The sequence below is a fragment of the Pseudomonas sp. BB438 genome, from assembly GCF_057180225.1.
In genome coordinates this window covers 3538061-3647924 of sequence record NZ_CM170001.1, presented here as the reverse complement: position 1 = coordinate 3647924, position 109864 = coordinate 3538061, and the positions used below count along the sequence as shown (strand labels likewise).

General features: G+C 64.5%; 110 protein-coding genes, 4 tRNA genes and 1 pseudogene (2 of these 115 cut by a window edge). 43 read left to right on the top strand and 72 right to left on the bottom strand.

What is annotated here, in order from left to right; genetic code table 11:
* The 10 genes from AC1ZV1_RS16725 to AC1ZV1_RS16680 form a co-directional block, all read right to left on the bottom strand.
* Positions 1 to 95, bottom strand: the beginning of a protein-coding gene (locus AC1ZV1_RS16725; RefSeq protein ID WP_024765130.1) for an isocitrate lyase. The gene continues 1501 nt to the left of window position 1, outside the view; the window shows 95 of its 1596 coding nt (coding positions 1–95); the start codon lies at positions 93 to 95; the stop codon falls past the left edge of the window.
* A gap of 509 nt (positions 96 to 604) precedes the next feature.
* Positions 605 to 1420, bottom strand: coding sequence for a secretin N-terminal domain-containing protein (locus AC1ZV1_RS16720; protein WP_484292689.1), 816 nt, complete (start codon positions 1418 to 1420; stop codon positions 605 to 607).
* Positions 1417 to 2043, bottom strand: a complete 627-nt coding sequence (locus AC1ZV1_RS16715; protein ID WP_484292688.1) for a DUF7931 domain-containing protein — start codon at positions 2041 to 2043, stop codon at positions 1417 to 1419. Before AC1ZV1_RS16715 ends, AC1ZV1_RS16720 begins: the two co-directional genes overlap by 4 nt.
* A gap of 21 nt (positions 2044 to 2064) precedes the next feature.
* The gene (locus AC1ZV1_RS16710; protein WP_054909440.1) at positions 2065 to 2493 is read right to left on the bottom strand and encodes a GNAT family N-acetyltransferase; all 429 of its coding nucleotides are present in this window, start codon (positions 2491 to 2493) and stop codon (positions 2065 to 2067) included.
* Positions 2486 to 3661: a ribosomal protein uL16 3-hydroxylase gene (locus AC1ZV1_RS16705; protein WP_484292687.1), complete on the bottom strand. Its 1176-nt coding sequence runs from the start codon at positions 3659 to 3661 to the stop codon at positions 2486 to 2488. Before AC1ZV1_RS16705 ends, AC1ZV1_RS16710 begins: the two co-directional genes overlap by 8 nt.
* Positions 3662 to 3721: 60 nt before the next feature.
* Positions 3722 to 5092, bottom strand: a complete 1371-nt coding sequence (gene purB, locus AC1ZV1_RS16700) for an adenylosuccinate lyase (protein WP_484292686.1) — start codon at positions 5090 to 5092, stop codon at positions 3722 to 3724.
* Between the two features lie 95 nt (positions 5093 to 5187).
* The gene (gene hflD / locus AC1ZV1_RS16695; RefSeq protein ID WP_484292685.1) at positions 5188 to 5808 is read right to left on the bottom strand and encodes a high frequency lysogenization protein HflD; all 621 of its coding nucleotides are present in this window, start codon (positions 5806 to 5808) and stop codon (positions 5188 to 5190) included.
* Positions 5805 to 6932, bottom strand: a complete 1128-nt coding sequence (gene mnmA / locus AC1ZV1_RS16690) for a tRNA 2-thiouridine(34) synthase MnmA (protein WP_484292684.1) — start codon at positions 6930 to 6932, stop codon at positions 5805 to 5807. The genes hflD and mnmA overlap by 4 nt, the downstream gene beginning before the upstream one ends.
* 60 nt (positions 6933 to 6992) lie before the next feature.
* Positions 6993 to 7436: an NUDIX hydrolase gene (locus AC1ZV1_RS16685; protein ID WP_484292683.1), complete on the bottom strand. Its 444-nt coding sequence runs from the start codon at positions 7434 to 7436 to the stop codon at positions 6993 to 6995.
* 110 nt (positions 7437 to 7546) lie between these two features.
* On the bottom strand, positions 7547 to 9769 hold the full coding sequence (locus AC1ZV1_RS16680) for an NADP-dependent isocitrate dehydrogenase (protein WP_484292682.1): 2223 nt from the start codon (positions 9767 to 9769) through the stop codon (positions 7547 to 7549).
* Between the two features lie 357 nt (positions 9770 to 10126).
* On the opposite strand from AC1ZV1_RS16680, the gene icd reads away from it, so the two are divergent.
* Entirely contained in the window at positions 10127 to 11380 is a 1254-nt protein-coding gene (icd, locus tag AC1ZV1_RS16675) for an NADP-dependent isocitrate dehydrogenase (RefSeq protein ID WP_484292681.1), read from the top strand.
* A gap of 73 nt (positions 11381 to 11453) precedes the next feature.
* Here the strand turns inward: icd and cspD are convergent, their stop codons facing one another.
* On the bottom strand, positions 11454 to 11729 hold the full coding sequence (gene cspD / locus AC1ZV1_RS16670) for a cold shock domain-containing protein CspD (protein WP_045214920.1): 276 nt from the start codon (positions 11727 to 11729) through the stop codon (positions 11454 to 11456).
* A gap of 228 nt (positions 11730 to 11957) precedes the next feature.
* On the opposite strand from cspD, the gene clpS reads away from it, so the two are divergent.
* Both clpS and clpA read left to right on the top strand, forming a co-directional pair.
* Entirely contained in the window at positions 11958 to 12320 is a 363-nt protein-coding gene (clpS, locus tag AC1ZV1_RS16665; RefSeq protein WP_484292680.1) for an ATP-dependent Clp protease adapter ClpS, read from the top strand.
* Positions 12321 to 12348: 28 nt separating this feature from the next.
* Entirely contained in the window at positions 12349 to 14622 is a 2274-nt protein-coding gene (gene clpA / locus AC1ZV1_RS16660) for an ATP-dependent Clp protease ATP-binding subunit ClpA (protein WP_484292679.1), read from the top strand.
* A gap of 87 nt (positions 14623 to 14709) precedes the next feature.
* Here the strand turns inward: clpA and infA are convergent, their stop codons facing one another.
* The 4 genes from infA to trxB form a co-directional block, all read right to left on the bottom strand.
* Positions 14710 to 14928 (bottom strand): translation initiation factor IF-1, encoded by a 219-nt coding sequence (gene infA, locus AC1ZV1_RS16655; RefSeq protein ID WP_002553999.1) that lies wholly within the window; start codon positions 14926 to 14928, stop codon positions 14710 to 14712.
* 104 nt (positions 14929 to 15032) lie between these two features.
* On the bottom strand, positions 15033 to 15740 hold the full coding sequence (locus AC1ZV1_RS16650; RefSeq protein ID WP_484292678.1) for an arginyltransferase: 708 nt from the start codon (positions 15738 to 15740) through the stop codon (positions 15033 to 15035).
* A 31-nt stretch (positions 15741 to 15771) separates the two neighbouring features.
* Positions 15772 to 16476 (bottom strand): leucyl/phenylalanyl-tRNA--protein transferase, encoded by a 705-nt coding sequence (gene aat / locus AC1ZV1_RS16645; protein WP_484292677.1) that lies wholly within the window; start codon positions 16474 to 16476, stop codon positions 15772 to 15774.
* Between the two features lie 36 nt (positions 16477 to 16512).
* Positions 16513 to 17463, bottom strand: coding sequence for a thioredoxin-disulfide reductase (gene trxB / locus AC1ZV1_RS16640; RefSeq protein WP_484292676.1), 951 nt, complete (start codon positions 17461 to 17463; stop codon positions 16513 to 16515).
* Between the two features lie 221 nt (positions 17464 to 17684).
* On the opposite strand from trxB, the gene ftsK reads away from it, so the two are divergent.
* The 6 genes from ftsK to AC1ZV1_RS16610 are packed head-to-tail and all read left to right on the top strand — an operon-like array spanning position 17685 to position 25161.
* The gene (gene ftsK, locus AC1ZV1_RS16635; protein ID WP_484292675.1) at positions 17685 to 20096 is read left to right on the top strand and encodes a DNA translocase FtsK; all 2412 of its coding nucleotides are present in this window, start codon (positions 17685 to 17687) and stop codon (positions 20094 to 20096) included.
* A 19-nt stretch (positions 20097 to 20115) separates the two neighbouring features.
* On the top strand, positions 20116 to 20739 hold the full coding sequence (lolA, locus tag AC1ZV1_RS16630) for an outer membrane lipoprotein periplasmic chaperone LolA (RefSeq protein ID WP_484292674.1): 624 nt from the start codon (positions 20116 to 20118) through the stop codon (positions 20737 to 20739).
* Positions 20740 to 20777: 38 nt separating this feature from the next.
* Complete coding sequence (locus AC1ZV1_RS16625; RefSeq protein WP_478379612.1) at positions 20778 to 22103, top strand: replication-associated recombination protein A; 1326 nt, start codon at positions 20778 to 20780, stop codon at positions 22101 to 22103.
* A gap of 46 nt (positions 22104 to 22149) precedes the next feature.
* A complete protein-coding gene (serS, locus tag AC1ZV1_RS16620) occupies positions 22150 to 23430 on the top strand; it encodes a serine--tRNA ligase (RefSeq protein WP_484292673.1) in 1281 nt (426 codons plus the stop codon).
* Position 23431: 1 nt separating this feature from the next.
* Entirely contained in the window at positions 23432 to 24817 is a 1386-nt protein-coding gene (cysG, locus tag AC1ZV1_RS16615) for a siroheme synthase CysG (protein WP_484292672.1), read from the top strand.
* On the top strand, positions 24814 to 25161 hold the full coding sequence (locus AC1ZV1_RS16610) for a lysozyme inhibitor LprI family protein (RefSeq protein ID WP_484292671.1): 348 nt from the start codon (positions 24814 to 24816) through the stop codon (positions 25159 to 25161). The genes cysG and AC1ZV1_RS16610 overlap by 4 nt, the downstream gene beginning before the upstream one ends.
* Before the next feature lie 76 nt (positions 25162 to 25237).
* On the opposite strand, the gene AC1ZV1_RS16605 is transcribed toward AC1ZV1_RS16610, so the two are convergent.
* The 7 genes from AC1ZV1_RS16605 to AC1ZV1_RS16575 all read right to left on the bottom strand — a co-directional run bounded on the left by AC1ZV1_RS16605 (position 25238) and on the right by AC1ZV1_RS16575 (position 29488).
* Entirely contained in the window at positions 25238 to 26239 is a 1002-nt protein-coding gene (locus AC1ZV1_RS16605) for a glutathione S-transferase family protein (RefSeq protein ID WP_484292670.1), read from the bottom strand.
* An 88-nt stretch (positions 26240 to 26327) separates the two neighbouring features.
* The gene (locus AC1ZV1_RS16600) at positions 26328 to 27326 is read right to left on the bottom strand and encodes a glycosyl transferase family protein (RefSeq protein ID WP_484292669.1); all 999 of its coding nucleotides are present in this window, start codon (positions 27324 to 27326) and stop codon (positions 26328 to 26330) included.
* Entirely contained in the window at positions 27323 to 27658 is a 336-nt protein-coding gene (locus AC1ZV1_RS16595) for a TusE/DsrC/DsvC family sulfur relay protein (protein WP_484292668.1), read from the bottom strand. The genes AC1ZV1_RS16600 and AC1ZV1_RS16595 overlap by 4 nt, the downstream gene beginning before the upstream one ends.
* Positions 27655 to 27957: a sulfurtransferase complex subunit TusB gene (tusB, locus tag AC1ZV1_RS16590; protein WP_484292667.1), complete on the bottom strand. Its 303-nt coding sequence runs from the start codon at positions 27955 to 27957 to the stop codon at positions 27655 to 27657. Before tusB ends, AC1ZV1_RS16595 begins: the two co-directional genes overlap by 4 nt.
* Complete coding sequence (tusC, locus tag AC1ZV1_RS16585; RefSeq protein WP_484292666.1) at positions 27957 to 28316, bottom strand: sulfurtransferase complex subunit TusC; 360 nt, start codon at positions 28314 to 28316, stop codon at positions 27957 to 27959. The genes tusB and tusC overlap by 1 nt, the downstream gene beginning before the upstream one ends.
* Positions 28316 to 28708, bottom strand: coding sequence for a sulfurtransferase complex subunit TusD (tusD, locus tag AC1ZV1_RS16580; protein WP_484292665.1), 393 nt, complete (start codon positions 28706 to 28708; stop codon positions 28316 to 28318). The genes tusC and tusD overlap by 1 nt, the downstream gene beginning before the upstream one ends.
* 114 nt (positions 28709 to 28822) lie before the next feature.
* Positions 28823 to 29488, bottom strand: a complete 666-nt coding sequence (locus tag AC1ZV1_RS16575; RefSeq protein WP_484292664.1) for a Bax inhibitor-1/YccA family protein — start codon at positions 29486 to 29488, stop codon at positions 28823 to 28825.
* A gap of 134 nt (positions 29489 to 29622) precedes the next feature.
* Here AC1ZV1_RS16575 and AC1ZV1_RS16570 point away from each other — a divergent pair.
* Positions 29623 to 29710: transfer RNA gene (locus AC1ZV1_RS16570), tRNA-Ser, on the top strand.
* Positions 29711 to 29838: 128 nt separating this feature from the next.
* Here AC1ZV1_RS16570 and AC1ZV1_RS16565 read toward each other — a convergent pair.
* Together AC1ZV1_RS16565 and AC1ZV1_RS16560 are read right to left on the bottom strand one after the other, a co-directional pair.
* Positions 29839 to 30888, bottom strand: coding sequence for a tyrosine-type recombinase/integrase (locus tag AC1ZV1_RS16565; protein ID WP_484292663.1), 1050 nt, complete (start codon positions 30886 to 30888; stop codon positions 29839 to 29841).
* The gene (locus tag AC1ZV1_RS16560; protein WP_484292662.1) at positions 30889 to 31131 is read right to left on the bottom strand and encodes a DUF4224 domain-containing protein; all 243 of its coding nucleotides are present in this window, start codon (positions 31129 to 31131) and stop codon (positions 30889 to 30891) included.
* Between the two features lie 146 nt (positions 31132 to 31277).
* On the opposite strand from AC1ZV1_RS16560, the gene AC1ZV1_RS16555 reads away from it, so the two are divergent.
* Entirely contained in the window at positions 31278 to 31757 is a 480-nt protein-coding gene (locus AC1ZV1_RS16555; protein ID WP_484292661.1) for a hypothetical protein, read from the top strand.
* Positions 31758 to 31816: 59 nt separating this feature from the next.
* Positions 31817 to 33817, top strand: coding sequence for an SGNH/GDSL hydrolase family protein (locus tag AC1ZV1_RS16550; protein ID WP_484292660.1), 2001 nt, complete (start codon positions 31817 to 31819; stop codon positions 33815 to 33817).
* Here the strand turns inward: AC1ZV1_RS16550 and AC1ZV1_RS16545 are convergent.
* Positions 33764 to 34903: an acyltransferase family protein gene (locus tag AC1ZV1_RS16545; protein WP_484292659.1), complete on the bottom strand. Its 1140-nt coding sequence runs from the start codon at positions 34901 to 34903 to the stop codon at positions 33764 to 33766. The two genes, AC1ZV1_RS16550 and AC1ZV1_RS16545, sit on opposite strands and share 54 nt — an antisense overlap.
* 134 nt (positions 34904 to 35037) lie before the next feature.
* On the opposite strand from AC1ZV1_RS16545, the gene AC1ZV1_RS16540 reads away from it, so the two are divergent.
* From AC1ZV1_RS16540 to AC1ZV1_RS16530, 3 genes are all read left to right on the top strand, one after another.
* Positions 35038 to 35481 carry a structural protein P5 gene (locus AC1ZV1_RS16540; protein WP_484292658.1) on the top strand — a complete coding sequence of 148 codons (444 nt, stop codon included), beginning with the start codon at positions 35038 to 35040 and terminating at the stop codon, positions 35479 to 35481.
* Positions 35478 to 35993: a DUF2514 family protein gene (locus AC1ZV1_RS16535; protein ID WP_484292657.1), complete on the top strand. Its 516-nt coding sequence runs from the start codon at positions 35478 to 35480 to the stop codon at positions 35991 to 35993. The genes AC1ZV1_RS16540 and AC1ZV1_RS16535 overlap by 4 nt, the downstream gene beginning before the upstream one ends.
* A gap of 130 nt (positions 35994 to 36123) precedes the next feature.
* Entirely contained in the window at positions 36124 to 36852 is a 729-nt protein-coding gene (locus tag AC1ZV1_RS16530) for a CatB-related O-acetyltransferase (protein ID WP_484292656.1), read from the top strand.
* A gap of 318 nt (positions 36853 to 37170) precedes the next feature.
* Here AC1ZV1_RS16530 and AC1ZV1_RS16525 read toward each other — a convergent pair.
* Positions 37171 to 37789 (bottom strand): annotated as a pseudogene (locus tag AC1ZV1_RS16525) (SOS response-associated peptidase).
* 450 nt (positions 37790 to 38239) lie between these two features.
* On the bottom strand, positions 38240 to 38494 hold the full coding sequence (locus AC1ZV1_RS16520) for a hypothetical protein (protein ID WP_484292655.1): 255 nt from the start codon (positions 38492 to 38494) through the stop codon (positions 38240 to 38242).
* A gap of 267 nt (positions 38495 to 38761) precedes the next feature.
* On the opposite strand from AC1ZV1_RS16520, the gene AC1ZV1_RS16515 reads away from it, so the two are divergent.
* From AC1ZV1_RS16515 to AC1ZV1_RS16485, 7 genes are all read left to right on the top strand, one after another.
* A complete protein-coding gene (locus AC1ZV1_RS16515; protein WP_484292654.1) occupies positions 38762 to 39025 on the top strand; it encodes a hypothetical protein in 264 nt (87 codons plus the stop codon).
* 536 nt (positions 39026 to 39561) lie between these two features.
* The gene (gene gacA, locus AC1ZV1_RS16510; protein WP_017517075.1) at positions 39562 to 40206 is read left to right on the top strand and encodes a response regulator transcription factor GacA; all 645 of its coding nucleotides are present in this window, start codon (positions 39562 to 39564) and stop codon (positions 40204 to 40206) included.
* Positions 40207 to 40208: 2 nt separating this feature from the next.
* Entirely contained in the window at positions 40209 to 42035 is a 1827-nt protein-coding gene (uvrC, locus tag AC1ZV1_RS16505) for an excinuclease ABC subunit UvrC (protein WP_484292653.1), read from the top strand.
* 33 nt (positions 42036 to 42068) lie between these two features.
* Positions 42069 to 42629, top strand: a complete 561-nt coding sequence (gene pgsA / locus AC1ZV1_RS16500) for a CDP-diacylglycerol--glycerol-3-phosphate 3-phosphatidyltransferase (protein ID WP_279829252.1) — start codon at positions 42069 to 42071, stop codon at positions 42627 to 42629.
* 68 nt (positions 42630 to 42697) lie between these two features.
* Positions 42698 to 42773: transfer RNA gene (locus AC1ZV1_RS16495), tRNA-Gly, on the top strand.
* A gap of 35 nt (positions 42774 to 42808) precedes the next feature.
* Positions 42809 to 42882: transfer RNA gene (locus AC1ZV1_RS16490), tRNA-Cys, on the top strand.
* A gap of 159 nt (positions 42883 to 43041) precedes the next feature.
* Positions 43042 to 43127, top strand: a tRNA-Leu gene (locus tag AC1ZV1_RS16485).
* Positions 43128 to 43223: 96 nt separating this feature from the next.
* Here AC1ZV1_RS16485 and AC1ZV1_RS16480 read toward each other — a convergent pair.
* Positions 43224 to 43589, bottom strand: a complete 366-nt coding sequence (locus tag AC1ZV1_RS16480) for a DUF3509 domain-containing protein (RefSeq protein ID WP_484292652.1) — start codon at positions 43587 to 43589, stop codon at positions 43224 to 43226.
* 495 nt (positions 43590 to 44084) lie between these two features.
* Here AC1ZV1_RS16480 and AC1ZV1_RS16475 point away from each other — a divergent pair, with 495 nt between their 5' ends.
* Both AC1ZV1_RS16475 and galU read left to right on the top strand, forming a co-directional pair.
* On the top strand, positions 44085 to 44450 hold the full coding sequence (locus AC1ZV1_RS16475) for a LexA family protein (RefSeq protein WP_484292651.1): 366 nt from the start codon (positions 44085 to 44087) through the stop codon (positions 44448 to 44450).
* Between the two features lie 204 nt (positions 44451 to 44654).
* Positions 44655 to 45494 (top strand): UTP--glucose-1-phosphate uridylyltransferase GalU, encoded by an 840-nt coding sequence (gene galU, locus AC1ZV1_RS16470; protein WP_088421520.1) that lies wholly within the window; start codon positions 44655 to 44657, stop codon positions 45492 to 45494.
* A gap of 58 nt (positions 45495 to 45552) precedes the next feature.
* Here the strand turns inward: galU and AC1ZV1_RS16465 are convergent, their stop codons facing one another.
* On the bottom strand, positions 45553 to 45984 hold the full coding sequence (locus AC1ZV1_RS16465) for a VOC family protein (protein ID WP_484292650.1): 432 nt from the start codon (positions 45982 to 45984) through the stop codon (positions 45553 to 45555).
* Positions 45985 to 46072: 88 nt separating this feature from the next.
* Here AC1ZV1_RS16465 and gorA point away from each other — a divergent pair, with 88 nt between their 5' ends.
* A complete protein-coding gene (gene gorA, locus AC1ZV1_RS16460) occupies positions 46073 to 47431 on the top strand; it encodes a glutathione-disulfide reductase (RefSeq protein ID WP_484292649.1) in 1359 nt (452 codons plus the stop codon).
* A 74-nt stretch (positions 47432 to 47505) separates the two neighbouring features.
* On the opposite strand, the gene AC1ZV1_RS16455 is transcribed toward gorA, so the two are convergent.
* Positions 47506 to 48504, bottom strand: coding sequence for a bile acid:sodium symporter family protein (locus AC1ZV1_RS16455; RefSeq protein ID WP_484292648.1), 999 nt, complete (start codon positions 48502 to 48504; stop codon positions 47506 to 47508).
* A 98-nt stretch (positions 48505 to 48602) separates the two neighbouring features.
* Positions 48603 to 48938, bottom strand: a complete 336-nt coding sequence (locus AC1ZV1_RS16450; protein ID WP_484292647.1) for a hypothetical protein — start codon at positions 48936 to 48938, stop codon at positions 48603 to 48605.
* Positions 48939 to 49070: 132 nt separating this feature from the next.
* On the opposite strand from AC1ZV1_RS16450, the gene AC1ZV1_RS16445 reads away from it, so the two are divergent.
* Positions 49071 to 49544, top strand: a complete 474-nt coding sequence (locus tag AC1ZV1_RS16445; protein WP_484292646.1) for an Lrp/AsnC family transcriptional regulator — start codon at positions 49071 to 49073, stop codon at positions 49542 to 49544.
* A 30-nt stretch (positions 49545 to 49574) separates the two neighbouring features.
* Here AC1ZV1_RS16445 and AC1ZV1_RS16440 read toward each other — a convergent pair whose 3' ends face one another.
* Positions 49575 to 50081 (bottom strand): DUF1993 domain-containing protein, encoded by a 507-nt coding sequence (locus AC1ZV1_RS16440; RefSeq protein ID WP_484292645.1) that lies wholly within the window; start codon positions 50079 to 50081, stop codon positions 49575 to 49577.
* 88 nt (positions 50082 to 50169) lie between these two features.
* Positions 50170 to 50883 (bottom strand): endonuclease, encoded by a 714-nt coding sequence (locus AC1ZV1_RS16435; protein WP_484292644.1) that lies wholly within the window; start codon positions 50881 to 50883, stop codon positions 50170 to 50172.
* Between the two features lie 447 nt (positions 50884 to 51330).
* On the opposite strand from AC1ZV1_RS16435, the gene AC1ZV1_RS16430 reads away from it, so the two are divergent.
* A complete protein-coding gene (locus AC1ZV1_RS16430) occupies positions 51331 to 51696 on the top strand; it encodes a hypothetical protein (RefSeq protein WP_484292643.1) in 366 nt (121 codons plus the stop codon).
* A 6-nt stretch (positions 51697 to 51702) separates the two neighbouring features.
* Here AC1ZV1_RS16430 and AC1ZV1_RS16425 read toward each other — a convergent pair whose 3' ends face one another.
* Positions 51703 to 51888, bottom strand: coding sequence for a hypothetical protein (locus AC1ZV1_RS16425; RefSeq protein WP_484292642.1), 186 nt, complete (start codon positions 51886 to 51888; stop codon positions 51703 to 51705).
* Positions 51889 to 52000: 112 nt separating this feature from the next.
* A complete protein-coding gene (locus AC1ZV1_RS16420) occupies positions 52001 to 52315 on the bottom strand; it encodes a transcriptional regulator (RefSeq protein ID WP_484292641.1) in 315 nt (104 codons plus the stop codon).
* A 221-nt stretch (positions 52316 to 52536) separates the two neighbouring features.
* Between AC1ZV1_RS16420 and AC1ZV1_RS16415 the strand changes: the two genes are divergently transcribed.
* Complete coding sequence (locus AC1ZV1_RS16415) at positions 52537 to 52917, top strand: hypothetical protein (RefSeq protein WP_484292640.1); 381 nt, start codon at positions 52537 to 52539, stop codon at positions 52915 to 52917.
* Positions 52918 to 53136: 219 nt separating this feature from the next.
* Positions 53137 to 54522 carry a CoA transferase gene (locus tag AC1ZV1_RS16410; protein WP_484292639.1) on the top strand — a complete coding sequence of 462 codons (1386 nt, stop codon included), beginning with the start codon at positions 53137 to 53139 and terminating at the stop codon, positions 54520 to 54522.
* On the opposite strand, the gene AC1ZV1_RS16405 is transcribed toward AC1ZV1_RS16410, so the two are convergent.
* The 4 genes from AC1ZV1_RS16405 to AC1ZV1_RS16390 all read right to left on the bottom strand — a co-directional run bounded on the left by AC1ZV1_RS16405 (position 54509) and on the right by AC1ZV1_RS16390 (position 58647).
* Positions 54509 to 55075: a flavin reductase family protein gene (locus AC1ZV1_RS16405; protein ID WP_484292638.1), complete on the bottom strand. Its 567-nt coding sequence runs from the start codon at positions 55073 to 55075 to the stop codon at positions 54509 to 54511. The genes AC1ZV1_RS16410 and AC1ZV1_RS16405 overlap by 14 nt on opposite strands.
* A gap of 21 nt (positions 55076 to 55096) precedes the next feature.
* Positions 55097 to 56014 carry a bestrophin family protein gene (locus AC1ZV1_RS16400; protein ID WP_484292637.1) on the bottom strand — a complete coding sequence of 306 codons (918 nt, stop codon included), beginning with the start codon at positions 56012 to 56014 and terminating at the stop codon, positions 55097 to 55099.
* A 112-nt stretch (positions 56015 to 56126) separates the two neighbouring features.
* A complete protein-coding gene (gene mmsB, locus AC1ZV1_RS16395; RefSeq protein WP_484292636.1) occupies positions 56127 to 57002 on the bottom strand; it encodes a 3-hydroxyisobutyrate dehydrogenase in 876 nt (291 codons plus the stop codon).
* Between the two features lie 136 nt (positions 57003 to 57138).
* Complete coding sequence (locus AC1ZV1_RS16390; protein WP_484292635.1) at positions 57139 to 58647, bottom strand: CoA-acylating methylmalonate-semialdehyde dehydrogenase; 1509 nt, start codon at positions 58645 to 58647, stop codon at positions 57139 to 57141.
* A 131-nt stretch (positions 58648 to 58778) separates the two neighbouring features.
* Between AC1ZV1_RS16390 and AC1ZV1_RS16385 the strand changes: the two genes are divergently transcribed.
* Together AC1ZV1_RS16385 and AC1ZV1_RS16380 are read left to right on the top strand one after the other, a co-directional pair.
* Entirely contained in the window at positions 58779 to 59675 is an 897-nt protein-coding gene (locus tag AC1ZV1_RS16385) for a LysR family transcriptional regulator (protein ID WP_484292634.1), read from the top strand.
* An 87-nt stretch (positions 59676 to 59762) separates the two neighbouring features.
* A complete protein-coding gene (locus tag AC1ZV1_RS16380; RefSeq protein WP_484292633.1) occupies positions 59763 to 60203 on the top strand; it encodes a hypothetical protein in 441 nt (146 codons plus the stop codon).
* Positions 60204 to 60254: 51 nt separating this feature from the next.
* Here the strand turns inward: AC1ZV1_RS16380 and AC1ZV1_RS16375 are convergent, their stop codons facing one another.
* Positions 60255 to 60956 carry a YebC/PmpR family DNA-binding transcriptional regulator gene (locus tag AC1ZV1_RS16375; protein ID WP_484292632.1) on the bottom strand — a complete coding sequence of 234 codons (702 nt, stop codon included), beginning with the start codon at positions 60954 to 60956 and terminating at the stop codon, positions 60255 to 60257.
* 407 nt (positions 60957 to 61363) lie between these two features.
* Positions 61364 to 62752: an aminotransferase-like domain-containing protein gene (locus AC1ZV1_RS16370; RefSeq protein ID WP_484292631.1), complete on the bottom strand. Its 1389-nt coding sequence runs from the start codon at positions 62750 to 62752 to the stop codon at positions 61364 to 61366.
* A gap of 196 nt (positions 62753 to 62948) precedes the next feature.
* On the opposite strand from AC1ZV1_RS16370, the gene AC1ZV1_RS16365 reads away from it, so the two are divergent.
* Together AC1ZV1_RS16365 and AC1ZV1_RS16360 are read left to right on the top strand one after the other, a co-directional pair.
* Positions 62949 to 63722, top strand: coding sequence for a class II aldolase/adducin family protein (locus tag AC1ZV1_RS16365; protein WP_484292630.1), 774 nt, complete (start codon positions 62949 to 62951; stop codon positions 63720 to 63722).
* A gap of 82 nt (positions 63723 to 63804) precedes the next feature.
* The gene (locus AC1ZV1_RS16360) at positions 63805 to 64833 is read left to right on the top strand and encodes an ABC transporter substrate-binding protein (RefSeq protein WP_484292629.1); all 1029 of its coding nucleotides are present in this window, start codon (positions 63805 to 63807) and stop codon (positions 64831 to 64833) included.
* A 128-nt stretch (positions 64834 to 64961) separates the two neighbouring features.
* Here AC1ZV1_RS16360 and AC1ZV1_RS16355 read toward each other — a convergent pair whose 3' ends face one another.
* The 3 genes from AC1ZV1_RS16355 to AC1ZV1_RS16345 all read right to left on the bottom strand — a co-directional run bounded on the left by AC1ZV1_RS16355 (position 64962) and on the right by AC1ZV1_RS16345 (position 69176).
* On the bottom strand, positions 64962 to 65588 hold the full coding sequence (locus tag AC1ZV1_RS16355) for a class I SAM-dependent methyltransferase (RefSeq protein ID WP_484292628.1): 627 nt from the start codon (positions 65586 to 65588) through the stop codon (positions 64962 to 64964).
* 133 nt (positions 65589 to 65721) lie between these two features.
* A complete protein-coding gene (locus AC1ZV1_RS16350; RefSeq protein WP_484292627.1) occupies positions 65722 to 67497 on the bottom strand; it encodes an acyl-CoA dehydrogenase C-terminal domain-containing protein in 1776 nt (591 codons plus the stop codon).
* A gap of 56 nt (positions 67498 to 67553) precedes the next feature.
* On the bottom strand, positions 67554 to 69176 hold the full coding sequence (locus AC1ZV1_RS16345) for an acyl-CoA synthetase (RefSeq protein ID WP_484292626.1): 1623 nt from the start codon (positions 69174 to 69176) through the stop codon (positions 67554 to 67556).
* A 204-nt stretch (positions 69177 to 69380) separates the two neighbouring features.
* Here AC1ZV1_RS16345 and AC1ZV1_RS16340 point away from each other — a divergent pair, with 204 nt between their 5' ends.
* The 4 genes from AC1ZV1_RS16340 to AC1ZV1_RS16325 all read left to right on the top strand — a co-directional run bounded on the left by AC1ZV1_RS16340 (position 69381) and on the right by AC1ZV1_RS16325 (position 73524).
* Positions 69381 to 71627 (top strand): PAS domain-containing sensor histidine kinase, encoded by a 2247-nt coding sequence (locus tag AC1ZV1_RS16340; RefSeq protein ID WP_484292625.1) that lies wholly within the window; start codon positions 69381 to 69383, stop codon positions 71625 to 71627.
* Between the two features lie 11 nt (positions 71628 to 71638).
* A complete protein-coding gene (locus AC1ZV1_RS16335; RefSeq protein ID WP_484297579.1) occupies positions 71639 to 72271 on the top strand; it encodes a response regulator transcription factor in 633 nt (210 codons plus the stop codon).
* Positions 72272 to 72423: 152 nt separating this feature from the next.
* On the top strand, positions 72424 to 73131 hold the full coding sequence (locus AC1ZV1_RS16330) for a 2OG-Fe(II) oxygenase (protein WP_484292624.1): 708 nt from the start codon (positions 72424 to 72426) through the stop codon (positions 73129 to 73131).
* Positions 73132 to 73170: 39 nt separating this feature from the next.
* Positions 73171 to 73524 (top strand): SH3 domain-containing protein, encoded by a 354-nt coding sequence (locus AC1ZV1_RS16325; protein WP_484292623.1) that lies wholly within the window; start codon positions 73171 to 73173, stop codon positions 73522 to 73524.
* 12 nt (positions 73525 to 73536) lie between these two features.
* Here AC1ZV1_RS16325 and AC1ZV1_RS16320 read toward each other — a convergent pair whose 3' ends face one another.
* The 10 genes from AC1ZV1_RS16320 to AC1ZV1_RS16275 all read right to left on the bottom strand — a co-directional run bounded on the left by AC1ZV1_RS16320 (position 73537) and on the right by AC1ZV1_RS16275 (position 84353).
* Entirely contained in the window at positions 73537 to 74997 is a 1461-nt protein-coding gene (locus tag AC1ZV1_RS16320; RefSeq protein ID WP_484292622.1) for a mechanosensitive ion channel domain-containing protein, read from the bottom strand.
* A 61-nt stretch (positions 74998 to 75058) separates the two neighbouring features.
* A complete protein-coding gene (pmrG, locus tag AC1ZV1_RS16315; protein ID WP_484292621.1) occupies positions 75059 to 75676 on the bottom strand; it encodes a lipopolysaccharide core heptose(II)-phosphate phosphatase PmrG in 618 nt (205 codons plus the stop codon).
* Positions 75677 to 75799: 123 nt separating this feature from the next.
* Positions 75800 to 76774 (bottom strand): HlyD family secretion protein, encoded by a 975-nt coding sequence (locus AC1ZV1_RS16310; RefSeq protein ID WP_484292620.1) that lies wholly within the window; start codon positions 76772 to 76774, stop codon positions 75800 to 75802.
* Positions 76775 to 76981, bottom strand: a complete 207-nt coding sequence (locus tag AC1ZV1_RS16305; RefSeq protein ID WP_484292619.1) for a DUF1656 domain-containing protein — start codon at positions 76979 to 76981, stop codon at positions 76775 to 76777.
* Entirely contained in the window at positions 76971 to 79136 is a 2166-nt protein-coding gene (locus AC1ZV1_RS16300) for an FUSC family protein (protein WP_484292618.1), read from the bottom strand. Before AC1ZV1_RS16300 ends, AC1ZV1_RS16305 begins: the two co-directional genes overlap by 11 nt.
* 103 nt (positions 79137 to 79239) lie before the next feature.
* A complete protein-coding gene (locus AC1ZV1_RS16295) occupies positions 79240 to 80145 on the bottom strand; it encodes a LysR substrate-binding domain-containing protein (RefSeq protein ID WP_484292617.1) in 906 nt (301 codons plus the stop codon).
* 181 nt (positions 80146 to 80326) lie between these two features.
* Positions 80327 to 81109 carry an SDR family oxidoreductase gene (locus tag AC1ZV1_RS16290; RefSeq protein ID WP_484292616.1) on the bottom strand — a complete coding sequence of 261 codons (783 nt, stop codon included), beginning with the start codon at positions 81107 to 81109 and terminating at the stop codon, positions 80327 to 80329.
* Positions 81110 to 81246: 137 nt separating this feature from the next.
* On the bottom strand, positions 81247 to 82272 hold the full coding sequence (locus AC1ZV1_RS16285) for a zinc-binding dehydrogenase (protein ID WP_484292615.1): 1026 nt from the start codon (positions 82270 to 82272) through the stop codon (positions 81247 to 81249).
* Positions 82273 to 82330: 58 nt separating this feature from the next.
* On the bottom strand, positions 82331 to 83134 hold the full coding sequence (dkgB, locus tag AC1ZV1_RS16280) for a 2,5-didehydrogluconate reductase DkgB (protein ID WP_484292614.1): 804 nt from the start codon (positions 83132 to 83134) through the stop codon (positions 82331 to 82333).
* Positions 83135 to 83153: 19 nt separating this feature from the next.
* Positions 83154 to 84353 carry an MFS transporter gene (locus AC1ZV1_RS16275; RefSeq protein ID WP_484292613.1) on the bottom strand — a complete coding sequence of 400 codons (1200 nt, stop codon included), beginning with the start codon at positions 84351 to 84353 and terminating at the stop codon, positions 83154 to 83156.
* 150 nt (positions 84354 to 84503) lie between these two features.
* Here AC1ZV1_RS16275 and AC1ZV1_RS16270 point away from each other — a divergent pair, with 150 nt between their 5' ends.
* On the top strand, positions 84504 to 84872 hold the full coding sequence (locus AC1ZV1_RS16270; RefSeq protein ID WP_484292612.1) for a GFA family protein: 369 nt from the start codon (positions 84504 to 84506) through the stop codon (positions 84870 to 84872).
* A 6-nt stretch (positions 84873 to 84878) separates the two neighbouring features.
* On the opposite strand, the gene AC1ZV1_RS16265 is transcribed toward AC1ZV1_RS16270, so the two are convergent.
* The gene (locus tag AC1ZV1_RS16265) at positions 84879 to 85646 is read right to left on the bottom strand and encodes an ATP-binding cassette domain-containing protein (RefSeq protein ID WP_484292611.1); all 768 of its coding nucleotides are present in this window, start codon (positions 85644 to 85646) and stop codon (positions 84879 to 84881) included.
* Positions 85647 to 85812: 166 nt separating this feature from the next.
* Between AC1ZV1_RS16265 and AC1ZV1_RS16260 the strand changes: the two genes are divergently transcribed.
* Complete coding sequence (locus tag AC1ZV1_RS16260; RefSeq protein WP_484292610.1) at positions 85813 to 87789, top strand: UvrD-helicase domain-containing protein; 1977 nt, start codon at positions 85813 to 85815, stop codon at positions 87787 to 87789.
* Positions 87790 to 87804: 15 nt separating this feature from the next.
* Here AC1ZV1_RS16260 and AC1ZV1_RS16255 read toward each other — a convergent pair whose 3' ends face one another.
* Together AC1ZV1_RS16255 and AC1ZV1_RS16250 are read right to left on the bottom strand one after the other, a co-directional pair.
* On the bottom strand, positions 87805 to 88146 hold the full coding sequence (locus AC1ZV1_RS16255; protein ID WP_484292609.1) for an FKBP-type peptidyl-prolyl cis-trans isomerase: 342 nt from the start codon (positions 88144 to 88146) through the stop codon (positions 87805 to 87807).
* A gap of 91 nt (positions 88147 to 88237) precedes the next feature.
* A complete protein-coding gene (locus AC1ZV1_RS16250) occupies positions 88238 to 89152 on the bottom strand; it encodes a LysR substrate-binding domain-containing protein (RefSeq protein ID WP_484292608.1) in 915 nt (304 codons plus the stop codon).
* 125 nt (positions 89153 to 89277) lie between these two features.
* On the opposite strand from AC1ZV1_RS16250, the gene AC1ZV1_RS16245 reads away from it, so the two are divergent.
* The gene (locus tag AC1ZV1_RS16245) at positions 89278 to 90093 is read left to right on the top strand and encodes an aminotransferase class IV family protein (RefSeq protein WP_484292607.1); all 816 of its coding nucleotides are present in this window, start codon (positions 89278 to 89280) and stop codon (positions 90091 to 90093) included.
* Between the two features lie 85 nt (positions 90094 to 90178).
* Here the strand turns inward: AC1ZV1_RS16245 and AC1ZV1_RS16240 are convergent, their stop codons facing one another.
* Positions 90179 to 90955 carry an NAD(P)H-dependent oxidoreductase gene (locus AC1ZV1_RS16240; RefSeq protein ID WP_484292606.1) on the bottom strand — a complete coding sequence of 259 codons (777 nt, stop codon included), beginning with the start codon at positions 90953 to 90955 and terminating at the stop codon, positions 90179 to 90181.
* 89 nt (positions 90956 to 91044) lie between these two features.
* On the opposite strand from AC1ZV1_RS16240, the gene AC1ZV1_RS16235 reads away from it, so the two are divergent.
* The gene (locus AC1ZV1_RS16235; protein ID WP_484292605.1) at positions 91045 to 91938 is read left to right on the top strand and encodes a LysR family transcriptional regulator; all 894 of its coding nucleotides are present in this window, start codon (positions 91045 to 91047) and stop codon (positions 91936 to 91938) included.
* Between the two features lie 76 nt (positions 91939 to 92014).
* Here the strand turns inward: AC1ZV1_RS16235 and AC1ZV1_RS16230 are convergent, their stop codons facing one another.
* From AC1ZV1_RS16230 to AC1ZV1_RS16200, 7 genes are all read right to left on the bottom strand, one after another.
* The gene (locus tag AC1ZV1_RS16230; RefSeq protein WP_484292604.1) at positions 92015 to 92908 is read right to left on the bottom strand and encodes an alpha/beta hydrolase; all 894 of its coding nucleotides are present in this window, start codon (positions 92906 to 92908) and stop codon (positions 92015 to 92017) included.
* 23 nt (positions 92909 to 92931) lie between these two features.
* A complete protein-coding gene (locus AC1ZV1_RS16225; protein WP_484297578.1) occupies positions 92932 to 95151 on the bottom strand; it encodes a TonB-dependent siderophore receptor in 2220 nt (739 codons plus the stop codon).
* A 96-nt stretch (positions 95152 to 95247) separates the two neighbouring features.
* Positions 95248 to 96636, bottom strand: a complete 1389-nt coding sequence (locus AC1ZV1_RS16220) for a HAMP domain-containing sensor histidine kinase (RefSeq protein WP_484292603.1) — start codon at positions 96634 to 96636, stop codon at positions 95248 to 95250.
* Positions 96636 to 97328, bottom strand: a complete 693-nt coding sequence (locus AC1ZV1_RS16215) for a response regulator transcription factor (protein ID WP_484292602.1) — start codon at positions 97326 to 97328, stop codon at positions 96636 to 96638. The genes AC1ZV1_RS16220 and AC1ZV1_RS16215 overlap by 1 nt, the downstream gene beginning before the upstream one ends.
* Positions 97329 to 97439: 111 nt before the next feature.
* A complete protein-coding gene (locus AC1ZV1_RS16210; RefSeq protein ID WP_484292601.1) occupies positions 97440 to 97889 on the bottom strand; it encodes a methyltransferase family protein in 450 nt (149 codons plus the stop codon).
* A 65-nt stretch (positions 97890 to 97954) separates the two neighbouring features.
* Positions 97955 to 98605 carry a Vgb family protein gene (locus tag AC1ZV1_RS16205; protein ID WP_484292600.1) on the bottom strand — a complete coding sequence of 217 codons (651 nt, stop codon included), beginning with the start codon at positions 98603 to 98605 and terminating at the stop codon, positions 97955 to 97957.
* A 40-nt stretch (positions 98606 to 98645) separates the two neighbouring features.
* Positions 98646 to 99842: a helix-turn-helix domain-containing protein gene (locus AC1ZV1_RS16200; RefSeq protein WP_484292599.1), complete on the bottom strand. Its 1197-nt coding sequence runs from the start codon at positions 99840 to 99842 to the stop codon at positions 98646 to 98648.
* A gap of 95 nt (positions 99843 to 99937) precedes the next feature.
* Between AC1ZV1_RS16200 and AC1ZV1_RS16195 the strand changes: the two genes are divergently transcribed.
* Positions 99938 to 100687, top strand: coding sequence for a DUF899 domain-containing protein (locus AC1ZV1_RS16195; protein WP_484292598.1), 750 nt, complete (start codon positions 99938 to 99940; stop codon positions 100685 to 100687).
* Positions 100688 to 100690: 3 nt separating this feature from the next.
* On the opposite strand, the gene AC1ZV1_RS16190 is transcribed toward AC1ZV1_RS16195, so the two are convergent.
* The 7 genes from AC1ZV1_RS16190 to AC1ZV1_RS16160 all read right to left on the bottom strand — a co-directional run bounded on the left by AC1ZV1_RS16190 (position 100691) and on the right by AC1ZV1_RS16160 (position 109034).
* A complete protein-coding gene (locus tag AC1ZV1_RS16190; protein WP_484292597.1) occupies positions 100691 to 101383 on the bottom strand; it encodes an amino acid ABC transporter permease in 693 nt (230 codons plus the stop codon).
* A 1-nt stretch (position 101384) separates the two neighbouring features.
* Positions 101385 to 102098 carry an amino acid ABC transporter permease gene (locus AC1ZV1_RS16185; protein ID WP_484292596.1) on the bottom strand — a complete coding sequence of 238 codons (714 nt, stop codon included), beginning with the start codon at positions 102096 to 102098 and terminating at the stop codon, positions 101385 to 101387.
* A 79-nt stretch (positions 102099 to 102177) separates the two neighbouring features.
* Positions 102178 to 102984: an ABC transporter substrate-binding protein gene (locus tag AC1ZV1_RS16180; RefSeq protein WP_484292595.1), complete on the bottom strand. Its 807-nt coding sequence runs from the start codon at positions 102982 to 102984 to the stop codon at positions 102178 to 102180.
* 332 nt (positions 102985 to 103316) lie between these two features.
* On the bottom strand, positions 103317 to 104246 hold the full coding sequence (locus AC1ZV1_RS16175) for an aliphatic sulfonate ABC transporter substrate-binding protein (protein WP_484292594.1): 930 nt from the start codon (positions 104244 to 104246) through the stop codon (positions 103317 to 103319).
* 4 nt (positions 104247 to 104250) lie between these two features.
* A complete protein-coding gene (gene mgrA, locus AC1ZV1_RS16170; protein WP_484292593.1) occupies positions 104251 to 105294 on the bottom strand; it encodes an L-glyceraldehyde 3-phosphate reductase in 1044 nt (347 codons plus the stop codon).
* A gap of 53 nt (positions 105295 to 105347) precedes the next feature.
* Positions 105348 to 106670 carry an LLM class flavin-dependent oxidoreductase gene (locus tag AC1ZV1_RS16165; RefSeq protein WP_484292592.1) on the bottom strand — a complete coding sequence of 441 codons (1323 nt, stop codon included), beginning with the start codon at positions 106668 to 106670 and terminating at the stop codon, positions 105348 to 105350.
* A gap of 105 nt (positions 106671 to 106775) precedes the next feature.
* A complete protein-coding gene (locus AC1ZV1_RS16160) occupies positions 106776 to 109034 on the bottom strand; it encodes a TonB-dependent receptor (protein WP_484292591.1) in 2259 nt (752 codons plus the stop codon).
* Between the two features lie 216 nt (positions 109035 to 109250).
* Between AC1ZV1_RS16160 and AC1ZV1_RS16155 the strand changes: the two genes are divergently transcribed.
* Positions 109251 to 109864 carry the 5' portion of a LacI family DNA-binding transcriptional regulator gene (locus tag AC1ZV1_RS16155; RefSeq protein ID WP_484292590.1) on the top strand. Its footprint extends 433 nt past the window's final position, so the window shows 614 of its 1047 coding nt (coding positions 1–614); the start codon lies at positions 109251 to 109253; the stop codon falls past the right edge of the window.

Genomic DNA, 109864 nt, shown 5'->3' with positions numbered 1-109864 from the left:
CGGGCAACCGATTCGGGGTTGATAGCGCTCCAGCTGTTGCCGGCTTTCTCTTTCAGAGCGGCAACGGCTTTGATGTCGTTTTGATAAGCGGACATGGTCAATCCTTCAAAGTATGTGTGTGGTTGAGCACCGACTTCCCCACTCAAACCCGTAAATACACGGAATTGACTGTGGATTGCTCGCCGCGGGATGGCGAAAGTGCGACCGGATGAAGGAGTGACGCTGAAGGAGTGGGGTAGAGCGGCGTACAGACGGGTGACTGCAGCGGTGACATCCAGAATCGCTTGCCGGCTCGTGGCAGCCGTTGGGCGATGGTGGACGGCTGAATCCGTCACTTCGTGCTGTTGCTAAGGCTTGCTTCCCCGTCCCTCAGGACAACCTCTTGCCAGTCGCAACCTCGTCGATCCGCCTTGTGGGCTTAACAACACGGACCGGCGCGGCGGGTGGGCCACTGGCTCGGTCCGGAGGGCTTTGAGACCCTCTGGTTAGCGGGAGCGAAGCCATCATGCCCTTTCAAACGAGCGTTCGTCAAACGTTTTGTAGTGTTTTTTTTGGACTACTACACGAAGGTCTAACGAGGACTGATAAGTCACCTACGGAAGGCTTAGTCGAGCACGTCGACCTTCACCCGCAGGCTGCTGTCGCTGCGGCCCTGGGTGCTGTATTGGCGGGTGTAACCGCTCTGGGTGCTCTGGTTGCTCTGGCTGACGCCGCCAATCTCGATCCATTGGCCGATGGGTCCGCTGACGCTGGTATCCGCCGAGCTGGTGTTCATCGAACCCTGGTAGTTGTTGTTGAAGCGGTCATTGCGGGTGCTCAGGGTGATGTGCACGAGGTTGCCGGTAAGGCTGGCGGTCACGTACATGCCCTGGTTGGCGTCGCGGTACTCGGTCTGGCTGTAGACCTGGCCGTACGGGCCGACGCCGGCGTTGGTCACCGGCTGGCTCTGGCCGACCTGGATGAAGGCGGGCGAGCCCTCGGTGGCGCGTACCTGCTGGGTGCCGCCGCCGCGGCTGTTGGTGGAGCGGTTGATGATGCGCACCTGGTCGCGGCCGTTCACTTCGCCGCGGCCTGCCTGGATCTCCACATTGCCGGCGCTGACCGAGCCGTTCACCGAGTAGCCGCTCTGGCTGCCCTGGCTGCCATCAAGCGTATCGACGCTGATCAGTAGTTGGTGCGGGCGGGTATCCAACTGCTCGATCACCTGCTGCAGTTCGCGGATCTTCGCCAGTTCGGCGTTCACCACGAGCTGGTTCCCATAGGCGGTGACCCGGCCCTCGTTGCCCAGTACCTGCTGCGCCACCGGCAATACATCCTCGGCGGTGCGGTAGTTGAGCGGAATGATCTCGGTGCGCGGTGCCGCGACGGCGGACACGCTGATTGCGCAGGCGAATATCAGGGCGAGTGAGGATCGGCTCAAATCAGGAAACTCCGCAGGTTCGGGTCGAGGACGCTGGTGTTCCAGGTCTGTTCAAATTGCGCCATCAACTGGCGGACGCGCCCTGCGTTGTTGTAGTGCGCATAACCGGCGTATTCGCCGGGCTCTGGGCGCAGCAGCAGGCCGTAATCGTCGGCAAGGAGGAAAGCGTGCTCTTCGTTCGGGTAGTCAGGGTTGATCCGGCGGATCTGGCAGTAGCTGGACAGACGACGGCTGAGGTTGAGCAGGCGATGGCCTTCCTTCACTGCGCGGGTGCTGTCGCGCACCAGAATCATCAGGCGGTTGCGCGGATTGCCCAGCAGCAGCTGGGTGCAGGCGTCCTGAATGCTGCTGTGGTGATACAGCCAGGGTTCCAGGTCGGGGGAGTAGAGGTAGAGCGTGCGGCGTGCCTGCTGGATCAGCGCCAGCGCATGGGCGCGGGCGTCGTCCGGCTTGCTGAAGCGATGCAACTGATCGCCCTCGCCGAGGCGGAAGGGGGCTGGCTCCAGGGCTTCGGGCGGCAGGGCTTCGCTGGGCGGGTTGTGGACGGCAAAACGCCCCGGTGACTGAAACTCGATATCCGGCAGTTCTACCGGGAGATCTTCTGGGTCCGGGGCGTTATCCATGTCGCTCCTTCGAGTCGTTGCTCAGGCGCTTTCGCGCACCATGTCCACGTGGGGGAGGCCGGCGTCGAGAAACTCGCCGCTGGCTACCTGGAAGCCTAGTCGTTCGTAGAACGGAATGGCGTAGACCTGGGCCGTCAGCAGTTGGCGTTTCAGGCCCTGGCTCTCAGCCTGCTCGATGGCGGCGCGCATCAGCAGGTCGCCGACTTTCAAGCCGCGCCAGTCCTTGAGGACCGACACTCGGCCGATGTGTCCGTCCGGCAGGAGGCGGGCGGTGCCGATAGCGTAGTCGCCTTCGAAAGCCAGGAAGTGCACGGCTTCGACATCCTCGGCGTCCCATTCGAGTTCCGGCGGGACCGATTGCTCGGCGATGAATACCGCCTCGCGAATGCGCCGCAGGTCGGCATTATCCTTCTGCCAGTCCGCGACGCGAACCCTGATCTTGCTACTCATCGGCAAACTCCAGACTGCCCTGTTTGATCAGTTCTCCGATGAGCTTACGCCCATCGTCGTCGGCCAGCCATTGGCCGAGATTCCCTTCGTGCAGCGACTCCGCCGAGCACACCAGCTTGAGCAGGTCGCGCAGTTTTTCCGGCAGAACCACGGTCTGACCGCTGGCGAACAGCAGCAGACCGACATCCACTTCACTCCACGCCATGCGGGCGCTGGGGTTGCGGATCAGTACTTCGCCGTCTTCGATGGCGGCGGTCAGGTCGTCTTCTTCGATCTCCTCGCCAGCCACCAGTTCCGGGTAGCGCGGCTCGGTCATGAACTGGCCGAACCAGGTGAGCAGCAGGCGTTCGTCGCTCATGTGCTCCTGCAGCAGGTTCTTCAGGCGATCGAGGGCGTCGCGCTGGATCTGGTGCTGGTCGAAGTCGCCTTTCATCGCGGTCATGCCGGCGTCGCTGTAGCGCTCCTCGTCGGAGAGGAACTGCGCAAGGAAGTCTGTGAAGTGGGTCAGCACTTCAGCGGCGCTGGGCGCGCGGAAGCCGACCGAGTAGGTCATGCAGTCGTCTTCGGCGATGCCGTAGTGGGCCACGCGCGGCGGCAGGTAGAGCATGTCGCCGGGCTCCAGCACCCAGTCGGCGCTCTCTTCGAATTCGGCGAGGATACGCAGGTCGGCGTGCGGCAGCATCGGGCTGTTGGCGTCGCAGGTCTGGCCGACTTTCCAGCGGCGGTGCCCGTGGCCCTGCAGCAGGAATACGTCGTAGTTGTCGAAGTGCGGGCCGACGCCGCCGCCAGGCGCTGCGTAGCTGATCATTACGTCGTCGATGCGCCAGCTGGGCAGGAACTTGAAGTGTTCCAGCAGATCGGCGACTTCCGGGATGAACTGGTCGACGGCCTGCACCAGCAGTGTCCAGTCGCGCTCGGGCATCTGGCTGAAGGTGTCTTCCTGGAAGGGGCCGCGGCGCAACTCCCACGGGCTGTCGCCGTGCTCGAGGACGATGCGCGACTCGATCATCTCTTCGAGGGCGAGGCCGGCCAGTTCGTCAGGGTCCAGCGGGCTTTTGAAGTCGGGGATGGCCTGGCGCACCAGCAGGGGCTTTTTCTGCCAGTAATCGCGGAGGAATTCTTCGGCACTGATGCCGCCCAAAAGCTGAAGAGGAATAGCAGGATTCATGGTTAAGTCCTTGAAACAAAAACGCCCGGCACAGCCGGGCGTGCAAAGTCAGGGCGAATCTCAGATGCGCTTGGCCTGGGCGGCAGCGTTACCGATGTAGTTCGCGGGGGTCAGTTTCTTCAGCTCGGCCTTGGCTTCCGCCGGCATGTCGAGGCCTTCGATGAACACCTGCAGGGCATCGGCGCTGATGCCTTTGCCGCGGGTCAGCTCCTTGAGCTTCTCGTAGGGGTTCTCGATGCCGTAGCGGCGCATGACGGTCTGTACCGGCTCGGCCAGGACTTCCCAGCAGGCGTCGAGGTCGTCGGCGATGCGCGCGGCGTTCAGCTCCAGTTTGCCGATGCCTTTCAGGCTGGCTTCGTAGGCGATGACGCTGTGAGCGAAGCCCACGCCCAGGTTGCGCAGCACGGTGGAGTCGGTCAGGTCGCGCTGCCAGCGGGAGATCGGCAGTTTGCTGGCCAGGTGCTGGAGCAGGGCGTTGGCGATACCCAGGTTGCCTTCGGAGTTCTCGAAGTCGATCGGGTTGACCTTGTGCGGCATGGTCGAGGAGCCGATCTCGCCAGCGATGGTCTTCTGCTTGAAGTAGCCCAGGGAGATGTAACCCCAGATGTCGCGGTCGAAGTCGATGAGGATGGTGTTGAAGCGCGCGACGGCGTCGAACAGCTCGGCGATGTAGTCGTGCGGCTCGATCTGGGTGGTGTACGGGTTCCAGCTCAGGCCGAGGTCGCCTTCGATGAACGCGCGGGCGTTGGCTTCCCAATCCACTTGCGGGTAGGCGGACAGGTGGGCGTTGTAGTTGCCCACGGCGCCGTTGATCTTGCCGAGCAACTCGACCGAAGCGACTTGCTTGATCTGGCGCTCCAGGCGGTAGACAACGTTGGCCAGTTCCTTGCCCAAGGTGGTCGGGGAGGCCGGCTGGCCGTGGGTGCGCGAGAGCATCGGCACGTCGGCGAACTTCACCGCGAGCTCGCGGATGGAGTCGGCGATCTGGCGCATCAGCGGCAGCAGCACGGTGTCACGGCCTTCGCGCAGCATCAGGGCGTGGGACAGGTTGTTGATGTCCTCGGACGTGCAGGCGAAGTGGATGAACTCGCTGACCTTGGCCAGTTCCGGCAGCTTGGCGGCTTGCTCCTTGAGCAGGTACTCCACGGCTTTCACGTCGTGGTTGGTGGTGCGCTCGATGTCCTTGATGCGCTGCGCGTGCTCCAGTTGGAAGTCATCGGCCAATTGGTTCAGCAGGGCGTTGGCTTCGGCGGAGAAGGGCGCGACCTCAGGAATGCCGGCGTGGGCGGCGAGACGCTGGAGCCAGCGGACCTCCACCAGGACGCGGAATCGGATCAGGCCGTATTCGCTGAAAATCGGACGCAGGGCGCTGGTCTTGCTGCCGTAACGGCCGTCAACGGGGGATACCGCGGTAAGGGAGGAAAGCTGCATGGGGCGTTCTCGTAGCTGTCGGTCAACGAAAAGGGCGCACATCATACACGAATGGCGCGAACCGGTCGCCCTTGCGGCGACCGGAAGGGCGTGCTTCAGCCGCGCAGCAGAGGGCGCAACTCGTCGAGCATCTTCCGCCGGCCGAACAGCATCTGCCAGCGGTTGCCGCCGAGCTGTCGCCACAGGCGCGCGGAGCGAATGCCGGCCAGCAGGAGGGCGCGGATGCGCGCGGCGTTGGCGTTGATCTGCAGGTGGCGCATGTCTCCGTGCACCTGGATACGCTGGCGGAAGGTGCTCAGGGTGTCCTGGTAGAGGCCGGCACAGGAGGCGATGACGTTCTCGTGGACCAGCCCGAAGTGCTGGACCTGCTGCTGGATCTGGTCGAGGCGAGTGCCCATGATGTCGAGCATGTCGGGACGCTTGTTCAACTGGCGTTCCAGGCCGATCAGCGCCAGGGCGTAGCGCAGCGGTTCGCGCTGCAGGCTGTTGGGGTCGCGCTCGAGGGCGCTGACCAGGGCGCGGAAGCCCTCGCGCAGGTTGGCGGTGTCGCCACCGTAGACGTCCAGGGTGGTTTTCGGGTCGCGCACCAGCAGGCTGCCGAGCATGCAGCCCAGCGGCGCCTCGGGGATCTGCCCGGTGCGGGCGAGGCGGTCTACCAGGGCGGCGGCTTCGAAGACGCCGGAAAGGGCGATGATCTGGTCGTGCAGATCGCTCATGTACGGTCCTTAGCGAACGCGGGTTCAGCGGATTCGATGACGCCACCGCCGAGGCAGATCTCGCCGTCATAGAAGACGACGGACTGGCCCGGAGTCACGGCGCGCTGCGGCTCGTCGAAGACGGCGCGGTAGCCGTTCGCGGTGCGCTCCAGTACGCAGTCCTGGTCGGCCTGGCGGTAGCGCACCTTGGCGCGCAGGGCCTTGGGCTGGTCCAGGTCGATGGGGTTGACCCAATAGATGTGCGATGCGTGCAGGGCGCGGGAGAACAGCCATGGGTGGTCGTTGCCCTGGCCAACGACCAGGACGTTGCGAGCCAGATCCTTCTCCAGTACGTACCAGGGGCTGTCGTCGGCATTCTTCAGGCCGCCGATGCCCAGGCCCTGGCGCTGGCCGATGGTGTGGTACATCAGGCCGACGTGCTTGCCGATGACGGTGCCATCGGTGGTTTCGATGTCGCCCGGCTGGGCCGGCAGGTACTGCTTGAGGAAGTCGCTGAAACGACGCTCGCCGATGAAGCAGATGCCGGTGGAGTCCTTCTTCTTCGCGGTGGCCAGGCCGTATTTCTCGGCGATGGCGCGGACTTCGGGCTTTTCCAGTTCGCCGACCGGGAACAGGGTCTTGCCGATCTGCTCGCCGCCCACGGCGTGGAGGAAGTAGCTCTGGTCCTTGTTCGGGTCCAGACCCTTGAGTAGCTCGCTGCGGCCGTCGATGTCGCGGCGGCGCACATAGTGGCCGGTGGCGATCAGGTCTGCGCCCAGGGCGAGGGCGTAGTCGAGGAAGGCTTTGAACTTGATCTCGCGGTTGCAGAGGATATCCGGATTCGGCGTGCGGCCGGCCTTGTACTCCTCGAGGAAGTGCTCGAAGACGTTGTCCCAGTATTCCGCGGCGAAGTTGGCGGTGTGCAGTTTGATACCGATTCGGTCGCAGACCGCCTGGGCGTCGGCCAGGTCGGTCATGGCGGTGCAATATTCGGTGCCGTCGTCCTCTTCCCAGTTCTTCATGAACAGGCCTTCCACCTGGTAACCCTGCTCCTTGAGGAGGAGGGCGGAGACGGAGGAGTCCACGCCGCCGGACATGCCGACGATGACGCGGGTGTTCTGCGGGGCTTTCAGGGAGTCAGACATGGTGGCGCATCACGGGTGCAGGTAAAGGCGGGGATTCTACCAGAGCCGAGCGGCAGAGGCTCAGTCTCGGATCAGCGCCAGCGGGAAGCGTTCGCCTTCCAGGTAGTCGTCGATACAGCGCAGGACCAGGTGGCTGCGCCAGCGCCCAGGCTGTGCGGCGAGTTCTTCGCGGGTCATCCAGCGGGCGCCGAGGATGCCGTCGTCCAGTGCGCGCTCGGGGTGGTGGCGCACAGGGCGGGCTGCAAAGCAGACGCGCTGGTAGGTCACGCCGTTGCTCGGCGCGGTGTACAGGTAGATGCCGGTGACGGCGCTCAGCTCCACGTCCCAGCCGGTCTCCTCGAGGGTTTCGCGCACGGCGGCCTCGAGTAGTGTTTCGTTGGCTTCCAGGTGGCCGGCGGGCTGGTTGAAGACCTGTTTTTTGTCAGCGGACATTTCTTCCACGAGCAGGAAGCGGCCCTGGTCTTCGACGATAGTGGCGACGGTGACGTGTGCTAGCCAGCGCATGGGTATGGATTCCCCTTCGGAGGATTGAAAAGTCGCGAGTTTAACGTTGCCGGGCATGGAAAGCAGAACCCCCGGGAAGGCCCGGGGGTTCTGGTGTCACACGAAACGGTTTACGCCAGTGCGTCGATCGCGGCGTTGAAGGTCGCGCTCGGGCGCATGACCTGGCTGGTCAGCTCCGGGTTGGAACGGTAGTAGCCGCCGATATCCGCCGGCTTGCCCTGCACGCCGTTCAGTTCCGCGACGATGGCCGCTTCCTTCTCGGTCAGTGTCTTGGCCAGGGAGGCAAAGTGAGCCTTCAGTTCGGCATCGTCGTTCTGCTCGGCCAGGGCCTGGGCCCAGTACATGGCCAGGTAGAAGTGGCTGCCGCGGTTGTCGATCTCACCGATCTTGCGCGACGGCGACTTGTTGTTGTCGAGCAGCTTGCCGGTGGCGATGTCCAGGGTCTTGCCCAGTACCTTGGCCTTGGCGTTGTCGGTCTTGATGCCTTCTTCTTCGAAGGAGACGGCCAGGGCCAGGAACTCGCCCAGGGAATCCCAGCGCAGGTAGTTCTCTTCCACCAGTTGCTGTACGTGTTTCGGAGCCGAGCCGCCGGCGCCGGTTTCGTACATGCCGCCGCCCGCCATGAGCGGAACGATGGACAGCATCTTGGCCGAGGTGCCCAGCTCCATGATCGGGAACAGGTCGGTCAGGTAGTCGCGCAGGACGTTGCCGGTCACCGAGATAGTGTCCAGGCCGCGCATCTGGCGCTCCATGCTGGTGCGGATGGCTTCGTTGTAGCCTTTGATGCTGATGTCCAGGCCGGTCAGGTCGTGGTCCTTCAGGTACAGCTCGACCTTCTTGCGCAGCTCGTTGTCGTGGGCGCGTTCCGGGTCCAGCCAGAAGATGGCCGGGGTGTTCGAGGCGCGGGCGCGTGTGACGGCCAGCTTGACCCAATCGCGGATCGGGGCGTCCTTGGTCTGGCAGGCGCGCCAGATGTCGCCGGCCTGCACTTCGTGCTGCATCAGGACCTTGCCGTCGGCATCGACGACGCGCATCACGCCGTCAGCTTCCAGTTCGAAGGTCTTGTCGTGGGAGCCGTACTCCTCGGCCTTCTGCGCCATCAGGCCGACGTTCGGTACGCTGCCCATGGTGGTCGGGTCGAACGCGCCGTTGGTTTTGCAGAAGTTGATCATTTCCTGGTAGATGCGGGCGTAGGTGCTTTCCGGCATTACCGCTTTGGTGTCTTTCTGCTTGCCGTCCTTGCCCCACATCTGACCCGAGTTGCGGATCATGGCCGGCATGGAGGCGTCGACGATCACGTCGCTGGGGATGTGCAGGTTGGTGATGCCTTTGACCGAGTCGACCATCGCCATTTCCGGGCGGTGGCTGTACACCTCGTGGATGTCATGCAGGATTTCTTCCTGCTGCGAGGCCGGCAGCGACTTGATCTTGTCATAGACGCTGGAGATGCCGTTGTTCGGGTTCACGCCCAGCTCTTCGAACAGCTGGCCGTATTTCTCGAACACGTCCTTGTAGTAGACGGTGACGGCATGGCCGAAGACGATCGGGTGGGAGATCTTCATCATGGTGGCCTTGACGTGCAGGGACCACATGACGCCGGTTTCCTTGCAGTCCTGCAGGGTTTTCTCGAAGAAGGCGCGCAGTTTGCTGCAGCTCATGAACATGCTGTCGAGGACTTCGCCGTCCTGCATCTTCAGGGTCTTCTTGGTCTCGACCTTGCCGTCCTTGCCGACGAATTCGATGCGGACTTCACCGGCCTTCGGAATGGTGACCGACTGTTCGCTGGAGAAGAAGTCGCCGCCACGCATGTAGTCGGCGTGGGAGCGCGAGGCCATGCTCCACTTGCCCATGCTGTGCGGGTGCTTGCGGGCGTAGGCTTTCACGGCGGCCGGAGCGCGGCGGTCGGAGTTGCCTTCACGCAGGACCGGGTTCACGGCGCTGCCCAGTACCTTGGCGTAGCGGGCGCGGGTGTCTTTTTCTTCGTCGGTCTGCGGGTCTTCCGGGAAGTCCGGAACGGCGTAGCCCAGCTTCTGCAGTTCGGCGATGGCGCCCTTGAGCTGGGGTACCGAGGCCGAGATGTTCGGCAGCTTGATAATGTTGGCTTTGGGGTCGGTGGCCAGTTGGGCCAGGTAGGCCAGATCGTCTTCGATCGCCTTGTCGCCGAGCTTGTCAGCGAAGGAGGCCAGGATACGGCCCGAAAGAGAGATGTCGCGGGTCTCGACGTCGATGCCGGCGGAAGCGGCAAAGGCTTTTACGATGGGAAGAAGCGAATAGGTGGCAAGGGCGGGTGCTTCGTCGGTGAAGGTGTAGGTGATCTTCGAGCGGATGGACATCTCGTTCTAACTCTCTTCTTTGCTGGGCGCGCACAGAGTCTCGAATCGCGTTGGTACACGCTTGCGTTCAACGAAGTGGTTGACCGACCTTCGAGATTTGCCGCGGGGATATTGGGGCGCCAGTAGAGCGTTGTACGGCGGGATCCTGGTGGGGACGTGCGCCGCTGCGAGGAGAGAGTCTGGTCCCAGACTGCTCGGACCTCGATGACCATTAAGTCATGCCGGCCAGTATACCACCCTAAAGGCAGGGTGAAGCGCGTCCCTTTTTTAGACTAAGGAATGATGTGGTTCGATTACCGACTTGTGAGCTACCCTCAGTGGCTGCAAGAGGGTTTCAACCAAAAAGCGGAGTTCAGCATGGGATACCAAAAGATCCAGGTGCCGGCCGGTGACAAAATCACCGTCAACGCCGACATGTCCTTGAATGTACCGAAGAACCCGATCATTCCCTTCATCGAAGGCGATGGCATCGGTGTCGATATCAGTCCGGTCATGATCAAGGTCGTCGACGCTGCCGTCGAGAAAGCCTACAAGGGCGACCGCAAGATCGCATGGATGGAAGTCTACGCCGGCGAAAAGGCCACGCAGGTCTATGACCAGGACACCTGGCTGCCCCAGGAGACCCTGGATGCCGTTCGCGATTACGTCGTCTCCATCAAGGGCCCGCTGACCACGCCGGTGGGGGGAGGCATCCGTTCCCTGAACGTGGCATTGCGCCAGCAGCTCGACCTTTATGTCTGTCTGCGCCCGGTGCGCTGGTTCGAAGGCGTACCGAGCCCGGTGAAGAAGCCCGGCGACGTGGATATGGTGATTTTCCGCGAGAACTCCGAAGACATCTATGCCGGCGTCGAGTGGAAGGCCGGCTCTCCCGAAGCGCAGAAGATCATCAAGTTCCTCACCGAGGAAATGGGTGTCAAGAAGATCCGCTTCACCAACGACTGCGGCATCGGCATCAAGCCGGTTTCCCAGGAAGGCACCAAGCGCTTGGTGCGCAAGGCCCTGCAGTACGCCGTGGACAATGACCGCAGCTCGGTCACCATCGTCCACAAGGGCAATATCATGAAGTTCACGGAGGGTGCGTTCAAGGACTGGGGCTATGAAGTGGCCCGCGACGAGTTCGGCGCCCAGTTGCTCGACGGCGGTCCGTGGATGCAGTTCAAGAACCCCACTACTGGCAGGAATATCGTGGTGAAGGATGTGATCGCCGACGCCATGCTGCAGCAGATCCTGCTGCGTCCCGCCGAATACGACGTCATTGCCACCCTCAACCTGAACGGTGACTACCTCTCTGATGCCCTGGCGGCGGAAGTGGGCGGCATTGGCATCGCGCCGGGGGCCAACCTGTCCGATTCGGTGGCCATGTTCGAGGCGACCCATGGTACTGCTCCCAAGTATGCAGGACTGGACAAGGTCAATCCGGGCTCGGTGATCCTCTCTGCCGAGATGATGCTGCGCCACATGGGCTGGCCGGAAGCTGCCGACCTGATCATCGATGGCGTGAACGGCGCGATCGCCGCCAAGACCGTGACCTACGATTTTGAGCGACTGATGGATGGCGCCAAGCTGCTGTCGTGCTCCGAGTTCGGCGACGCGATCATCGCCAAGATGTAACTGGGTGATTCTTCGTCCATGAAAAAGGCCGGCTAAATGCCGGCCTTTTTCGTTTCGTCTGATCCTTGACGAATCAGGCTTCCGCCGTGAGGTTCTCTACCTCGCTGCTCGGAGCAGTCTGCGCGGATGGGGTGGATGCATTGGCGTTGACGGGCTGGATGTTCACCGCGTGCAACCCCTTCGGACCTTGCAGGATCTCGAAACTGACGGGTTGGCCGGCCTTGAGTGTCTTGTAGCCATCCATCTGGATTGCCGAGTAATGAGCAAACAGGTCCTCATCTCGGCCATCAGCCAGGATGAAACCGTAGCCCTTGGCGTTGTTGAACCACTTGACCTTACCGCTAAGCATGCTGATATCCCTCTGCAAAGGACTCCATCGCTGGAGTATCATCCACTACTATTCCGCTATGCCTTTTTTCTAAAGACTGGCGTCCGGAACTCCTGATACCCTCCGGGGGTATCCTTTGGTTGTAACACCCTTTTGCCGTTAGTCAAGGCGGCGTCGTCTGGGCCTGAGAGGCGATTCAAACTCCGGTCGGCCCACTCATTCACCCACTCGCAAAGCTTTTATTCCAGCATGCATGCAAGTAGCCAGATTCGACTAACATTCAATCAGGACCGCCCGGATCCATCGGAAGACGACGGCGCGGGGCTGGCGGTTGAAGAAGCCAAGCCTGCCCTGAAGGCGCCGTCCATGTATCGGGTCATCATGTTCAATGATGATTACACCCCGATGGATTTCGTGGTTGAGGTGCTCGAGCTGTACTTCAACATGAACCGCGAGCAGGCGACGAAGGTCATGTTGACTGTGCATACCCAGGGCAAGGCGCACTGCGGGACCTTTACCCGCGATGTTGCGGAAACCAAAGCCATGCAGGTCAATCAATATGCGAGGGAGAGCCAGCATCCACTGTTGTGCGAAATTGAGATAGAAGGTTGATGCGGATGTTTGGGAGCGAGGTGAAGTCATGTTGAATCGAGAGCTCGAAGTCACCCTCAATCTCGCCTTCAAGGAGGCGCGGGCGAAGCGGCATGAGTTCATGACCGTTGAGCACTTGCTGTTGGCGCTTCTTGATAATGAGGCTGCCGCGACGGTTCTGAAGGCGTGCGGTGCGAATCTGGACAAGCTGCGGCGAGACCTGCAGGAGTTCATCGATTCCACTACACCGCTGATCCCCCAGCACGATGAGGATCGTGAGACCCAGCCGACCCTGGGCTTCCAGCGTGTCCTGCAGCGGGCCGTATTCCACGTGCAGAGTTCCGGCAAGCGCGAAGTCACCGGCGCCAACGTGCTGGTCGCCATCTTCAGCGAACAGGAAAGCCAGGCGGTGTTCCTGCTCAAGCAGCAGAGCGTTGCGCGGATCGACGTGGTCAACTACATCGCCCATGGTATCTCCAAGGTGCCGGGCCATGCCGAGCATCAGGACAGCGAGCAGGAGATGCAGGACGAGGAGGGTGGCGAGTCGTCCACTTCCAGCCACCCGCTGGATGCCTATGCCAGCAACCTGAATGACCTCGCGCGCCAGGGGCGCATCGACCCGCTGGTCGGGCGCGAGTCGGAAGTCGAGCGCGTTGCGCAGATCCTGGCCCGTCGCCGCAAGAACAACCCTCTGCTGGTGGGTGAGGCGGGCGTTGGCAAGACTGCCATCGCCGAAGGTCTGGCCAAGCGCATCGTTGATGGCCAGGTGCCTGACCTGCTGTCCGACAGTGTCGTCTACTCCCTGGACCTGGGTGCGCTGCTGGCGGGCACCAAGTATCGAGGCGACTTCGAGAAGCGCTTCAAGGCGCTGCTCAACGAGCTGCGCAAGCGCCCGCATGCGGTGCTGTTCATCGACGAGATCCACACCATCATCGGCGCCGGTGCGGCGTCGGGTGGGGTAATGGATGCGTCCAACCTGCTGAAACCGCTGCTGTCGTCCGGTGAGATACGCTGCATCGGGTCGACCACGTTCCAGGAATTCCGTGGCATCTTCGAGAAGGATCGCGCGCTGGCTCGTCGCTTCCAGAAAGTCGATGTCACCGAGCCGTCCGTCGAGGATACCTTCGGCATCCTGAAGGGCCTGAAACCTCGCTTCGAGCAGCATCACCACATCGAGTACAGCGATGAAGCGCTGCGTGCCGCCGCCGAGCTGGCCGCCCGTTACATCAACGACCGGCACATGCCGGACAAGGCCATCGACGTGATCGACGAGGCGGGCGCCTACCAGCGCCTGCAGCCGGAAGAGAAGCGTGTGAAGCGTATCGAAGTGCCGCAGGTTGAGGATATCGTCGCGAAGATCGCGCGGATTCCGCCCAAGCACGTTTCAAGCTCTGACAAGGAGCTTCTGCGCAACCTTGAGCGCGACCTGAAGCTGACCGTGTTCGGTCAGGCCGCGGCCATCGAGTCGCTGTCCACTGCCATCAAGCTGTCACGCGCCGGTCTCAAGTCCCCGGACAAGCCCGTCGGCTCCTTCCTGTTCTCCGGCCCGACCGGGGTGGGCAAGACCGAGGTGGCTCGCCAGTTGGCCAAGGCGCTAGGTGTGGAGCTGGTGCGCTTCGACATGTCCGAGTACATGGAGCGGCATACCGTGTCCCGTCTGATCGGCGCCCCTCCGGGCTACGTCGGTTTCGACCAGGGTGGCCTGCTGACCGAGGCCATCACCAAGACGCCGCACTGCGTGCTGCTGCTGGATGAGATCGAGAAGGCGCATCCGGAAGTCTTCAACCTGCTGCTGCAGGTGATGGACCACGGCACCCTCACCGACAACAACGGACGCAAGGCGGACTTCCGCAACGTCATCCTGATCATGACCACCAACGCTGGCGCGGAAACCGCGGCGCGGGCCTCCATTGGCTTCACGCAGCAGGACCACTCCACCGATGCCATGGAAGTGATCAAGAAGAGCTTCACGCCGGAGTTCCGCAACCGTCTGGACACCATCATCCAGTTTGGTCGCCTGAGTCACGAGACCATCAAGAGCATCGTCGACAAGTTCCTCACAGAACTGCAGGCGCAGCTCGAGGACAAGCACGTACAGATCGAGGTCAGCGATGCGGCACGCGGCTGGCTGGCGGACAAGGGCTACGATCCGCAGATGGGGGCTCGTCCGATGGCGCGGCTGATCCAGGACAAGATCAAGCGGCCCCTGGCCGAGGAGATCCTGTTCGGCGAGCTGGCCGAGCACGGCGGTGTGGCCCACGTCGATCTGAAGGATGGCGAGCTGGCCTTCGAATTCGAAGTGATCGCCGCGGAACCGGCCTGACGCTGCTCATACCTGAGTGCAAACGAAAACGCCCGGCAATGCCGGGCGTTTTTCTGTGTGCCGGACTTTGCCGGCACCTACCGTCTGTCAACGAGCGCGGTAGGTGATGCGACCCTTGGACAGGTCGTAGGGCGTCAGTTCAACGCGAACTTTGTCGCCGGTCAGGATGCGGATGTAGTTCTTGCGCATCTTCCCGGAGATGTGCGCGGTAACGACGTGCCCGTTCTCCAACTCCACGCGGAACATGGTGTTGGGCAGGGTGTCGACGACAGTGCCTTCCATTTCGAAGCTGTCTTCTTTCGACATGCAGTAGAACCCTCGGTATCTATGGTTGCCTGAAGTTTCAGGGCATTAAAAAAGGCACACATTGTGCCTGAAATCGCCCCACAACGCCAATGGGTGTTTTCGCCTCAGTTCAGTGCCACCCAGCGCTGGTTCACGAAAAGCTCGATCGGACGGTACTGGGTCTTGTAGTTCATCTTTCGGCAATTCTTGATCCAGTAGCCCAGATAGACCGCGTGCAGGTTCAGGCGCTCGGTTTCGGCGACCTGCCAGAGGATGGCGAATCGCCCGAGACTGCGACGCTCCTCGTCCGGATCGTAGAAGGTATAGACAGCGGAGAGGCCGTTGGGCAGGACGTCGGTCACGGCGACTGCTAGCAGTCGGCCGTGGAGGCGGAATTCGAAGAAGCAGCTGAATGGCAGGTCGCGCACCAGGAAGGTGGCGAACTGATCGCGGCTGGGTGGGTACATGTCTCCATCGGCGTGGCGCTGCTCGATGTAGCGCATATAGAGCGCGTAGTACTCCTCGGTGAAAGCGGGGCGCTTGCGGATGACTTCCAGGTCGGCGTTGCGCTTGATGATGCGCTTCTGCTGGCGGTTCGGCTGGAAGCCGGCGGCCGGAATGCGTGCCGGGATGCACGCCGTGCAGTGCTGGCAGTGTGGCCGGTAGAGGTGCTCGCCGCTGCGCCGGAATCCAATCTCTGAGAGCGAGGCGTACAATTGCGCGTCCATGGGCTGGCTGGGGTCGAGGAACAGGGTGGTGGCCTGCTCCTCGGGCAGATAGCTGCATGGATGCGGTTGTGTGGCGTAAAACTTCAGGCGGGCGAGCTCGGTCATCTTCAACCCCTGCGAGGTCCCTCAGGCAAGTTTAAGACAGGCTGAGCGGGTCCGCCTGCGAAGTCCAGTCCTGTAGCGGTGTTTCGTCGAGATGACGGCGCAGGTAGCTGGCGAATTCGCGGCGAGAAATGGCTCGAGCGCCGAAGCTGTGCAGGTGCTGGGTCGGCATCTGGCAGTCGATCAGCACGAAGCCGGCAGTCTTGAGGCGTTGCACGAGGGCGACGAAGGCGACCTTGGAGGCATTGTCCGCGCGGCTGAACATGGACTCGCCGAAGAACAGGCGACCGATGGCCAATCCGTAAAGTCCGCCGACCAGCTCCTTGCCATGCCAGGCTTCCGCCGAATGGGCGATGCCCAGGCGGTGCAGCTGGCAATAGGCGTCCTGCATCGGCGTGGTGATCCAGGTGCCGTCGGCATAATCGCGCGGGCCTGCGCAGCCATGGATGACCTGTTCGAAGGCCTGGTCGATGGTGACCTGATACTGCTTCTGGCGAATGAACTTGGTAAGGCTGCGGGAGACATGCAGCTCTTCAGGGAACAGCACGGTGCGCGGGTCGGGCGACCACCAGAGGATTGGCTGGCCATCCTGGTACCAGGGGAAGCAGCCGTGGCGGTAAGCCTGGATCAGTCGCTGCGGGTTGAGGTCTCCGCCGGCTGCCAGCAAGCCGTTGGGCTCATGCAGGGCCTTGTCGAGGGGGGGGAAGTCGAAATTGCTGCGAGAAAGCCACTTGAGCATAGGGAAGAGGGGAGGGTGAGCCTCCCCTTGCGCCGATCAGTTGTCGTCGAGGTACTTTTCGGCGTCCAGGGCAGCCATGCAGCCGGCGCCGGCCGAAGTAATCGCCTGGCGGTAGACGTGGTCGGCCACGTCGCCGGCCGCGAAGACACCGTCGATGCTGGTCAGGGTTGCATTGCCTTCGGCGCCGCCCTTGATCTTCAGGTAGCCGTCATGCATTTCCAGCTGGCCCTTGAACAGGTCGGTGTTGGGCTTGTGGCCAATGGCGATGAATACGCCGGCGAGGTCCAGCTGACGAGTTTCGCCGCTGTCGACATCCTTCAGGCGAACGCCGATCACGCCCATGTTGTCGCCCAGCACTTCGTCCAGGGTTGTGTTCCAGTGCAGGCGCACGTTGCCGTTCCTGGCCTTCTCGAACAGCTTGTCCTGCAGGATCTTCTCCGAGCGCAGCTTGTCGCGGCGGTGGATCAGGTGGACTTCCTTGGCGATGTTGGACAGGTACAGCGCCTCTTCCACGGCGGTGTTGCCGCCGCCGACCACGCAGACGACCTGGTTGCGGTAGAAGAAGCCATCGCAGGTGGCGCAGGCGGAAACGCCCTTGCCCATGAAGGCTTCTTCCGACGACATGCCCAGGTACTGGGCCGAGGCACCGGTGGCGATGATCAGTGCGTCGCAGGTATAGGTGCCGCTGTCTCCCTTGAGGGTGAAGGGTTTCTGCTGCAACTCGGCGGTGTGGATGTGGTCGTAGACGATCTCGGTATCGAAACGCTTGGCGTGCTGCTCCATGCGCTGCATCAGGGCGGGGCCGGTCAGGCCCTCGACGTCGCCGGGCCAGTTGTCGACCTCGGTGGTGGTGGTCAGCTGGCCGCCGGGCTGGATGCCGGTGATGACAACAGGCTTGAGGTTGGCGCGCGCGGCGTACACGGCCGCGGTGTAGCCCGCGGGGCCGGAGCCCAGGATGATCAGGCGCGAATGCTTGACTTCACTCATAAAAAGACTCCATAAGCCTTTGTCACGTAAGAGAATGCATGCTCCAATTGAGCAGCCGCAAAGCGGTGTTGGGCTATGCTACACCGAACCCCGGAAAGCCGGCAAAAGCGCAGTCGGACACGCCCGGGTTCGCTGGCATCGGCCGGCCAAAGCCGTACAATAGGCCCGTTTCGCGGTCCAACGACTCTCGGACGCGCGTATAGCGCAGGAATAGAAGCGTTTTGAAGGACACCACAGCAAGCCATGCCGCCGCCTGGCGCCAGCAACTGCACTACCGCCTGAAGGAAGGGGCTCTGATCGCGCTTGGCGCGCTCTGCCTTTACCTGTGGATGGCGCTGCTCACCTACGATTCCTCCGATCCGGGCTGGAGCCACTCCAGTCACGTCGAGCAGGTGCAGAATGCGGCCGGCCGCCTGGGCGCGCTGAGCGCCGACATCCTGTTCATGGTGCTGGGCTATTTCGCCTACCTGTTCCCGCTGCTGCTGGCGGTGAAGACCTATCAGGTCTTCCGCAAGCGGCACATGCCCTGGGAGTGGAGCGGTTGGCTGTTCTCCTGGCGCCTGATCGGCCTGGTGTTCCTGGTCCTGTCCGGCTCCGCGCTGGCGTACATCCATTTCCACACCAGCGGTGCCCATATGCCGGCTACGGCTGGCGGCGCCCTGGGTGAGAGCCTGGGTCAGCTGGGTATCAACGCCTTGAACGTGCAGGGCAGCACGCTGCTGTTCCTGGCGCTGTTCCTGTTCGGCATGACGGTCTTCGCCGACCTCTCCTGGTTCAAGGTGATGGACGTTACCGGCAAGATCACCCTGGATCTCTTCGAGCTGATTCACAACGCCACCAACCGTTGGTGGAGCGCTCGCAGTGAGCACAAGCAGCTCGTCGCCCAGTTGCGTGAAGTCGACGAGCGCGTGGCTGAAGTCGCTGCGCCCATCGTTGCTGACCGTCGCGAGCAGGCCAAGGTCAAGGAGCGTCTGATCGAGCGTGAGGAAGCGCTGGTCAAGAGCGTGCAGGAGCGCGAGAAGCGCGTGGCGCCGAAGATCGACGTCCCGCCGCCGCCCGCCAAGCCGGCCGAGCCGAGCAAGCGCGTGCTGAAAGAGAAGCAGGCGCCGCTATTCGTCGATACCGCTGTGGAAGGCACGCTGCCACCGCTGTCGATCCTCGACCCGGCCTCGGAGAAGAAGCAGAGCTACTCCCCCGAGTCTCTGGAGGCCATGTCGCGCCTGCTGGAGATCAAGCTCAAGGAGTTCGGCGTCGAAGTTATCGTCGAGTCCGTGCATCCGGGCCCGGTGATCACCCGTTTCGAGATTCAGCCGGCCGCCGGCGTAAAAGTCAGCCGCATCTCCAACCTGGCCAAGGACCTGGCGCGCTCGCTGGCGGTGATCAGCGTGCGGGTGGTGGAAGTCATCCCGGGCAAGACCACCGTCGGCATCGAGATTCCCAACGAGGACCGGCAGATGGTGCGCTTCTCCGAAGTGCTGATGACGCCGGAATACGATGAGCACAAGTCCACCGTTCCACTGGCTCTCGGTCACGACATTGGCGGCAATCCGATCATTACCGACCTGGCAAAGATGCCGCACCTGCTGGTCGCCGGCACCACCGGTTCCGGTAAGTCGGTAGGCGTGAACGCCATGTTGCTGTCGATCCTGTTCAAGTCCACGCCCGAAGAGGCGCGGTTGATCATGATCGACCCGAAGATGCTGGAACTGTCGATCTACGAAGGCATTCCGCACCTGCTCTGCCCCGTGGTCACCGACATGAAGGAGGCCGCCAACGCGCTGCGCTGGAGCGTCGCTGAGATGGAGCGGCGCTACAAGCTGATGGCGGCCATGGGCGTGCGTAACCTCGCCGGCTTCAACCGCAAGGTGAAGGACGCCGAGGAGGCCGGCACGCCGCTGACCGACCCGCTGTACCGCCGCGAGAGCATGGAAGACGAAGCGCCGCTGCTGCAGACCCTGCCGACCATCGTGGTGGTGGTCGACGAATTCGCCGACATGATGATGATCGTCGGCAAGAAGGTCGAAGAGCTGATCGCCCGTATCGCCCAGAAGGCGCGTGCGGCAGGCATTCACCTGATCCTGGCGACCCAGCGTCCGTCGGTCGACGTGATCACCGGCCTGATCAAGGCGAACATCCCGACTCGTATCGCGTTCCAGGTATCCAGCAAGATCGACTCGCGCACCATCCTCGACCAGGGTGGCGCCGAGCAATTGCTGGGCCACGGTGACATGCTCTACCTGCCGCCGGGTACCGGCCTGCCGATCCGCGTCCATGGCGCCTTCGTCTCCGATGACGAAGTGCACCGCGTCGTCGAGGCGTGGAAGCTGCGTGGCGCGCCGAACTACATCGAGGACATCCTTGCCGGCGCCGAAGAGGGCGGTGGCGGCTCGTTCGAAGGCGGCGGCGGTGGCGAAGGCAGCGAGGGTAGTGAGGATGATCCGCTCTACGACGAAGCCGTGCGCTTCGTGACCGAAAGCCGCCGGGCTTCGATCTCCGCCGTGCAGCGCAAGCTGAAGATCGGTTACAACCGCGCCGCGCGGATGATCGAGGCGATGGAGATGGCCGGTGTGGTCACCCCGATGAATACCAATGGCTCGCGCGAAGTGATCGCGCCGGCCCCGATCCGTGATTGATTCGACTTCGAGGAATTCGATGCGTCTGATCCGCCTGTTGTTCGTTGCTGCACTGGCTGTAGCCGGTGTCCAGGTTCATGCCGACGAAGCCGCTGCGCAGCGCTTGAGCGGGATGCTCACCAAAGCCCAGACCATGACCGCGCGCTTCTCCCAGTTGACCCTGGATGGCAGCGGCACCCGTCTGCAGGAAACCGCTGGCACCCTGGGCCTCAAGCGCCCCGGCCTGTTCCGCTGGCACACCGACGCGCCGAACGAGCAGTTGCTGATTTCCAACGGCGAGAAGATCTGGCTGTACGACCCGGACCTGGAGCAGGTGACCATCCAGAAGCTCGACCAGCGCCTGACCCAGACGCCGGCGCTGCTGCTCTCCGGCGACGTGTCGAAGATCGGCCAGAGCTTCGACATTACTGCCAAGGACGGTGGCAACGTGGTCGACTTCACCCTCAAGCCGAAGTCCAGGGACACCCTGTTCGACAGCCTGCGGATTTCCTTCCGTAGTGGTGTGGTGAATGACATGCAGCTGATCGACAGCGTCGGCCAGCGCACCAACATCCTGTTCTTCGACGTGAAGATGAACGAGGCGATGGATCCCAAGCAGTTCGTCTTCGAAGTGCCCAAGGGCGTCGACGTCATCCAGGAATGATCGGCGCTCCGCGTCAGCTTTAAGTCATAGGTAAGACCTTGGATCTGTTCCGCTCCGCCCCCGTTTCCCAGCCCCTGGCCGCGCGCCTGCGCGCGACCAGCCTGGACGAGTACGTCGGCCAGGAGCACCTGCTCGCCCGCGGCAAGCCGCTGCGTGAGGCGCTGGAGCAGGGCGCGCTGCACTCGATGATCTTCTGGGGGCCACCCGGGGTCGGCAAGACGACCCTGGCGAAGCTGCTGGCCCAGGTCACCGACGCGCACTTCGAGACCATTTCGGCGGTGCTCTCGGGCGTCAAGGAAATTCGCCAGTCGGTGGAAGTGGCCAAGCAGCACGCCGCGCAGTACGGTCGCCGCACGATTCTCTTCGTCGACGAAGTGCATCGCTTCAACAAGAGTCAGCAGGATGCCTTCCTGCCCTATGTGGAAGACGGCACGCTGATCTTCATCGGCGCGACCACCGAGAACCCGTCCTTCGAGCTGAACAACGCGCTGCTCTCCCGCGCCCGCGTCTACGTGCTGAAAAGCCTGGACGAAGCGGCCCTGCGGCGGCTGGTCGAGCGTGCGCTGAGCGAAGAAAAGGGCCTCGGCAAGCGCAACCTGAGCCTGCCTGACGACAGCTTCGCCATCCTCATGGCTGCGGCCGACGGTGATGGCCGGCGCCTGCTCAACCTGCTGGAGAACGCCTCCGACCTCGCCGAGGATAACGGCGAGATCAGTGCCGAGCTGCTGCAGAACCTGCTGGGCGATTCGCGCCGGCGCTTCGACAAGGGCGGCGAGGCCTTCTACGACCAGATCAGCGCGCTGCACAAGTCGGTGCGAGGTTCCAGTCCCGATGGTGCGCTGTACTGGTATTCGCGCATGCTCGACGGCGGTTGCGATCCGCTGTACATCGCCCGCCGCGTGGTGCGCATGGCCAGCGAGGATATCGGTAATGCCGATCCGCGTGCCCTGACCCTCTGCCTGCACGCCTGGGATGTGCAGGAGCGCCTTGGCAGTCCCGAAGGTGAGTTGGCGATTGCGCAGGCTATCGTGTACCTGGCCTGCGCACCGAAGAGCAATGCCGTCTACAACGCCTACAACACGGCGCGTCGTGACGTGGCGGAGAGCGGTTCGCTGGAAGTGCCGCTGCATCTGCGCAACGCACCGACCAAGCTGATGAAGAACCTGGGCTATGGCGACGAGTACCGCTATGCCCATGATGAGCCGGATGCCTATGCGGCCGGAGAAGATTACTTCCCCGAGTCCATGGAACCGCGCCAGTATTACCAACCCGTGCCGCGCGGGCTCGAACTGAAGATCGGCGAAAAGCTGCGCCATCTGGCCAGCCTCGACAAGGCCAGTTCCCGCCGTCGCAGAAAATCCTGAAGTGGTGCCCGCGAGCGCCGCCTGACACTAGACACGAGAAGACACCATGCTCGATTCCAAACTGGTTCGTACCCAGCCGCAGGAAGTGGCCGAACGCCTGGCCACCCGTGGCTTCATCCTGGACGTGGCGCGCATCGAAGCGCTGGAGAGCCAGCGTAAATCCGTGCAGACCCGCACCGAGACCCTGCAGGCCGAGCGCAACTCGCGTTCCAAGGCCATCGGCCAGGCCATGAAGAACGGTGAAGACGTCGCGCCGCTGAAGGCCGAGGTCAACCGCATGGCCGAGGAGCTGGAGTCCGGCAAGCGCGAGCTGGACGCCATTCAGGTCGAGCTGGACAGCCTGCTGCTGAATATCCCGAACCTGCCCCACGAGTCCGTACCGGTCGGTGCGGACGAAGATGGCAACGTCGAAGTCCGCCGCTGGGGCACCCCGCGCACCTTCGACTTCGAGATCAAGGACCACGTCGCTCTGGGCGAGCAGCACGGCTGGCTGGATTTCGAAACCGCCGCCCGCCTGTCCGGCGCCCGTTTCGCCCTGATGCGCGGCCCAATCGCCCGCCTGCACCGCGCCCTGGCGCAGTTCATGATCGATCTGCATACCCGCGAGCACGGCTACGAAGAGGCCTACACCCCGTATCTGGTGCAGGCTCCGGCGCTCCAGGGCACCGGCCAGTTGCCGAAGTTCGAGGAAGACCTGTTCAAGATCCAGCGAGAAGACGAAGCGGATCTGTACCTGATCCCGACCGCCGAAGTCTCGCTGACCAACATCGTTGCCGGCCAGATCCTCGATGCGAAGGAGCTGCCGCTGAAGTTCGTCGCCCACACGCCCTGCTTCCGCAGCGAGGCCGGCGCGTCGGGTCGTGATACCCGCGGCATGATCCGCCAGCACCAGTTCGACAAGGTCGAGATGGTGCAGATCGTTGAGCCGTCGAAGTCCTGGGAAGCCCTGGAAAGCCTGGTCGGCAACGCCGAGAAGGTCCTCCAGGCTCTGGAGTTGCCGTACCGCGCTCTGGCCCTGTGCACCGGCGACATGGGCTTTGGCGCCGCCAAGACCTATGACCTGGAAGTCTGGGTGCCGAGCCAGGACAAATACCGCGAGATTTCCTCCTGCTCCAACTGCGGCGACTTCCAGGCCCGCCGTATGCAGGCGCGCTACCGCAACCCGGAAACCGGCAAGCCGGAGCTGGTCCACACCCTCAACGGTTCGGGCCTGGCGGTAGGCCGCACCCTGGTCGCCGTGCTGGAAAACTACCAGCAGGCCGACGGTTCGATCCGCGTACCGGAAGTGCTCAAGCCGTACATGGCGGGCATCGAGGTCATCGGCTGAGATGGACTTCCTGCCGCTGTTCCACATCCTGCGCGGACGTCGCGCGCTATTGGTCGGCGGCGGTGATGTCGCACTGCGCAAGGCGCGCCTGCTGAGCGACGCCGGCGCGCTGTTGCGTGTCGTGGCTCCGGAAGTGCATTCCGAGCTGCGCGAGCTGGTCGAGGAGGGCGCGGGCGAGTTGCTCCTGCGTCCTTACGCTCAGGGCGATCTTCAGGACTGCGTGCTGGTCATCGCCGCCACGGACGACGAACCGCTCAATGCGCAGGTTTCCCGCGATGCCAATAAGCGCGGCGTGCCGGTCAACGTGGTCGATGCACCGGCCCTGTGCAGTGTGATCTTCCCGGCGATCGTCGATCGTTCGCCGCTGGTGGTGGCTGTTTCCAGCGGTGGTGATGCGCCGGTGCTCGCGCGTTTACTGCGAGCCAAGCTGGAAACCTGGATTCCGGCGACCTACGGTCAACTCGCCGGCCTCGCCAGCCGCTTCCGCGAACGTGTGAAGCAGCGTCTACCGGACCTGCAGCAGCGCCGGAAATTCTGGGAAGACGTCTTCCAGGGGCCGGTCGCCGAGCGCATGCTCGCCGGCCAGCCGAGCGAGGCCGAGCGCCTGCTGGCGGACAAGCTGGAATCGCCGCAGGCGGAGTCTCGCGGCGAGGTCTATCTGGTCGGCGCCGGGCCAGGCGATCCCGACTTGCTGACTTTCCGCGCCCTGCGCCTGATGCAGCAAGCCGACGTGGTGCTCTACGACCGTCTCGTTGCGCCGGCCATTCTCGAGCTGTGCCGCCGTGACGCGGACCGTCTCTACGTCGGCAAGCGCCGCGCGGACCACGCCGTGCCGCAGGACGAGATCAATCGCAAGCTGGTCGAACTGGCCCAGCAGGGCAAGCGCGTGCTGCGCCTGAAGGGCGGCGATCCGTTCATCTTCGGTCGTGGGGGCGAGGAAATCGACGAGCTGGCGGCCAACGGCATCCCGTTCCAGGTCGTGCCGGGGATTACTGCGGCCAGCGGCTGCGCAGCCTACGCCGGCATTCCGCTGACTCACCGTGACTATGCGCAGTCCGTGCGTTTCGTGACAGGCCACCTGAAGGACGGCAGCACCGACCTGCCGTGGAACGACCTGGTCGCTCCTGGGCAGACGCTGGTGTTCTACATGGGGTTGGTCGGACTGCCGGTCATCTGCGAGCAACTGGTGCGTCATGGCCGTTCTGCCGACACGCCGGCGGCGCTCGTCCAGCAAGGCACCACGGTGCATCAGCGGGTGTTCACCGGCACGCTGGCGAACCTGCCGGCGCTGGTGGCCGAACACGAAGTGCATGCGCCAACCCTGGTGATTGTCGGGGAAGTGGTGCAGCTGCGCGAAAAGCTCGCCTGGTTCGAGGGGCGGCAGTGAAAGCCCTGCGCGTTGCGATCCTGGGTGCGCTATGCGCCTTGGGTTGCTCCGCATTGCCGGCCTCCGCGGCCAGCTTTGATTGCAAGCAGGCCAGCCAGGCTGACGAGAAGGCCATCTGCGCGGATCGTCAGCTCTCGGAGATGGACGTGCAGGTAGCGACGACCTATCGGCTACTGCGCGGCCTGTTCGCCATGGGGGTGCGTGGCAATCTGGGCGACTCTCAGCTCGCCTGGCTCGAACAACGCCGTGCCTGCGGTGCCCAAAAGGCCTGCCTCAAGCAACGCTACCAGGAGTGTCTGGATGCGCTGCAGAAGGTCTACGACGGCATCGACAAACCCATCTGACCCGGCAGTCCTGCAGGGCGGCCGTTCTCCGCGAATCGCGGGCATGGCTCGCTCCTGCAGACTCGGTAGCATCCAATCAGGCGTTACGCGCAATCCCTTTGCCCGGCAGATGTTCCCGCCCATGAGGGCCTGCGAAGTCCTGCAACGGGCCCAGCGGCACGATGCTGGTAGGGTTGATGGTGCGATGGCTGGCGTAGTAGTGGTTCTTGATGTGCTGGAAATCCACGGTTCCGGCAACACCCTCCAGCTGATACAGCTCGCGCAGCCATCCGGAGAGGTTCGGGTAATCCGCCAGGCGCCGCAGGTTGCACTTGAAGTGGCCGTGGTAGACCGCATCGAAACGAATCAGCGTGGTGAACAGGCGCACGTCGGCCTCGGTCAGGTATTCACCAGCCAGGTAGCGCTGCTTGCCCAGGCGCTCTTCCAGCCACTCCAACTCGTTGAACAGTGTCTTGAAGGCCTCTTCATAGGCGTCCTGCGTCGTGGCGAAACCGGCGCGGTACACGCCGTTGTTCACGGCCGGGTAGATGCGCTCGTTGAGTTCGTCGATCTGCGCGCGTAGCGGTTCCGGGTAGAGGTCCAGCGAGTTGCCGGTGATCCCGTCGAAGGCGCTGTTGAACATGCGGATGATCTCCGCCGATTCGTTGCTGACGATGCGTTGCTCGTGCTTGTCCCACAGTACCGGCACCGTGACGCGGCCGGTGTAGTTCGCATCGTCCTTGGTATAGCGCTGGTGAAGGAAGGTCAGGCCATCGAGCTTGTCGCCAGTGGAGCCCAGTGCCTTGTCGAAGGTCCAGCCGTTTTCCAGCATCAGCCAGCTGACTACCGAAACGTCGATCAGCGACTCGAGGCCCTTGAGCTGGCGGTAGATCAGTGTGCGGTGAGCCCACGGGCAGGCCAGGGACACGTAGAGGTGATAGCGCCCGGCTTCGGCGCGAAAGCCGCCATCGCCGCTGGGGCCGGGCTGGCCGTCGGCAGTAACCCAGTTGCGGCGCTGCGCGTTCTCGCGCTGGAAGCGGCCGTCCTTGCTGGTGTCATACCACTGGTCATGCCAGCGGCCATCGATCAACTGTCCCATCTCATTGCTCCAGAAAACGGGGGAGATGGGACCAGTCTATCGGTTACGGCTCGATTGTTTGGTGCAAAAACAGGATTCAAAATATCGACTAAATCGATGTATTTCGCGAAGCCCAGCGCCTATCGGCTTCGACGAAGGCTTTTTCGCGGGACAGTCCCATGGCGCGCAAGGCAAGCGCCATGGTCGCGCGGACGGCCAGTACGCCGTACGCGTCCTCGGCTTCGCCACGCCAGAAGGCGGCCAGATGCGTCGGGTCGAGCGCTTCCGGCTTCACGTGGCGCAGCGGCGACAGCGCCGGCCATTCTTCGTCCCAGACTTCGCCGTCGCGGCAACCATAGAGGTGCGACGTGGCGTCGGGGTTCATCTCGATCTCGCCGCCTTCGCCCTTGATGACGATGGCGTAATCTCCGAGCAGGCGGCTGCCCTCTCGGTGCACTTCCTGGTAACCGGGATGGAAGATGCTTTGCAGTACGCAGGTGGCTCCCAGCGGGTTGATCAGGCGTACCGAGGAATGGATCGGCGAGCGCAGGCCGAGGGTATTGCGCAAGTCGATCATTCGCTGCAGGCGCGGCATCCAGTCCACCAACGGTGCGAAGGCGACGCCGTGGTCATCCAGCGCCCGGCCGACTGCATGCCAATCGCGGCACAGCGGAAGGCCCAGTTGCTCCAGCAAATGCTCAGTGTAGAGGCGGCCGGCCGTATGGGCACCGGCACCGTGCAGCAGGATGCGCGTTCCGCTGCCGCCCAGGCATTTCGCCGCCAGCAGGTACCAGGGCAGGTGGCGTTTCTTGCCGGCGTAGCTGGGCCAGTCCAGATCCACTGCAATGTTCGGTGCATCCAGGCGCGCGCGAACGGCCTCGGTGAAGCCGGCCAGTTCCTCGGCGCTTTCTTCCTTGTGCCGCAGCAACATCAGGAAGGCGCCTAGCTGCGCTTCCTCAACCTGACCGTCGAGGATGAAGCCGAGCGCTTGGCGTGCCTCCTCGCGGGTGAGGCCGCGCGCGCCGCGTTTGCCTTTGCCAAGGATGCGGACGAACTGGGCGAAGGGGTGTTCGGCGGGTGTCTGCAGGACGAGCGGGGATGCGGTCATAGGCAATTGGTCGGCTTCGGCAGGCCGGCGAGCTTGGCGGCAAGCTTGGCTGGTGTGCCCTTGAACAGGAGGTTGAGGTGCAGGCTACTGCCCTTTTCCGCGCCCAGTTTCTGGGCCACGTATTTGATCAGCGGGCGGTTGGCCGGCGAGAGCTGGAATTCGCCGTAGAACTGGCGCAACAGCAGAAGGATTTCCCAGTGCTCGGGCGTCAGGTGGATGCCCTCGTTGTGCGCCAGGGCCTCGGCGGCGGCATCGGTCCAGTCGTGGAGGTCGACGAGGTAGCCATCCTTGTCCAGCGGCAGGGATTGGCCATTGACGAGGAGGGTGCTCATAGCCAGGCATTCACCTTTTCGAAGTGGGTGCAGAGCTCCACGAAGCCGGGGTAGTCCACGGCAGCGACACGGGAAGGCGCATCGTCCAGGCCGCGCGCCTGCAGGTCTTCCTGCAGGGCGAACAGTGCGTTGCCGGCGGGTAGCGCCTGGAGCGCCTGTGCAGGTTTACTGCCCGGGCGCAGCGCGTAGGTGGCATCGCCGGTCAGCAGGATGCCGTCGTCTGCTCCCAGCAGGAGCAGGCAGCTGTCGAATCGGCTGTCATCGAACGGAGAGTGCGAGAGCAGGTGGAGAGTAGCCATCAGATCGTGATCACCTGGTCGTGGGTTTGTAGCAGGCCGCGCAGGGCCTCTGCCCCCAGGGCCTGTACTGGCAGCGTCAGGCTGGCGGCATCCAGGCCTCGCTCGGCGAGACTGTGCTCGCTGGCATAGAGCGACTCCACGCCGAACAGCGGGAGGGCTTGCAGGTTGGCCTGCAGGTCTTTCTGTTCGATGCTGGCTGCGCGTTGGCTGGGGGCGAGCTGGAACACGCCATCGTCGAGGAAGAGCATGGAGATCGGTAGGTCAAAGGCGCCGCCGGCCAGGGCAATATCCAGTGCTTCGCGTGCGGCGGGACCGGCCCAGGGCGCCTGGCGGCTGATGATCAGCAGGGACTTTGCCATCAGTTGCCTCCGAAGCAGACCAGGCGGTCTGCCAATTGTGCCGCTTCATGCAGTTGTCCGAGCCCGGAGAGTTCCCACGGCGCCTGCAGGTTTGCGGCGGGACGGGAATAGCGGTTGGCTTCTTCTGCGCTCAGCACGCCTCGACGCAGCGCGGCGGCGATGCAGACGACACCGTCCAGTTGGTGATTGGAGACGAAGCTCCTCCAGGCGGCGGCGATATCCTGCTCATCCTGGCTGGCGACTGTGTTCGCCGAGGCGCTGTGTACGCCGTCCTGATAAAAGAACAACCGGGTGATTTCGTGGCCGCCATCCAACACAGCTTCGGCGAAGCGCAGGGCGCGTCGGGCTGCCGGGGAGTGCGGCGGAGAGAAGAGGGCGATGACGAATTTCATGCGTGGGCTGACTGCAGCGATGTATCGCCAAATGATACGGCAACGAGGTTTTTTTGCCCTGCCAGAAATGAAAAAAGCCCGTCGAAACGGGCCTTTTCCTGGGTGACGCCTGGATCAGTCGTCGCTGCCCATGATGCCGAAGATCTGCAGCAGGCTGATGAACAGGTTGTAGATAGATACGTACAGGCTGATGGTGGCCATGATGTAGTTGCGCTCACCACCATGGATGATCGCGCTCGTCTGGAACAGGATCATCGCCGAGGAGAACAGCACGAAGCCGGCGCTGATGGCCAATTGCAGGCCGCTGATCTGGAAGAACATCGAGACCAGCACGGCGCCCAGCAGCACGAAGAAGCCTGCGGTGATGAAGCCGGACAGGAAGCTCATGTCCTTGCGGGTGGTCAGCACGTAGGCGGACAGGCCGAAGAACACCAGGGCAGTCATGAAGAAGGCCGAGGAAATCACGCTCGCGCCGTTGGCCATGCCCAGGTACATGTTCAGGATCGGGCCAAGGGTGTAGCCCATGAAGCCAGTGAGGGCGAAGGTGCTGATCAGGCCCCAGCCACTGTTGCGCAGCTTCACGGTGAGGAAGAACAGGCCGTAGAAGCCCAGCAGGGTTACGATCGGCCCGAGGTAGGGCAGGCGCAGCTGCTGCGACGCGTAGGCGACCAGGCCACTGAAGGCGAGAGTCAGTGCCAGCAGGCCGTAGGTATTGCGCAGGACGCCGCTGACCTCTTTCTGCTCCACGGCTGTGGAGTCGAGATATTGCCGTTCTTGCATGTCGAGACACTCCTGTTAAGCGGGATACGGATCCATGACCGTAGTGCCATCCATCATAACAGAGGGAAAAGGGCGCTGAATCATCAGAGTTTGACAGTGTGTTGCGATCCGGTAATATTGCCGCCCGCTCATGTGGAAGCGTGGCCGAGTGGTTTAAGGCAACGGTCTTGAAAACCGTCGACGGGCAACTGTCCTAGAGTTCGAATCTCTACGCTTCCGCCACTATTACAACGTTGAAAGCCCCGCACTGCGGGGCTTTCGCGTTTCTGGCGTCTTCGGCGAGTTGCTCGCCTGGGGAGCTTTCAGGGGAAGAGTTCCGAAATGATCCGGAACGCGTTCCGAAACTTTCGCTAAATCGACGGCTTGGCGATCGCCCCGACCCGCATGTAAACCCGCTTCGTAATCTCCTCTTCGGTGTGGCCAAGTAACCGGCTCGCCTCCTTCACGTCGTTGATCTCCGTGGCTGCCTTCGGGCGGATGTCGCGGAACTGGAACTCGCCGATACGCTTCGCCAACTGCTCGTCGCCGGCCTCAATCGCGGCTGCTCGCGCCTGGTCGCGCGCGGCGTCCCAGCGGTGGCGCAGCATGCTGGCCGTTACTCGACGGCCGGTGGTGCTGGCGATCAGGTAGGGGCTCAGGTGACCCACGTGGCGAGCGGCCATTTGCTTGATCAGCTGGCCCAGGCTGTTGTCCTGGTCGCCATTGCGGATCAGGATGCGCAGCTTCTTCGTGGTCTTCGCCTGTTTCACCAGCAGGTAATCGCCCTCAATGTCGTCGCGGCGCATCACCAGGACGTCGGCGGGGCGCTGGCCGGTGATGTAGGCCAGGTCCATGGCGTCCTTCAGCTCCGGCGCTGCGCAGCGGTACACGGCGGCCCAGACCACGTCGTTGGCGTAGTAGTCCCGCGGCGTCTCTTTGTTCTTGCGCACGCCCTGGCAGGGGTTCTGGTTGGCGGTGAGCCCCCATTCCCTGGCCATGTTAAAGTCGTGGGAGAGGGTGGCGATCTCCCGGTTGGCCCGGACCTTCGCCTTCCGCGCGTCCCGGTACTGGGCGATCATCGCTGGCGTCAGCGCGTCGATGGGGGCGTCGTCGAACACCTTCCGGAGCTGCTTCAGCTCCATCAGGTTGTCCTTCTGGGTGCGAGGGGCCTTGCCGGGGATGACGTCCCGGACATACCGGTCGAAGATCGAGCGCAGGACGCGCAGGTCGGCCGGCTTCTCCTTGGCCTGCAGCTCGGCCCACTTGATACGGGCCATGTCCAGGTCGGTGCCCAGTGGGCGTTCCTTGCCGGTGGAGTCCTCGTAGTAGTAGCCGATCCAGACTTTTCCGTTCTTGCGCGTGCGCTTCCGCCGGTACATGCCCGGCGGGAGGTCGCGGTTTTCCTTGTTCCGTGGTCGCATTCAATTCACCCGAGAGAAGTCAGGCGTCCAGGCTGGGGTAGGGAGTTGCGGCGGCTGGATGACCAGCGTGTCCGGCTTGATGCCCAGCTTCATGCGGGCGTACTGCCGGCCGACCAGCGGGCGCTTGCCGCGGGTCTCGACAAACACCCAGTTGTGGGACTTAAGCCAGCGGCGTTGCCAGCCGTAGGCCGTGTATCCGGTGATCTCGGCCAGTTCCTCGTCGGAGAGGATCTCGCTCTCCACAGGCAATACCTCGTCGCGCCGGCGCTGGCCGGCGGGGATTGGGAATAGGGAGGGGCGACATGTCGCGATCGAAATCTTGGCCTTGAAGGGTTGAGAAGGCCACCGCAATCGGCATCGCCGACCGGACGCGCGCATACCGGATGGGCATGCGGCGACGCTGTGAACAGCGGTACCGCCGCTGGACCTACAGCTTCCCCACCGAACTGGACGCGAACAACAGCGAGTACATGAGCCTCGCCGGGGTATCTGACGACATCCCTGGAAGCGGGCAGAGCGCGCTGCTGAAGAGCTTCGCAGTGGATGGCTTCGGTGTCGTTCTTGAAAGTAGTGAACCGCTGGACTGGGCGGCTGCGCCCATCGCCCAGGTGGCGCTGCGGAAACCGGACGGCCGCGTCAGTGGCCCGTGGCCCGCAACGCGGATTGATGACTACCGCATGCGCATCCCGCCACTGGACTTCACGCCCGATGTGTCCTGGCAGCGCGAGCCGCCGCACCTGCTGTTCGGGCGGATCCGCCCAGTGCTGGTGACAACTGTCGATCCAAGCGGCCTCGAGTCGTGCTCCGTGAAGGGAGTGAACTACGACGAGCGCGTCTACCAGTACGACAACGCCACCGCTGACAACTGATCAACATCCCCCAAAAGAGCCCGGCCTAGAGCCGGGCTTTTTATTGCCTGGAGAAATTCATGCGCTACAACACCGGTAACGCAGTAGAGCCCAACGGTTCTGCCGATCCGCGCGACCTTTTCGACAACGCAGGCAATCTGGATCTTGCCGTCAATGGTCAGGCCGTGTCGTGGACGGACAGGACCGGGAAAAGCCGGAAGTCCTTCGCAGGGATGGAGGCGGACTTCCAGACTGCCCTGGCGAACACCGGCTACATCTACGTTGGCCCCTATGCAGCAGGCCTTTCCCTCACCCTTCCGAACCAGGTCTTTGACCGTGCAGGGGAGTTCTGGAGAGCGAAGCCAGGCGTAACCCTGCCGCTGACCCTGACCGGCACCTGGGCGACGGACCAGAACAACGTGGTGTCGGTTGGCGACGCTGCCCTTCGCAGTGAGTTGGCAGCCATCACCGGTGCAACCAAGGTCGGATTCCGCCAGGCTGGCCGCACGGTGGATGCCAAACTCCGCGAGTCGCCTTCGATCACCGATCAGGGCGCCGCCGTTGGCGTCACCAACAACAAGGCTCTGATCGAGGCGGCGATCGCAGAAGCAGGAAATCCTGGGGCAGTGCTGGTACCGGAAGGTGAGTTCAGGTGCGCCTCTGAACCATCCAACCCGCTGGGCGTGCGGTACACCGGGCCTGGCGCGATCATGGTACCGACCCAGAACGCCGCCGACGGCTACCGGCAGATCAACACCTATGCCGACAGCAACGAGCTTGGCATAGGTCTCACCTACAACAAACGCCCGTACGACTACTTTTCACTCGGCCAGTCGAGCGCAGCGGGGACGCTAAAGACCTTCGTCTATGGCGACTCCACCGTGGCGGGCAGCAACGGTGAATCCGCCATCTTCGGAGTGAAACCCCTGCTGGAGAGGATTTTTGCCGCCAAGGGTCTAGCAAACGTGGTGGTCACCAACCGCGCCCAGAGTGGAAAACAGATTGTCGATATGCAGGCCCAGGCGGTCGCCGACCTCGCGAGCGGGCCTGGCTTGTACATCCTCAAATCCTTCATTAACGAGGGCACACAGCCCCTGGCGACTCGCCTGAACGACACCAGAACACAGTTGGTCAACTGGCTGACCGCAGTTCGCGCAGGGGCGGGCGGTGGCATTGGTAGCCTGACCATCGTCGTCATGGGACCGAACGCGACCAACAATACTCGCTACCAGCGCGATGCGACCTGGTACGAGCAGCTCCGCGGGATGATCATTTCGGTCTGCAAGCAGTTCGGCGCGGTGTACTTCGACACCTATCGAATCCTGCAGGACGTCATGCAAGCAGCTACCGGGACAGGCACCGGCCTAATGGACGCGCCTTACTCCGACCGCCTTCAGGACTGCGTCCACCCGCTGAGCGCCATGAACGCCATGATCTGGGGGCGATTCATGCAGTGGCTGCTGCCGGACGAAACGCTTTACCCGTACCGCACTAACAACGTCACCAACTCGTCCGCCCAAGTATTCACGTTCAGCAACGCGGCGCCGCCGAGCGACTACCAGTTCGGCTACCACCACTATCGAGCCACCATTGCGGGTGGGGCGCCGGCTGAAGGTTTTGTCCTGGTCTTCAAGAACCCGGATGGCGGTGTCCTGATGGAGTTGTACCCATTCGGAGCGAGCGATTCCCGCCTACTGACCCGTACCGCCAACGTCGCGGGCAACTCGTGGAACCAGTGGACCGGGGAGGTGAAGGGGCCAAGTGGCTTCACCTTCCTGAACGGATGGGCCGACTACAACGATGGCAACGTGGTCACTTCGGCAAGCTACGTGCTAACGACCGAGGGGCACGTCGAACTGTTCGGGATGATCAACGGGGGTACTATCACGGACGGGACCGCTGTGGCGCAGTTGCCCCCCGGATATCGACCGTTAAACCCGGAGAATGCGATTACTTACTCGTCGCACACTCAGGGCTTTGCGGTCTGGTCGGTGACCCCGAACGGCAATATCGTCTGCGCCAAGGGGTTAGCTGCTGGTGGAGTGAGCCTGGCGGGGATCAAGTTCCGGCGAGGCAACTGAAGCCCCCTTGTGGGGCTTCTTGCCTTTGATGAAGTTCTTTCCAGGTATCTCGATCAGGCGGTATGTGATCCGGGAGTAAATCACTACGAAAGCAACAAATATCGAGAAGGTTACCGGCTCTTTCAGGTCGATTTTCATTTCCCAGGCATAGTTCATGAAGTAATTCACGAAGATAATTACTGCCCAGTGATTGAGATATATGGAGTAGGAGCACTCGCCGAGCCACTCCATTACCTTGCTGATCGCGAATTTGCTTAGGTTTGCGCGAGTCTCAAATACAGCGACCACGATAACGGTCAATGCACTTATTGGGGCGATAATGAAGTCAGTGCTGATCGGCGAGTAACCGCCGCTGATTATATAGATTTGTGCCGCGATAAGTGCCAACGCAGCTACAGCAAGCGCAAATACATTGACGTCCTTGAACTTGCACAGAATGACGTTATAGGCGGCAAAGCAGGCCACGCCCAGTCCCATCCCACCAATACCACGTAGAAGACCAGTATTCAGCCAGCCGCGCAGGTTGGTGTAGAAAACTCCAAGGCCTTCAGGGTGGCGCAACAGGATGACATAGGCGATGACACTACCGAGAAGCAGCAGCGGAACTACTCGTTTCCGGAAGATGTAGGCAGCGATCGCGATGGCGATGTTTATCCAGAACTCAACTGAGATCGACCAGGCCGGCGCATTCCAAGACGGGCCGCTAGGGGATAGCCCTACGTTATTGAGCAGGCCGATATTCAGAAGGAGTGTATACGCCCTGCCATCTTGATATGACCAGCGATCCTCCAGCGGATGGGTCGTAATGTCGGTGAACCAGAAGTTCAGCAAGACAAATACGATCAATGTATATGCGTGCAGCGGATAAAGACGCGCGAAGCGGTCCTTTATGAAGGATGTGATAAATCCCTTGTTTTCTACCTTTCGGTAGTAGGCATAGCTAAGTACGAAACCCGAAAGGATAAAGAAGTAGTCCACAGCAAGGTGCGCGTGCCGCGAAGCAAACAGCGCGTGAGCATGCCCCAGGAAAACTGCCATAGCGAAGGCGAAGCGAAGAAAGTCAAGTATTACAAAGCGTTGCGACATGGGGCATCCCTGCGTGTAACCAGGCCGACATATTACGTATCGAGACGGAAACACGCCACTCAGTTGCGCTCATGCAGCGCGCACCCCTTCATCGCCGGCCATCTAGCCGGCATATTTGTGTCTGGAGAAAGCCAATGACCACCCGAGGCGTCCGCAACAACAACCCTGGGAACATCGACTACAACCCGCGCAACGCCTGGCAGGGCCAACTCGGCCTGGAGGTTGGCGTGGCCAAGCCTCGCTTCGCCCGCTTCGATAGCCCAGAGAACGGCATCCGCGCCCTGGGCAAGCTGTTGCTGGCGTACCGCGGCAAGGACGGTATGCCTGGCGTCGGCGGCCCGGGCATCGACACGGTGCGCGAGACTATCAGCCGCTGGGCGCCGGGTAGCGAGAACGACACCGAGGTATACGTTGGCGCGGTGGCCAAGGCGCTGGGCGTGCAGCCCAACAAAGTGATCGACGTCCGGTTGCCGGCGACGCTGCGCGGCCTGGTGGTGGCGATCATCCGGCACGAGAACGGCGGCGTTCCGTACCGGGGCGCCGTAATCGATGAGGGTGTGCGGAGGGCGCTTGCGTGACCTGGCTGGCCAGCAACTGGAAGCCACTGCTGTGCGCGCTGCTGCTGTTCCTGTCCGCCGCCGGCGGTTGGCACGAGGGTAGGGCGCGCCTGAACGCCACCTGGCAGTCCAAGTGGGACGAGCATGAGAAGCAGGACAAGCAGGTCGCAGCTGCATTCGAGGCGCGCGAGCGCGCCGAGGAGCAGCGCCGACAGCAATCAATCAACAAGGTGATCGAGGATGGCGAGAGGAACATTGACCAGGTGCGCGCTGATGCTGCCGTTGCTGCTGATCAGCGCGTGCGGGACGCAGCCGCCAAGTACGCCGGCCGAGTTGCTGCAGCTGAAGCCGGCCGCGATTCCTGCACTGCCGCCGCAGTCCAGGCAGCAGCCAAGAACGCCCGAGTGCTCGCCGAGTTGCTTGGAGAGGTTGACCGCCTGGAGGGTGTCTACGCAGAAGCTGCTGACGAATCCCGAGTGAGGGGGCTGGCCTGCGAAGCTGAATACGAGCCGCTAGCCACCGGTAGGCTGTGACGATGGCGAAGCCCACGCTGCAATTCAAGTATCAGAAATGAGGCATTTTTGATACAAAGCCGGGCTCGTCTTAGCTAGGTTGCTGTGCCAAATGTCCAAGCATCGGGATTGTCTGAAGTCCGAAGATCTGATGAGCAATGAGCAGATGCTGTCCTATTTGGACGCCGCTCGCCGTGCACTGGGTGTGCGACTGCTCCGGATGCTGGTAGGCCCGAAGGCCGCTAAGCGTCGAGTCGCCACTTTGACAAAGCGCTTGGTAAAAAAGCTTCCCAAAATCGAGCGTGGAAGAGCCGAATTTTTGGCGCGTTACCCGCAGTATGCGATAGGACAGGGTACGTACGGCATTCCAATTATCCAGTCTTATAAGGGCAACCCGAAGCTTTCCATTGGGTCCTATACATCGATAGCAGGAACAGCTCGCATTTTGCTTGGTGGCCGCCATCGTGCAGATTGGATGACCAGTTTCCCGTTTAACATTTTCGAACCAAGACTCTCCGAAATCGAGGACGGTATCGGACAGAACGATGACGTTACGATCGGAAGCGATGTTTGGATCTGTACTGCGTCAACGATTTTGGCTGGTGTTTCCATTGGTGATGGAGCGGTCGTGGCGGCCGGTGCCGTAGTGTCCAAGGACGTCCCGCCTTACGCGATTGTGGGGGGCATTCCAGCTCGGGTTATTGGTTGGAGATTCCCTGAAGAAGTCAGAGCAAGGCTTCTTGAGATTTCTTGGTGGAACTGGCCCTACTCCAAAATTGTTGAGCAAGGAAATCTGTTGTGTCAGCCAGATTTCAGTTCTCTTGATGAGGCCATAACTCTGCAGGGTTTACCTGGTATTTACGCTGGCTCAAGCAGCTGAGCGCCGCAGTCCTGTCCTGCCGCTAGGGTATGATGCCGGCCTCGATCTACAGGAGGTCGGCATGCTCAGAATTCGATCCAATGGCGGGACGCGCCTGAACCTGGAGCGCCTTGTCACCAAGGCCGGGTAGTACGGCGTTTGGGAGTTCCACGTCGGGGCCAACTCCGAGATGTTCAAGGGACTACAGGCGGGACGCCATGCGGCCTTGCTTCCGGCTGAGCCGAAGGAAGGGCAGGAAGTCGAGCTCTTCGCCATGCTGTCGGCCCACTCTCCTCAGGAAGAGTGGAAGCCCATCGGCAAAGGCACTGCCCATTACCTCTAGATCGGCTCGATCAACTGCGGGCCCTGGTTCCTGACGTTACCCACCACGGCGCTTACCCGGAACCATTCGAATGCTTCGGGTGGCTCGCCTTGCTGAAGACGATCTGCTCGGCGCGTTCTTTGGTGGTCGCTGAGTCAAGCCACTCGGTGGCCAGATCAGGCGACAGCACTACGGGCCGCCGATCATGCACGTCTACCATGCCGCCCTGGGCGTCGGCCGTGATGATCACAAATCCGTCGTGCTCGCTTGGTTCTCGAGCGCCGGCCGGAACTGCCCAATCGCTGCAGCCAGGCACGCGGATCCGTCTCGCCTGCGGATGAAGTAGGGCTGCTTCTTCGGGCTGCCTTCATCTACCCACTCGTACCAGCCACTCACCGGACATATTGCCCGATGCGGCCAGATCGCGCGGAAGAATGGTCCGTGCGCCACCTTCTCGACCCTGGCATTGATCGGCGCCGGCTTGTCCTTGGCCCAATGCGGCCGCCATCCCCACCTGACACGCTCGCCGACGAGCGTCTCCTCATCGTTGACCATCAGCAGTGTCTGTGTGGTCGGCGCCACGTTGCAGCGCGGTTCGATAGGCTCCTTCAGCATGTCAGGCCCTGGCAGGCGCATGATCGCCACCAGCTCAGCCCAGCTGCCGTACTGCCTTTCCACAAAGCCTGTTCCCGCGCACTGCTCGCAGTCGTCCCTGCTGCCGAACCGGTCCCTGCACGCCGGGCAGATCCGGAAGGGACTGACCTGCGCGCCCTGGCAAAGGTAGCTGGTCCTCTCCTGATCCCCATCTTCCTTCGCTGCCTCGATCGCGTTCAGGATCAGGCGGAAGCTATCCGGGTCGGTGATCGCCTCGACGAACCCGCCGCCCCGCAGGTAACGGCCGACCTCCACCAGGTTGAAGCATCGCCCGTTCTCCATCCGAAGCTCCTGGCCGTGAATCGTTCCGGCGAGATAGCTGAAGGCTGCCCCGGTGAAAGCCTGGAGGGTGCCGACGTCGCCGTATTTGACCTGCAGGGGAGAGTCTTTCGCAGCGTCGAGAGCGAGGATAGCGCGTGAGCCCTTGCCGACCTACTGGTCAGACTGGTCGCACACCACGTAAGCAGACGCGGGGTGGAACAGCTCGGAGGCGCGCTGCTCGATCGCGAACGAATAGGCGCCGGAAATCAGGTCGCAGAGCTCCCACCATTCGTCGTCGGTAACCAGGCCCTTGGTGCGCAGGGCCTCGGCGTCAGCGGTAAGTTCGCGCCGATGGCCTTCTGGGTGTGTCAGGAGCTCGCACCGGCTGTTGAGGTGGGCGTACCACTGCGAGAGTTCGGGGTGCACGACTTGAAAACCGTCGACGGGCAACTGTCCTAGAGTTCGAATCTCTACGCTTCCACCACTATTACAACGTTGAAAGCCCCGCACTGCGGGGCTTTCGCGTTTCTGTCGATGAATTAACTGCATGCCCCGTCCTTTGCTTAGTGCGGTCTTTGCGCTTGCATGCGCATGTTGAACAGCATCGGAAAAGTCCGTCGTACCGTTCGATGTTTCTGTAGGGCGTCGATCCGCTCAGTTAAACTTCATGCACCACTCTCCGGAAAATTCTGAATGAACCAAGTCGAAGATCTCGAGCGGCAGATGCGCGAAGCGCTGGGCGTTGCTCCCAAAAAAGTGAAAACCACGCGGGAAGTCAGTAACCCCATGCGGGGTTACCTGATCGTTCTCAGTGTGCGCGGTGAGAATGGGCCGGCATTTCGTTTCGAACATCGCTCGCGCTCGCTGAGCCGCACCGAGGCCATCCTGGAGGCCGAGAAAGCAGCACGTACTGCTGGCTACAAGCCGTGGGCCCTATTGGACGCTGTCGAAGCCTGAGGTCAATCGACAAGGAGGTCGATTATGGTGGGAACATTGGTCCTTGGAGGGGTTGTGCTGGTTGCCGGCTTTGCATGGCTGGTCTTGCGCAAGCTGCGCCGAGCCCATAGTGCAGATCAGAAGGACAACTCCGACCACGGATTTACAGGCCTCTACAGTTCGACGGATGACAGCCTCGTTAACAGAGGGGGTGATTACGTCGATGCTTGCACAGCCGGTGATAGTGATGCGGGGGGCGGCTGCGACTCCGGTGACGGAGGCGGAGACTGATCGCTCTGCTTTTCCGGACGGCCCGTTTCTTTCTTTTCTGTCAGTTCGATTTTCTTTTTCAGGCGTGGGCGGTGTCAGTACGGGCGTCCTAGACGCCTCCCTGGTCATCTGTCAGCATGCAACCCAGCTGTTCTGCGCTTCTCTGGCGCTTGCATTTTGGCGAACGGCTTCCAAGCTAGGTCGTAGAGCCACTTTCTGTTAAGGTTCGGTAATTGTTCGGGGCTCTTTTCGGGGCTGGTCATTCCATTTTGCTCAAGGGGTGCTGCGTGATTAAGGTGCTGGTGGTCGATGATCACGATCTGGTGCGCACCGGAATTACCCGCATGCTGGCTGATATCGACGGCCTGCAGGTCGTTGGTCAGGCCGACTCCGGCGAGCGTGGACTGCAACTGGCACGTGAGCTCAAGCCCGACGTCGTGCTGATGGACGTGAAAATGCCGGGCATCGGTGGCCTCGAGGCCACCCGCAAGCTGCTACGCAGCCAGCCCGACGTACGTGTCGTGGTGGTGACGGTCTGCGAAGAAGACCCGTTCCCGACTCGCCTGATGCAGGCTGGAGCGGCGGGTTATCTCACCAAGGGCGCGGCGCTGGATGAGATGGTCCAGGCGATTCGCCAGGTGTTTGCCGGCCAGCGCTACATCAGTCCGCAGATTGCCCAGAACCTCGCGCTGAAATCCTTCGAGCCGGAGCGCAACGCGTCGCCGTTCGACACCCTGTCCGAGCGTGAAATCCAGATCGCCCTGATGATCGCCAACTGCCACAAGGTGCAGAGCATCTCGGACAAGCTGTGCCTTTCGCCCAAGACTGTGAATACCTACCGCTACCGCATCTTCGAGAAACTCTCGATCACCAGTGACGTCGAGCTGGCGCTGCTGGCTGTCCGGCACGGCATGGTCGACGCCAGCAACTGACTATGACGCAGCAGTTTGATTCGGCGGCCTTTCTGGCCACCTGCAGCGGTCGGCCGGGCGTTTATCGCATGTTCGACGCGGAGGCCAAGCTGCTATACGTCGGCAAGGCGAAGGACCTCAAGAAGCGCCTCTCCAGTTACTTCCGAAAGTCCGGCCTGGCTCCGAAGACGGCTGCCCTGGTGGCGAAGATCGCCCTGGTCGAGACTACGATTACTGCCAACGAGACCGAGGCGCTGCTGCTCGAGCAGACGCTGATCAAGGAATGGCGGCCGCCCTACAACATACTGCTGCGCGACGATAAGTCGTATCCCTACGTCTTTCTGTCGAGCGAAGACCAGTACCCGCGCCTGACGATCCATCGTGGTGCCAAGAAGGCCAAGGGGCGTTATTTCGGTCCCTACCCGAGCGCCGGCGCCATTCGTGAAAGCCTTGCGTTGCTGCAGAAGGCTTTCTTCGTGCGCCAGTGCGAGGACAGCTACTACCGCAACCGCACACGTCCGTGCTTGCAGTACCAGATCAAGCGCTGCAAGGCGCCCTGCGTCGGGCTGGTGAGCGAGGAGGAGTACGCCGAAGACGTGCGCCACTCGATCATGTTCCTCGAAGGACGCAGCAATGTGCTGGCGGAGGAATTGTCCACCAGCATGGAGCAGGCGGCCATGCGCCTGGACTTCGAGAAAGCCGCCGAGCTTCGCGACCAGGTGCAGATCCTGCGGCGCGTGCAGGACCAGCAGAGCATGGAGTTCGGGACCGGAAACGTCGATGTGGTGGCTGCCATCGTCACACCCGGCGGGGCCTGCGTGCACCTCATCAGCGTGCGCGGCGGGCGGGTACTGGGCAGCAAGAATTTCTTCCCGCAAGTGGCGATCGAGGAGGAGGTGGGCGATGTCCTGCTGGCCTTCCTCGGGCAGTACTACCTCAGCCACCACGAGCGCGATCTGCCGAACGAGTTGATCGTCAATGCCGTGCATGAGGACTTCCCGATCCTGGCCTCGGCCATTGAAGAATCCCGTGGCCGTCTGCTGGAAATCACACCCCGTGTTCGCGGCACCCGCGCGCGCTGGCAGCAGTTGGCCGTGACCAACGCAGAGCAGGCCCTGGCGGCCCGCCTTGCAAATCGCCAGCACATGGCGGCGCGCTTCGATGCATTGGGCGAGGCATTGGACTTGCCAGAGCCGCCACAGCGTCTCGAATGCTTCGACATCAGCCACTCCAGCGGCGAGGCGACGGTAGCTTCCTGCGTGGTGTTTGGTCCGGAAGGTGCGCTGAAGTCGGACTACCGCCGCTTCAATATCGAAGGCATTACCGGCGGCGATGATTACGCTGCCATGCACCAGGCGCTCACTCGTCGCTTCAGTCGCCTGAAAGAAGGCGAAGGCAAGATGCCTGATATCCTCCTGGTGGACGGCGGCAAGGGGCAGCTGGCCATGGCTCAGGAAGTGCTTCAGGAGCTCGCGGTCGTTGGCTTGACACTGCTTGGCGTCGCCAAGGGCGTTACCCGCAAGCCTGGCCTGGAAACGTTGTACCTCAATGACGCCCAACACGAATTCACCTTGCCCGCTGACTCGCCCGCGCTGCACCTGATCCAGCAGATACGCGACGAGGCCCACCGCTTTGCCATCACCGGTCACCGTGCACGGCGAGGCAAGGCACGCCGCACCTCGACACTGGAGGATGTCGCTGGCGTCGGTCCCAAGCGCCGGCGTGACCTGCTCAAGCACTTCGGCGGGTTGCAGGAGTTGGGCAGAGCCAGTATCGATGAAATTGCCAAAGCCCCCGGCATCAGCAAAAAGCTGGCAGAGCAGATTTATGCTGCCCTGCACAGCGAGTAGAATGCCGGCTCAACTCGCAGACCTTCCGACCCGATGAATATCCCGAACCTGCTCACACTGCTCCGCGTTCTGCTCATTCCGATCTTCATCCTGCTGTTCTATCTTCCGTTCCCGGCCAGCCATTTGGCAGCCAGTGCTGTGTTCGCCCTGGCTGCCGCCACCGACTGGCTGGATGGCTATCTGGCGCGTCGTCTTGGGCAGAGCACGCCGTTTGGCGCCTTCCTTGATCCGGTGGCGGACAAGTTGATGGTTGCCACCGCACTCGTGCTGCTGGTGGAAGAACACGCGAACCTGTGGCTGACTTTGCCTGCCGCGATCATCATCGGTCGCGAGATCGTAGTATCGGCGTTGCGTGAGTGGATGGCGGAAATCGGGGCGAGGGCTCACGTGGCCGTTTCCAGCCTGGGCAAGTGGAAGACTGCGGCGCAGATGTTGGCGCTGGTCATTCTCCTGGCCAATCCGCCGCTGATGACCTTCTGGGTTCTGGTTGGCTATGCGCTCCTGATTGTTGCCGCCATCCTCACCCTGTGGTCGATGCTGCACTATCTGTTGGCTGCCTGGCCGCACTTGAACACCACCCCGAAAGAGAAATAAGTATTTTTGAATCAAGGAGTTGACAGGCATTTCCAAATCGTTAGAATGGCGCCCGTCAACACGACAACGCGGGAATAGCTCAGTTGGTAGAGCACGACCTTGCCAAGGTCGGGGTCGCGAGTTCGAGTCTCGTTTCCCGCTCCAGATTTTGATGATTCGCCTTGAGTCATCCGTGTTATGGCTGAGTAGCAGAGTGGTTATGCACCGGATTGCAAATCCGTGAACGCCGGTTCGATTCCGACCTCAGCCTCCAATAGAAAAGCCCTGTAAATCGAAGATTTACAGGGCTTTTTCTTTAGCTGCCCACTGTAGGGATTGCGGTTTTCAGCAACTTGCGCAGGGGGGCGAGGGCTGTATATAGTCCAGCCCTTTCCGGGCTCTCAGGAGTTCGGCAACGCTGCACAGCGCTACCGCCCGGATGGCGAAATCGGTAGACGCAGGAGACTTAAAATCTCTCGCCCTTTGGGCGTGCCGGTTCGAGTCCGGCTCCGGGCACCAACTTCTTCCTCTCGATCATTGGGTGCTGAATGTCCGATTCGGGGGGATTCCAATCAATAAAAAACCGGCCTTGGCCGGTTTTTTATTGCTCGCGATTCAGGCCCCTAAATTGGCCATCGAGCGCAACTTCGCCCCCGCCTTGACGATACGACGCTGACGCAGTGGTTCGGTATTCTCGTAGAAGTTCTGCAGCGGCACCTCGGCCTTGAAGTGATCTGCGTCATGCTCCTGCAGTGGGCCGTATTCGGTCGCCAGGTCTCGACGAATGCGACTAACCAAGGTGGTGAGCAGGGCTTCGTCACGCTGCTCCTCCTGACGCACCACGCGGCAGGCAATATGTTCGCCCGCGTCCTTGCTCAGTGTCATGATCAGATTGCCGTCAGGTCGAGCGGTGAAGCTTACATCGAAGTCACTGAAGACCTGGCAGAGGTATTGGGCGGCAGGCAGGCGGTCGATTGGCATGGTGTCGTCCTCGGCAATGAATGGGCGGTTCCTTACCTTTCATTGCAGGGTGCATACCAACTCGATTTAAATAAAAAGCCATTTAAAATCAATTAGATAGGAATTTTTGCCGTTTCGTTTTCCGTGCAGCCTGCAAGGGCGGGTGCAAAAAGCATGGCATTTTGCACGATGCTTTCAGTGCGGAAGAAGATGGCGTCGCGGTGAAGCGGCTTTTGCTTTGTGCGTGGGCCTCTTCAAACGGGCCCGGCGCAGTGGGACCCGCAGGATGGCCCACAGCGTAACAAGGGCCAACAAAACCCAGCCGAGAATCATGAGTGTGACGAACATGCCTGGATTCATATCGATATCCTCACCCCTCCCTAAGGGTAGTCCACCGCCATCGGTGCGCTGTCCTTTCGGTTGAGCGGCATTTCTCCCTCGAGGTTCCATCCAATGACTTGTCGGGCCGGCCGGCATCTGCTATCTGTATGTATATACAGTATTCGGAGCAGGGCCATGCAACAAGCCATTATGGAAGTCCGCGATGTGATGCAGCCTGCTGGCGCAGCGGCCGCCACGTCTTTCCATACCTACATAGTCCGAGCTTGTGGCGAAGGCATGACGGAGGCCGGTATTCATGACTGTGATCTGCTGCTGGTCGATCGCTCGGAGTTGGCAGCGCCCGGTGAAATAGTGGTGGCTGCGCTCAATGGCGAGGCACTGATCCGCCGCCTTGCCATTATCGATGGCTCGTTTGCACTGCAGGCGGCGAACGGACGCTATCCGACACTGAAAGTCGAAGAGGGTGACGAGCTCTCGATCTGGGGTGTAGTGCGTCAGCGGCTCTCCGGGAGCGATGTTGTGCAAGGGCATTGGGGGTAGGGCGGTCACGCATCGAGCGGGATACTGACCATTTGCCAGCAACTTCGAGAACTAAGTCAGGGTCTTGCTTGTCAGATGCGCATGTGCCCCGTTTGCAGGACCTCACAAGAGTCGTGCAGCTTGCAATCCGGGGGCATTGTAAGGCGGACGCAGCCTGATTAGACTGCGCGCAACTCGCACCCCTGTCCCTCTCGAAGGACTCTCATGATCAAGAAATGTCTGTTCCCAGCCGCTGGCTACGGTACCCGCTTCCTCCCGGCCACCAAGGCCATGCCCAAGGAAATGCTGCCGGTGGTGAACAAGCCGCTGATCCAGTACGCCGTTGAAGAGGCGCTGGAAGCCGGCCTCGGTGAAATCGGTATCGTCACCGGCCGCGGCAAGCGCTCCCTCGAAGACCACTTCGATATCAGCTACGAACTGGAGCACCAGATTCGCAACACCGACAAGGAAAAGTACCTGGTCGGTATCCGTCGCCTGATCGATGAATGCACCTTCTCCTACACCCGTCAGATCGAGATGAAAGGCCTGGGGCACGCTATCCTGACCGGCCGTCCGCTCATTGGTGACGAGCCCTTCGCCGTCGTGCTGGCGGACGACCTGTGCCTGAACCTCGAAGGCGACAGCGTGCTCAAGCAGATGGTCAAGCTGTATAACCAGTTCCGCTGCTCGATCGTGGCGATTCAGGAAGTGCCGCCGGAGGAGACCAACAAGTACGGCGTGATCGCCGGTGAGATGATTCGTGACGACATCTACCGTGTGAACACCATGGTCGAGAAGCCGAAGCCCGAAGATGCGCCATCGAACCTGGCGATCATCGGTCGCTACATCCTGACGCCGGACATCTTCGACCTGATCGAGCAGACCGAGCCGGGCAAGGGGGGGGAGATCCAGATCACCGACGCCCTGATGAAACAGGCTCAGGATGGCTGTGTGCTGGCCTACAAGTTCAAGGGCAAGCGTTTCGATTGCGGTAGCGCCGAGGGCTATATCGAGGCGACCAACTTCTGCTACGAACACCTCTACAAGACTGGCAAGGCCTGGTAACTCCGGACCTTTCCGTTCTTGGGAAAAGCCACCTTCGGGTGGCTTTTCGTTTTCCGGTCTACATCGCGCGCGGAATCGGCATCGCTTCTGATCCTGGCCCGAGCGGCTGCCCGTAGCTGAACTCTACGTAGTTGCCGGCCGGGTCGCGAAGGCCGCAGTAGTAGCCCACGGGGTAGGGTTCTTCGCGTGGTGCCCAGATCAGGCAGCCGGCGGCGTCGGCCGCCCCTGCGATACGGTCGACCTCGTCGTGAGAATCGACGGCAAAGCCGAAGTGGCTGTAGTCATCACTGACCAGATGCCGTTCCTGGCCCCCGGGCATGATCACGAAGATGAAGCTGTGCTCCTTGCCCGGCTCCGCCATCCAGACGATGCGCGAGCCCTTGCCTTCGCGCTGATGGATGACGTGCATGCCGCAAAAGCGTTCGTAAAAATCGACGCAGGCGTCCAGGTCGGGCACGTGAAGGGCCAGATGGGTCAAAGTCGAACGCATGGCAGTACCTCCTTCAGGACCGGTAGATTGCAGGATACGTCAGGCGCCATGAGGTATGCTGCCTGGCATATCCATGCGGAGATCCATGATGTCTTTCGATTTTGACCTGTTCGTCATCGGTGCGGGTTCCGGCGGTGTGCGTGCCGCACGCTTCGCTGCTGGCTTTGGCGCGAAGGTAGCCGTCGCGGAAAGTCGCTACCTGGGCGGCACCTGTGTCAACGTCGGTTGTGTGCCGAAGAAGCTGCTGGTGTATGGGGCGCACTATCACGAAGACTTCGAACAGGCCGCCGGATTCGGCTGGACCCTGGGCGAGGCGAAATTCGACTGGTCGACCCTGATCGCCAACAAGAACCGCGAAATCCACCGGCTCAACGGCATCTACCGCAACCTGCTGGTGAACAGTGGTGTCACGCTGCTGGAAGGTCATGCCAAGCTGCAGGACGGGCACACTGTGGAGGTCGATGGGCAGTGCTTCAGCGCCAAGCACATCCTCATCGCCACTGGCGGTTGGCCGCAGGTGCCGGACATTCCCGGCAAGGAACACGCGATCACTTCCAACGAGGCCTTCTTCCTGAAGTCGCTACCTCGCCGGGTGTTGGTGGTTGGAGGTGGCTACATTGCCGTGGAATTCGCCGGGATCTTCCACGGTCTGGGCGCTCGGACCTCGCTGCTGTATCGCAAGGATCTGTTCCTGCGTGGCTTCGATCGCAGCGTGCGTGAGCACCTGCGTGACGAGTTGACCAGGAAGGGACTGGACCTGCAATTCAATAGCGACATCGTGCGCATCGACAAACAGGCCGACGGCACCTTGGCCGCGACCCTCAAGGATGGTCGCGTGCTAGAGGCCGATTGCGTGTTCTACGCCACGGGGCGCCGCCCGCAGCTGGATAACCTGGGCCTTGAAAACGTTCGTGTCGAGCTGGATGACCGCGGCTACGTGAAGGTGGATGAGGCTTATGGCACAAGTGAGCCGTCGATCCATGCCATTGGCGATGTGATTGGCCGGGTGCAGCTGACTCCCGTGGCGCTGGCGGAAGGCATGGCTCTATCGCGCAAGCTGTTCCGCCCGGACGAATACCGTCCGGTCGACTACAAGCTGATCCCCACCGCGGTCTTCAGCCTACCGAACATCGGTACCGTCGGCCTGACCGAGGACGAGGCGCGTAGCGCCGGGCACAAGGTGAAGGTCTTCGAAAGCCGATTCCGGCCAATGAAGCTGACCCTTACCGAAAGCCAGGAACGGACCCTGATGAAGCTGATCGTCGACGGCGACAGTGACAAGGTGCTGGGCTGCCACATGGTAGGCCCGGATGCAGGGGAGATGCTCCAGGGGATCGCCATTGCGTTGAAAGCCGGTGCGACCAAGCGGGTGTTCGACGAAACCATCGGCATCCACCCGACGGCAGCCGAGGAGTTCGTCACCATGCGCACCCCGGTCGGTGCCTGACGGCAACGGCAGACGCGAAAAAGCCGGTGCAGATGCACCGGCTTTTTTGTGGGCGCCTTATCGGGAGGACGCCGTCAGTTGGCGCGCTCCAGCGACGCATGGCTGTCGTCCTGGCGCTGCGCATAGCGCTGGGCGAGTACAGCGCAGACCATCAGCTGAATCTGGTGGAACAACATCAGTGGCAGCAGGATCACACCGACGGTGCTGCTGGCAAAGAGTACCGAGGCCATGGGCACGCCGGTGGCCAGACTCTTCTTCGAGCCGCAGAAGATGATGGTGATCCGATCTTCCAGGGAGAAGCCAAGCCAGCGTCCCAGCAGGTTGGTGAGGACCAGTGCGAGTGCCAGCAGTACGCAGCAGGCCACGACCAGGCCAGCCAACGCCGGCAGCGGAACCTCGTGCCACAGGCCTTGAATGACCGCGGCACTGAAGGCGGTGTAGACCACCAGCAGAATCGAGCCCTGGTCCACGTAGCGCAGAACCGGCTTGTTCCGTTCCACCCAGGCACCGATCCACGGTCGCAGCAACTGGCCGGCAACGAAGGGCACCAGCAGTTGCAGGGTGATCTTGCCGATGGCGTCCAGCGTTGACATACCGGTATCGCCATGGGCGCCGATCAGCAGTTGCACGAGCAGCGGCGTGACGAACACACCGAGCAGGCTGGAGGCAGAGGCGCTGCAGATCGCCGCCGGGATGTTGCCCCGTGCGAGCGACGTGAAGGCGATTGCGGACTGCACGGTGGCGGGCAGGGCGCAGAGGTAGAGCATGCCCAGGTACAGGTCTGGGGTCACGAGTGGCGATAACGCCGGCTTGAGGGCCAGCCCCAGCAGGGGGAACAGGATGAACGTGCAGGAGAAAATCAGCAGATGCAGGCGCCAGTGGGTGGCGCCGGCAATGATGGCCTGGCGCGACAGCTTAGCGCCGTGGAGGAAGAACAGCAGCGCGATGCCCAGGTTAGTGATCCAGCCGAAGATCACGGCAGCGGTGCCTACGCAGGGCAGCAGGCTGGCAACGGTCACGGTGGCGATCAGCGCCAGGGTGAAGTTGTCGGGAAGCAGGCGGGGGCGAGCCATGGGCACATCTCTCATCGTTATTGTGTATGAAAGACCGCAAGGGTCAGGTTCGCACTCTAAGCCCGAGAAGATGTGCCGGCTAACGCGAGAACGCCAGCTTATGTCGCTGAAAGGACAGTTTCCAAGCCCTGCACGTGCAGATCGACGGAGCAGATGCTGACCATGCCACGCATGCGCTGGGCAATTACCTCGGCGCGGTAGCGCGGTAGGGTATTGACGCGCAGGGCAATGTCCAGCCATCCCTCTCGGCGCGAGGACTCGACCTCGGCTGGTACGTGGCCCTGAAGTGCAAACTGGTTCAGCAGTCGACAGAGGATATCAGCATCGATCTCGGCGCGAATCAGGTAGCGCACATCGGCGGCCGCTTCGGTGGGAACCGGGCGGTCCTGTTGGTCCAGGGACAGTTCGACGAGATTGAGAGCGGGGAGCGTCATGACAGCAGGCCGATGCAGGGGATGTGACGAGTATTCTGCGGCCCAGGCAGGGGATTTATTTGCCTGTTTTTAGCCACGAAGCGGTTATGTGTGCATAAATGATTCCCTTTATTTTGCCAAGGGGAATTATTAATGCTCGTTTCACTGGACGTCCATGACCGCAAGATCCTCGCCTTGCTACAGGAAGAGGCAACCCTTTCCACGGCGGAGATCGCCGAGCGCATCGGCCTGTCCCAGTCCCCGTGCTGGCGGCGGATTCAGCGGCTGAAGGAAGAGGGGGTGATCCGCAAGCAGGTGACCCTGCTGGATCGCAAGAAGATCGGCCTGAACACCCAGATATTCGCGCAGGTGAAGCTCAACGCCCACGGGCGCAATCACCTGACGGACTTCGCGCAGGCGATGGAGGCGTTTCCCGAGGTGCTGGAGTGTCATGTGCTGATGGGGGCCGTGGATTTCATGCTGCGTATCGTCACGGAGGATGTGGAGGCGTACGAGCGCTTCTTCTTCGAGCGATTGTCGCAGGTGCCGGGCGTGCAGGAAATCAACTCCATCGTGGCGCTCTCGGAGATCAAGTCCACGACCACGCTGCCGCTGCCGCGCGGCTGAAGGGCGCCGGGGAGGCCGGCGCCCGGGCGATCAGACGCCGCCCAGATAATCCATCTTGCCGACTTCCACGCCGTTGTGGCGGAGGATGTCGTACGCCGTAGTGATGTGGAAGTAGAAGTTCGGGTTGACGAAGCCCAGCAGGAAGTCCGAGCCCTTGAAGCTGACTTCGCGGGTACGCAGTTTCAGCTCGATGGTGCGATCTTCGGCGCCGTCGAACTGCTCGGGTTTGAGAGACTTGAGGAACTCGACGGTCTTGGCGATGCGTGCCTGCAGATCGTCGAAGGTGGCTTCGTCATCGGCATAACTGGGCACTTCCACGCCAGCCAGGCGCGCGCCGGCACCTTTTGCGGAGTCGGAGGCGATCTGTACCTGGCGCGCCAGGGCGAACATGTCCGGGGCGAGGCGGGCGTTGATCAGGACGGAAGGATCGATGGACTTGGCCTGGGCATGCTCGGCAGCCTTGGTGAGGATCACCGAGAGATTGCCAAGCATGCGAATGAAGACGGGAACGGAGGCCTGGTAGATCGAGAGGGACATGCTGCGTACTCCAGACAGATAGAGGTGGGCGCGTCACGGTGGACGGCTGTCGGAGTCTACTGCCGGCGTGTTCGGCTGTCGCCAGGCTTCAGCGTCTGGCTACCTTCGGTGCCGGGCAGCGGTCGGCCTCGATCGGGCCGACGTAGGGATTGCCCCAGCCCATCACGCAGCCAACCATCTGGTTGCGTTGGCGCTCCCAGGCTTCCACCGGGTACTGCCTGCTCCAGGCGGTGAACAGTTGGCGGTCCTGGTTCGAGAGCTTAAGGCCGTAGCGATCGCTCATGTAGAAGTAGGTGCGGGCAATCATGCCGCGAATCTGCGGGCGGGGCATGGCCTTGCGCGCCTTGAAGTCGACCACCATCGGGCAGGCGCCGTACTGCGACGGTTTCTGCTGCAGCCAGCCAAAGCTGAAGTTGTTCCGATCCCCGTTCACTTCGCCGATGCTCGGTACCAGGTTGTGCAGGTCCGCCTCTGCCTTCTGGTACACCCGATCATTGCGCGAGCAGTTCTTGCGCCCGCCGCTCTGCCAGCACTGGCGCTGATGGCCGATCACCCAGGCGGGGACGATGTGTTCCCACTCGATGCGCGCTGCGCGGTTGGCATTCTTGCGCGGGGTGTAGCCGCAACTCTTCAGGTCGACCTTGGTGCCGCTGTAGCGGCAGCCACAGTAGAACTCCACCGACTGGCGGGCATACAGCTTGCGTCCGACCTTCTTGGCTTCCTCGAAGGTGCGCGGGGCGGCAGCGGAGGCAACGGTGGGGATGGCGAGGATCAGCAGCAGTGTCAGGCAGCGTCCGAACATGAGGCATTCCTTACGAAAGTCGCTGCATCTTACTGATTGAGAAAGAAATGCCAATCGTGGCAATGGTATGGCAAGGGGTGGATTGACCGCATGGATGCGTTGGTTGAATCGCCGCGCCTTGCGCCCGCTGGGAATGCATCGCAACCGGTCTCCGATACCTCTTGTGATGGTTTAGAATGACTATCTATCTAATTGTTTTTAAAGGGTAAAATATTCTACAAAAAGCTTTAAGAATCAACGCTATCCAGCTGTTTAAACGAGGAATGAGGCTGTCATGCAGGGTTGTGGGGGGATGCAGCATCTTGAGGAGATTATTTCTTATAGGTTGTGTGATGAAAGTGATTTAACTGATTGATATATAGGTTTTTATTGTTGATTCATGTATTGCTCTGCATTGAGCGGCGCGGCTTGGTAAGCTGAAGCCTTTCCATCCTTCGGGAGATCGTCATGATCGGTCTCAGAATCCTCGGGGTCATCGCCTGTTGTGCCCTGGTGTTACCCCTCTACGCGCAGCAGTTTTCCACGCAGGAAAGACAGTCCCAGCAGAACTACCAGGGCCAGCCGCACTGGCAGCAATCGCCGCCAGCGATCCAGCACATCTACATCAGCCCGGGGGCGAGCGGCAGCGTGGAGAGTTCCTCCAGCTGGCAGCGCAATGACGGTTATGGTGGTGTACAGGTGCCGCGCAGCTACGGCGAAACGCGCTCGGGCACGGTGATCATCGACCAAGGCAGCAGCGGCATCCGGCAGAGCATCGAATACCCCAACGGTGCGGTCTATCCGCGCGGCAGTGGCTATTACCAGCAGCAGTAGGTCGGATCAGTCGATCAAATCGTCGCGGGTCAGGCGGGATTTGCGCAGGCCGCCGTGGCTGTAGAACAGCCCGGTGTCGCCGCGCCAGTGGAAGAGTGTCGCGAGAAACGCGGAGCTGACCCGGCCCACATCCCAGCTACGGAGTTTGCGGTAGGCCCAGAGCCAGCTGTCGTCGGAGGAAGAGGCGCTCATGGAATCGTCCTTGATTCGGCAAGCGGGAAAAGTGCATGGGACATTAGTGCGCCGGGTGGGCCTTCGCAAGTCGCTGCTCCCGCAACTGCAACCTGCGAAAAGGCCCGCACTGTCAGGCGATGCTGACCGCCTTCGACTCCTCGACGTACTCCTTCAGCCAGCGCAGGACTTCCACGGCGTCCCAGCGACCGGGATCGAACATTGCGTAGGCCTGGCCCTGGTAGCCCACCACATCCAGCGGGCGGTGATAGCCAGCGCGCTGCATCAGGGCCTCGATCTCCGCGAAGCAGACATTGAAATGGGTGCGACTGAAGGGCGTCTTGCCCTCCGTCACCAACCCCTCCAGCAGCAGTTCCGACACGGCTTCGCTGACTTCCTCGATGGCCATGTGGTTCACCGTGTATTTCAGCTGATGGATACTCACCATCGCTTGCTCCTCAATGGGTTCAGGCCCATGCCCTGTGATCCGAGGTAATCGACGTAGCCAATGGACTATGGCCTTTCGTCGAGGTTTAAAAAATTTTCGCAAAATACTGTATGCATGAACAGTATTTTCTCCTAGTATCCCTCTCGCGGTCTGACAGAAACCCTGAAGTGCCCGTCGCCAGTGGGCTGGCGGCTGCCTTTCGAAGAACAGGAGTGATGGCGATGCTGCAGAAACTGATGCTTTGCGCGGGTGTGGCGATGCTGGTGGGCTGTGCCCAGCCCCAGGCGGACGTACCGCGCGCCAATGGCGCCTACCTCATCATCGAGGGCAAGGAGGCCTGGGCCGTGCTGGTCGCCGACGGCAAACGCATCGAGGAGCGCGGTACTGTTCGCGATGCCATCCGCCTGCCGAAGGAGCGTTCTGCGATCGCCGCCAGCTATGTGATCGACACGCCCAATTGCGGCCGCCTGCAATGGCTGACCGAAGGCGAGGGCGACTCGACCGTGCGGGTGTCTTCGAGGGGAGACGCAGACGATCTGTCAGGCTGCCAGATCAGCGATGGGCTGAGTCGAGTCTGGACCGCGCTGGATTATTCGAGCTGAAGACGGCTCCCACCGAACTTCCACAAAATGTTTCCGCCTGCCCAGGCTTCACGTTTTTTTCACGCTCGGGGGCAGAGGATGAAAGCCAGCTAAAGGACTAGCTCCCCATCGAAAAGCCCGCTTGATTGCGGGCTTTTTATTGCCTGTCGACAAAGGTCTGCTCGCCTCCCCGATGCTGGACAGCTAAGGTAAAACTCCACGGAGATGGCGGAGATAGAGATGCAGCGGGTTCTAGCGGAGCGACTTTGGACAGCCCTGGGCGGCCAGACCGAGCGCCTGAGTCACCTGGCCTTTCGCAGTGAAGGCTCCCTCTCTTCGGCCTTTTTCGTCACCGAACTGGCTGCCGCCAGCATCGCCTGCTCCGGGCTGGCGCTGGATGAATGGCTGGCGCCCGAAGCCGGCGCGGCCACCTCGCTGGTCGTCGATCGTCGGCTGGCGTCCTTCTGGTTCTCCACGTCCTTGCGCGCTCAAGGCTGGACGCCACCCGACCTGTGGGACGCCATTGCCGGCAACTACCGCACGCGCGACGGCTGGATTCGCCTGCATACCAATGCTCCCCATCACCGGGCAGCCGCTCTCCGGGTGCTCGGTGCTGACAATGATCGCGATCAGGTCGCGGCTGCCGTAGCGGGCTGGGCTGCGGACGACCTGGAGCTGGCGATCGTGACGGAGGGCGGCTGCGCAGCGCGGATGCGTTCGTGGGAGGCCTGGAAACAGCATCCCCAGGGGCTCGCCGTGGAACGAGAGCCCTTGGTGTTGCGTGATGTCCAGTTGGTGTCCGCGGCCCCCCTGGATATCGAGATCGACCGCGAGCGACCGCTGGCCGGATTGCGCGTGCTTGACCTGACCCGTGTGCTGGCTGGTCCTATTGCCACCCGGTTCCTGGCCGGCTACGGCGCCAACGTGCTGCGTATCGACCCGCCGGACTGGGATGAGCCTGGCGTGGTGCCGGAGGTCACGCTGGGCAAGCATTGCGCGCGGCTGGATCTGCGCCAGCCAGCGGATCGCGAGCGTTTCCAGGGGTTACTCGCCAGCGCCGACGTGCTGGTTCACGGCTATCGCGCCGACGCCTTGGAGCGCCTGGGCTTCGGTGCGGATGTTCGCCGCACCCTTGCGCCGGGACTGGTGGACATCAGCCTGAATGCCTATGGCTGGTCAGGGCCCTGGAGTGAGCGGCGTGGTTTCGACAGCCTGGTCCAGATGAGCAGCGGCATCGCCGAAGCGGGGCGCGTCTGGCGCGGCGAGGACAAGCCGGTGCCGCTGCCGGTACAGGCCCTGGATCATGCCACTGGCTATCTGATGGCTGCGGCTGCCTTGCGCGGGCTGGCCGAGCGGCGTCGAAGCGGGCGGGGCAGTCGCTGGCGGTTGTCATTGGCGCGCACCGCGCAATGCCTGTTGGAGGCGGGCGTGTCGTCGGTAGGCTCGCTGGAGCTGGCGGCAGAGACGGCCGCCGATCTGGCGCCTGGCATCGAGACGACGCCCTGGGGATACGCGAGGCGCTTGCGCGCGCCGCTGCAGGTCGCAGGCTCTCCGCTTTTCTGGGAACTGCCGGCTTCCGAACTGGGCTCGGCGCCGGCAGCCTGGCAGTCCGTCAGCGGCGACTGACCTGGAACGCCTCGCCGGTGGCGAAGAAGGCACCGCCGGCCTGGTAATGAATGGTGCGTAGCTCATCGTTGGGGAAGTGCCAGCGGCCGTTGGAGAAGGCGCGCTCGTCGGCGTAGGCGGCGACCACTTCGGCGATGAACAGGTCATATTTTTCCTGGTTGTGCGGCTCGCTGAGCACCTTGCACTCCAGATAGGCCACGCAACCATCGACGATTGGCGCCTCGACCTGCTTCGCGCGCGACGTGCGGATGTCCAGCTGCTCGAACTTGTTGCCGTCTCCGCCGTTGCTCGAACCCACCGCCAAGGTCAGTTCGGCCTGCTGGCGTGTCGGCAGCTGGATGACGAAGGCGCCGGAGCCTTCCACCAGATGGCGCGACCAGGTGTTGCGGTCCAGCACCAGCATCAACTTGGGCGGATCGAAGTCCAGCGGCATGACCCAGGCGGCAGCCATGACGTTCGCGACGCCGTCATGCTCGCTGGTGACGATGGTGCTCGGACCGTGGTTGAGCAGCAGGTAGGCCTTGTTCAGCGGCACGTCTTTCAGGTGGTTCATTCAGTAGTCCTCAGGGCCGGATCAGAGCAGCAGGCCATCCACCGGCTTCAGCGGTTCGGGCAGGTCGGTCTCGCCAAGGATCTCCAGCACGGCGATTTCCATGTTGCGGCTCATGGCGTCCAGCGGCAGGTCGTTGGGTTGGGTATCGAACGGGTCGGCGATCTGGTCGCCCAGAGCGTCCAGGCCGAAGAAGGTGTAAGCCAGCACGCATACCGCCAGCGGGGTGAACCAGCCGATGCTGTCTACCAGGCAGAAGGGCAGCAGGAAGCAGTAGACGTGCACGATGCGGTGCAGCATCAGGATGTAGGGGTAGGGGATCGGCGTATTGCGGATGCGTTCGCAGCCGCCCAGCACGTAGGACAGCCGGGTCATCTGCTGGTCGATGGTCGCCAGGGTGATGTCGCTGGCGCCGCTGGCGCGGCCACGCTCGGCGAAACGCTGGCCGAGGCTCGCGAGCAGGACGTTGGTTGGACTGCGGCTGGCGCCCAGGGCAGCGGCTTCGTCACCCAGCAGGCGCTTCACCTCATCGCTTTGTGCGGTGCCGCGCAACTGGTCGCGCAGGGCGTAGCTGAAGGCGATCAGCGGGTTGCACAGTTGACGACGGCCTTCGGCGTCCAGATCCGGCAGCAGTGAGCGGGTCTGGCGGGCCAGGTTGCGGGTGACGATCAGCAACTCGCCCCAGAGGGTGCGGGCTTCCCAGAAGCGCTGGTAGGCGACGTTGTTGCGAAAGCCGAGGAAGATCGCCAGCGTCAGGCCCCAGAGGGTGAAGGGCGTGGAGGTGATGATCACCTTGTAGTGGTAGAGCGTGCCGTGGGTGGCGACTACCAGTGAGCTGAGCAGCACCGTGTAGAGCACCTTGCGCCAGATGGCCGGGATGATCGACCCCTTGAGCGAGAACAGCAGGACCCAGAGCGTCGGGGTTTGCGGGCGGAGGATCATCGGGCGGCATCCGGTGGGGCGGAGGGCGCATGATAGCCGAGATAGAGGGACGATGCGGATCACTGGCCCCTGCAGGAGTGTCCAGGGGACGCTCCTGCAGGGGCATGGCATGTCAGCCCTGCTCGTAGAGCTTCACGATGGCCGAGAAGTCCAGCTGGCCATTGCCCTGGTTGCTGAAGGTCTGGAACAACTGCTGGGCCAGCGCGCCCAGCAGCACGGGCTGGCGCACCTGGCGCGCGGCCTCGCTGGCCAGCCCGAGGTCCTTGAGCATCAGGTCGGTACCGAAGCCGCCACTGTAGCCGCGAGCGGCCGGGGCGCCGGTGAGCGGGTTGTTCACCTCCGAGCTCCAGCAGCGACCGCTGGACGTGTTGATGATGCCGGCCAGCACTTCCGCGTCCATGCCCAGCTTCACGCCCAGGGACATGGCTTCCGCCACGCCGATCATGGAGATGCCCAGCAGCAGGTTGTTCGCGACCTTCGCCACCTGGCCGTTGCCCGCGCCGCCGCAGTGCACGATGTTCTTGCCCATGGCCGACAGCACCGGACGCGCGCGCTCGAAGTCGGCCTGCTCGCCACCGACCATGAAGGTCAGGGTGCCCGCGGCGGCGCCAGCGGTGCCGCCGGAAACCGGCGCGTCGAGCATGGGATTGCCATGGGCGAGGGCGGCCGCGCTGACTTCGCGAGCATTCAGCGGGTCGATGGTGGACGAGTCGATCAGCAGCACGCCGGGCTGTACGTGGGTCAACAGGCCATCCTCGCCGAGGAAGACCTGTTTCACGTGGGCGGCGGCGGGCAGCATGGTGATGATCACCTCGACATCGTCGCGCGCCACGTCGGCGGGCGACGCCAGGGCGCGGGCGCCGAGGGCGACGGCCGCTTCCACGGCCTGGGCGGAGAGATCGAAGACGCTCAGGTCGAAGCCGGCCTTGAGCAGGTTGGCGGCCATGGGGCCGCCCATGTTGCCGAGTCCGATGAAGCCGATGCGCATGGGGGAATCCTCTTCTTCTTGTTCGGTGCACCCGGTCTTGCGGGCGCCAAAGGAGGTGCCCGCCCGCGTGGTGCTGCGTCCGGACCAGCGTCCTTGCTGAAGTCCGGGGCGGCTCGGGGCAGGCGGGCGGGCAGGCTTACTTGAGGTTGATGGTGGTGTTCACTGCACCGCCGACTTCGTTCTCGTCGAACCAGCGTTCGGTGACGGTCTTGGTCTGGGTGTAGAACTGCACCACCTGTTTGCCGTACGGGCCGAGGTCGCCGAGCTTGGAGCCGCGCGAGCCGGTGAAGGAGAACAGCGGCACCGGCACCGGGATCGGTACGTTGATGCCCACCTGGCCGACGTCGATCTCTTCCTTGAAGTGCCGTGCGGCAGCTCCCGAGCGTGTGAACAGCGCGGTGCCGTTACCGTTGGGGTTGGCGTTGATCAGCTCGATGGCCTCGTCGAAGGTCTTCACCGAGACCACGCAGAGCACCGGGCCGAAGATTTCCTCGCGGTAGATGGTCATTTGCGGGGTGACGCCGGAGAACACGGTCGGGCCGACGAAGTTGCCCTTGCCGTAGCCGGCCACCTGCGGGTTACGGCCATCCAGCTCGAGCTTGGCGCCTTCCTGGGTGCCACGCTCGATCAGGCCGCTGACACGATCCAGGGCCGCGCAGGAAACCAGCGGGCCGACGTCGGTGTTGGCCTCGGTGCCACCGCTGACCTTGAGGGTCTGCGCCTTGGCGACCAGGTCGGGGATCCATGCGTTGGCTTCGCCCACCAGGATCGCCACCGATACCGCCATGCAGCGCTGCCCGGCAGCACCGAAGGCGGCACCGGCGATGGCGTTGAGGGTCTGTTCCTTGTTGGCGTCGGGCAGCACCACTGCGTGGTTCTTCGCGCCCATCATGCACTGCACGCGCTTGCCGGCCAGCGAGGCGCGGTTGTAGACATGGGTGCCGACGCGGGTCGAGCCGACGAAGGAGACGGCCTTGATGTCCGGGTGATCGCAGATGGCGTTGACCACGTCCGGGCCGCCATGGATGACGTTGAGCACGCCCGGCGGCACGCCGGCTTCATGGGCCAGTTCGACCAGGCGCATGGTCACCATCGGGTCCTGCTCGGAGGGCTTGAGGACGAAGGTATTGCCGGTGGCGATGGCCATCGGGAACATCCACAGCGGGATCATCGCTGGGAAATTGAAGGGCGTGATGCCGGCGCAGACGCCGATGGGCTGCAGGATGGTGAAAGTGTCCACGCCGCCGGCCACGTTGTTGGCCAATTCGCCCAGCTGCAGGTTGCCGATGGCCGAGGCGTGCTCCACCACTTCCAGGCCGCGGAACACATCGCCTTCGGCGTCGGGCAGGGTCTTGCCCTGTTCGGCGGTGAGGATGGCCGCCAGTTCCTTCATGTTCTCGCGGATCAGCTGCTGGTACTTGAGGAAGATGCGTGCGCGGGCGCCGATGGGGGTCTTCTTCCAGGTCTTGAACGCGGCCTTGGCGCTGGCTACCGCGCGCTCGACTTCCTCGGGCGTGGCGAACGGCACACGGGCGAGGACTTCCTGGGTGGCGGGGTTGACCACATCGCGCCATTCGGAGGTGGTGGACTCGACGGACTTGCCGTCGAGGAAGAGTTTGACGGTCGGGGCGGCAGTTGCAGTCATCGGGGTTCTCCCAGCCTGAAGGCTTTCTTGTTGTCTGGAACGATCCTAGCAGTGCATTTTTGATGTGCTCAATGAGGCGATGTGCAAGTATGCTCTGCGTTTTTGCACACATGCTTCGCGCCGAGGCAAATATGGATTGGGACAACCTGCGGTTTTTCCTCGAACTTTCCCGGGCCGGCAAGCTGACCGTCGCCGCCCGGCGCCTGGGCGTGGACCACACCACCGTTGCCCGCCGTCTGCAGGCGTTGGAGAAGAGCATCGGCGCACAGCTGCTGGTGCGTGAGCCCGCCGGCTATCGGCTGACCGAGGCCGGACATGGCCTGTTGCCCCAGGCCGAAGCCATGGAAAGTGCCTGCAAGGTCATCGAGAAGCGCCTGGCCGGTGCCGAGGACAACCTCTCCGGCAAGGTGCGCATCGGTGCCACGGAGGGGTACGGCTCGACGCTGCTGACCTCGCAACTGGTGGAGCTGAACCAACGCCACCCACACCTGGGCGTGGACCTGCTGGCGGTGCCGCGGGCGCTGCAGCTGTCGCGCCACGAGGCGGACATCGTCATCACCCTGGAGCGTCCCGGCCGCGGGCCGTACCTGATTACCCGGCTCACTGACTACGTACTGCGCCTTTATGCCTCGAAGGACTACCTCGCCGAGCGCGGGCCGATCCGCAATCGGGACGACCTGCGCGAGCACGCACTGGTGGGTTATGTCGACGACCTGCTCTACAGCAAGGAGCTGCAGTACCTCGACGAAATCGGCCGGCCGCTGCACATGGCGTTGCGTTGCACCAGTATTCTCGCCCAGCAGCGCGCGGTGGCGGAGGGTGCCGGACTGGCGATCCTGCCGGCGTTCGCGGCCAGCGAAGATCCTTCGCTGCAGCCGGTGCTGGCGGGCGAGATCGAGTTCGTGCGGACCTTCTGGATGCTGATGCCCACCGAGCTCAAGGACATCGCGCGGATGCGCACCACCTGGGATTTCCTCCGGGAGAAGGCGGAATCCAGCCAGGAGGCCCTGATGGGCCGTGCGAGGTAAGCGCTGTTCGGCACGGCAGCGTTCAACGCTTGATCAGTGACAGGGACTCGCCAGGAAAGCGCGGGAACCGTTTCAGGAGAAGGAAGAATGGCAGACATCATTCCGCTGTCGGCGGAACTGGAACAACAACTGGAAGACCTCCAGCAGCAGGCTCTGACGCTGCTTCAGCTGGCGCCCGAAGTACCTCCCCACGAGGTGGTTGCGGCGATCACCCAGTACGTGCGCGATGCCAGGGAGCAGCAGCGCGAGGTGGACGATGACGCAGTATTCGCACTGGGTGCGCTGCTGGGCCGGCAATATGTGCTGGGGCTGGGATGGCACTGGGGCGACGTCACCTGGGAAAACGATCCCGACACGGCGGCCATTGGCGTGCTCAACCCGGATGATTCGCTGTTCAACAATCCCATCGGCTGGATCAGCCAGACGCTGGACGGCGAGGGCGGCGTGGCTTTCATGCTGAGCTACAACATGATCCAGGCCAATCAGACGCCGGTATTCGAGCCGGGGAGCGCGACCGGGCTGTACTGACGCATATCGCAGGGAGAGGGGCGTGCCCCATCTCCCTCGGGGGCCTTGCCGCTACGCCAGGCCGACGTAGAGGTTCTGCACGTCGTCATTGCCGTCCAGGGCGTCGAGGAAGGCTTCGACTTCCTCCAGTTCCGCGCCGGACAGACTGACCGGGTTTTTCGCCTTGTAGCCGAGCTTGGCCGAGGCGACGGTGAAGCCGTGTTCGGGCAGGGCGCGGCAGACGGCGTCCAGGTCGGTGGAGTCGGTGAGGAACAGCGTGTCGCCTTCTTCCTCGCCGGGCTCGAAGTCCTGGGCGCCGGCTTCGATGGCGGCCAGTTCCGGGTCGGCATCAGCGCTGGCCGGGGTGGCCTCGACCAGACCCAGGTAATCGAAGTCCCAGGATACCGAGCCGGAAGCGCCCAGCTGGCCCTTGCGGAACAGCACGCGGATTTCCGCGATGGTGCGGTTCACGTTGTCGGTCAGGCACTCGACGATCACCGGCACACGGTGCGGGGCAAAGCCTTCGTAGACCACGCGCTCGAAGTTCGCGGCGCCGTCCAGCAGGCCGGCGCCCTTCTTGATGGCGCGCTCCAGGGTGTCGCGGGGCATCGAGGCCTTCTTGGCCTGCTCGACGACCAGACGCAGTTTCGGGTTCATGTCCGGGTCGGCGCCATTGCGCGCGGCAATCATGATTTCCTTCGACAGTTTGCCGAACACGCGGCCCTTGGCGTTGGCGGCGACTTCTTTATGTTTGGCTTTCCACTGGGCGCCCATAGTGATCTCTTGCTGGCGGTTGCTGATGGGCGGCAAGTCTAAGGCCTCGCGCGGCCGCTGGCGATATCCGCTGGATCAGTGCGGGACCGCGAACACCGCGCCGGCCTGCGCCACTTCCTTGTCGGCCACCGTTAGTCCCAGCACACAGGCCAGGCGGTGCTCACGCTCCAGGCGCATCAGCATGCCCTGGGTGCAGACCTGGGCATGCTGATGCGCTCGGCGGCGAGGTTGCAGACCGGTGCTGCAGTATCAGCAGCAGGGTGTCGCGGGCGGCGGGCTCACCCTGCTGGGCCTGCTGCCGTTGCTCGGGGGCGATGGCTGGAAATCTCAAAGAGTCCCCCCTGACGTGGCCGGCGACATTCCGGCGCCTTCCTTGGACTCGGCGGCCGCAAGTTTTGTGACCGCCTTCAGGTCTGTTGGGACAGAAAAGCGTAGAGCCGCTCATCCAGCGAATGCGCCACGTTGAAGCGCATCCACGGCACGCTGCGGCCGTCGGGCATGAACAACTGACCGGGGAACAGCAGGATCTTCGCTTCCTTGGCGCGGCTGGCGAGCAGGGTGGCGTCGTCCACGGCGCGGTGGCGGGCCCAGAGGAACAGGCCGGCGCGGGGCTCGTGGAAGATCTCCAGGCCGGCGGCCTCCAGGCGCCGTGCCACGCTGTCGTGGGCTTCACCGAGCTGGTCGCGCAGCTGGCGCACATGTTTGCGGTGGCGACCCTGCAGGAGGATGTCCAGGGCCAGGGTCTCGGTGAGCTCCGAACTGGTCAGGCCGCTGACCATCTTCAGCGGCACCAGCTCCTCGATCAGCTCCGGGTGGGCGGCGATAAAGCCAGTGCGCAGCGCCGGGGCGATGACCTTGGACAGGCTGCCGATGTAGATCACCCGCGCCAGCTGGTCGAGGTTGGCCAGCAGCAACTGGCCGGCGGGATCGAGGTCGGCGTAGATGTCGTTTTCGACGATGAGGAAATCGTACTTCTCCGCCAGTTGCAGCAGGCGGTGCGCAGCGGCCAGCGACAGGCTGCCGCCGGTGGGGCTCTGCAGGCGCGCCTGGGTGAAGTAGACCTTGGGGCGGTGCTCGCGGGCCAGTTGTTCCAGGCGGTCGAGGTCCAGCCCGTCGGCGCTGCGCGGCACGCCCAGCAACTGCGCGCCCTGCAGGCGCAGGTTGAGGAACAGGTTGTGGTAGCCGGGCTCGTCGACCAGCACCGGGTCGCCGCGCTGCACCAGGTAGCGCACGGTGAGGTCCAGCGCCTGGCTGGCACCGGCGGTCAGCAGGATCTGCTCCGGGCTGGCCGCTACGCCGGCGTCACCCAGGCGATCAGCGAGCTTGCCGCGCAGCTTGGGGTTGCCCTTGCTGTGGCCGTAGTTGCCGAACTGTGTCGGTTCCTCCCGCGCGAGGCTGCGCAGGCCACGCAGCAGGCCCTCGCTGTCCAGCCAGTGCTCGGGCAGCAGGCCGACGCCGGGGCGCAGTTCCATGCCCAGTGGCTGGAAGACCTTGTGCAGCAGCAGGTGTGCGTCGAAGTCGAACTCCGTGGGTGCTTCATCGCTGGCGCTGTCTTCGACGGCCGGTCCGCGCACGTAGAAACCGGCGTTGGGCACCGCGTTCAGGCAGCCACGTGCCACCAGCCGGTCGTAGGCCTCGACCACGGTGAAGTGGCTGACGCTGTTGGCCTGGGCGAACTTTCGGATCGAGGGCAGCTTGGCCCCGGGGCGCAGGCGCTGTTCGTCGATGGCCTGGGCGATACCGTCGACGATCTGGGTGACCAGGGGAATGTCCGAGGTGGGGTCGAGCAACAGCATCCGAAGGTCCAATTCTTGTGTGGGTGAGCGACGGGAAATCTGTACAGGTCCGCGGACCATAACAGCACTGCACTTTCTGCGTTGTCCCTGTGCATGGTGCGGACCGGGCGTGGCCAGCACACTCGGTCCCAGACGGCGGCAATACGCCGCATAGCCTGATCACAAGAACACTGCACAAGAACAAGGACAGCCCGTCATGCGTGACACAGCTTACAACATCGATCCGTCGAGCATTTCCGCCGAAGAGTGGCAGGCGCGCTGCGACCTCGCCGCGCTGTACCGGCTGATCGCGCACTTCCGCTGGACCGACCACATCGACACCCACATCTCCGCGCGAGTGCCGGGCGAGCCGGGCCACTACCTGATCAACCGCTACGGCGTGCTGTTCCATGAAATGCGCGCCTCCGACCTGGTGAAGGTCGATCACGCGGGCGACGTCATCGACCCGCGCTTCGGTCCGAAAAGCGTCAATCGCGCCGGCTTCAACATCCATTCGGCAGTGCACGCCGCCCGCGAGGACGTGGCCTGCGTGATCCACACCCACACCGCCGCCGGCATCGCGGTGTCCGCCCAGGAAGACGGCCTGCTGCCGATCAGCCAGCACGCGCTGAAGTTCTACAACCGCCTGGGCTACCACGACTACGAAGGCATCGCCCTGGACCCGGACGAGCGCTCGCGCCTGGTCAACGACCTGGGCAGTCACATGGTGATGATCCTGCGCAATCACGGCCTGCTGGCCACCGGGCGCTGCATCGCCGAAGCGTTCAACCAGATCTACTTCCTCGAACGTGCCTGCCAGGCGCAGGTCCAGGCCCTGGCCGGCGGCCGCCAGCTGCGCTACCCGCCGCACGCCGTGTGCGAGCGCGTCGCCGTGCAGGAAGAAGAAGCGCTGGTCGACGGCCTGCATCTGCTGGCCTGGGAGTCGGCGCTGCGCCTGATCGAAGACGGTGAGGCCGTCTACCGCACCTGACCCTGTTATCGTGCCCCGGTCCGCAGAGACCGGGCGCCTGCGTGCTTGAACCATCTGCCAACAACAAAGCCAAGAGGTGGAAATGAAGAACCCGATTCTGGGAGCCCTGCTCATGGGCGTGGCGTCCGGCGCCATGGCCGCGGACCTGACGGTTATCTCCTTCGGAGGCACCAGCAAGGACGTGCAGACCGAAGCCTTCTACAAACCGTTCGAGAAGAAGGAAGGCATGAAGGTGATCGCCGGCGAGTACAACGGCGAAATGGGCAAGATCAAGGCCATGGTCGACACCGGCAGCGTCAACTGGGACGTCGTCCAGGTGGAAGGTCCGGAGCTGCTGCGCGGCTGTGAAGACGGCCTGTTCGAACCGCTCGATCCGTCCATTCTCGGCAAGGCCGAAGACTACGTGCCTGGTACCCTCTCCGACTGCGGCGCGGGCCTGCTGGTCTGGTCGATGGCCATGGTCTACGACGGCAAGCGCTTCGCCAATGGTCCGACCGGCTGGACGGATTTCTGGGACACCCAGAAATTCCCCGGCAAGCGCTCCCTGCGCAAAGGCGCCAAGTACACCCTGGAGATCGCCCTGCTGGCCGACGGCGTGAAGAAGGAAGACCTGTACAAGGTGCTGGCGACCAAGGAAGGCGTGGACCGCGCGTTCAAGAAGCTCGACGAGATCAAGCCGTCGATCCAGTGGTGGGAGTCCGGCGCCCAGCCGATGCAGTTCATCGCCAGCGGTGACGTCGCCATGAGCACCGCCTACAACGGTCGAGCATTCGCTGCGCAGGAAGAGGGCGCGCCGATGAAAGTCGTCTGGAACGGCAGCCTGTACGCCATCGACTCCTGGGCGATCCCCAAGGGCAGCCCGAACAAGAAGGCCGCCGAGGACTTCATTGCCTTCTCGCTCAAGCCCGAGCAGCAGAAGATCCACACGGTGAAGCTGGGCTACGGCTCGGTGAACCTGGGAACCACCCAACTGCTCGATCCGAAACTGGTCGAACGCCTGAACACCGCTCCGGCAAACCTGGAACAGGCGGTGCCGGTGAACTTCGAGTTCTGGGTGGACCACGGCGAAGACCTGGAGCAGCGCTTCAACGCCTGGGCAGCGAAGGGCTGATTCTCAGGTTGGCGCGGGTGGCGACACCCGCGTGATCGAATCGCTGGCGCGGTTCGCCCCTGCAAGGCGTCGTGTTCCCCAGCAGGGGCGGGCCCTGCCCGCGTTCCGCCGGCAGGGCGGGCGTCAGTTCAAACCTTGCGCCAGACGCTCGCCAGCCACGGCTGCTGCTCTCGCGGCAGGCCTGCCGGGCGGTAGTAGTGTTCCAGTTCGCGGAATCCCGCGTCTTCCAGCAATCGAGTCCAGCTCTCCAGGTCGTGGTACGAACCGTAGCGGCCACCGTTCCAGCCTTCCTGGTTCTCCCCGCGCGGGTTGGAGCTGAACAGTACGCCGGCGGGTTTCAGCGCCGCATGCAACTGGCGCAGTACGTGCGGTAGCTCGCTGCGCGGAACGTGGAACAGGCTGGCATTGGCATAGATACCGTCGAATTGCCCGGGAGGCAGGTCGAGGGCCAGGAAATCCTGTTGCCAGACGTCGCAGCCGCTGGCCTCGCGTGCCATGGTGACGAAGTCGGCGCAGCCATCCAGGCCGACCGGTGCATGCCCCAGGCTTTTCAGGGCGCAAAGGTCGCGTCCCGGGCCGCAACCGAAGTCGAGCAGGGCAAACGGCGCGTCGGCCTGGATGTGCCGCAGCAGCGCAGCGATATTCTGGGTGACATCGTGATCCCAGGTGCCCTCACGGAAGGACCGGGCACTGTCCTGATAGTGCTGCAGGGTGACACGGGAAATGTCGCGCAGGGTCGGATCGATGGGGCTCATGACGCAGGCCGGTGGCAGATGGGATGCTCCATTCTACGTGTCCCACCGGAAATCGCCGAGGCGAAAAAAAGCGGCGCACCCCATCAGGGCTTGCCGCTAGTCACACTCAACAGATTGCCATCGCGGCAGAGCGTCAGAACTGCTCGGCGCGCAGTTCGTACAGGCTCTCGCTGCCGGCGAGAATCGAGGCCGCCAGGGATTCCACCCGAGGCAGCAGGCGCACGAAGTAGAAGCGCGCCGTGGCCAGCTTGCCGCCGTGGAAGTCGTCCTCCTGGCCCTGGCAGGCCTGCGCCATGCGCGCCCACAGGTAGGCATAGGCGGTGTAGCCGAACAGGTGCAGGTACTCGACTGACGCCGCGCCGATTTCCTGCGGTTGACCAACGGCCTGCTCGCGCACGAAACGGGTGACGGATTCGAGCAACTCCAGGGCATCCAGCAGCGGGCCGGTGAAGGCCGCCATGTCCGCGCAGGCGGCGCCATCGACGAAGGAACGGATCTCGCCAGCGAACAGCGCAAGCGCACGGCCACCGTCGGCGATCACCTTGCGCCCGAGCAGATCGAGGGCCTGGATGCCGTTGGTGCCTTCATAGATCTGCGCGATGCGCACGTCGCGCACCAGTTGCTCCTGGCCCCATTCGCGGATGAATCCGTGGCCACCGAATACCTGCTGGCCGTGGATGCAGCTTTCCAGCCCGGTATCGGTGAAGAAGGCCTTGGCGACCGGCGTCAGCAGCGCCACCAGCGCCTGGGCCGACTCGCGCTCGCCGGCGTCTTCGGCGTACTTGGCGACGTCCAGCTGCTGGCCGACGTAGGTGGAGAAGGCGCGGCCGCCTTCGGTCAGGGCCTTCATGGTCAGCAGCATGCGGCGCACATCGGGGTGCACGATGATCGGGTCGGCGGCCTTGTCCTTCGCCACCGGGCCGGTCGCGGCGCGGCTCTGCAGGCGCTCGCGGGCGTAGCTGACGGCGCTCTGGTAGGACATCTCGGCGCAGCCGATACCCTGGATGCCAATGGACAGGCGCTCGTAGTTCATCATTGTGAACATCGCCGCGAGCCCCTTGTTCAGCTCGCCGACCAGCCAGCCGGTCGCACCGTCGAAATTCATCACGCAGGTCGCCGAGGCCTTGATGCCCATCTTGTGCTCGACCGAGCCGCAGGACACGGCGTTGCGTGCGCCGAGTGAGCCGTCGGTCTGTACCAGGAACTTGGGCACGAGGAACAGCGAGATGCCTCGCGAGCCGGCAGGGGCGTCGGGCAGCTTGGCCAGTACCAGGTGGATGATGTTGTCGGTGAGGTCCTGTTCGCCGCCAGTGATGAAGATCTTGGTCCCGGTGACGCGGTAGCTGCCATCGGCCTGCGGCTCTGCGCGGGTGCGGATCAGGCCCAGGTCGGTGCCGGCATGGGGTTCGGTCAGGCACATGGATCCGGCCCATTCGCCGGCGTACATCTTCGGCAGGTAGGTGGTCTTGAGCGTTTCGTCGGCGTGGGCGTCCAGCGCCAGGCAGGCGCCGGCGGAGAGGGTGGAATAGAGGCTGAAGCTGGCGTTGGCGCCGTACATCATTTCCTCGAACTGCACCGAGAGCATCTTCGGCATGCCCATGCCGCCGTATTCGGGGTTGCCCGCCAGCCCGACCCAGCCGCCCTCGGCGTAGGTCGCGTAGGCTTCGCGGAACCCGGCGGGCGTGCGCACGTCACCGTCGGCGAAGTGCACGCCTTCCTCGTCGCCGCTGCGGTTGAGCGGAGCCAGCAGGCCGCTGGTGATCTTCGCCGCCTCTTCGAGGATGGCGTCGGCGGTGTCGGCGTCGATGCGCTCGGCCAGCGCCGGCAGGCGCGCCCAGAGGGCCGGGGCGTCGAACACGGCATCGAGCAGGAAGCGCATGTCGCGCAGGGGAGCGTTGTATTCAGGCATGGCGGACTCCGGCGCTCCCGCGGTGGGGAGCGCACGATGGCAGGAGAAGGATCAGGTCAGAGGGCGTTGGCCCAGTCGCGCAGGACGAACTTCTGGATCTTCCCGGTGGACGTCTTGGGCAGGTCGGTGAAGACCACGGTGCGCGGCACCTTGAAGCCGGCCAGGTGTTCGCGGCAGAAAGTCATGATGTCCTGCGCTTCGACCGCTGCATGCTCGCCCTTGAGGGTAATGAAGGCACAAGGCGTCTCGCCCCAGCGTTCGTCGGCGCGGGCCACCACGGCGGCTTCCATCACGGCCGGGTGGCGGTAGAGCACGCCCTCAACCTCGATGGTGGAGATGTTCTCGCCGCCGGAAATGATGATGTCCTTCAGGCGGTCGCGGATTTCCACGTAGCCGTCCGGGTGCCAGACCGCCAGGTCGCCGGTGTGGAACCAGCCACCGGCGAAGGATTCCTCGGTCGCCGTGGGGTTCTTCAGGTAGCCCTTCATCACGGTATTGCCGCGCATGAAGATCTCGCCGATGGTCAGGCCGTCGCGGGGCACCGGCTCCAGGGTCTTCGGGTCGGCGACCATCACACCTTCCAGGGTCGGGTAGCGCACACCCTGGCGGGACTTGATGCGGGCGCGCTCGTCCAGCGGCAGCTCGTCCCATTCACCGTGCCAGGCACAGACGGTCACCGGACCGTAAACCTCGGTCAGCCCGTAGACGTGGGTGACCTTGATGCCCATTTCCTCCACCGCGCCGATCACCTTGGCCGGCGGCGCCGCACCGGCGACCATCGCGTGTACCGGGTGGTCGATGGCGGCCTTGGCTGATTCGGGCATGTTGATCAGCGCGTTGAGCACGATGGGGGCGCCACACAGGTGGGTGACCTGGTGTTCGCGGATCAGGGTGAGGATCTTCTGTGGGTCGACCCGGCGCAGGCACACATGGGTGCCGGCCAGCGCGGTGACGGTCCAGGGGTAGCACCAGCCGTTGCAGTGGAACATCGGCAGGGTCCAGAGGTAGACCGGGTGCTGGCCCATGGACCAGGTCATCTGGTTGCCCAGCGCGTTCAGGTAGGCGCCGCGGTGGTGGTAGACCACGCCCTTGGGATTGCCGGTGGTGCCGGAGGTGTAGTTGAGGGAGATGGCGTCCCATTCGTCCTGTGGCCACTGCCAGGCGAACTCGGGGTCGCCCTCGGCGAGCAGCGCCTCGTAGTCCAGCGGGCTGACCGCATAGCCTTCGCCGAATTCCGGGTCGTCGACATCCACCACCAGCGGCGGATGGTCGAGCATGCCCAGGGCCGAATGGATGACGTCGCAGAACTCGCGGTCGGTGATCAGCACCTTGGCTTCACCGTGCTGCAGCATGAAGGCGATGGCCTCGGCATCCAGGCGCACGTTGAGGGTATTGAGGACCGCACCGATCATCGGCACGCCGAAGTGCGCCTCGACCATCTGCGGCGTATTGGGCAGCATCACCGCGACGGTGTCGCCACGGCCGATGCCGCGGGCGGCGAGGGCGGAGGCCAGACGGCGGCAGCGCTGGTAGGTTTCCTTCCAGGTGCGGCGCAGGCTGCCATGGATGATGGCGGTACGCTCGGGGTAAACGTGGGCGGTGCGTTCGATGAAGCTCAGCGGCGACAGCGCGATGTGGTTGACGGCCGCGCGCGGCAAGCCATGTTCGAAGATCGACATGTGGACACCCTGTGGCTGATTGTTAGCTCATTGTTCTGGTGTGACCCGTGGAGCGCTTGACAGCAGGCGGGTCGTGACCGGTGCGGCAAGCTGTCGCCCGGTCATTGCGGCGTTTTATAGCAATCTCGAATTGGATATGGAAGTTAAACCTAAGGTGTATGGTATAAGTACTATATTCATCCCCAGCCCCTTCGAGCCCCCTCGATGTCCGAGTTGAATACCCTGGTGCGCCTGGTGCGCGAGCAGGCCCCTGTGGCCGCGCAGGCCGACGTTCTGCAGCGGCTCTGTCTCGAGCGCGATGGCGTCGAGCGTGCGCTCTATGTCGAATGGCAACCGCGCAGCCAGAGCTTCGAAGCCCTGGCTGGTGCTTCGCGCCTGCCCCCGGGCAGCGGCGATCCGCTGCAGGCCAATGACCTGGCGCTGCTGGGGCGCCTGGATGGCGTGATCCGGCTGCCGCTGCGGGAGCTGCTCGGCACGCCGTGCTGGCTCAGCGGACGCTTGCGTCGCGCAGGCTGGAGCCAGGGGCTGGCGCTGGTTCTGCCACTGCGGGAAGAAGGACAGGGGCTGCTGCTGGTGGAAAGCGCCAGCGCGGACGCCGAGGCCTGGCTGGGCTGGATCGGTGAACTGCTGGGCGACGTGCTCGCCCTGGCTCATCAGGCGCGCCGCACGGCGCCGTTGCTCAGTGCCGATCCGCAGCCGGCGCTGGTGCTGGACGACACGGATACGCTGGTGGATTGCAACCAGGCCCTGCGCCAGCTGCTGGCCGAGTTCCCCGGTAGTGAGCCGCGTGACCTGCTGCCCAGCAACCGGGCACAGTTGCTGCGCACCTGCCTGGAACAGGGACGCGCAGTGCACGAGGTAACCGGTGAGCGCGAGGGCCGGCAATTTCTCTGGACCTTCGTGCCGATGCCCGCCGAGCGCCAGGTGCTGATCCACGGCCGCGAGATCACCGTGGCGCTGCGTGAACAACGCGAAGCCGCGAGGGCCAGCCGGTTGTACCGGCAGATCATCGAGAACACCACCGACCTGATTTCCCGGCGGACCCTCGACGGCCGCCTGCTCGACGTCTCGCCAGCCTCCTGGACGCTGCTGGGCTACTGGCCGGAAGAGTTGCGCGGCAAGGAACTGCTGCCGTTGCTCCACGAGCAGGATCGCCAGCGGGTGGCCGAGCGCACCCGCGATGCGCTGGTGCAGGACGGCTACGTGACCCTGACCTACCGCTTGCGCCATCGCGATGGCCACTATCTCTGGTTCGAGACGGCGAGCCGCGCCATCCGCGAGACCTACACCGGCCATGTGATGGAGGTGGTCAGCGTGTCCCGCGATATCACCGCGCGCGTGCGCGCCGAGGAAGGCTTGCGGCGGCTGGCTGGAGTGGTCGAGGCGAATACCGACCTGGTGCTGTTCGTCGATCCGGGCGGGCGCGTCACCTACCTCAACCCGTCGGCGCGGCGCGCCCTCGGGCTGGACGGCGAGGCACTGCCAGCGTCCGTTGCCGAGGTGCTGGACGACGGCCTGCTGGCGGCACTGGAGCGAGAAGGCTGGGAGAACGCCCGACGCGGCGGCGTGTGGAGCGCCGAAGGGCGCCTGCGCGGGCGCAATGCGGCGCCGCTGTCGCTGGTCCTGCTGGCGCATAGCACGGCAGGCGGCGAGCGCTATTACTCGCTGGTGGCCCGCGACATGACCGAGCGTGAGCTGCGCGAGAACCAGCAGCGCCGGCACCAGGACGAGCTGGCCCATACCGCGCGGCTGGTGACGCTGGGCGAACTGGCCTCGGGCATTGCCCACGAGATGAACCAGCCGCTGGCCGCCGTGATGAACTATGCCAGCGCCAGCCAGCGCTACCTGAAATCCCTCGACAACCAGCCGGATGCCGCGCAGCGCGTGGCTCAGGGGTTGGCGCAGATCGTCGAGCACACCGCCCATGCCTCCGAAGTGATCCGCCGCTTGCGGGCCTTCCTGCGCAAGGGTCAGCGGCGCATGCAGGCACTGGATCTCAGTCAGGTGGCGTGTGCTGCGCTGGGCCTGTGTGCCTGGGAAGCGGCCAGCGCGGAGGTGGTGATCAGCGAGGCATTCACCGACAATCTGCCACCCGTCTACGCCGACCGCGTGCTGCTGGAGCAGGTGTTTCTCAACCTGCTGCGCAACGCCATCGAGGCCAACCGCGAGTGCCATGCCGGCGAGCCTTCGAACGTGCACATCGGCAGCCACCGCGAACAGGACGGACAGCTCTGCGTCTGGGTGGAAGACGAGGGGCCGGGGGCGAGCGGGGCGACACTGGAACAGATGTTCACGCCGTTCTTCACCAGCAAGCCGGAAGGGCTCGGGTTGGGGCTGTCCATGAGTCGCGGCATCGTCGAAGGCTTTGGCGGCACGCTGGAGGCCTCAGCGGCGCCAACCGGCGGTCTGCGCCTGGAATGCCGGCTGCCCGCAGGGAAAACCGAACAATGACGGAGACAGTGATGGAAACGGCGGTGGTGTATGTGGTGGACGACGACCAGCGGATGCTCGACTCGACGGTCTGGCTGCTCGAGTCGGTCGGTCTGAAGGCGCGGCCCTTCACCAGTGGCCGCGAGTTCCTGGACGGCTGCCCGAACGATGCTCATGCCTGCGTGCTGCTCGACGTGCGCATGCCCGGTCTCGGCGGCCTCGCGGTACAGGAAGAGATGCGCCGGCGCGGTCTGGAGCTGCCGGTGATCTTCGTCAGCGGCCATGCCGACGTGCCCATCGTCATCCGTGCGTTCAAGGCCGGCGCGGTGGACTTCATCGAGAAGCCGTACAACGAGCAGCTGCTGCTGGACAGCGTGCAGCAGGCGCTCAGCTCCCGCGAGAGCCAGCACGCGTCCCGTTCGGAACTGGGCGAGCTGGAGGAGCGGCTGGCGGCGCTGACGCCCCGCGAGCGCGACGTGTTCCTGCCGCTGGTGCGCGGCTACACCAGCCGCGAGGTCGCCGAGCAACTGGACATCAGCGTGAAGACCGTGGACCTGTACCGATCTCGGGTCATGAAACGCATGCAGGCCGGGACGCTCCCAGACCTGGTGGGCATGGCCATCGCAGCCGAACTGGTCGACCCGTTGCAGTTGCGCCCGGCCTAACGGGCTCACCTGCGGCCTTCACGCTCCCGGTGCGCGCCGTGCGCATGATCGCGGCGCGGCCCACTCCTGCGGGCACGTTTGAAAGTTCGCCTCGGGGCGCGGTGGTTAGGGGGCGGACCTAGACTGCAGCATTGCCCTTACGGATCGCCATGATGCCCATCTCCCGACACCTGTCCGCCCTGGATTGGCCGGCGCTCACCGCGCAACTCGACGCCGACGGTCACGCGCTGATCCCCGGTCTGCTCGACCCGGCCCAGTGCGAAGCGCTTCGCGCCCTCTACGACCAGGAACGGCTGTTCCGCAGCCGGGTGGTCATGGCCCGGCACAACTTCGGCCTTGGCGAGTACCGCTACTTTGCCTATCCCTTGCCAGGACTGTTACAGGCGCTTCGTGAAGCTCTCTATCCGCCCTTGCGCGCCATCGCCAACACCTGGCACGCGCGCATGGGCACGGGGGGCCATTACCCGCCCCGGCATGCCGACTTTCTCGCAGACTGTCACGCCGCCGGGCAGCAGCGGCCGACCCCCTTGCTGCTGCGCTATCGCGCCGGCGACTACAACTGCCTGCACCAGGACCTCTACGGGGAACTGGCCTTCCCGCTGCAGGTGGCGATCCTGCTGTCTCGACCGGGTGAGGAATTCGATGGTGGCGAGTTCGTCCTCACCGAGCAGCGCCCGCGCCAGCAGTCACGGGTGGCCGTGGTGCCGCTGCGGCAGGGGGATGCCGTGGTGTTCGCCGTGGCCCAGCGTCCGGTCCCGGGCGCGCGCGGCTACCACCGGGTCAACCTGCGCCATGGCGTCAGCCGCGTACATACCGGCGAGCGCTTCACCCTCGGGGTCATCTTCCACGATGCGCTGTAAGGAGTAGCATGGATCGGTCCAGGGAACCGGGAGATCGACATGCACTATGAAGTGATTCAGCGCCACCGCAGCGAGTACCCCGCGCCCATCACCTTCGCCAAGGGTGCGCCGCTGTTCGTCGGCGAGCGCTACGAAGGCGCCGAAGGCTGGGAGGACTGGTACTTCTGCTCCACGCCCGGCCAGCGCGAGGGCTGGGTGCCGGCGCAGGTGTTCAACATGACCGCGCCGGGCGCGGGGGTGGCGATGGAGGACTACACCGCCCACGAACTCGACGTGGACGTCGGCGAGCGGCTCGAAGGCGGCCGCGAGCTGGGCGGCTGGCTCTGGTGCGTCCGCCCGGGCGGCGAGGCCGGCTGGGTGCCGCTGGATTGCCTGCAGGAAGTGAGCGCCTGATCCCGCAACGGTTCAGGCCTTGTAGCGCCGTCCGGCGCGCTGCTTGAGCCAGGCCATCAGCCCGCGCTGCTGCACCACCGCGGGCTGCTCCACCAGCAAGGCGGCGCTGGCCTTCTGGCGGAAGTCCAGCAGGCGGCCCATGGCCTCGGCGATCTCCTGGCGCGCTTCCATGCAGGGCGCCAGGGTTTCCTTGTCGAGGTAGTACGCGGCGCCGTCGCTGATGGCGGTGAATTGCGCCTGCCAGGCGGAGTCGGTCAACACCCCGGCCTCGCCGAAGACTTCGCCCGGGCCCATGCGGCCAGCCTCGATGGTCTGGCTGTCGTGGGGCAGGGTGACACTGACCACGCCCGAATCGATGATCAGCAGGCGGTTGCTGACGTCGCCTGGCGCCAGTAGCACGTCGCCGCGTTTGAAGGGGCGGCGCTGCATCCGGGCCGCCAGCTCGTCGCGCTCCTCGTCGCGCAGGGCATCGAACAGCCCCGAACGTACCAGCAGCGCGCGCGCCCGCGAGGCACTTTCACGCATGGGGGCGTCGGCTTCGGCGAGCAGGTTGATACCGGCAGCCTGCAGGTGGCGGTAGGCGAGATCGAACAGTTGGTTGCGGACTTCGCGCTTCTCGCCCATGGCAGCGACGAAGCCGCTCATCTCGTATTCCACGCCGTCGGGTGCGGACTTGCGCACGCTGACGGATGGCGCGGGACTGGTAAGCAGCGCGCGGCAGCCGCCGAGGGCGTGCTCCAGCGCCTCGATCACCTTGCGTGGGCGGATGTGCGGGCTGACCGTCAGGCTGGCGCTGACGCCGTAGAGATTGGCCGGGCGGCTCAGGTTGAGCACCTTGGCCTTGGCGGCGAGGGAATTGGGCACGACGGCGAGCGTGCCCTGGGAGGTCTGCAGGTAGGTGGAGCGCCAGTCGATCTCGGTGACCTTGCCCTCGATGCCGTCGATGGAGATCCAGTCGTCCAGCTGGTAAGGCTTGGTGGTGTTCAGCACGATGCCGGAGAACACGTCGCTCAGCGTGCTCTGCAGCGCCAGACCGAGCACGATGGCGACGACCCCGGACGTGGCCAGCAGGCCCTTCACCGGCAGCTCCAGCACATAGCCGGCGGCGGCGATGATGGCGACCAGGAAGATCAGCGCGCCGACGACGTCCTGCAGCAGGCGTCCGCCGTGACCGATGCGCTGCACCAGGAGGAAGCCCAGCACCACCGTCAGGCTGCGGGCGGCGAACAGCCACCAGATGATCTGCACCGCCGTGGCGACCATGTGGCTGGGCAGATCATCCGGCCAGGGCGCAGCCTGCAGCGGGTTCATCCCGGCGTTGAACAGCAGCAGGCTGAACAGCAGGAAGCCGACCAGGCGCACGGCAAGGCGCCAGTGCGGGTGATCCGCGCCGACCAGCCGCCAGAGCAGCAGGTCGATCAGCAGCAGGACGGGGGCGGCGAACAGCGGGTGAGTGGTCAGCAGGGCGGGCATCGAGCCTCTCCTTGGAACGATCGCAAGAAGATGGCACAGAAAGCGTTTTCTGGCAGCGGTCTCAGTTCAGGTAGCGCGAATCCACCAGCGTGCGCCACTCGCCGGTCTCGATCTCGCCGGCGATGCGCAACTGCGGCTCGGTTTCGTCGAACAGTACCAGGGAGCTGCCGTACTCGGGGGTATCGGTCTCGCGCACCTTGAGATTCTCGCGCAGCAGATCGAAACACTCGCTGTGGGTGACCAGCACCAGGTTGCGGTGCTCGGCCTTGTGCTGGCGGATCTGTGCGGCGAGGTCGCTGTCCTTGCAGCTGAGCAGCCAGTCCTGGCGCTGTACCGGATGGTCGAACATCAGGTCGGCGGTCTGCGCGGTGCGGTTCGCGGGGCTGCTGTAGACGTCGGTGGCGGTGAGGCCGAGGCGGGTGATGCTGTCGCCCATGCTCCTGGCGAGCTCGGCGGCACGCGCGGTGATACCGTCCGCGGCGCCCAGGCAGGCGGCGCTGGAGCGGTCACAGCGTTCCATGTGGCGTACCAGCAGAACCACACCGCCACGGGCCCAGTTCTGGGCGAACAGGCTGCCGCTGGGCACCTCTTCCAGTGGCGAGGGCAGCGAGCGCCAGGCAACCAGGGCGAGGGTGGTGCAGGTCAGGACGGACGCGACCAGAAAGCGAAGGTGGAGCAAGGGCAATCCTCATGCGCAGGCATCCGCGCGGAATGCGCGATGCGGCAGTGCATGCTGCCTCCAGCGGGTGACAATCACGCGATGAGTTGATGACGGGGCGGTGATGAAAGTTCCGTGACCCGCCTATCGACCGGTGTCGCCGGTCTGGCGCTCGAGCACGGTGACGGTCGCGGTCGTGCCGGCGCGCAACTGGCTGCGGCCTGCGTACTGCGGGTCGATGCCGATACGCACGGGGATGCGTTGCGCCAGTTTCACCCAGGTGTAGTTCGGGTTGATGTTCGCCAACAGGCGCTCGCCGGGGGCGTTCTCGCGATCGTTGATGGCGAAGGCGATGCTTTCGACCCGGCCGTCGAAGCGTTCGCCATTCATCAGCTGCACGTCCACGGCGTCGCCTTCGCGGATGCGCGGCAACTTGGTTTCCTCGAAATAGCCGCCGACGTAGAAGGAATTGCTGTCGACCAGGGCGACCAGGGAGTGGCCAGCGCTGGCGTAGTCGCCGGCGCGGGTCAGCAGGTTGGTCACGTAGCCGTTCACCGGCGCTACCACCTGGGTGCGTTCCAGGTCGAGACGGGCCTGTTTCTGCGCTGCTTCGGCGAGGGCGACATTGGCTTGCGCGAGGCTCTGATTGGCCTGTTCGCGCAGCAGCTGTGCTTCGGCCACGGCGACATCGGTATGGGCCTTCTCCCATTCTTCGTTGGAGATGGCGGAGCGGGCCTTCAGCGCCCGGCGGCGGACCTCCTCGCTTTGCCGCTGCTGCAACAGCGCGCGGTTGGCGGCGATGGCCGCCTGGGACTGGCCGAGCGCGGCGCGGGCAACTTCCACCGCACGGTCGGCGTGCAGCACCGCCAGCTCGTAGCGTGCCGGATCGATGGTGAGCAGCGCCTCGCCCTTGCTGACGTGCTGATTGTCCTTCACCCGCAGCTCGACGATGCGCCCGGTCACATCCGCCGAGACGGTCACCACGTCGGCACGTACCCGCGCATCTCGGGTCCAGGGCGCGCGGGTGTAGTACGTCCAGGCGAGGTAGCCGAGGATCAGCGCGAGGGCGACCACGACCAGGGTGATCAGCGGCGGCAGGGCTTTGCGCAGGCTGGTCATTCAGTGCAGGACTCCCATGAGCAGGATCAGGCTGGCGCAGATACAGGCATAGAGCGCGCCTTCGAACAGCGCCTCGTGCCAGACCAGCCGCAGCACGCCGAGGCGGCGCAGGGCCCAGTCGAGCAGCAGGAAGATCGGCAGGGCCAGCAGCAGGGCCTGGGCGAACGGGGGCAGGTAGATCCCCGCCAGTTCGATATCAGCGGGCATGCAGCGCAGCTTCCCCATGGTCGTCGTGGAGGGTGGCCGATTCGCCGTAGAGGTCGCGGAAACGCTCCAGCAGATCGGCGGCGACCAGCAGCGCCACGCCGCTGACGAACACCGGGCGCATGGCATCGCCGCTGGGGTAGCTGCCGTGGCTTTGCAGTTCGTCCAGTTCGTTGCCCAGCTCGCGCATGGCCGGCAATACCCGGTGCAACGGCGCGGCAGGCGGCTGGTCGAGACAGGCGGCGAGTTCATCGAGCAGCAGCGACAGGCGCTCGCGCAGCTGCTGCGGCAGGCCCTTGGAGTTGAGGCTCTCGCGGCGCAGCTGGTGCAGCACCACGCCAAGGGTCATGCTCGCCAGGCTGCACTGGAAGCGCTCGCCCGACTGGCTGTCACGCGCTGCCGGCAACAAGCCGAGCATGATCGCCAGGCGATCGACCATGCGGCTCTCGAACAGGAAACGACGCGCCTCGCTGGGCTTGGAGAGCAGCACCGAACGGACCTCCGCGCGGGTCCGGCGGGACTGGCGCCGCAGCCGCGCGTCCGCGTCGAACGGGAAGATCCAGGCGTAGACCAGCAGCGACAGCACGGCGGCGCTGACATAGCTGGCGGCAAACTCGAACCATTGCAGGGAGCCGTTGATCCACGCGCCCTGGTTCTGTGGCCCGACCAGCAGGAAGGTGGACAGCCCGAGGCCTATGCCGATCCCGGCGGTCTGCGGGTTGGCCAGGCCGACTGCGATCACGTACAGCAGCGGCGTGAGGAACAGCGCGAGCATCTCGAAATCACCGACGCTGGGCAGCAGCAGGAACTGCAGCAGCGCCGCCGCCACCAGCGCCATGGCCAGCCCGCGCATGTATGCCAGGCTCGCCATCAGCGGGCGAGGGAAGGTCGCCATCAGCGAGCAGAGGATGCCGATCAGGATCATTCCGGCGCGCGCCCCGTCCCAGGCCGTCTCGATCCAGATCCAGCCGGCGCAACACAGCGCAACGAAGGCGCGCGTGCCGTTCATCGCGGCGAGGTGGAAGTCCAGGTGCAGCGCGTGGACCTGGCTTTGCGGGTAGGAACTGCTGCCAGGGCGGCCTTCCTGGATCGCTTCGCTCAGCTCGATCATCTCGTCCAGTTGCTGCATCAGCCGTGCCTGTTCGAAGCGCAGCGCCCAGGCCAGGGAGCGCAGCGAATTGGGCAGGCCGTCGGCCAGCTCTTCGGCCTGGCGTGCGGCGGCGTCGAAGCGCTGGCGCAGTTGGGTGATGCGCTTGCGGCTGCCGCTGGGCAGGTCGCGACCGTACTCTGCCAGCTCGGCAAGGCAGGCCAGTTCGTCTTCGCGCAGGCGTCGCACGGAGTCGGGCAACGGACCGCTCAGGCGCGCCTCGATGAGCTTGCGCTGACGGCGCAGGATGGCCAGCCGGGACGTCATCAGCACCAGCTGGTTGGCCAGTTGCTGCACCAGTTCATCGGCTCCGCGAAGGCGCGGGGCGTCGAAGTAGAGGTGACGGCGCAGCAGCTCCAGGGCGGCGATCTCGCCCAGCAACTGCTTCTGCCGCTGCTGGAAGTCTTCCTCCCGCTCTTCGCCGCGGATCACCGCTGCCGCGTGCACGGCAATCAGCCGGATCAACTGGTCGACCTTGGCGAAGTAGCCGCGCGCCACGCTCTGTGGGCGGGCGAAGAACAGGCTGACCAGCGTCACGCAGGCAACACCCAGCAGGGTCTCGGTCACGCGGGTGATGGTCAGGGAATAGGTGGACTCGGGCGCCGGCTGGGCCAGCAGCGCGACGATCACCGCGGTGAAGCCGCTGAGCAGGAAGGCGTGGGAATAGGTGAAACGCATCAGCGTGCCGCCGGCCGTGCAGATCGCCAGCCAGAGCGCCAGGGTGACAATGAAGGGCAGCGGCGCCTGCGGGAACAGCGCCATGATCGCCACGGCCACGATGGCACCGATGGTGGTGCCGATCACCTGGGCGAAACTTTTCTGCAGGGTCATGCCGGCCAGCGGGGTGCTGATGATCACCACCGTCATGGTGGCCCACTTGGGCTGCTCGAGATCGAGCAGGAATGCCAGGTACAGCGTCAGCAACCCCGCGAGCACGGTGCGCAGGGCGAACAGCAGTGTGTCGCGGCCAGGATGAATGATGGCGCGCAAGTAGAGCAGCATGGGGGACATGCCAGGCCCTCCGGTCTGGGCGGGACGGCACGGCGTAGCAGCACGGTGCCAGCGAACCTAGATCAGTGTGGTCGAGGATCGCCGGCTTTGCGGGAATTTTCCGTTAGCCCGTGCTGTGCAGGGAGTGCGCGAGGCGTTCCTGGATGAAATCGAGGAAGCACTGGATGCGCAGCGCCAGCTGGGAGTTGCGGTAGTACACCGCATGGATCGGTTGGCGACGTTCGCTGGTCATGTCCGGGAGGACCCGCACCAGACGCCCGGCGCGGATATCGTCGCAGGTCATGAAGCTGGCCAGGCAGGCGATGCCCTGGCCGCCAATGGCCAACTGGCGCAGGGTCTCGCCGCTGGAGGCCGAGAGCGACGGATCGACCGTGAGGGTATCGCCGCCGGCATGGCGGATCGGCCAGACGTTCAGCGCCTCGGGCTGGGTGAAGCCGAGAAGGGAATGGCCGAGCAGTTCTTCCAGGTTGGCCGGGGTGCCGTGGCGCTCCAGGTAGTCCGGCGCGGCCAGCAGGTTCAGCCGGCTGCTGCCCAGCGGACGGGCGTGCAGGCTGGAGTCGGCGAGATGGCCGATGCGGATGGCGATGTCGGTGCTCTGTTCCAGCAGGTCGATGTTGAGGTCGTTGGTGTTGAGTTGCAGTTCGATATCCGGGTAGCGCTCGCGGAACGCACCGATGTGCGGGACCACCGCGTGCAGCATGAAGGGCGAGGCGGCGTTGATCCGCAGGCGGCCGGCCGGGGATTGCTGGCGCAGCGCCAGGCGTTCCTCCAGGGCATCCATCTGTTCGAGGATGTGACGGGCGTGATCGAGGAAGAACTCGCCTTCCTCGGTCAGCTTCATCCGCCGTGTGGTGCGGTTGAGCAGGGTGGTGCCGAGCTTTTCCTCGAGCTTCGACAGCGCCCGGCTCACGGCTGAGGGTGTCAGCCCCAGCTGTTCGGCGGCGGCAGTGATGGAACCGCAGTCGATCACCGTGGCGAAGGTCTTGAGTTCGTCGGAATGGGCTTTCATCGGCAGGCCTGTTCAGGAGAGGCGGGGGTGATTGTAGGGGCCTGGAGCGGGGATGTCCCTGCAGGAGCGGCCATGCTCGCGATCACGCCCACGGGCGCTCCTACAGGTCGGTTCCGGTATTTGGGATGCCGTGGGAGCGGGCTCTGTCCGCGATTGATCCAACATCCGTGCCTGAGGCTGGTCAGTAGGTGCCCGGGTAGGCGCCGCCATCGAGCAGCAGGTTCTGTCCGGTGAGATAACCCGCGTGGGCACTGCACAGGAAGGCGCAGAACGCGCCGAACTCCTCGGCGCTGCCGAAGCGGCCGGCGGGGATCTCCTGTTTGCCGGCATCCACCAGTTCGCCTTCGTCGCGGCCACTGAGTGTCGCGGCGCGGTGGAAGCCGCTGCGCAGGCGGTCGGTGTCGAAGGAGCCGGGCAGCAGGCCGTTGATGGTCACGTTGTTGCCCGCTACCTGCGGCTGGCGGGCGACGCCGGCGACGAAACCGGTCAACCCGCTGCGCGCGCCGTTGGAAAGGCCGAGGGTGGCGATTGGCGCTTTCACCGAACCGGAGGTGATGTTGACGATGCGTCCGAAGCCGCGCTCGGCCATGCCGTCGATGGTGGCCTTGATCAGCTCGATGGGGGTGAGCATGTTCAGCTCCAGGGCGCGCAGCCAGTCCTCGCGCTCCCAGTCGCGGAAGTCCCCGGGCGGCGGGCCGCCGGCGTTGTTGACCAAGATGTCGACCTGCGGGCAGGCGGCCAGCAGTGCGGCGCGCACCTCGGGCTGGCTGATGTCGCCGGGCACTTCGCGCACCTCCACGCCCAACTGGCGCAGTTGCGCGGCAGTGGCGGCGAGGGTGGCGGCGTCGCGGGCGTTGATCGCCAGGTTCACGCCTTCGCGGGCCAGCGCCAGGGCACAGCCCTTGCCCAGCCCTTTGCTGGCGGCGCAGACCACGGCCCAGCGGCCCTTGATACCCAGATCCATGATGTCCTCCTCAGTTTCGTGGTTAACGCTGCGGGAGCGCAGCTTGCCCGCTCGTCACGCCGGCTGCAACGCGGTCTGCGAGCCGGTTCGCCCCTGCAAACGCACGATTCAGCGCGAAATGACGCCCACCGGCACGGTCAGTTGGTGACTGCCGGCGCCGGCAGGCGACTGATCCATTTACCGCTGCCTTCGCCGGACTTCAAGCGGCGCAGTGCATGCGGAAGCTCGGCGAAGTCGAAGAACTGCCTGGCGGGCGCCTGCAACTGGCCGTCGGCAACGTCCCGCATCAGGCGCGCGGCAGCCCGGTGCAGCTCCTGCCAGTCGAGGGCTTCGCCATGGGCGTGGATGCTGTTGAGCGCCACTTCGTGCAGCGAGATAGCGGTGCTGAACGCCGGCAGGGGCGCACTTTCCTGGCGGTCCTGGATGCACACCAGGTGGCCGTTGTAGCCCAGCAGCGGGGCGAGGCTGGTGGCGTGGTTGCCGCTGACGGTGTCGAAGATCGCGTGCAGGCGACGCGGACCGAGGGCTTCGCGCAGTGGCTGGGTCCACTGGCCGTCGCGGTAATCGAAGAGGCCGGCGACGCCCAACTGCAGCAGGTGGTCGCGGTGTCTCGCCGACGCCGTCACCCACACGCGCAGGCCGCGTTGCAGGGCGAGTTGCGCCAGCAGGTAACCGACTGCACCGCCGGCGCCGGTCACCAGCACGTCACGGTTGGTGCACGCCGGCAGCTTGTCGAGCGCCTGCCAGGCGGTGAGGCCCGGGCAGGGCAGGCTGGCGGCGGTAGCGTCATCCAGCGCATCCGGAACCGGGTAGACAGCACGGGCGCGCAGCAGGCTGTACTCGGCGAAGCTGCCGCTGCGGGTCAGCGCCTGGTGATAGGCGACACGGGCGCCGGCGGGCAGGTGCACGTCGCTGCCCACTGCGACGACGATGCCGACACCATCGACGCCGGGTACCTGGCCCTGCTGCCAGTCATCACGCCCCCAGTCGATCATCTTCCAGTCCACCGGATTCAGGGCGATGGCGGTGTTGGCCACCAGCACCTCGTCCGGTCCGGGCGCGGGCACCGGCAGGCGGGTGAGGCTCAGGCCATCGAGGCCTGCGCCTGGCGTCCAGGTCCAGGCGGCGTAGTCGTTTGCAGTCATAGGGCCATTTGCACTCATGGGAACTCCTCGAAAACGGCAAAGCCGCCCCGAGGGGCGGCTGTCAGACAGCGACGGATCAATCCCAGGCCGGAGCCAGGCCTTCCGGGCTGGTGATGCGCTCGTTGCGGTCCAGCGCGGCGATGGCGGCCATGTCGGCGTCGGAGAGACGCAGGTCGACGGCGCGCAGGTTGCCTTCCAGGTTCGCGCGCTGGGTGGACGACGGGATCACCGAGTAGCCCAGCTGCATGGCCCAGGCCAGCGTGACCTGCGCCGGGGTGACGCCGTGACGCTTGGCGATCTCGATGATCACCTCGTCGCCCAGCACCTTGCCGTAGCCCAGGGTCATGTAGGAGGTGATGTGGATGCCCTGACTCCTGGCGAAGTCCACGACCTTGCGGTTCTGCAGGTACGGGTGCAGTTCCACCTGGTTGGTGGCGATCTGGCCAGCGCCCACGGCGGCGATGGCTTCCTGCATCAGCGCGATGGTGAAGTTGGAGACACCGATCTCGCCGGTCAGGCCCTGGGCCTTGGCGTCGGCCAGGGCGCCCATGAACTCGGCGACCGGGACCTCGCCCTTGGGCGACGGCCAGTGGATCAGGGTCAGCTCGACACGGTCGGTGCGCAGCTTGTGCAGGCTGTCCTTGAGGCTGGGGATCAGCTTGTCGGCAGCGTAGTTCTCAGTCCAGATCTTGGTGGTCAGGTACAACTCGTCACGCTTGACCTTGGCACCGGCGATGGCTTCGCCGACGTCGGCTTCGTTGCCGTAGATCTGCGCGGTGTCGATGGCGCGGTAGCCCAGGTCCAGCGCGGTGCGGATCGAGTCGATGACGGTCTGGCCCTTGAGGCGGAAGGTGCCGAGGCCGAAGGCGGGAATGCTCATGGGAAGTCTCCTTGGTCGATCAGTGAGTGGGAACCGCGCCAGGGGCGGCCGGTTCCATGGAATGACGGCGGTCCAGACGGCCGCTCAGGGCGGTCAGGCCGAACGCGGCGAGGGTGACGACGGCGGCGATCCAGGGGGTATGGCCCAGGCCCAGGTGGCTGACCACCAGGCCGCCCGCCCAGGAACCACCGGCCACACCGAGGTTGAACGCGGCGATGTTGAACCCGGCCGCCACGTCCACTGCATCCGGCGCCACCTGCTCGGCCTGCTGCACGACGTACACCTGCAGGCCGGGCACGTTGCCGAAGGCGACTGCGCCCCAGGCCAGCACGGTCAGCACGACCAGCCAGGGATTGCCGGCAGTGAAGGTGAGCACCAGCAGAACCGATGACAGCAGGCCGAAAATGATCTTCAGCGCGCTGACCGGACCGCGCTTGTCGGCCAGGCGCCCACCCCAGATGTTGCCGATGGCCACCGAGACACCGTAGGCCAGGAGTACGGCGCCGACCATGTTCGGGCTGAAACCGGCCAGGTCCTGGAGGATCGGCGCGAGGAAGGTGAAGGCGATCAGCGAACCGCCGTAGCCCACCGCCGTCATGGCGTAGACCAGCAGCAGGCGCGGCTGCAGCAGCACGCGGGCCTGGCGCAGCAGCGGAGCCGGCGGGGTGTGCTGGATGTGCTTCGGCACGAACAGCAGGCTGCCGAGCAGGGCGACCACGCCGAAGGCCGCGACCACCAGGAAGGTCACGCGCCAGCCCAGGTGCTGGCCGATGAACGTGCCCAGCGGGATGCCGGTGACGAAGGCCACGGTCATGCCACTGAACATGGTGGCGATGGCGCTGGCGGCCTTGTCCTTGCTCACCAGGTTGGTGGCGATGATCGAACCGACCGAGAAGAACACGCCGTGGGCGAGACCGGTGAGGATCCGCGCGATGATCAGCGATTCGTAACTGGGCGCCTGCCAGGCCACCAGGTTGCCGACGGTGAACAGCGCCATCAGGCCGACCAGCAGCGCCTTGCGCGGGATGCGTCCGGTCATGGCGGTGAGCAGCGGCGCGCCGATGGCGACGCTCAGGGCGTACAGGCTGACCAGCAGGCCGGCGGAGGGCAGGGTGACACCCAGGTCGGTGGCGATGGTCGGAATCAGGCCGACGATGACGAACTCCGTCGTGCCGATGGCGAAGGCGCTGAGAGTCAGCGCCAGGAGTGCGAGGGGCATGGTGTGGTGCTCCGGACGAATGGGATGCGATAGGAGGCATTGTCCGGAACTCGGCCGTTGAGAAAAACGCGGCAAACGGCAAAGGATAGTTGAGCTGGAGTCACGAATTGCCTGGGCTAGGCTTCCTGCATCCATGACGAGGATTCAGCCATGCAGTACACCGGCAGCTGTCACTGCGGCGCAGTGGCGTTCGTGTTCGACGCGGAACTGGATGAACTGGTGCGTTGCGACTGCTCGCTGTGCAGCAAGCGCAATGCCCTGATGGCAACCGTGCCGAAGGATGACTTCCGCCTGACGCGAGGCGATCAGGCAGTGCGCCTGTATCGCTGGAACAGCGGCGTGGCGCTGCATTACTTCTGCGGGACGTGCGGGATCTACGTCTACCACCAGCGCCGCAGCAACCCGGCGATGCTCAGCGTGAATGCCTGCTGCATCGACGGGCTGGACCCGGAAGCGCTGCCGGCGCGGCGGGTGGATGGCAAGAGCCGGAGCGTGGTGACCGGGCCAGCGCGGCAGTAGGGAATATCAGCGCAGGTAGCTGATCGGCGACCCGTCCACGGGATTGCTCAGTACGCCCATGGGAATGCCGTAGATATCCTCCAGCGTATCCCCGCGCATCAGCTCCGCCGGCGAGCCCTGGGCCAGCAGGCGGCCCCCGTGCAGGGCGATCAGGTGATCGCAGTAGCGCGCGGCCATGTTGATGTCATGCAGCACGACCAGCACGCCCAGTCCCAGTTCGCGGCTGAGTTCGTGAACGCGGGAAAGCACCTCCACCTGGTGCGCGATGTCCAGTGCCGAGGTCGGTTCGTCCAGCAGCAGGTAGCGGCTGTTCTGCGCCAGCAGCATGGCCAGCCAGACGCGCTGGCGCTCGCCGCCGGAGAGCAGGTCCACTGGGCGGTCGGCAAAGGCCAGGGTGTCGGTCAGGTCCAGCGCGCGGTCGATCTGCTGGCGATCCTCGCCGGTAACGCGACCCAGCGCGCCATGCCACGGATAGCGGCCGAAGGCGACCAGTTCGCGCACCGTCAGGCCATCGGTCTGCGGCAACTGTTGCGGCAGGTATGCGACCTGCCGGGCGAAGTCTCGGTTGCCCCAGTCCGCCAGCGGCTTGCCGTCCAGGCGGATGCTGCCGCCGCTGGCCTGTTGCTGGCGGGCCAGCAGCTTGAGCAGGGTGGATTTGCCCGAGCCGTTGTGGCCGATCAGGCCGATCATGTTGCCGTCGGCCAGCTGCAGGCTCAGTGGTTGCAGGAGGGTGCGACCGGGAACGCTGAAACTGACATTTTCCAGTTCGAACATGAGGTCATCCATCAGGGCGGCATGGCCGGGAAAAGCGGGAGCCCGACTCTAATCCAATCGCTAATGGTTATCAATTTTCCCAGGCGCTGTGGAACCGCCGGATTGATTGCCTGTCATTGTCGCAAACCGCTTATGATTCAACGTCGTACATGATCTGGTAGGGCCCATGGAGTCTGCTGTCGAACGCTACAAGCGGCTGGTCGCCGAAGCCCTTGCGCGTTATTTCCCGCGTACCACCGAATACCTGCGCGCCGAGCGCGAAGCGGCGCAGCCCAAGCCCGGTGCGCGCGGCAAGACAAAGGGCAAGGCGAAGGGCGCGAGCAAGGCGCCGGCCAAACGCAGCCCCCGAGAGAAGAAAGATGGCGATACGCCGGCGCCCAAGCGTCCGCGCACAACGGCTGCGGCCGGTATCTATGGCAGCGCCAGGGCCGCCGATGAGCAGCACGCCCTCGATATGCGCCAGCGCGTCGCCCAGGCCGCCGCCCACGGGGTGATCAGCCTGCCGTCGGACGAGCAGTGGGCGATGATCCTTGCGCCCGACCCGCTGGCCCGCATCTTCGCCGGCGCCGGTTCCGGCAAGTCGACCACGCTGGTGTTGCGGGTGGTCTACATGCTCTGCCACCTGGGCATCGATGCCGAGAAGGTAACGGTGATTTCCTTCACCAACGCCTCCTGCGCACAGCTGCGCGAGCAACTGGTGAAGGTGCTCGGCTACTGGGGGCATTCGTTCGATGCGGCGCAGGCGCGGCAGTGCGTGCGCACCTTCCACTCGGCCATGGGCACCCTGGCGAAAGTGGCGCTGAAGAATCCGCGCTGGTTCGAGCAGCTGGACGAGCGCGACCCCGCCAGCGAACTGGACAATCCCTTGCTCGCCGGTCGCTTGCGTCCGGCGCAGCAGCGTCTGCTCAAGCAGGTCTACCAGCAGTGCTATGCCGACCAGCCGCCGTTCCGCGGCCTGGTGCACCAGTTGCTGGAGTTGCCGCCGCCACCTGAAGCGGGCGAAGACGGCAAGCCGCCGCGCATCGGCAAGGCGCCGACGGATGCCTTCAAGCTGGCCGGCGAGCTCACCGCGCTGCCGCTGTTCGAAGCCTTCTACGGCCAGGCCGGGTTCATCGAGAGCATCGGCCTGCGTATCGACCAGTTGCAGCCGCAGAAACTCGCCTGCCCGCCGCGCGAGCGCCAGTTCATCCAGGCCCTGCAGTGGTTCTGGGCGACCTTCGATGCGGCCCTGCAGGAGCAGGGCCTGCTGACCTTCAACCTGGCGTTCCAGCGCCTGACCGATCAGCTTGGCGACGGCAAGCTGCCGGCCGAAGCGCTGGCGCCGTTCGAGCATTTGCTGATCGACGAGTTCCAGGACGTCTCGCCGCAGATCGTGCAATGGCTGCAGGCGTTGCACCGCGACCTCGCCAGGCGCGGGGAGGCGGTCAGCCTGATGGCTATCGGTGACGACTGGCAGTCCATCTATGCCTGGCGCGGCAGTTCGCCCGAGCTGTTCATGGACTTCGACCGGCACTTCCCCAGCAAGGGCCGGCGCAAGAGTCGCGTGTTGTTGCTGGAGACCAACTACCGCAGCATCGATCCGGTAATCCGCGATGGCGAGCGGGTGCTGGTGGGAGTGGCCAGCAAGCAGGCCAAGACCTGCCGCGCGTTCAAGTCGACGGAGGCGGGCGATCACGGGGTGAAGCTGGTGCAGCGCTTCGATGCGCGCAACAGCCTGCCGATCCTGCTGGATGAGATCCGCAAGCAGTGCGAGCACGTCGCCGCGCGCGGATCACGGGAGAAGACCGCCGTGCTCCTGCTCAGCCGGCGCAATGAAACCCTGCAGACCATTCTCGGCGAGCTGGACCGCAAGCTGCCGGTGAAGGGCATGACCATTCATCGCGCCAAGGGCCTGCAGGCGGAAGTGGCGATCATCGTCGACGACTGCGCGCCGCCGGAGAAACACCCGTTGCGCAGCGCGCTCTACGCGGCGTCCGGTTTCTTCGCCAGCAGCTACGACCAGGCCCAGCAGGACGAACAACTGCGCCTGGCCTACGTAGCGATTACCCGTGGTGTCAGCCGGGTCTTCTGGTTCACTCGCAAGGCCCAGGGGCCGACGGCGATCCTGGCGATGCGGCGCAACGTGGAAACCGCGCCGGCCTGAGCCGGGCGGTGAACATCAATCGTCGCGGGTGAGGACTTCCAGCAGTTCGATCTCGAACAGCAGGTTGGAGTTGGGCTGGATGTGCGCGCCGACCTGACGCTCGCCATAGGCCAGGTGGGCGGGCACGAAGAGTTTGCGCTTGCCACCGACCTTCATGCCCATCAGGCCCTGGTCCCAGCCCTTGATCACGCGGCCGGTGCCGATCACGCACTGGAATGGACGGCCCTTGTCCCAGGACGAATCGAAGACGGTGCCGTCTTCCAGGGTGCCCTTGTACTGGGTGGTGATCAGGGCGCCCTTGACCACGGCCTTGCCGTCGCCGACGACGATATCTTCGATCTGCAGTTCGCTGCTCATGGCGTTCTCCGGTGATGCGGACGCGGCACGAGTGCCGCGAGGGCGTGCGTTTTCGCAGGAAACCCCGGTCTTTGCAAGCAGCCCACGGCGATCAGGCGATGGCCATTTCCCCGAGAATCCACTCGCGGAAGGACCGGACGCGCGGATCGTCCGTGCTGGTCTGCGGGTACACCAGGTTGTAGGCGTAGTCCTCGGCAACCCGCACGCCCAGGTCGAACGGCTGTACCAGCAGGCCCTGCTCCAGTTCGCGGGCGACCATGGCGTGGTCGGCCAGCCCGACGGCTCCGCCTTCCAGTACCGCCTGCACGACGTGGCTGGTGTCCTCGAAGGTGACGCAGCCGCTGGCGTCGAAGTCGTCCACGCCGGCCGCCGCCATCCAGCGCGACCAGTCCGGCCAGGCTGCGCCTTCGGTTTCGCACACCACGTGGCACAGGGTGTGAGCCTGCAGGTCGCGCGGTTCGCGCAGCGGCGGGCCGTCCTCCAGCAGGCTCGGGCAGCACACCGGCACGATCTGGGTATCGAACAGGCGCTCCGCCACGAGGCCTGGATAGCGCCCGCTGCCGAAGCGAATGGCCAGGTCGATGTCGTCGACGGCGAAGTCGCGCAGTTCGTCGCTGACGTCGAAGCTGAGCTTCAGCCCCGGATGCAGTGCGCGGAACGACGGCAGGCGCGGCAATAGCCAGTGGGTGGCGAAGCGTGCAGTGAGCGAGACGCGCAATTGCTCGGAGGATCGTGCCAGCCGCCGCGCGCGCACGGTGGCGCGGTGCAACAGGCCGAGGGATTCGACCGCCGCCTCCAGCAGCAGCGCACCTGCCGGGGTCAACTGGATACTGCGGCTGGTGCGCACGAACAGGCCAAGGCCGAGTTGGTCTTCCAGTTCCTTGATCTGGTGGCTGACCGCGGCCGGGGTGAGACCGACTTCTTCCGCTGCGCGGGTGAAATTCAGGTGGCGACCGGCGGCCTCGAAAGTGCGCAGGGAGCGGATGCCAGGAAAGGAGCGGCTCATCGATCTTCAAATCCTGTTTGATGATCCAGCGAGAAATACTCGTTTCTCCTCGACTCGTCAAAGGCCGATAGTGGCATCACCTTGAAGATTACCTTGACGATCACCGTGCAGAGGAAGCCAACGCCATGTCAGTCGCCATCCATCCCTACATCACCCAACGCAACGCCCAACCCGCCAACGCCGACGACCTGGCGCCGCTGGCCTTCGCCGGTTATGCGCACTTCACCGCCATGCAGGTGCGTGGCGGCGGCATCCGCGGGCTCGACCTGCACCTGGAGCGCCTGCGCCAGGCTTCGCAACGGCTGTTCGGCCAGAGCCATGCTGACGAGGAAATCCGCGCTGCCTTGCGTGCCGCGCTGGAGCAGGCGCCGGCGGACACCTCGCTGATGGCGACGGTGTACTCGCCTGCCGGCGAATTCACTGTCGCCGGCCCGGAGCACCGGCCCGAGCTGCTGGTGCGCACCGCGCCGCCGTCGAACGGGCCGCAGGGGCCGCTGTCGCTGGCCATTGCCGGGCACGAGCGGGTGCTGCCGGAAATCAAGCACGTCGGCGAGATCGCCAAGACCTGGTACCTGCGCGAGGCGGTGGCCGCCGGTTTTGACGACGCGGTGTTCACCGACCACCGTGGTCGCTTCAGCGAGGCGACCATCTGGAACCTGGCGTTCTGGGACGGTGAATCGGTGATCTGGCCACGGGCGAAGATGCTCACCGGCACGACCATGGGCATTCTCCAGCGTCAGTTGGACAGGCTCGGTGCACGTCAGTCGTCGCTGAGCATCGACCGCCAGGACCTGCCGCGCCTGGCCGGGGCGGTGGTGATGAACTCCTGGACGCCGGCAGTGCCGGTGAGCCGCATCGGCGACGTGGAGATTCCGATTGCGCCGGAGTTCGTCGCGCTGCTGCGCCGCGCCTTCGAGGCGGAGCCGCGGGTTCGGCCCTGAGTCCGCAGTCGGGCGGTTCGCGAGCGAGCTCGCTCCTACGAAAAGCCGCGCTGCCTGCAGGAGCGACTTTGCTCGCGAACCGTGTTCACTCGATATGCGACGCAAATCCGCTGGCCTGAGGCGCGATCTCCTCGCGCAAGGTCAGCGCCGGGATGTCGTAATCGCCGCCATTCTGCCGGCGGAAAGGAATGGGCGCAGTGGTCTGCAGGCTGTCCAGGCGCTCGCCCAACTCCCGTTCGATCTGCCCATAGCGCTGCGCATCCACGCGGCTGGTGCGGTAGACCAGGTAGGGCGGCAACACGTCGAAACCGGGGTAGTGCAGCACACCGTGGTGGATCGGGAACAGTAGATCGTCGATCGGCCCGTTGATGCCGCGCGGGCTGTAGTGCGACTCCCAGCCACCCGTAGTGACCACCAGCATGGCGCGTTTGCCGGCCAGGTTGCCTTCGCCGTAGCGGTCACCCCAGCGGGCATCGGAGTGCTCGCCGACGCCGTAGGCGAAGCCATAGGCGTAGACCCGCTCGAACCAGCCCTTGAGGATCGCCGGCATGGTGAACCACCACAGCGGGAACTGCAGGATCACCGTGTCGGCCCAGCGCAGCTTGTCCTGCTCGGCGGCGATGTCGCTGCTCTGCCGGCCGGCCGCGTAGGCGCGCTTGGAGTCCAGTGACGGGTCGAAGCGTGCGTCGGGGTCTCGGTCCAGGCTGTCGGAGGCGTCCAGCGTGGCTTTCCAGTTCATCGCGTAGAGATCCGAGACCTGCACGTCATGGCCGGCGGCCTGCAGGCGGCGTACTGCGAAATCCTTCAGCGATCCGTTGAGCGAGCGCGGTTCGGGGTGGGCATAGACGATCAGTACCTTCATGGTGGCTCTCCTGCGAGCGGTGGGATGGGCGCAGGATGCGTCGGTGCAAGGTATAGTTGAAATGAATATCCAGTATTCCAGGTATATCGATGAATAATCTGCGCAGGCTCGACCTCAACCTGCTGGTGACCCTGGACGTGCTGCTGTCCGAGCACAATGTGACCCGCGCGGCCGAGCGGCTGAACTTCTCGCAGCCCTCGGTGAGCGTGCACCTCGCCAAGCTGCGCGACATCTTCGACGATCCACTGCTGCTGCCCGGTCCGCGCGGCATGCGCCCGACGGCGCGGGCAGAGTCGCTGCGCGAGCCGTTGCGACTCGCCCTCGAAGCGCTGGAGCAGGCGGTGGCGCCCGCCGCGCCATTCGACCCGGCGCAGGCAGACAACACTTGGCGTATCGCTGCGACCGACTACGGCGAATCCACCATCCTGCTGCCGGCGTTGAGTGCCATTCGTGGCAATGCGCCGGGAACGCGCCTGGCCCTGCTGGAGCTGTCGCCACCGCGCATCGCCCGGCAGGCGGAGCAGGGCGAGATCGACCTGGCCTTCCACACCACCGAAGGCAGCCCGCCGGGTATGCGCCGTCGCACGCTGTTCACCGAGCGCTATGTGCTGGCCGGCCGTGCCGGACACCCGAAGCTCAGGCGCAAGCCGACGCTGGCGCAGTTCTGCCAGTTGGAGCATGTGATGGTGTCACCCGATGGTGGCGGTTTCAGCGGCGTCACCGACGAGACGCTGGCGGCGGTCGGCCTGAGCCGGCATGTGGCGCTGTCGGTGCCGCATTTCCTGTTCGTCATCTCGGCGCTGGCCTGCAGCGACCTGGTGGCCATGGTGCCGGCGCGGCTGGTGCGGGATAACCCGGCGTTGCGGGTGGTGGAAGCGCCGGTGGAGGTGCCGGGATACGAGATGTCGATGCTCTGGGACGAACGCTCGCACCGCGACCCGGCGCATCGCTGGTTGCGCGAGCAGATTGCCGCCTCGGTCTGAGGACGGAGCACGCCTGCAGGGGCGCGCTCCTGCAACGTCACCGCTGGCGCCGGGGTGCCAGCGGTGAAATACCGGCTCACTCCACGAACTTCAGCCGCAACAGGTACTTCAGCGAAGCCTCGAGCGTCTGCCCGTGGCTCATGCCGTCGAAGGCATGGAACTGCGCCTGCATGCCGGGCACCTTGGCCACGTCGTGCACCAGTTGCTGGGCGGCGCGGGGGGCGCTGGGGGTGATGTCTTCACGCGGCTTGAAGGGTTCTTCGCCGCCGCGCATCAACAGCAGGTGCGCAGAATGCCCGGCCAGGCGCTGGGCGAAGCCGTCCTGCTCCTTGAGGATGGCGCCATCGCCCCACCACAGTGAAGGGCTGGCCGGTGCGTAGGCGCTGAACTGCTGTGGACGGGTGAGCAACGCGTGGAGCGTCAGCAGTCCGCCGTAGGAGTGCCCCCAGAGCGTCTGTTGCGAGCGGTCGACGGGGGCTTGTGCAGAAACCGCCGGCAGCATCCGGTCACGCATCAGGTCGAGGAAGGCGTCGGCGCCGCCGCTGGGGTCGCCGGTGAGCGGGTCCTTCTGTTCGGCGAGCTGCGGGCGCGGCGGGGTGTAGTCGCGGGTGCGGCCGCTACGATCGATACGCAGCGGCGTCTGGTAGCCGACGGCAACCAGCAGCGGCGCCTTGCCACTGTTCAGGTCGGCCAGCAGCTTTTCGTCCAGCGCACCGATGGCAGCGTTGCCGTCGAGCATCCACACCACCGGGTAGCCGGCGGCGGGCGCGGGGTGGTTCGGGCGGGCAATCCAGAGCTGGTAGTGACGTTGACCATCGGCGGAGTCCAGCTTCAGTTCGCTGAAGCGGTAGTCCAGGTCGTTGCGTTGCAGCAAGTGGGTGTCCATTTTCTGGTCAGGGGCAGGCGCGGCGTGCGCTGCCAGCCCCGGCACGGCGAATGCCAGTGCCAGGGCCAGGAGGCGAAGCTTCATCAGGCTTTTTCTCGTTCTACGAATCAGAAGGACGCGGTGAGGCTGGTGTACAGCGTGCGGCCCGGTTCGTTGTAGGTGGCGGCGCCGGCGCCTTCGATGCCGTTCACGCCCTGGGCATTGCCCTCGCGGAACAGGCGTTTGTCGAAGACGTTGTCCACCCCGGCGGTGAAGCTCAGGTTCCTGGTGAACACGTAGGTACCGCTCAGCCCGGCGATGGCGTAGGGCGAGAGCTGGTTGTTGGCGCTGCCGGTCACGCGGTCGCCGTGGTAGTCGTACTTCTTCGGCTTCTGCTTGCCGTACCAGGCCACGCTGGCCTGCAGCGACAGCGCGTCGGTGGCCTGCCAGTCGAGCATGGAGTTGAGGGTGTACTTCGGCGTCACCGAGAGCACGTCGCCGGTTTCCTTGTTCTTCGATTGCAGCATGTAGGTGAAGTTGTTGCTCCACTTCAGCTGCTCCATCAGCGGGATGGTCAGGGTGCCCTCGAGGCCCTCGACCAGCGCCTTGGGCACGTTCTCCCACTGGTAGATCGCCGCGTTGGCGTAGCTGCCGGTGCCGCCGGTGGCCTGATCGATGGGCGACAGACCCGACTCGATCTTGTTCTTGTAGTCGTTGCGGAAGTAGGTCAGTCCGGCGATCAGGCCGTCCTTGTTGAACTCGATGCCCAGTTCCTTGTTGACGCTGGTTTCCGCCTTGAGGTCCTCGTTGCCCTGCAGGTAGCAGCTGGTGCTCTGGCCGTAGCAGCCCTGGCCGCGGCTGTAGAGCAGGTAGTCGGGGTTCAGCTGGTACAGGTTCGGCGCCTTGTAGGCGCGGGCAATGCCGGCCTTCAGGGTGACGCTGTCGGTCAGCGCGTGGGACAGGTTCAGCGACGGGCTGAAGTTGTCGCCGACGATGCTGTGGTGGTCCCAGCGCAGGCCCGGGGTGAGCATGGTGCCGGGCATCAGCTCGATGTTGTCTTCGGCGAACAGCGAGAAGATCTGCGCCTGGGAGGTGGTGTCCCGGTTGCTGCTGGCCAGGCCCGGTACCGAGCCGCCTTCGCTGGTGGTCTGGGTGTTGGCGCTCGGGTCGTCGAGCTTCTGCTGGACCCATTCGCTGCCCAGGGTCAGGGTCTGGTCGCGCCAGGCGTGCAGCGGCAGGTTCACTTCGCCGTGGGCGGTGAGATCGCGCAGGGTGGCGGTGTAGAAGTCGGTGTTGCTGAAGATGCCCTCGGTGCCGCCGGCCAGACCTTCGTTGATCCGGCTGTTGCGGGTCTTCTCGTACTGCAGGTAGGCCATGGAGCTGCCGAAATCCCACTCGCCGCGATGGGTGATCGAGTAGTTCTCGCGGTACATGCGGTTGGTTTCGTGACCGAGCATGGACTTCACGTTGGCGTTGCTGTTGGTGTTCTGCGTATCGCCGGTGTAGATGTTGCCCTGGCGGCTGAAGCCGGCCTCGAAGTCCAGTGTCTGCTCGGGTGTCAGGTGCCAGCTGAGCAGGCCGTTGACGTCCTTGTTGCGCACGCCTTCGCGGCCGGCGGGGAGGGTGCCGACCTGGTTGCCGGTGCGGTTGGACTCATGGCCGGCGTTGATGTCCCAGTCGTCCGAGTCGGTCTTGGCGACGTTGCCGTAGACGCGGTAGCTCAGGGTGTCGGTCAGCGGGCCGTTGAGGCCGAAGGTCATGCGCTGGGTGGCGCCTTCGTCGCTGTGCTGCGGGAAGTTGCTGTAGACGGTGACGTCGCCATGGGTTTCCTTGCCGGCCTGCTTGGTGATGATGTTCACCACGCCGCCTGCTGCACCGTTGCCGTAGCGCGCCGCCGCCGGGCCGCGCAGCACTTCGATGCGCTCGACCTGGTCGGCCGGCACCCAGTTGGTGTCGCCACGCGAGTCACGCTCGCCGCGCCAGCCGTAGCGCACCGCGTTGCGGCTGGCGACCGGCTTGCCATCCACCAGGATCAGGGTGTTCTCCGGGCCCATGCCGCGGATGTCGATCTGGCGGTTGTTGCCACGCTGGCCGCTGGTGGAGTTACCGGTCAGGTTGACACCCGGCATGGTGCGGATGATTTGCGACAGGTCGCTGGCCGGCGGACGCTTCTTGATGTCCTCGGCGGTGATGATCGACACGCCCGGCATTTGCTTGGCTTCCTCCGCGGCGGTGGCGACGATGGTCTCGCTGTCGAACTCGACGACATCGGAATCGGCGCTGGCGGCCTGCACGGCGAAGGACAGCAGGCAGCTGGAAAGCAGCAGGAAGGGCGGAACGAGGTGCATCGGACGGGACGACATCGGTGATCTCCGGAGGAGGACGATTACTAAGAGATCACAAATGATAATGAATGCTATTTGCCAGTAAAGCGCATTAACTTTCTAAACACTTGCGCAGGATTGTTGGGGCAGGGCCGCGGGCAGGAGCATGTGCAGGCAGAGTCCGGCCTGACCGTTCTTCACGCCGCTCAAGGCGCCGTTCTCCGCCCACAGCCGCCCATTCGCCAGCTCGATGCCGCGTCGGGCGATGGCCAGGCCCAGGCCGAATCCGCTGGACTCGGACGGCTGCAGCCGTTGGTAGGGCTGGAAGATGCGTTCGAGGTCGTCTTCGGCGACGCCGGGGCCGGCGTCGCTGACGCACAGGTGCCAGAACTCACCGTCGCGCCAGCCGTCCAGGCGCACGCTGCCGCCGCGCGGAGAGTGGCGGATGCCATTGCGCAGCAGGTTCTCGAGGGCCTGGGCGAAGCTGTCCAGGTGCACCTGGACCACGCAATCGGTCCCCAGCGAGCAGGGCAGCCGCTCGATCTCCCAGCCGCTTTCGAAACAGGCATCCTCGCGCAGCGCTTCCCACACCGAGAGCACCAGCACCGGCTCGCGCTCCAGTTGCGGGCGCTCGGTGTCCATCCAGGCCAGGTCGAGGGTGTCTTCGAGCAGGCGCTGCATGTCCTGGATCTCGCGGTCGAGACGCTGGCGCAGCTGGTCCGCCGGCAGGTCGCTGTCATGGGCGATGCGCAGGCGCGCCAGGGGGGTGCGCAATTCGTGGGACAAGGTGCGCAACAGCAGCCGCTGCTGCGCCAGGCTATGGCGCAGGCGGTCGGCCATGTGGTCGAAGGCCAGTGCAAGTTCGCCCAGTTCGTCGCGGCGGTGGGCCAGCGGCGTGCCGGGGCCTTCGCTGTCGAGGTCATCCGCGCGCAGCGCGTCGGCGCGGGCGCGCAGGCGATTGAGCGGCAAGACGAGGTGGCGATAGATCAGCAGCCCGAGGAGGGCGGCCAGCAGGGTCGGCACCACGCCGTGGCTGAACAGGTGCGTCCAGGGCGTCAGGCCGCCAGGCAGCAGGCGTTCGGGCAGCTGCATGACCAGCCGGCCGCTCTCCGGATGCCGGGGGAATTCGATGCTGACATACGGCAGTTCGTCCTGCAGGCGCCGGCTCATCGGCCAGTCGAGCTTGCGCATGAAGGTCAGGTGGCCGGATTCCTCGGCCGTCAGCGGCGTGGTGCCCAGGCTTTGCAGGTGTTCGCCGATCACGGCCACCCAGGTGTCCTCGGAGGCAGACAGTTCACGGCGAAAACGCTCCACGCCCTCGGCGCCCTGTTGCTGCCAGGCCGTTTCGGCCTGTTCGGCGTAGCGCGCCAGGTACTCGCGGTCCTCCGGACCGAGGAAGTAGGTGCTGCGCTCCAGCGAGAGCCCCCACGTCCAGATCAGCCAGGTCAGCAGCAGACAGAAGCCGACCTGCAGCGCGGCAATTTTCCACAGCAGGGGATGACGGCGCATCAGTGTCGTTCCGCGTCCACCAGGATGTAGCCCTGGCCGCGTACGGCCTGGATCTGCACCTGTTGCGCGCCGATGGCGGCCAGCTTGCGGCGCAGGTTGCAGACGTGCACGTCCAGTCCGCGGTCGAGTCGTGTGTAGGCCCGGTGCAGCACGCTCTGGTAGAGAAAGCTCTTGCTCAGTGCTTCGCCGGCATGGGCGTTCAGCGTGGCCAGCAGGCGGTACTCGGAATGCGTAAGACCTGCGTGTTCGCCGTTGCGCGAAACATCCTGCAGCTCATCGTCGAACTGCAGCGAGCCCTGCACAGGTGGCGCGACATGGGCCCGGTCCAGGTTGACCCGGCGCAGCAGGGCATCGATGCGCGCATCCAGCTCCGCCAGGCTGAAAGGCTTGGGCAGGTAATCGTCGGCACCTCGGGTAAAGCCCGTGATGCGGTCCTGCTCCGCACCGAGGGCGGACATCAGCATTACGGGCGTGGTGCGCGCGCTGCGCAGCGTATCCAGCAGCGAGAGGCCGTCGATGCCGGGCAGCATGATGTCCAGCAGGACCAGGTCGAAGTCGTTCTGGTGGACGGCCACCAGACCCTGGTCACCGTTGGCGCAGGTCGTGACAGCAAAACCGCGCTGACAGAAATGGCGTTCGAGGTCCAGGCGAAGACGGGAATCGTCTTCCACCAGCAAGAGCGAAGGGGACACGGCAGACCTTGGCGAGCGTTTCGTTGATGAGAATATTTAGCATTTGCAAATATCTCATCCCTGTCCGTCTGAAGGCAATGGCGATCTGCCTGTCTCCTGTCAGAAACAGCGTCAGACCCAGCGCCGCACCCGACCGCAGAAAGCATCGAATTCCCCACCGAACAGCTCGCGCAGTGCGCGCTCTTCAGGGCGGATCTGGAAGCGGCCGATGAACAGCACGAAGGCGGCCACGCCGATCACCGCCAGCGCTGAACCAAGGAATACGCACCACCCCAGCAGGATGATGGCGAAGCCCAGGTACATGGGGTTGCGCGTATGGCGATAGATGCCGGCGACCACCAGCGAGGAGGCGGACTCCGGCTTCAGCGGGTTGACCGTGGTGCGCGCGCGGCGAAACGACGCAACCCCCGCCAGGCATACCGCGACGCCGGCCAGAACGACCAGCAGTGCCAGCCACAGTCGGTTGTCCAGTGGCGTGATCGGACGCACCGCCAGCCACATCAGCACGGCGGTGATGATCGCCACCAGGGGCGGGGGAATGCGGTGTTCCAGCCAATCCATGCTCGGTCTCCGGGCCCGTGCGGCCATCTCCAGTGAGGTGCCAACACTAGCCCAGATCGCTGCCCTTAGCGCGGCCTGCGTACCGCCCGCACCTTGCCGCTGTTGCCGCCGCCACAGTAGAAACGCTCGCCGCCGTCGGCTTCGAGGCCGGAAACGTGAACGCCGTCGGGCATGTCCAGTTGCTCCAGCACTGCGCCGGACTGCGGGTCGATGCGGCGCAGCTCGCTGTAGGTCGCTTCCGGCTCCCAGGTGCCATGCCAGAGTTGGCCGTCGACCCAGGTCACGCCAGTGACGAAACGATTTGAATCAATCGTGCGCAGGACTTCGCCGGTTTCCGGGTCGATCTGGTGAATTTTCCGGGCGCGGTACTCGCCGACCCAGAGCGAGCCTTCCGCCCAGGCCATGCCGGAATCGCCGCCGTTGCCCGGCGCGGGGATGGTCGATAGCACCTTGCCGCTGGCCGGATCGATCTTCTGGATGCGGCTCTCTGCGATCTGGTACAGGTGCGTGCCATCGAACGCGGTGCCGGCGTGGGCGGGCACCTCGATGGAGCGCTCCAGGTGGCCGTCCTTCGGGTCCAGGCTCTGCAGGCGCTCGCCGACGGCGAACCAGACACGCTGGCCATCGAAGGTGAGGCCGTGGACAGCGCTGATCCCGGGGAAAGGGCCGTACTCCTGCAGTACCTGCGCCGGGGATTGCTTGTAGTGAGTGGTCATGGTGTAGCCCTGCCGTTGTGGGTAGGAGCCTTCAGCCTATTCAGGCGCCGAAGGGCGCGGGGAGTAACAAGGTCGTCGCGAATCCCGGCGCTGGCGGCAGCGTCCAGCGCCGCCCGCGGCCTTGTCCCAGTGCTTGCACCCGGCCGGTGTCGGCCAGGGCTTCGAGGGCGCGCTGCACGCTGCGCTGGCTGGTCCCCAGCGCCAGGGCCAGGGCCGAGCTGGCCCAGGCCTGGCCATCGCTGAGCAGCGCCAGCACGTCAGCGTTGGCATCCTCCAGCGGTGGCGCAAGGACCACCAGGTTGGCGGCGACCAACGCGTAGCCACGAGGTGTCGATTCAATGCCCGTCTGGGGTCGCAACAGGCGCCGCAGGCGGCCGATCTCCACCCGCAGGCGCGCCCGGTGCGTTTCGTCCGGGTGACGGGTGCGGAACACCCGGCCGATCAGCTCGGTGCGCGACACATCTTCCGGCCAGGCTTCGGCCAGCGCTCGGGCAAGGGCAAAGAGCACCGGGCGGCTGCCCAGCGACAGGCTGCCGATACGGTTGCGACAGGCATCCACCACCAGCGCATCGGAGCACAGCAGGCTTTCCACCTCATCCAATGAAAGCAGGTGCGTGGCGTGTCGGTCGATCCGTCGGGCAGCCGGTGCGTCAAGAATGCGTGTCGCCTGGTCGACCTCCGCTTGCAGGGCTGGAATGCGCGATGCCGTCGCCGCATCGGCAGCCTTGCGCAGCGCGGCCCGCGCCTCGCCCGCCTGCAATCGGCGAACGGCGATGCCGGAGGCGATCAGCCAGTGCACCGCGCACAGCGGCGCGGGCAGCGTGTTGGGCTCCAGCGAGTCCAGTAGCGTGCCGGCCTCATCGAGCCGGCCGATCAGCAACGCACGACGGATCAGCAGGTAGTGGGCATGGGCGGCATTGAGCGTATCGCCGTGGGCTCGCAGCACCTGTGCGGCCAGCTCCAGTGGTTCGGTCGGCCAGTTCAGCTCGCGGCTGGCCAGCGCGACTTCCGCATCCGCCACCCGGCAGCGAGCACGCTCCACCGGCTCATGGGTGCCGAAGGCGCGGGCAGCCTGGCGCAGCAGGGTGCGCGCCCGGGGAAAATCGCCCAGTTGCGCCATGGCGATACCGCGCAGGGCCAGGGCCGGCGGGTCCTCGCGCAACGCCACGCGATTCAGCGCGCCCAGCGGGTCACCCGCCGCCAGGGCGCAGGCTGCCGCTGTGATCAGCGAATCCATGGAAATCCCGCCACCTTTGTCACTCCCGTCGCCATCGGCCCGCTGCCTAGTCTATGTCATGCCCACCGAGCCGCCGCTGGCGGAGGAGAACTGCCATGACTGCCCACCCCACAGGTACCCGCGAAGAATGGCTGGCCGCGCGGCTGGAACTGCTGGCCGAGGAAAAGGCCCTGACCAGACGAAGCGACGAGCTGGCGCGCAAACGCCAGGCGCTGCCCTGGGTGCGGGTCGACACGGACTACCGGTTCGACACCGAGCAGGGCCCGGCCAGCCTCCAGGATCTGTTCGCCGGCCGCTCGCAGTTGCTGGTCTACCACTTCATGTTCGGTCCGGACTACCGCGCCGGCTGTCCGTCCTGTTCGAACATTGCCGATGGCTTCGATGGCTACGCCACGCACCTGGCCAACCATGACGTGAGCCTGCTGGCGGTCTCCCGCGCGCCGCTGGAGAAGCTGCTGGCCTACCGCCGACGCATGGGCTGGAGCTTCCCGTGGGCGTCGTCCCATGGCAGCGGCTTCAATTACGACTTCAATGTGTCCTTTACCGAGGCGCAACAGCGCGGCGGGGAGGTCGACTACAACTTTCGCCGCGCAGGCCCTGTCGCCGGGCCGGCGCCGGCCCCTGTGGTGGAAACCGCCGCCTGCTGCGGCACGGACGTGGCGATCTTCACCCGCGACCTGCCGGGGATGAGCAGTTTCGTCCGCGAAGGTGATCGCATCTATCACTGCTATTCGACCTATGCCCGCGGTCTGGATGCGCTCTGGGGGCTGTTCCAGTGGCTGGACCGTGCACCGCGGGGGCGCAACGAACAGGGCATGTGGTGGCGCCGGCACGACGAGTACTGAGGCTCATGCCGCCCTGCGGTAATCCGGCCGCAGGCTCGTCAGCAATGCCGCGGCCAGGTCGAGCGTCGAGCACAGCAGGAAGTAGAGCAGCGCGACGAACAGGAAGACCTCCGTGGGATGGACCATCACCCGGTTGCTCACCTGGGTGGCGACGAAGGACAGCTCGCCGACCCCGATCACGTACGCCAGCGAGGTGTCCTTGATCAGCGAAACCCATTGATTGAGGAACGACGGCAGCATGACCGGCAGCGCCTGCGGCAGGATCACCAGGGTGAGCACCTGCCAGGGGCGCAGGCCCAGTGCGCGGGCCGCATCCCACTGGCCTTTGGGCAGGCTTTCGATGCCGGCGTGCACCGAGTGCGCCAGGTAGGCGCCGCCGATCAGTGACAGCGCGCAGACCACGGTGCCCAGGGCCGGCACGTCGATATGCAGGACGATGGGCAACAGGAAATAGGTCCAGAAGATCAGCATCAACACCGGGATCGCACGGAAGAAACCGAGGAACGCCACCAGCAGCAGACGCGGCTTGCCGCGCAGCACCGACAGCGCGATACCCAGCGCCAGGCCGATGATGGCCGAAACGAGGCCGGAGGCCAGCGCGAGGATGAGGGTCAGCGCGGCGCCGCCCAGCGGGCCATCCGGGTAGGCGCCGACGAGGAAGTAGGAGAGGTTGTCGTGGATGACCGAAAAGTCCATGTCAGGCTCCCTGGCGGTAGCGGCGGGTCTGCTGCAGGGCCTGGCCCAGCGCCTCGATCAGCGCGATGGCGCCGATGTACAGCAGGGTGGCGATGCCGAAGGCCTGGAAGGTCTTGAAGGTCTGCGTCTCCACCTGGCGCGAGGCGTAGGACAGCTCCGCCAGCCCGATGGCCATGGCCAGCGAGGAGTTCTTCAGCGCGTTCATGTACTGCCCCATCAGCGGTGGAAGCGCGGTACGCAGCGCCTGCGGCAGGATCACCCAGCGCCACACCTGCAATGGGCGTAGCCCTAGTGCCATGCCGGCTTCGCGCTGTTGCGCGCTGACCGAGGTGATGCCGGCACGGAACTCCTCGGCAATGAACGCGGTGGTGTAGAGCGTCAGGCCCCAGGCGGCCGCGAGAAATTCGAAGGACGGCCAGGCCAGCCAGCCCAGCTCATGGGGTGTGTTCAGCCAGAACACGAAGTCCTCGGGCAACAACGCCGGGACCCCGAAGTACCAGAAGAACAACTGCACCAGCAGTGGCGTATTGCGAAACAACGCGAGATAAGCCCGCGCCGGCCACGACAGCCAGCGCGACTTTGCCTGCCGGGCAATCGCCAGCGGCGCGCCGAGCAGGGTGGAGACTATGCAGCAGAACAGGGAAATGCCGAGAGTGAGCAGGAAACCGTCGAGCAGCCAGCTCAGGTAGGTCGGGGCGAGCAGTTCGCCGAACATCGTGAGAGTCCATCAGAAGTAGGAGCGGCAACGCCCCACGGGTGTGGGGCGTGCGGTGGTGCGCTGGGTACGCCGGGAATCAGCTCTTGTCGCCGATCTTGTACAGGCGCGCCAGGGGTGTCTTGGTGGTCGGGCCGAACCAGGTGTCGTAGATGGTCTGGGCCTGGCCGCCGGCTTCCAGCTCCGTGAGGCTCTGGTTGACGAAGTCGGTCAGGGCCTTCTCGCCCTTGGGAATGCCGACGCCGATCAGGTCATTGGAGATGGTGAAGGGCGGCACTTCGTACTTCTCCTTGTCCGGCACGTTGGCCAGCAGGCCGATCAGCTTCGGGCCGTCCTGGGTGATGGCCTGAACCTGGCCATTGCGCAGGGCGGTGAAAGCGAACGGCGTGTCGTCGTAGGCGATGACCTTGGCGCCGGGGAATTTTTCCCGCAGCACGCCCTCGTTGACCGTGCCCTTGTCGACGCCAACGCGCCACTTATTCAGGTCTTCCGGCGATTTCAGGCTGCCCTTGCGGACGATGAACTGCTGCCCGGAGGAGAAGTAGGGGATGCTGAAATCCACCTGCTCGGCCCGCTCGGGCGTAATGGTGAAGTTGGCCAGCACCAGGTCGACCTTGTTCGCGGTCAGCAGCGGGATACGGTTGGCCGGGTTGGTCGGCAGGACCTGCAACTTGACGCCGAGCTTGTCGGCCAGGGCCTTGGCGTAATCCACGTCGAGGCCTTCGATCTGCTTGCTCTTGCCGTCGACGAAGCCGAACGGCGGGTTGCTGTCGAACGCGGCGACGCGCAGTACGCCGGCCTTCTTGATGTCGTCCAGGCGGTCGGCGTGGGCCAGGCCGGAGAGGACGGCCAGGGCGAGGGCGGTAACGGCAGTGAGTTTCTTCATGAACATCCAGCTCCTTCTCGGGCCCCGTTCGTGCGACGGGTTCCCGTGGTGATCGAGTGCGGGCCTTCGTGGGTGGGGAAAGGCCCGTTCCAGAGCGGCGGGGATGGCCCGCCGGCGAGGCCGAGTGTGGCAGCGCCGCGGTGACGCGGAGAAGGAATGAATTGGTCTAGCTCATAACTGGAAGAAATATAAAGCAACCGGTTAGATAACCATTTTCGGTCATTCCACCGCGACAGTCCGGAGCAACCCTGTAGGAGCGAGCTTGCTCGCGAATCGCATGGCACGGGGTTTGTTCGCGAGCAAGCTCGCTCCTGCGAAAACAGAACGATGCGTCAGGGATTCCACCGCGCAGCACGGATATCCACGGCGCGCGGCAGGATGCGCTCGGTGAGGAACAGGTCGGCCGTGCGCTGCTGCGCGGCAATGTCCGTGTCGCTGACCGGTTGAATGGGCGAGGCCGGGCGGTGCTTGAAGGTCTCCTCGATCACCGCCGGCGCCAGCCCGGTGACGCGCGCCATGATCGCCACGCTGCCGGGCTCGTCGCTGCGGGTCAGGGCCTCGGCCTCGTTGAGAGCGTTCAGCACCTGGTGAATGAACGCCGGGTTGGCGCCCGCGTATGCCCGGCTGGACAGGTAGAACGGCCCGCTCAGCCCGACCGCCGAACCGTCCGCCAGCAAACGCGCGTGGCCGTCCAGCAGCAACGCCGAATACCACGGGTCCCAGATCGCCCAGGCATCGACCCGGCCACCCTCGAACGCAGCGCGGGCATCGGCGGGGGTCAGGTACAGCGGCTGGATGTCCTTGAGGCTCAGGCCTTCCTTCTGCAGCAGACGCAGCAGCAGGTTGTGCGAGCTGGAGCCTTTCTGGAAGGCCACGCGCTTGCCCTTGAGCTCGGCGACGCTATGGATCGGGCTGTCCTTGGGCACCACCACGGTTTCCGCCTGCGGCTTGGGCGGTTCGACGCCGACGTAGAGCAGGTCGGCGCCGGCGGCCTGGGCGAAGATCGGCGGGATGTCGCCGGTGGAGCCCAGGTCCAGGCTGCCGACGTTCAGCGCTTCGAGCATCTGCGGTCCGGCGGGGAATTCGATCCACTGGATGTTCGTCTGCGGGAAGCGCTTCTCCAGCAGGCCGTGCTCCTTGGCCAGCACCAGGCTGACCGAGGCCTTCTGGTAGCCCAGGCGCAGCTGCGTCGGGTCCTGTGCCTGGGCCGCGCCGGACACGATCAGCAGCAGCCCGGCGAGCAGTCGATTGAACAGTCTCACAGCCTTAATCCTTCCAGTCGTGGGACGGTTTTTCCCAGAGGTTGATCCCGCCTTCCACGGCGTGGCGATCGATCTCCGCCAGCTCATCGGCACTGAAGGAGCGGTTGTCCAGGGCGGCGACATTCTCGACGATCTGCTCCGGCCGGCTGGCGCCGATCAGCGCAGACGTCACGCGGGCATCGCGCAACACCCAGGCCAGCGCCAGTTGCGCCAGGCTCTGGCCGCGTCGTTGGGCGATTTCGTTCAGCGCGAGAGCGCGACGCAGGTTGTCCTCGGCCAGGTGCTCGGGGCGCAGCGAGGCGCCGCCCGGCTGGTTGACCCGCGCATCGGCCGGTACGCCTTTCAGGTATCGGTCGGTGAGCAGACCCTGGGCCAGCGGAGTGAACGCGATGACGCCACTGCCCAGCTCGTCGGTGGTGGTCAGCAGGTCCTTTTCCACCCAGCGGTTGAACAGGTTGTAGGCCGGCTGGTGGATCAGCAGCGGCACCTTCCACTCTTTCAGCAGCGCGGCGAGTTCGGCGGTCTTGCCGGCGGAATAGGACGAGATGCCCACGTACAGTGCCTTGCCCTGCTGCACGGCGCTGGCCAGTGCACCGGCGGTTTCCTCCAGCGGCGTGTCCGGGTCGAAGCGGTGCGAATAGAAGATGTCCACGTAGTCCACGCCCAGGCGCCCGAGACTCTGGTCGAGGCTGGAGAGCAGGTATTTGCGCGAGCTGCCGCCCTGGCCGTAGGGGCCGGGCCACATGTCCCAGCCGGCCTTGGTGGAGATCACCAGTTCGTCGCGGTAGGCGGCGAAGTCCTCGCGCAGCAGGCGACCGAAGTTGATCTCGGCGCTGCCGTAGGGCGGGCCGTAGTTGTTGGCCAGGTCGAAGTGGTTGATGCCCAGGTCGAAAGCGGTGCGCAGCAGGGCGCGCTGGCGGTCCAGCGGCACGCTGTCGCCGAAGTTGTGCCACAGGCCCAGGGAGAGGGCGGGCAGCACCAGCCCGCTGCGGCCGACGCGGCGGTAAGGGACGCGCTGGTAACGGTCGGGGTGGGCGAGGTAGGTCATGGAGGCTCCTTGGCAAACTGAAACGGACCGCAGAGGGGGCGGCCCGTGAATCGTCAGATCGTGTAGCGATTGGCGGGGCGCTTGAGCCCGAGGTGGTCGCGCAGGGTGCTGCCGCTGTACTCCCGGCGGAACAGCCCGCGGCGCTGCAATTCCGGCACGATGTGGTTGGCCACGTCTTCCAGCCCGCCGGGCAGGTGCGGCACCAGCACGTTGAAGCCGTCGGCGGCGCCGCCTTCGAACCACGCCTGGAGCTCGTCGGCGATCTGCGTAGGCGTACCGATCAGGCTGTAGTGCCCACGTCCGCCGGCAATGCGCCGGCCCAACTGGGCGAGGGTCAGGTTCTCGCGCCCGGCCAGCTCGGTGAGCAGCAACTGGCGGCTGCGCTGACCACTGTCGGTGAGCGGCAATTCGGGCAGCGGGCCGTCCAGGGGGTAGGCGGAGAGGTCGAAGTTGCCCAGCATGCGCGACAGCAGCGCGACGCCGACCTGCGGCTCCACCAGCTCCTGGAACGCCTCGAACTTGTCCTGCGCCTCGGCCTGGCTCTGGCCGACCACCACGAACACGCCGGGCATGATGCGCAGGTCATCCGCGCTGCGGCCGAAGCGCGGCAGGCGGCCTTTCAGGTCGCTGTAGAAGTCACGGGCGGCGGCCAGCGAGGTCTGCGCGGTGAACACCACTTCGGCGGTCTGCGCGGCCAGCTCACGGCCGGTCTCGGAGCTGCCGGCCTGGACGATCACCGGGCGGCCCTGGGGCGAGCGCGCGACGTTCAGCGGGCCCTGCACGCGGAAGTGTTCGCCCTCGTGGTTGAGCACGTGCAGCTTGGCCGGGTCGTAGTACTGGCCGCTGGCCTTGTCGCGGGTGAAGGCGTCGTCTTCCCAGCTGTCCCACAGGCCGGTCACCACGGCATGGAATTCCCGTGCGCGGGCGTAGCGTTCAGCATGGCCGAAGTGTTCCTGGCGGTTGAAGTTCAGCGCCTCGGCGGCGGCATCGGAGGTCACCAGGTTCCAGCCGGCGCGGCCTTCCGAGATATGGTCGAGGGACGCGAACTTGCGCGCCACGTGGTACGGCTCGTTGTAGCTGGTGGTGACGGTGCCGACCAGGCCGATGCGCTCGGTCACCGCCGCCAGCGCCGAGAGCAGGGTCAGCGGCTCGAAATGGTCGGAGCGCGCCATGCGGCTGGCGATGTCGCCGGTGGGCGCGGCCACGCTGTCGGCGACGAAGACAGCGTCGAACTTCGCCGCTTCGGCCACTTGCGCCAGGCGCTTGTAGAGGCGGAAGTCGAGGCCGCCGTTGGCCGGCACATCCGGGTGGCGCCACGCCGAGACGTGGTGACCGGTGGCCATGAGGAAGGCGCCAAGGGAAAGGGTGCGTGTCATGTCGGTTTTCCTGTGTGTCCGTCGGGATGGACGCAAGGCGGCGTGGGGTTCTTGTCAGCGGCGCCGGGGCAAGCCGGCGCCGCGAGCTGCTGGTTGAAGCGGCAATCAGAAGTCCTTGCGCAGCTCAACGCCGAAATAGCGACCGTCGTCGCGCGGCACCATCCGGTAGATGTAGCTGCCCCCGCTGGCCAGCAAGGGCGAATAGGACTTGTCGGTGAGGTTCTTGCCCAGCAGCGCGACGCGCCAGCCGTCGTTGTAGTCGGCCAGGGCGATGCTGGCGTTCCACAGGCCGTAGGCGCCCTGGATGGTGTCCGGGTTCTGGCTCAGGTCGTACTGCACCTTGTCCTGCCAGCTGTAGTCGGTGCCCAGTTCCACATCCAGGCCATTGTCCAGCGGGATGCTGTAGTCGGCGCGCACATAGCTCTTCCAGTCCGGCGAGAAGGGCAGCGGTTTGCCATTGACGTTGCAGCTGGATGCCGCGCCGGCGGGGCAGGCGAAACTGTCGATACGCGCCTTGGTGTAGGCGAGGGCACCGGAGACCTTCAACTGGCGCGTGGCCTGGTAGCTGAAGTCCAGTTCGGCGCCTTCGGTCTTAACCGAGCCGGCGTTGATCAGGCGGGTCACCACCTGCCCTGCGACGGTGTCGTAGAAGTTCGCCTGGTAGTTGTCGTAGACGGTGTGGAACACCGCGAGGTTGGCAGTCAGGCGGTTGTCCAGCGCCGTGGCCTTCAGGCCCGCTTCCCACGAGTTGGAGGTCTCCGGTTTGAGTGCCTCGGTGTCGCGCGGCTGCATGTTGAAGAACACGTTGTAGGCCGGGCCCTTGTAGCCGCGCGAGTAGGTGAGGTAGCTGGTGAGCTGCTCGCTGAGGTCGTACTGCAGGCCCAGGCGGCCGGACCAGCCATCCTCGTCGGTGGAACCGGAGCTGGACGTGGACGGCTGGATACCAGTCACCGCCGTGGCCGAGGTGGATCGGCGGCGGTGGTCGTACTCCAGGTCGTCGTGGGTGTAGCGCAAGCCGGCGATGCCGCGGAAGTCGTCGGTGAAGTTCAGCGTGCTTTCGCCGAACACCGCATAGGTGTCGCTGCGCGTGCTGTAGTCGGCCACACCGGTGTTCTGCGTGGTGGTGGACGTCACCACGCGGCGGTAGGTCTCGTCGTCCGTGGCATGCATGTAATAGAGCCCGCCGACGTATTCGAGGAACTCGCCCTTGGGCGAGGCCAGGCGCAGCTCCTGGGAGTACTGGTCGTAGTTCAGCTCGCCCTTGTCGTGGGAGCTGGGGATGCTGGCGGTGACCTGCGAGAGCCGGTCGCCATCCTGCCACTGGGTATTGTCCCAGCCGCGCCAGGCGCTGATGGAGGTCAGGGTGTAATTACCCAGGTTCCAGTCCAGCTGCGCCGACAGGCCCTTGTTGGTGTCGTCGACGTGGGTGCGGTAGTCGCTGTTGATCCTGCGGTTGTCGCTGTCCGCCGTGACCGGGCGCAGGGCGTTGGCGAACGCGGCGCTGGAGGTGCTGGTGATGACGCCGCTGGGGCCGTCGTCGTTGCCCTTCATGTAGTCGGCGATCAGCGTGACCTTGAGGTCGTCGTTGGGGGTGATCTCGAACTTGGTGCGTGCGCCGGCGCGGTTGTAGCCGTTTACCTCGTGGCCGTTGTAGACGTTGTCCACGTTGCCGTCGTAGCTGCTCACCAGGGCGGTGACGCTGGCCTTGAGCTTGCCGGGAACCAGCGTACCGCCGATGCCGAAGCGGGTGCGGTTCTCGTTGCCGCCGCCGAAGTGCGAGTAGTCGATGTAACCGGTGGTTTCGTCCGGCACCTCGCGGGTGACCACGTTGAGCACGCCGGCCGAGGCGTTCTTGCCGAACAGGGTGCCCTGCGGTCCGCGCAGCACCTCGATGCGCTCGACATCGAGCAGGTCCAGCGTCGCCTGGCCGGGGCGTCCGAGCACCACGCCATCAATGACGGTGGACACGCTCGGTTCGACGCCGGGGGAGGTGGAGATGGTACCCACGCCACGGACGAACAACGAGGTGTCCTTGTTCGAGGCGCCGGTGCGGAAGTTCAGGGTCGGCACCTGCTGGACGATGCTCGACACGTTGTTGCGGTTGTCGCGCTCCAGTTGCTCGCCATCCACCACCGAGACGGCCACCGGCACCTTCTGCAACGATTCCTCGCGGCGGGTGGCGGTGACGGTCACCGCTTTGAGCGTCGGTGCCGAGTCAGCGGACTGGGTGTCGCTGCTGGTGGCGTCGGCGGCCTGCACGCTGCAGGCCAGCGCGCCGATCACGCTGGCGATACCCAGGGCCAGCGCACTGCGCCGGCCAGTGAATTGCGGACGGCCGAGCGTCCCCCGATGTTGCGATTGCATAGCCACTCCTTCGTGCCCTGGTCCGCCCTCGGGTCTCTGTGCCGGGGCGCCTATTTTTCTCTGGGACTGTCACGAGCGCTCGCTCGTGCGAGTGGCTGGATCGTTGCGGACAGTTTGTGTTGTTAGCGCTAACATCGGCGAGTATCCTGAATCGCCAGATAGATCGTCAAATAATTAAAAATTACGTTTATATTCCTGAACAACAGAAGCAGGAGAATGGGATTGGCCAGCCAGACACCCCGCAAGCGCCGTGGCGCAGGCCGCGTGACGCTGACTGCAGTTGCCGAACGCGCGGGCGTTTCCGCCATCAGCGTGTCGCGCTACTTCAACCAGCCGGCGCAGCTGTCGGACGATCTGCGTGAACGCATCGGCGCGGCAGTGGAGGCGCTGGGCTACGTGCCCAACCAGGTGGCCGGCGGGCTGGCATCGGCGCGGGGCAGGGTGGTGGGAATGGTGGTGCCGAACATTTCCGGGCCGATCTTCGCCGATACCATCCAGGCCTTCAGCGACACCCTGGCCGCCCACGGTTACCAGCTATTGCTGGCTTCCAGTTATTTCTCCGAGGACAAGGAAGAAAGCGCCGTGCGCGCCTTCCTGGGCTGGAACCCGGCGGCGCTCGTGCTCACCAGCCACTTCCATACCGCCGCGACCGAGAAGCTGATTGCGGGTGCGGACATGCCGGTGGTGGAAGTCTGGGACTACCAGCCCGAGCGCGCGCCGATCCAGGTCGGATTCTCCCATTACCAGGTCGGCGTCGATGCGGTGCGTCACTTGCATGGCAAGGGCTATAGGCGCATCGCCTTCGTGCAGAACAGCGCACCCGGCGACTT

Coding starts and splice junctions, on each gene's coding strand:
- AC1ZV1_RS16205 (WP_484292600.1), bottom strand. CDS start 98,605: ATGACCACTCACTACAAGCAATCCCCGGCGCAGGTACTGCAGGAGTAC.
- AC1ZV1_RS16455 (WP_484292648.1), bottom strand. CDS start 48,504: ATGGCTCGCCCCCGCCTGCTTCCCGACAACTTCACCCTGGCGCTGATC.
- AC1ZV1_RS16335 (WP_484297579.1), top strand. CDS start 71,639: ATGGAAACGGCGGTGGTGTATGTGGTGGACGACGACCAGCGGATGCTC.
- AC1ZV1_RS16685 (WP_484292683.1), bottom strand. CDS start 7,436: ATGCGCTGGCTAGCACACGTCACCGTCGCCACTATCGTCGAAGACCAG.
- serS (WP_484292673.1), top strand. CDS start 22,150: ATGCTCGATTCCAAACTGGTTCGTACCCAGCCGCAGGAAGTGGCCGAA.
- AC1ZV1_RS16375 (WP_484292632.1), bottom strand. CDS start 60,956: ATGGGCGCCCAGTGGAAAGCCAAACATAAAGAAGTCGCCGCCAACGCC.
- AC1ZV1_RS16245 (WP_484292607.1), top strand. CDS start 89,278: ATGTCAGTCGCCATCCATCCCTACATCACCCAACGCAACGCCCAACCC.
- AC1ZV1_RS16270 (WP_484292612.1), top strand. CDS start 84,504: ATGCAGTACACCGGCAGCTGTCACTGCGGCGCAGTGGCGTTCGTGTTC.
- AC1ZV1_RS16165 (WP_484292592.1), bottom strand. CDS start 106,670: ATGACACGCACCCTTTCCCTTGGCGCCTTCCTCATGGCCACCGGTCAC.
- AC1ZV1_RS16305 (WP_484292619.1), bottom strand. CDS start 76,981: ATGCCCGCTGATATCGAACTGGCGGGGATCTACCTGCCCCCGTTCGCC.
- AC1ZV1_RS16180 (WP_484292595.1), bottom strand. CDS start 102,984: ATGAAGAAACTCACTGCCGTTACCGCCCTCGCCCTGGCCGTCCTCTCC.
- AC1ZV1_RS16425 (WP_484292642.1), bottom strand. CDS start 51,888: ATGAGCGCCTCTTCCTCCGACGACAGCTGGCTCTGGGCCTACCGCAAA.
- AC1ZV1_RS16555 (WP_484292661.1), top strand. CDS start 31,278: ATGCGGCGACGCTGTGAACAGCGGTACCGCCGCTGGACCTACAGCTTC.
- AC1ZV1_RS16320 (WP_484292622.1), bottom strand. CDS start 74,997: ATGCCCGCCCTGCTGACCACTCACCCGCTGTTCGCCGCCCCCGTCCTG.
- AC1ZV1_RS16420 (WP_484292641.1), bottom strand. CDS start 52,315: ATGGTGAGTATCCATCAGCTGAAATACACGGTGAACCACATGGCCATC.
- AC1ZV1_RS16220 (WP_484292603.1), bottom strand. CDS start 96,636: ATGCGCCGTCATCCCCTGCTGTGGAAAATTGCCGCGCTGCAGGTCGGC.
- AC1ZV1_RS16530 (WP_484292656.1), top strand. CDS start 36,124: ATGAGCAATGAGCAGATGCTGTCCTATTTGGACGCCGCTCGCCGTGCA.
- pgsA (WP_279829252.1), top strand. CDS start 42,069: ATGAATATCCCGAACCTGCTCACACTGCTCCGCGTTCTGCTCATTCCG.
- AC1ZV1_RS16540 (WP_484292658.1), top strand. CDS start 35,038: ATGACCACCCGAGGCGTCCGCAACAACAACCCTGGGAACATCGACTAC.
- AC1ZV1_RS16285 (WP_484292615.1), bottom strand. CDS start 82,272: ATGAGTGCAAATGGCCCTATGACTGCAAACGACTACGCCGCCTGGACC.
- aat (WP_484292677.1), bottom strand. CDS start 16,476: ATGCTCAAGTGGCTTTCTCGCAGCAATTTCGACTTCCCCCCCCTCGAC.
- AC1ZV1_RS16380 (WP_484292633.1), top strand. CDS start 59,763: ATGGCAGACATCATTCCGCTGTCGGCGGAACTGGAACAACAACTGGAA.
- AC1ZV1_RS16405 (WP_484292638.1), bottom strand. CDS start 55,075: ATGAACCACCTGAAAGACGTGCCGCTGAACAAGGCCTACCTGCTGCTC.
- AC1ZV1_RS16255 (WP_484292609.1), bottom strand. CDS start 88,146: ATGAGCAGCGAACTGCAGATCGAAGATATCGTCGTCGGCGACGGCAAG.
- infA (WP_002553999.1), bottom strand. CDS start 14,928: ATGTCGAAAGAAGACAGCTTCGAAATGGAAGGCACTGTCGTCGACACC.
- AC1ZV1_RS16430 (WP_484292643.1), top strand. CDS start 51,331: ATGATCGGTCTCAGAATCCTCGGGGTCATCGCCTGTTGTGCCCTGGTG.
- AC1ZV1_RS16365 (WP_484292630.1), top strand. CDS start 62,949: ATGCGTGACACAGCTTACAACATCGATCCGTCGAGCATTTCCGCCGAA.
- AC1ZV1_RS16265 (WP_484292611.1), bottom strand. CDS start 85,646: ATGTTCGAACTGGAAAATGTCAGTTTCAGCGTTCCCGGTCGCACCCTC.
- AC1ZV1_RS16515 (WP_484292654.1), top strand. CDS start 38,762: ATGAACCAAGTCGAAGATCTCGAGCGGCAGATGCGCGAAGCGCTGGGC.
- cspD (WP_045214920.1), bottom strand. CDS start 11,729: ATGCTTAGCGGTAAGGTCAAGTGGTTCAACAACGCCAAGGGCTACGGT.
- AC1ZV1_RS16680 (WP_484292682.1), bottom strand. CDS start 9,769: ATGTCCATCCGCTCGAAGATCACCTACACCTTCACCGACGAAGCACCC.
- AC1ZV1_RS16445 (WP_484292646.1), top strand. CDS start 49,071: ATGCTCGTTTCACTGGACGTCCATGACCGCAAGATCCTCGCCTTGCTA.
- AC1ZV1_RS16385 (WP_484292634.1), top strand. CDS start 58,779: ATGGATTGGGACAACCTGCGGTTTTTCCTCGAACTTTCCCGGGCCGGC.
- AC1ZV1_RS16210 (WP_484292601.1), bottom strand. CDS start 97,889: ATGGATTGGCTGGAACACCGCATTCCCCCGCCCCTGGTGGCGATCATC.
- AC1ZV1_RS16435 (WP_484292644.1), bottom strand. CDS start 50,883: ATGTTCGGACGCTGCCTGACACTGCTGCTGATCCTCGCCATCCCCACC.
- AC1ZV1_RS16465 (WP_484292650.1), bottom strand. CDS start 45,984: ATGCGTTCGACTTTGACCCATCTGGCCCTTCACGTGCCCGACCTGGAC.
- mgrA (WP_484292593.1), bottom strand. CDS start 105,294: ATGACCTACCTCGCCCACCCCGACCGTTACCAGCGCGTCCCTTACCGC.
- AC1ZV1_RS16185 (WP_484292596.1), bottom strand. CDS start 102,098: ATGTTCGGCGAACTGCTCGCCCCGACCTACCTGAGCTGGCTGCTCGAC.
- AC1ZV1_RS16565 (WP_484292663.1), bottom strand. CDS start 30,888: ATGCGACCACGGAACAAGGAAAACCGCGACCTCCCGCCGGGCATGTAC.
- AC1ZV1_RS16440 (WP_484292645.1), bottom strand. CDS start 50,081: ATGTCCCTCTCGATCTACCAGGCCTCCGTTCCCGTCTTCATTCGCATG.
- AC1ZV1_RS16230 (WP_484292604.1), bottom strand. CDS start 92,908: ATGAAGCTTCGCCTCCTGGCCCTGGCACTGGCATTCGCCGTGCCGGGG.
- AC1ZV1_RS16410 (WP_484292639.1), top strand. CDS start 53,137: ATGCAGCGGGTTCTAGCGGAGCGACTTTGGACAGCCCTGGGCGGCCAG.
- dkgB (WP_484292614.1), bottom strand. CDS start 83,134: ATGAGCATTCCCGCCTTCGGCCTCGGCACCTTCCGCCTCAAGGGCCAG.
- uvrC (WP_484292653.1), top strand. CDS start 40,209: ATGACGCAGCAGTTTGATTCGGCGGCCTTTCTGGCCACCTGCAGCGGT.
- AC1ZV1_RS16325 (WP_484292623.1), top strand. CDS start 73,171: ATGCACTATGAAGTGATTCAGCGCCACCGCAGCGAGTACCCCGCGCCC.
- AC1ZV1_RS16360 (WP_484292629.1), top strand. CDS start 63,805: ATGAAGAACCCGATTCTGGGAGCCCTGCTCATGGGCGTGGCGTCCGGC.
- AC1ZV1_RS16300 (WP_484292618.1), bottom strand. CDS start 79,136: ATGTCCCCCATGCTGCTCTACTTGCGCGCCATCATTCATCCTGGCCGC.
- AC1ZV1_RS16600 (WP_484292669.1), bottom strand. CDS start 27,326: ATGACCGCATCCCCGCTCGTCCTGCAGACACCCGCCGAACACCCCTTC.
- AC1ZV1_RS16195 (WP_484292598.1), top strand. CDS start 99,938: ATGACTGCCCACCCCACAGGTACCCGCGAAGAATGGCTGGCCGCGCGG.
- AC1ZV1_RS16295 (WP_484292617.1), bottom strand. CDS start 80,145: ATGAAAGCCCATTCCGACGAACTCAAGACCTTCGCCACGGTGATCGAC.
- tusD (WP_484292665.1), bottom strand. CDS start 28,708: ATGAAATTCGTCATCGCCCTCTTCTCTCCGCCGCACTCCCCGGCAGCC.
- gorA (WP_484292649.1), top strand. CDS start 46,073: ATGTCTTTCGATTTTGACCTGTTCGTCATCGGTGCGGGTTCCGGCGGT.
- purB (WP_484292686.1), bottom strand. CDS start 5,092: ATGCAGCTTTCCTCCCTTACCGCGGTATCCCCCGTTGACGGCCGTTAC.
- AC1ZV1_RS16390 (WP_484292635.1), bottom strand. CDS start 58,647: ATGACTGCAACTGCCGCCCCGACCGTCAAACTCTTCCTCGACGGCAAG.
- icd (WP_484292681.1), top strand. CDS start 10,127: ATGGGATACCAAAAGATCCAGGTGCCGGCCGGTGACAAAATCACCGTC.
- cysG (WP_484292672.1), top strand. CDS start 23,432: ATGGACTTCCTGCCGCTGTTCCACATCCTGCGCGGACGTCGCGCGCTA.
- AC1ZV1_RS16340 (WP_484292625.1), top strand. CDS start 69,381: ATGTCCGAGTTGAATACCCTGGTGCGCCTGGTGCGCGAGCAGGCCCCT.
- tusC (WP_484292666.1), bottom strand. CDS start 28,316: ATGGCAAAGTCCCTGCTGATCATCAGCCGCCAGGCGCCCTGGGCCGGT.
- clpA (WP_484292679.1), top strand. CDS start 12,349: ATGTTGAATCGAGAGCTCGAAGTCACCCTCAATCTCGCCTTCAAGGAG.
- AC1ZV1_RS16705 (WP_484292687.1), bottom strand. CDS start 3,661: ATGAATCCTGCTATTCCTCTTCAGCTTTTGGGCGGCATCAGTGCCGAA.
- AC1ZV1_RS16575 (WP_484292664.1), bottom strand. CDS start 29,488: ATGCAAGAACGGCAATATCTCGACTCCACAGCCGTGGAGCAGAAAGAG.
- AC1ZV1_RS16550 (WP_484292660.1), top strand. CDS start 31,817: ATGCGCTACAACACCGGTAACGCAGTAGAGCCCAACGGTTCTGCCGAT.
- AC1ZV1_RS16310 (WP_484292620.1), bottom strand. CDS start 76,774: ATGACCAGCCTGCGCAAAGCCCTGCCGCCGCTGATCACCCTGGTCGTG.
- tusB (WP_484292667.1), bottom strand. CDS start 27,957: ATGGCTACTCTCCACCTGCTCTCGCACTCTCCGTTCGATGACAGCCGA.
- AC1ZV1_RS16225 (WP_484297578.1), bottom strand. CDS start 95,151: ATGCACCTCGTTCCGCCCTTCCTGCTGCTTTCCAGCTGCCTGCTGTCC.
- AC1ZV1_RS16605 (WP_484292670.1), bottom strand. CDS start 26,239: ATGGGACAGTTGATCGATGGCCGCTGGCATGACCAGTGGTATGACACC.
- galU (WP_088421520.1), top strand. CDS start 44,655: ATGATCAAGAAATGTCTGTTCCCAGCCGCTGGCTACGGTACCCGCTTC.
- AC1ZV1_RS16400 (WP_484292637.1), bottom strand. CDS start 56,014: ATGATCCTCCGCCCGCAAACCCCGACGCTCTGGGTCCTGCTGTTCTCG.
- AC1ZV1_RS16715 (WP_484292688.1), bottom strand. CDS start 2,043: ATGGATAACGCCCCGGACCCAGAAGATCTCCCGGTAGAACTGCCGGAT.
- AC1ZV1_RS16235 (WP_484292605.1), top strand. CDS start 91,045: ATGAATAATCTGCGCAGGCTCGACCTCAACCTGCTGGTGACCCTGGAC.
- AC1ZV1_RS16480 (WP_484292652.1), bottom strand. CDS start 43,589: ATGCCAATCGACCGCCTGCCTGCCGCCCAATACCTCTGCCAGGTCTTC.
- AC1ZV1_RS16595 (WP_484292668.1), bottom strand. CDS start 27,658: ATGAGCACCCTCCTCGTCAATGGCCAATCCCTGCCGCTGGACAAGGAT.
- AC1ZV1_RS16275 (WP_484292613.1), bottom strand. CDS start 84,353: ATGCCCCTCGCACTCCTGGCGCTGACTCTCAGCGCCTTCGCCATCGGC.
- AC1ZV1_RS16290 (WP_484292616.1), bottom strand. CDS start 81,109: ATGGATCTGGGTATCAAGGGCCGCTGGGCCGTGGTCTGCGCCGCCAGC.
- AC1ZV1_RS16345 (WP_484292626.1), bottom strand. CDS start 69,176: ATGTCGATCTTCGAACATGGCTTGCCGCGCGCGGCCGTCAACCACATC.
- AC1ZV1_RS16240 (WP_484292606.1), bottom strand. CDS start 90,955: ATGAAGGTACTGATCGTCTATGCCCACCCCGAACCGCGCTCGCTCAAC.
- AC1ZV1_RS16350 (WP_484292627.1), bottom strand. CDS start 67,497: ATGCCTGAATACAACGCTCCCCTGCGCGACATGCGCTTCCTGCTCGAT.
- AC1ZV1_RS16545 (WP_484292659.1), bottom strand. CDS start 34,903: ATGTCGCAACGCTTTGTAATACTTGACTTTCTTCGCTTCGCCTTCGCT.
- trxB (WP_484292676.1), bottom strand. CDS start 17,463: ATGAGTGAAGTCAAGCATTCGCGCCTGATCATCCTGGGCTCCGGCCCC.
- AC1ZV1_RS16200 (WP_484292599.1), bottom strand. CDS start 99,842: ATGGATTCGCTGATCACAGCGGCAGCCTGCGCCCTGGCGGCGGGTGAC.
- AC1ZV1_RS16370 (WP_484292631.1), bottom strand. CDS start 62,752: ATGCTGTTGCTCGACCCCACCTCGGACATTCCCCTGGTCACCCAGATC.
- AC1ZV1_RS16330 (WP_484292624.1), top strand. CDS start 72,424: ATGCCCATCTCCCGACACCTGTCCGCCCTGGATTGGCCGGCGCTCACC.
- AC1ZV1_RS16355 (WP_484292628.1), bottom strand. CDS start 65,588: ATGAGCCCCATCGATCCGACCCTGCGCGACATTTCCCGTGTCACCCTG.
- AC1ZV1_RS16450 (WP_484292647.1), bottom strand. CDS start 48,938: ATGACGCTCCCCGCTCTCAATCTCGTCGAACTGTCCCTGGACCAACAG.
- clpS (WP_484292680.1), top strand. CDS start 11,958: ATGCATGCAAGTAGCCAGATTCGACTAACATTCAATCAGGACCGCCCG.
- mmsB (WP_484292636.1), bottom strand. CDS start 57,002: ATGCGCATCGGCTTCATCGGACTCGGCAACATGGGCGGCCCCATGGCC.
- mnmA (WP_484292684.1), bottom strand. CDS start 6,932: ATGTCTGACTCCCTGAAAGCCCCGCAGAACACCCGCGTCATCGTCGGC.
- lolA (WP_484292674.1), top strand. CDS start 20,116: ATGCGTCTGATCCGCCTGTTGTTCGTTGCTGCACTGGCTGTAGCCGGT.
- AC1ZV1_RS16650 (WP_484292678.1), bottom strand. CDS start 15,740: ATGACCGAGCTCGCCCGCCTGAAGTTTTACGCCACACAACCGCATCCA.
- AC1ZV1_RS16260 (WP_484292610.1), top strand. CDS start 85,813: ATGGAGTCTGCTGTCGAACGCTACAAGCGGCTGGTCGCCGAAGCCCTT.
- AC1ZV1_RS16160 (WP_484292591.1), bottom strand. CDS start 109,034: ATGCAATCGCAACATCGGGGGACGCTCGGCCGTCCGCAATTCACTGGC.
- hflD (WP_484292685.1), bottom strand. CDS start 5,808: ATGAGCGATCTGCACGACCAGATCATCGCCCTTTCCGGCGTCTTCGAA.
- AC1ZV1_RS16415 (WP_484292640.1), top strand. CDS start 52,537: ATGCTGCAGAAACTGATGCTTTGCGCGGGTGTGGCGATGCTGGTGGGC.
- AC1ZV1_RS16190 (WP_484292597.1), bottom strand. CDS start 101,383: ATGGACTTTTCGGTCATCCACGACAACCTCTCCTACTTCCTCGTCGGC.
- AC1ZV1_RS16250 (WP_484292608.1), bottom strand. CDS start 89,152: ATGAGCCGCTCCTTTCCTGGCATCCGCTCCCTGCGCACTTTCGAGGCC.
- AC1ZV1_RS16710 (WP_054909440.1), bottom strand. CDS start 2,493: ATGAGTAGCAAGATCAGGGTTCGCGTCGCGGACTGGCAGAAGGATAAT.
- AC1ZV1_RS16475 (WP_484292651.1), top strand. CDS start 44,085: ATGCAACAAGCCATTATGGAAGTCCGCGATGTGATGCAGCCTGCTGGC.